Annotated in this window: 104 protein-coding genes and 3 pseudogenes (2 of these 107 only partly in view); 43 read left to right on the top strand and 64 right to left on the bottom strand. The window is 71.9% G+C overall.

Annotation, left to right across the window (positions count from 1 at the left end):
• Window positions 1–163, bottom strand: the 5' portion of a protein-coding gene (locus ACIBF8_RS05565) for a hypothetical protein (protein WP_007458297.1). 50 nt of this gene lie to the left of the window's left edge; 163 of the gene's 213 nt are visible here — the first part of the coding sequence; it begins with the start codon at window positions 161–163; the stop codon falls past the left edge of the window.
• Window positions 164–302: 139 nt separating this feature from the next.
• On the opposite strand from ACIBF8_RS05565, the gene ACIBF8_RS05560 reads away from it, so the two are divergent.
• The gene (locus tag ACIBF8_RS05560; RefSeq protein ID WP_396781158.1) at window positions 303–1,043 is read left to right on the top strand and encodes a GNAT family N-acetyltransferase; all 741 of its coding nucleotides are present in this window, start codon (window positions 303–305) and stop codon (window positions 1,041–1,043) included.
• 75 nt (window positions 1,044–1,118) lie between these two features.
• Here ACIBF8_RS05560 and ACIBF8_RS05555 read toward each other — a convergent pair.
• From ACIBF8_RS05555 to aspS, 4 genes and pseudogenes are all read right to left on the bottom strand, one after another.
• Window positions 1,119–2,363: pseudogene (locus ACIBF8_RS05555) on the bottom strand (MFS transporter); the annotation flags it as partial.
• Complete coding sequence (locus tag ACIBF8_RS05550; protein WP_396781157.1) at window positions 2,360–2,968, bottom strand: helix-turn-helix domain-containing protein; 609 nt, start codon at window positions 2,966–2,968, stop codon at window positions 2,360–2,362. The pseudogene ACIBF8_RS05555 and the gene ACIBF8_RS05550, both read right to left, overlap by 4 nt.
• A 64-nt stretch (window positions 2,969–3,032) precedes the next feature.
• Window positions 3,033–3,563 (bottom strand): annotated as a pseudogene (locus tag ACIBF8_RS05545) (sugar nucleotide-binding protein); the annotation flags it as partial.
• A gap of 81 nt (window positions 3,564–3,644) precedes the next feature.
• Window positions 3,645–5,468, bottom strand: coding sequence for an aspartate--tRNA ligase (gene aspS / locus ACIBF8_RS05540; protein WP_396781256.1), 1,824 nt, complete (start codon window positions 5,466–5,468; stop codon window positions 3,645–3,647).
• A 154-nt stretch (window positions 5,469–5,622) separates the two neighbouring features.
• On the opposite strand from aspS, the gene ACIBF8_RS05535 reads away from it, so the two are divergent.
• Window positions 5,623–6,357, top strand: a complete 735-nt coding sequence (locus tag ACIBF8_RS05535; protein WP_396781156.1) for a DUF998 domain-containing protein — start codon at window positions 5,623–5,625, stop codon at window positions 6,355–6,357.
• Between the two features lie 163 nt (window positions 6,358–6,520).
• On the opposite strand, the gene ACIBF8_RS05530 is transcribed toward ACIBF8_RS05535, so the two are convergent.
• The gene (locus ACIBF8_RS05530) at window positions 6,521–7,567 is read right to left on the bottom strand and encodes a S1 family peptidase (protein ID WP_396781155.1); all 1,047 of its coding nucleotides are present in this window, start codon (window positions 7,565–7,567) and stop codon (window positions 6,521–6,523) included.
• A gap of 354 nt (window positions 7,568–7,921) precedes the next feature.
• Window positions 7,922–8,398 (bottom strand): winged helix-turn-helix transcriptional regulator, encoded by a 477-nt coding sequence (locus ACIBF8_RS05525; protein ID WP_396781154.1) that lies wholly within the window; start codon window positions 8,396–8,398, stop codon window positions 7,922–7,924.
• 55 nt (window positions 8,399–8,453) lie between these two features.
• On the opposite strand from ACIBF8_RS05525, the gene ACIBF8_RS05520 reads away from it, so the two are divergent.
• The gene (locus ACIBF8_RS05520; RefSeq protein WP_238659783.1) at window positions 8,454–8,960 is read left to right on the top strand and encodes a PaaI family thioesterase; all 507 of its coding nucleotides are present in this window, start codon (window positions 8,454–8,456) and stop codon (window positions 8,958–8,960) included.
• Between the two features lie 143 nt (window positions 8,961–9,103).
• Here ACIBF8_RS05520 and ACIBF8_RS05515 read toward each other — a convergent pair whose 3' ends face one another.
• The 3 genes from ACIBF8_RS05515 to ACIBF8_RS05505 all read right to left on the bottom strand — a co-directional run bounded on the left by ACIBF8_RS05515 (window position 9,104) and on the right by ACIBF8_RS05505 (window position 12,226).
• A complete protein-coding gene (locus ACIBF8_RS05515; RefSeq protein ID WP_396781153.1) occupies window positions 9,104–10,042 on the bottom strand; it encodes an acyl-ACP desaturase in 939 nt (312 codons plus the stop codon).
• Window positions 10,043–10,113: 71 nt separating this feature from the next.
• Window positions 10,114–11,442: a histidine--tRNA ligase gene (hisS, locus tag ACIBF8_RS05510; protein WP_396781151.1), complete on the bottom strand. Its 1,329-nt coding sequence runs from the start codon at window positions 11,440–11,442 to the stop codon at window positions 10,114–10,116.
• Between the two features lie 73 nt (window positions 11,443–11,515).
• Window positions 11,516–12,226, bottom strand: coding sequence for an MBL fold metallo-hydrolase (locus ACIBF8_RS05505; RefSeq protein ID WP_396781150.1), 711 nt, complete (start codon window positions 12,224–12,226; stop codon window positions 11,516–11,518).
• A gap of 270 nt (window positions 12,227–12,496) precedes the next feature.
• Between ACIBF8_RS05505 and ACIBF8_RS05500 the strand changes: the two genes are divergently transcribed.
• Window positions 12,497–13,381, top strand: a complete 885-nt coding sequence (locus tag ACIBF8_RS05500; RefSeq protein ID WP_396781149.1) for a peptidylprolyl isomerase — start codon at window positions 12,497–12,499, stop codon at window positions 13,379–13,381.
• Between the two features lie 59 nt (window positions 13,382–13,440).
• Window positions 13,441–14,280 (top strand): peptidylprolyl isomerase, encoded by an 840-nt coding sequence (locus tag ACIBF8_RS05495; RefSeq protein ID WP_396781148.1) that lies wholly within the window; start codon window positions 13,441–13,443, stop codon window positions 14,278–14,280.
• 96 nt (window positions 14,281–14,376) lie between these two features.
• Here the strand turns inward: ACIBF8_RS05495 and ACIBF8_RS05490 are convergent, their stop codons facing one another.
• The 8 genes from ACIBF8_RS05490 to ruvC form a co-directional block, all read right to left on the bottom strand.
• Window positions 14,377–16,899, bottom strand: a complete 2,523-nt coding sequence (locus tag ACIBF8_RS05490) for a RelA/SpoT family protein (protein WP_396781147.1) — start codon at window positions 16,897–16,899, stop codon at window positions 14,377–14,379.
• Between the two features lie 197 nt (window positions 16,900–17,096).
• Window positions 17,097–17,663, bottom strand: coding sequence for an adenine phosphoribosyltransferase (locus tag ACIBF8_RS05485; RefSeq protein ID WP_396781146.1), 567 nt, complete (start codon window positions 17,661–17,663; stop codon window positions 17,097–17,099).
• 78 nt (window positions 17,664–17,741) lie between these two features.
• A complete protein-coding gene (secF, locus tag ACIBF8_RS05480) occupies window positions 17,742–18,935 on the bottom strand; it encodes a protein translocase subunit SecF (RefSeq protein WP_396781145.1) in 1,194 nt (397 codons plus the stop codon).
• Window position 18,936: 1 nt separating this feature from the next.
• Window positions 18,937–20,850: a protein translocase subunit SecD gene (gene secD, locus ACIBF8_RS05475; protein ID WP_396781144.1), complete on the bottom strand. Its 1,914-nt coding sequence runs from the start codon at window positions 20,848–20,850 to the stop codon at window positions 18,937–18,939.
• 275 nt (window positions 20,851–21,125) lie between these two features.
• Window positions 21,126–21,482 (bottom strand): preprotein translocase subunit YajC, encoded by a 357-nt coding sequence (yajC, locus tag ACIBF8_RS05470; RefSeq protein WP_396781143.1) that lies wholly within the window; start codon window positions 21,480–21,482, stop codon window positions 21,126–21,128.
• A gap of 122 nt (window positions 21,483–21,604) precedes the next feature.
• Window positions 21,605–22,672 (bottom strand): Holliday junction branch migration DNA helicase RuvB, encoded by a 1,068-nt coding sequence (gene ruvB / locus ACIBF8_RS05465; RefSeq protein ID WP_396781142.1) that lies wholly within the window; start codon window positions 22,670–22,672, stop codon window positions 21,605–21,607.
• 49 nt (window positions 22,673–22,721) lie between these two features.
• Window positions 22,722–23,324: a Holliday junction branch migration protein RuvA gene (ruvA, locus tag ACIBF8_RS05460; protein ID WP_396781141.1), complete on the bottom strand. Its 603-nt coding sequence runs from the start codon at window positions 23,322–23,324 to the stop codon at window positions 22,722–22,724.
• Entirely contained in the window at window positions 23,321–23,848 is a 528-nt protein-coding gene (gene ruvC, locus ACIBF8_RS05455; RefSeq protein ID WP_396781140.1) for a crossover junction endodeoxyribonuclease RuvC, read from the bottom strand. Before ruvC ends, ruvA begins: the two co-directional genes overlap by 4 nt.
• A gap of 181 nt (window positions 23,849–24,029) precedes the next feature.
• Here ruvC and ACIBF8_RS05450 point away from each other — a divergent pair, with 181 nt between their 5' ends.
• Together ACIBF8_RS05450 and ACIBF8_RS05445 are read left to right on the top strand one after the other, a co-directional pair.
• Window positions 24,030–24,812: a 3-hydroxybutyrate dehydrogenase gene (locus ACIBF8_RS05450; RefSeq protein WP_396781139.1), complete on the top strand. Its 783-nt coding sequence runs from the start codon at window positions 24,030–24,032 to the stop codon at window positions 24,810–24,812.
• Window positions 24,813–24,826: 14 nt separating this feature from the next.
• Complete coding sequence (locus ACIBF8_RS05445; RefSeq protein WP_396781138.1) at window positions 24,827–26,746, top strand: helix-turn-helix domain-containing protein; 1,920 nt, start codon at window positions 24,827–24,829, stop codon at window positions 26,744–26,746.
• A gap of 43 nt (window positions 26,747–26,789) precedes the next feature.
• On the opposite strand, the gene ACIBF8_RS05440 is transcribed toward ACIBF8_RS05445, so the two are convergent.
• From ACIBF8_RS05440 to ACIBF8_RS05410, 7 genes are all read right to left on the bottom strand, one after another.
• The gene (locus ACIBF8_RS05440; protein ID WP_396781137.1) at window positions 26,790–27,398 is read right to left on the bottom strand and encodes a TetR/AcrR family transcriptional regulator; all 609 of its coding nucleotides are present in this window, start codon (window positions 27,396–27,398) and stop codon (window positions 26,790–26,792) included.
• A gap of 11 nt (window positions 27,399–27,409) precedes the next feature.
• Window positions 27,410–28,978 carry an MFS transporter gene (locus tag ACIBF8_RS05435; protein ID WP_396781136.1) on the bottom strand — a complete coding sequence of 523 codons (1,569 nt, stop codon included), beginning with the start codon at window positions 28,976–28,978 and terminating at the stop codon, window positions 27,410–27,412.
• Between the two features lie 230 nt (window positions 28,979–29,208).
• A complete protein-coding gene (locus tag ACIBF8_RS05430) occupies window positions 29,209–30,222 on the bottom strand; it encodes a branched-chain amino acid ABC transporter permease (protein ID WP_396781135.1) in 1,014 nt (337 codons plus the stop codon).
• Window positions 30,219–31,100: a branched-chain amino acid ABC transporter permease gene (locus ACIBF8_RS05425; RefSeq protein WP_396781134.1), complete on the bottom strand. Its 882-nt coding sequence runs from the start codon at window positions 31,098–31,100 to the stop codon at window positions 30,219–30,221. Before ACIBF8_RS05425 ends, ACIBF8_RS05430 begins: the two co-directional genes overlap by 4 nt.
• Complete coding sequence (locus ACIBF8_RS05420) at window positions 31,097–32,335, bottom strand: ABC transporter substrate-binding protein (protein ID WP_396781133.1); 1,239 nt, start codon at window positions 32,333–32,335, stop codon at window positions 31,097–31,099. Before ACIBF8_RS05420 ends, ACIBF8_RS05425 begins: the two co-directional genes overlap by 4 nt.
• 50 nt (window positions 32,336–32,385) lie before the next feature.
• Window positions 32,386–33,078, bottom strand: coding sequence for an ABC transporter ATP-binding protein (locus tag ACIBF8_RS05415; protein ID WP_396781132.1), 693 nt, complete (start codon window positions 33,076–33,078; stop codon window positions 32,386–32,388).
• Window positions 33,065–33,826 (bottom strand): ABC transporter ATP-binding protein, encoded by a 762-nt coding sequence (locus ACIBF8_RS05410; RefSeq protein ID WP_396781131.1) that lies wholly within the window; start codon window positions 33,824–33,826, stop codon window positions 33,065–33,067. Before ACIBF8_RS05410 ends, ACIBF8_RS05415 begins: the two co-directional genes overlap by 14 nt.
• Before the next feature lie 223 nt (window positions 33,827–34,049).
• Here ACIBF8_RS05410 and ACIBF8_RS05405 point away from each other — a divergent pair, with 223 nt between their 5' ends.
• Window positions 34,050–34,907 carry an SPFH domain-containing protein gene (locus ACIBF8_RS05405; RefSeq protein ID WP_396781130.1) on the top strand — a complete coding sequence of 286 codons (858 nt, stop codon included), beginning with the start codon at window positions 34,050–34,052 and terminating at the stop codon, window positions 34,905–34,907.
• Between the two features lie 60 nt (window positions 34,908–34,967).
• Here the strand turns inward: ACIBF8_RS05405 and ACIBF8_RS05400 are convergent, their stop codons facing one another.
• Both ACIBF8_RS05400 and ACIBF8_RS05395 read right to left on the bottom strand, forming a co-directional pair.
• Entirely contained in the window at window positions 34,968–36,344 is a 1,377-nt protein-coding gene (locus ACIBF8_RS05400; protein WP_396781129.1) for a permease prefix domain 1-containing protein, read from the bottom strand.
• Window positions 36,341–36,706, bottom strand: coding sequence for a PadR family transcriptional regulator (locus tag ACIBF8_RS05395; RefSeq protein WP_396781128.1), 366 nt, complete (start codon window positions 36,704–36,706; stop codon window positions 36,341–36,343). The genes ACIBF8_RS05400 and ACIBF8_RS05395 overlap by 4 nt, the downstream gene beginning before the upstream one ends.
• A gap of 154 nt (window positions 36,707–36,860) precedes the next feature.
• Between ACIBF8_RS05395 and ACIBF8_RS05390 the strand changes: the two genes are divergently transcribed.
• Window positions 36,861–37,148 (top strand): hypothetical protein, encoded by a 288-nt coding sequence (locus ACIBF8_RS05390; RefSeq protein ID WP_396781127.1) that lies wholly within the window; start codon window positions 36,861–36,863, stop codon window positions 37,146–37,148.
• A gap of 80 nt (window positions 37,149–37,228) precedes the next feature.
• Here ACIBF8_RS05390 and ACIBF8_RS05385 read toward each other — a convergent pair whose 3' ends face one another.
• The 3 genes from ACIBF8_RS05385 to ACIBF8_RS05375 form a co-directional block, all read right to left on the bottom strand.
• Window positions 37,229–38,368, bottom strand: a complete 1,140-nt coding sequence (locus ACIBF8_RS05385) for an alcohol dehydrogenase catalytic domain-containing protein (protein WP_396781126.1) — start codon at window positions 38,366–38,368, stop codon at window positions 37,229–37,231.
• On the bottom strand, window positions 38,365–39,819 hold the full coding sequence (locus tag ACIBF8_RS05380; protein ID WP_396781125.1) for an aldehyde dehydrogenase family protein: 1,455 nt from the start codon (window positions 39,817–39,819) through the stop codon (window positions 38,365–38,367). Before ACIBF8_RS05380 ends, ACIBF8_RS05385 begins: the two co-directional genes overlap by 4 nt.
• A gap of 86 nt (window positions 39,820–39,905) precedes the next feature.
• Window positions 39,906–40,562 (bottom strand): TetR/AcrR family transcriptional regulator C-terminal domain-containing protein, encoded by a 657-nt coding sequence (locus tag ACIBF8_RS05375; protein ID WP_396781124.1) that lies wholly within the window; start codon window positions 40,560–40,562, stop codon window positions 39,906–39,908.
• 119 nt (window positions 40,563–40,681) lie between these two features.
• Between ACIBF8_RS05375 and ACIBF8_RS05370 the strand changes: the two genes are divergently transcribed.
• Window positions 40,682–41,854, top strand: coding sequence for an acyl-CoA dehydrogenase family protein (locus ACIBF8_RS05370; protein ID WP_396781123.1), 1,173 nt, complete (start codon window positions 40,682–40,684; stop codon window positions 41,852–41,854).
• Window positions 41,855–41,916: 62 nt separating this feature from the next.
• Here ACIBF8_RS05370 and ACIBF8_RS05365 read toward each other — a convergent pair whose 3' ends face one another.
• The 4 genes from ACIBF8_RS05365 to ACIBF8_RS05350 form a co-directional block, all read right to left on the bottom strand.
• Window positions 41,917–42,954, bottom strand: a complete 1,038-nt coding sequence (locus tag ACIBF8_RS05365) for an aminotransferase class V-fold PLP-dependent enzyme (RefSeq protein ID WP_396781122.1) — start codon at window positions 42,952–42,954, stop codon at window positions 41,917–41,919.
• Window positions 42,955–43,059: 105 nt separating this feature from the next.
• Window positions 43,060–45,219, bottom strand: a complete 2,160-nt coding sequence (locus tag ACIBF8_RS05360; protein WP_396781121.1) for an FUSC family protein — start codon at window positions 45,217–45,219, stop codon at window positions 43,060–43,062.
• Between the two features lie 88 nt (window positions 45,220–45,307).
• Entirely contained in the window at window positions 45,308–46,720 is a 1,413-nt protein-coding gene (locus ACIBF8_RS05355; RefSeq protein ID WP_396781120.1) for an FAD-dependent oxidoreductase, read from the bottom strand.
• Between the two features lie 72 nt (window positions 46,721–46,792).
• Window positions 46,793–49,033, bottom strand: a complete 2,241-nt coding sequence (locus ACIBF8_RS05350; RefSeq protein WP_396781119.1) for a ricin-type beta-trefoil lectin domain protein — start codon at window positions 49,031–49,033, stop codon at window positions 46,793–46,795.
• 439 nt (window positions 49,034–49,472) lie between these two features.
• Between ACIBF8_RS05350 and ACIBF8_RS05345 the strand changes: the two genes are divergently transcribed.
• Window positions 49,473–49,832, top strand: coding sequence for a hypothetical protein (locus ACIBF8_RS05345; protein ID WP_396781118.1), 360 nt, complete (start codon window positions 49,473–49,475; stop codon window positions 49,830–49,832).
• Between the two features lie 463 nt (window positions 49,833–50,295).
• Here the strand turns inward: ACIBF8_RS05345 and ACIBF8_RS05340 are convergent, their stop codons facing one another.
• Window positions 50,296–51,681, bottom strand: coding sequence for a cation:dicarboxylate symporter family transporter (locus tag ACIBF8_RS05340; protein WP_396781117.1), 1,386 nt, complete (start codon window positions 51,679–51,681; stop codon window positions 50,296–50,298).
• A gap of 97 nt (window positions 51,682–51,778) precedes the next feature.
• On the opposite strand from ACIBF8_RS05340, the gene ACIBF8_RS05335 reads away from it, so the two are divergent.
• The 5 genes and pseudogenes from ACIBF8_RS05335 to ACIBF8_RS05315 form a co-directional block, all read left to right on the top strand.
• Window positions 51,779–53,362: an ATP-binding protein gene (locus ACIBF8_RS05335; RefSeq protein ID WP_396781116.1), complete on the top strand. Its 1,584-nt coding sequence runs from the start codon at window positions 51,779–51,781 to the stop codon at window positions 53,360–53,362.
• The gene (locus tag ACIBF8_RS05330) at window positions 53,362–54,057 is read left to right on the top strand and encodes a response regulator (RefSeq protein ID WP_396781115.1); all 696 of its coding nucleotides are present in this window, start codon (window positions 53,362–53,364) and stop codon (window positions 54,055–54,057) included. The genes ACIBF8_RS05335 and ACIBF8_RS05330 overlap by 1 nt, the downstream gene beginning before the upstream one ends.
• 101 nt (window positions 54,058–54,158) lie before the next feature.
• Complete coding sequence (locus tag ACIBF8_RS05325) at window positions 54,159–54,359, top strand: hypothetical protein (RefSeq protein ID WP_396781114.1); 201 nt, start codon at window positions 54,159–54,161, stop codon at window positions 54,357–54,359.
• Window positions 54,356–54,592, top strand: a complete 237-nt coding sequence (locus ACIBF8_RS05320) for a hypothetical protein (protein WP_396781113.1) — start codon at window positions 54,356–54,358, stop codon at window positions 54,590–54,592. Before ACIBF8_RS05325 ends, ACIBF8_RS05320 begins: the two co-directional genes overlap by 4 nt.
• Before the next feature lie 273 nt (window positions 54,593–54,865).
• Window positions 54,866–55,522: pseudogene (locus tag ACIBF8_RS05315) on the top strand (ATP-binding cassette domain-containing protein); the annotation flags it as partial.
• Between the two features lie 79 nt (window positions 55,523–55,601).
• Here the strand turns inward: ACIBF8_RS05315 and dnaE are convergent.
• A complete protein-coding gene (gene dnaE / locus ACIBF8_RS05310) occupies window positions 55,602–59,132 on the bottom strand; it encodes a DNA polymerase III subunit alpha (protein WP_396781112.1) in 3,531 nt (1,176 codons plus the stop codon).
• Between the two features lie 144 nt (window positions 59,133–59,276).
• On the opposite strand from dnaE, the gene ACIBF8_RS05305 reads away from it, so the two are divergent.
• The 3 genes from ACIBF8_RS05305 (at window position 59,277) to ACIBF8_RS05295 (ending at window position 61,068) form a co-directional block, all read left to right on the top strand.
• Window positions 59,277–59,897, top strand: a complete 621-nt coding sequence (locus tag ACIBF8_RS05305; protein ID WP_396781111.1) for an L-threonylcarbamoyladenylate synthase — start codon at window positions 59,277–59,279, stop codon at window positions 59,895–59,897.
• A gap of 98 nt (window positions 59,898–59,995) precedes the next feature.
• A complete protein-coding gene (locus tag ACIBF8_RS05300) occupies window positions 59,996–60,535 on the top strand; it encodes an RNA polymerase sigma factor (RefSeq protein WP_396781110.1) in 540 nt (179 codons plus the stop codon).
• Window positions 60,532–61,068 carry a hypothetical protein gene (locus ACIBF8_RS05295; protein WP_396781109.1) on the top strand — a complete coding sequence of 179 codons (537 nt, stop codon included), beginning with the start codon at window positions 60,532–60,534 and terminating at the stop codon, window positions 61,066–61,068. The genes ACIBF8_RS05300 and ACIBF8_RS05295 overlap by 4 nt, the downstream gene beginning before the upstream one ends.
• 37 nt (window positions 61,069–61,105) lie before the next feature.
• Here ACIBF8_RS05295 and ACIBF8_RS05290 read toward each other — a convergent pair whose 3' ends face one another.
• Window positions 61,106–62,593: a protein kinase gene (locus tag ACIBF8_RS05290; RefSeq protein WP_396781108.1), complete on the bottom strand. Its 1,488-nt coding sequence runs from the start codon at window positions 62,591–62,593 to the stop codon at window positions 61,106–61,108.
• A 120-nt stretch (window positions 62,594–62,713) separates the two neighbouring features.
• On the opposite strand from ACIBF8_RS05290, the gene ACIBF8_RS05285 reads away from it, so the two are divergent.
• From ACIBF8_RS05285 to ACIBF8_RS05250, 8 genes are all read left to right on the top strand, one after another.
• On the top strand, window positions 62,714–63,313 hold the full coding sequence (locus tag ACIBF8_RS05285; protein ID WP_396781107.1) for a hypothetical protein: 600 nt from the start codon (window positions 62,714–62,716) through the stop codon (window positions 63,311–63,313).
• A gap of 129 nt (window positions 63,314–63,442) precedes the next feature.
• Window positions 63,443–63,784: a PadR family transcriptional regulator gene (locus tag ACIBF8_RS05280; protein ID WP_110564981.1), complete on the top strand. Its 342-nt coding sequence runs from the start codon at window positions 63,443–63,445 to the stop codon at window positions 63,782–63,784.
• Window positions 63,781–64,728 carry a permease prefix domain 1-containing protein gene (locus ACIBF8_RS05275; protein WP_396781106.1) on the top strand — a complete coding sequence of 316 codons (948 nt, stop codon included), beginning with the start codon at window positions 63,781–63,783 and terminating at the stop codon, window positions 64,726–64,728. The genes ACIBF8_RS05280 and ACIBF8_RS05275 overlap by 4 nt, the downstream gene beginning before the upstream one ends.
• Before the next feature lie 116 nt (window positions 64,729–64,844).
• Entirely contained in the window at window positions 64,845–66,176 is a 1,332-nt protein-coding gene (locus ACIBF8_RS05270) for a sensor histidine kinase (protein WP_396781105.1), read from the top strand.
• On the top strand, window positions 66,173–66,889 hold the full coding sequence (locus ACIBF8_RS05265) for a response regulator (protein ID WP_396781104.1): 717 nt from the start codon (window positions 66,173–66,175) through the stop codon (window positions 66,887–66,889). The genes ACIBF8_RS05270 and ACIBF8_RS05265 overlap by 4 nt, the downstream gene beginning before the upstream one ends.
• A gap of 81 nt (window positions 66,890–66,970) precedes the next feature.
• A complete protein-coding gene (locus ACIBF8_RS05260) occupies window positions 66,971–67,864 on the top strand; it encodes an ABC transporter ATP-binding protein (protein WP_396781103.1) in 894 nt (297 codons plus the stop codon).
• On the top strand, window positions 67,861–68,922 hold the full coding sequence (locus ACIBF8_RS05255) for an ABC transporter permease (protein ID WP_396781102.1): 1,062 nt from the start codon (window positions 67,861–67,863) through the stop codon (window positions 68,920–68,922). Before ACIBF8_RS05260 ends, ACIBF8_RS05255 begins: the two co-directional genes overlap by 4 nt.
• A gap of 175 nt (window positions 68,923–69,097) precedes the next feature.
• Window positions 69,098–70,888, top strand: coding sequence for a carbohydrate binding domain-containing protein (locus tag ACIBF8_RS05250; protein ID WP_396781101.1), 1,791 nt, complete (start codon window positions 69,098–69,100; stop codon window positions 70,886–70,888).
• Window positions 70,889–70,949: 61 nt separating this feature from the next.
• Here the strand turns inward: ACIBF8_RS05250 and ACIBF8_RS05245 are convergent, their stop codons facing one another.
• Window positions 70,950–71,981, bottom strand: coding sequence for a helix-turn-helix domain-containing protein (locus ACIBF8_RS05245; protein ID WP_396781100.1), 1,032 nt, complete (start codon window positions 71,979–71,981; stop codon window positions 70,950–70,952).
• Window positions 71,982–72,235: 254 nt separating this feature from the next.
• Here ACIBF8_RS05245 and ACIBF8_RS05240 point away from each other — a divergent pair, with 254 nt between their 5' ends.
• On the top strand, window positions 72,236–73,240 hold the full coding sequence (locus ACIBF8_RS05240) for a helix-turn-helix domain-containing protein (RefSeq protein WP_396781099.1): 1,005 nt from the start codon (window positions 72,236–72,238) through the stop codon (window positions 73,238–73,240).
• Between the two features lie 12 nt (window positions 73,241–73,252).
• On the opposite strand, the gene ACIBF8_RS05235 is transcribed toward ACIBF8_RS05240, so the two are convergent.
• From ACIBF8_RS05235 to pgsA, 8 genes are all read right to left on the bottom strand, one after another.
• Window positions 73,253–73,867 (bottom strand): DUF402 domain-containing protein, encoded by a 615-nt coding sequence (locus tag ACIBF8_RS05235; protein ID WP_396781098.1) that lies wholly within the window; start codon window positions 73,865–73,867, stop codon window positions 73,253–73,255.
• A gap of 122 nt (window positions 73,868–73,989) precedes the next feature.
• Window positions 73,990–74,742 (bottom strand): YebC/PmpR family DNA-binding transcriptional regulator, encoded by a 753-nt coding sequence (locus ACIBF8_RS05230; protein ID WP_396781097.1) that lies wholly within the window; start codon window positions 74,740–74,742, stop codon window positions 73,990–73,992.
• A 258-nt stretch (window positions 74,743–75,000) separates the two neighbouring features.
• Window positions 75,001–75,606 (bottom strand): pyridoxal 5'-phosphate synthase glutaminase subunit PdxT, encoded by a 606-nt coding sequence (gene pdxT, locus ACIBF8_RS05225; RefSeq protein WP_396781096.1) that lies wholly within the window; start codon window positions 75,604–75,606, stop codon window positions 75,001–75,003.
• 22 nt (window positions 75,607–75,628) lie between these two features.
• A complete protein-coding gene (gene pdxS, locus ACIBF8_RS05220; RefSeq protein ID WP_279517308.1) occupies window positions 75,629–76,546 on the bottom strand; it encodes a pyridoxal 5'-phosphate synthase lyase subunit PdxS in 918 nt (305 codons plus the stop codon).
• 149 nt (window positions 76,547–76,695) lie between these two features.
• A complete protein-coding gene (locus ACIBF8_RS05215) occupies window positions 76,696–77,199 on the bottom strand; it encodes a hypothetical protein (protein WP_396781095.1) in 504 nt (167 codons plus the stop codon).
• Between the two features lie 81 nt (window positions 77,200–77,280).
• Entirely contained in the window at window positions 77,281–78,441 is a 1,161-nt protein-coding gene (locus ACIBF8_RS05210; protein ID WP_396781094.1) for a glycosyltransferase family 4 protein, read from the bottom strand.
• Window positions 78,442–78,457: 16 nt separating this feature from the next.
• Entirely contained in the window at window positions 78,458–79,390 is a 933-nt protein-coding gene (locus tag ACIBF8_RS05205; protein ID WP_396781093.1) for a phosphatidylinositol mannoside acyltransferase, read from the bottom strand.
• A 46-nt stretch (window positions 79,391–79,436) separates the two neighbouring features.
• Window positions 79,437–80,066 carry a phosphatidylinositol phosphate synthase gene (gene pgsA, locus ACIBF8_RS05200; protein WP_396781092.1) on the bottom strand — a complete coding sequence of 210 codons (630 nt, stop codon included), beginning with the start codon at window positions 80,064–80,066 and terminating at the stop codon, window positions 79,437–79,439.
• A gap of 249 nt (window positions 80,067–80,315) precedes the next feature.
• On the opposite strand from pgsA, the gene ACIBF8_RS05195 reads away from it, so the two are divergent.
• A complete protein-coding gene (locus ACIBF8_RS05195; protein WP_396781091.1) occupies window positions 80,316–82,472 on the top strand; it encodes an elongation factor G-like protein EF-G2 in 2,157 nt (718 codons plus the stop codon).
• 345 nt (window positions 82,473–82,817) lie between these two features.
• On the opposite strand, the gene ACIBF8_RS05190 is transcribed toward ACIBF8_RS05195, so the two are convergent.
• Window positions 82,818–83,876: an aldo/keto reductase gene (locus ACIBF8_RS05190; protein WP_396781090.1), complete on the bottom strand. Its 1,059-nt coding sequence runs from the start codon at window positions 83,874–83,876 to the stop codon at window positions 82,818–82,820.
• Between the two features lie 99 nt (window positions 83,877–83,975).
• Between ACIBF8_RS05190 and ACIBF8_RS05185 the strand changes: the two genes are divergently transcribed.
• Window positions 83,976–84,458, top strand: coding sequence for a hypothetical protein (locus tag ACIBF8_RS05185; RefSeq protein ID WP_396781089.1), 483 nt, complete (start codon window positions 83,976–83,978; stop codon window positions 84,456–84,458).
• 49 nt (window positions 84,459–84,507) lie between these two features.
• On the opposite strand, the gene ACIBF8_RS05180 is transcribed toward ACIBF8_RS05185, so the two are convergent.
• Together ACIBF8_RS05180 and thrS are read right to left on the bottom strand one after the other, a co-directional pair.
• Window positions 84,508–85,020, bottom strand: coding sequence for an HIT family protein (locus ACIBF8_RS05180; protein WP_396781255.1), 513 nt, complete (start codon window positions 85,018–85,020; stop codon window positions 84,508–84,510).
• 505 nt (window positions 85,021–85,525) lie between these two features.
• Window positions 85,526–87,535, bottom strand: a complete 2,010-nt coding sequence (gene thrS / locus ACIBF8_RS05175; RefSeq protein WP_396781088.1) for a threonine--tRNA ligase — start codon at window positions 87,533–87,535, stop codon at window positions 85,526–85,528.
• Window positions 87,536–87,723: 188 nt separating this feature from the next.
• Here thrS and ACIBF8_RS05170 point away from each other — a divergent pair, with 188 nt between their 5' ends.
• Complete coding sequence (locus ACIBF8_RS05170; protein WP_396781087.1) at window positions 87,724–88,869, top strand: DUF1775 domain-containing protein; 1,146 nt, start codon at window positions 87,724–87,726, stop codon at window positions 88,867–88,869.
• A 282-nt stretch (window positions 88,870–89,151) separates the two neighbouring features.
• On the opposite strand, the gene ACIBF8_RS05165 is transcribed toward ACIBF8_RS05170, so the two are convergent.
• Window positions 89,152–90,072, bottom strand: a complete 921-nt coding sequence (locus ACIBF8_RS05165; RefSeq protein WP_396781086.1) for an ADP-ribosylglycohydrolase family protein — start codon at window positions 90,070–90,072, stop codon at window positions 89,152–89,154.
• Window positions 90,073–90,145: 73 nt separating this feature from the next.
• Between ACIBF8_RS05165 and ACIBF8_RS05160 the strand changes: the two genes are divergently transcribed.
• Together ACIBF8_RS05160 and ACIBF8_RS05155 are read left to right on the top strand one after the other, a co-directional pair.
• On the top strand, window positions 90,146–90,835 hold the full coding sequence (locus ACIBF8_RS05160; protein WP_030489108.1) for a response regulator transcription factor: 690 nt from the start codon (window positions 90,146–90,148) through the stop codon (window positions 90,833–90,835).
• Window positions 90,836–90,864: 29 nt separating this feature from the next.
• A complete protein-coding gene (locus tag ACIBF8_RS05155; protein WP_396781085.1) occupies window positions 90,865–92,268 on the top strand; it encodes an ATP-binding protein in 1,404 nt (467 codons plus the stop codon).
• Between the two features lie 230 nt (window positions 92,269–92,498).
• On the opposite strand, the gene ACIBF8_RS05150 is transcribed toward ACIBF8_RS05155, so the two are convergent.
• Both ACIBF8_RS05150 and ACIBF8_RS05145 read right to left on the bottom strand, forming a co-directional pair.
• Window positions 92,499–93,521: an adenosine deaminase gene (locus tag ACIBF8_RS05150; protein ID WP_396781084.1), complete on the bottom strand. Its 1,023-nt coding sequence runs from the start codon at window positions 93,519–93,521 to the stop codon at window positions 92,499–92,501.
• On the bottom strand, window positions 93,518–94,312 hold the full coding sequence (locus ACIBF8_RS05145; protein WP_396781083.1) for a trans-aconitate 2-methyltransferase: 795 nt from the start codon (window positions 94,310–94,312) through the stop codon (window positions 93,518–93,520). Before ACIBF8_RS05145 ends, ACIBF8_RS05150 begins: the two co-directional genes overlap by 4 nt.
• Before the next feature lie 85 nt (window positions 94,313–94,397).
• Between ACIBF8_RS05145 and ACIBF8_RS05140 the strand changes: the two genes are divergently transcribed.
• Both ACIBF8_RS05140 and ACIBF8_RS05135 read left to right on the top strand, forming a co-directional pair.
• On the top strand, window positions 94,398–95,381 hold the full coding sequence (locus tag ACIBF8_RS05140) for an aldo/keto reductase (RefSeq protein WP_396781082.1): 984 nt from the start codon (window positions 94,398–94,400) through the stop codon (window positions 95,379–95,381).
• Window positions 95,382–95,469: 88 nt separating this feature from the next.
• Window positions 95,470–95,661 carry a hypothetical protein gene (locus ACIBF8_RS05135; protein WP_396781081.1) on the top strand — a complete coding sequence of 64 codons (192 nt, stop codon included), beginning with the start codon at window positions 95,470–95,472 and terminating at the stop codon, window positions 95,659–95,661.
• 121 nt (window positions 95,662–95,782) lie between these two features.
• On the opposite strand, the gene ACIBF8_RS05130 is transcribed toward ACIBF8_RS05135, so the two are convergent.
• The 7 genes from ACIBF8_RS05130 to ACIBF8_RS05100 form a co-directional block, all read right to left on the bottom strand.
• On the bottom strand, window positions 95,783–95,986 hold the full coding sequence (locus tag ACIBF8_RS05130; RefSeq protein ID WP_030338233.1) for a cold-shock protein: 204 nt from the start codon (window positions 95,984–95,986) through the stop codon (window positions 95,783–95,785).
• Between the two features lie 288 nt (window positions 95,987–96,274).
• Complete coding sequence (locus tag ACIBF8_RS05125; protein WP_396781080.1) at window positions 96,275–96,547, bottom strand: DUF4235 domain-containing protein; 273 nt, start codon at window positions 96,545–96,547, stop codon at window positions 96,275–96,277.
• Entirely contained in the window at window positions 96,544–96,885 is a 342-nt protein-coding gene (locus ACIBF8_RS05120; protein WP_396781079.1) for a DUF3618 domain-containing protein, read from the bottom strand. Before ACIBF8_RS05120 ends, ACIBF8_RS05125 begins: the two co-directional genes overlap by 4 nt.
• On the bottom strand, window positions 96,882–97,316 hold the full coding sequence (locus tag ACIBF8_RS05115) for a phage holin family protein (RefSeq protein WP_396781078.1): 435 nt from the start codon (window positions 97,314–97,316) through the stop codon (window positions 96,882–96,884). Before ACIBF8_RS05115 ends, ACIBF8_RS05120 begins: the two co-directional genes overlap by 4 nt.
• Window positions 97,317–97,622: 306 nt before the next feature.
• Window positions 97,623–98,810 (bottom strand): mechanosensitive ion channel family protein, encoded by a 1,188-nt coding sequence (locus ACIBF8_RS05110; RefSeq protein ID WP_396781254.1) that lies wholly within the window; start codon window positions 98,808–98,810, stop codon window positions 97,623–97,625.
• 83 nt (window positions 98,811–98,893) lie between these two features.
• On the bottom strand, window positions 98,894–99,715 hold the full coding sequence (locus tag ACIBF8_RS05105; protein ID WP_396781077.1) for a DUF1206 domain-containing protein: 822 nt from the start codon (window positions 99,713–99,715) through the stop codon (window positions 98,894–98,896).
• Between the two features lie 59 nt (window positions 99,716–99,774).
• Window positions 99,775–100,140, bottom strand: a complete 366-nt coding sequence (locus ACIBF8_RS05100) for a hypothetical protein (RefSeq protein WP_396781076.1) — start codon at window positions 100,138–100,140, stop codon at window positions 99,775–99,777.
• 96 nt (window positions 100,141–100,236) lie between these two features.
• Between ACIBF8_RS05100 and ACIBF8_RS05095 the strand changes: the two genes are divergently transcribed.
• Window positions 100,237–101,463: a cysteine desulfurase-like protein gene (locus ACIBF8_RS05095; RefSeq protein ID WP_396781075.1), complete on the top strand. Its 1,227-nt coding sequence runs from the start codon at window positions 100,237–100,239 to the stop codon at window positions 101,461–101,463.
• Entirely contained in the window at window positions 101,460–101,747 is a 288-nt protein-coding gene (locus tag ACIBF8_RS05090; RefSeq protein WP_396781074.1) for a GNAT family N-acetyltransferase, read from the top strand. Before ACIBF8_RS05095 ends, ACIBF8_RS05090 begins: the two co-directional genes overlap by 4 nt.
• An 11-nt stretch (window positions 101,748–101,758) precedes the next feature.
• Here the strand turns inward: ACIBF8_RS05090 and ACIBF8_RS05085 are convergent, their stop codons facing one another.
• Entirely contained in the window at window positions 101,759–103,249 is a 1,491-nt protein-coding gene (locus tag ACIBF8_RS05085; RefSeq protein WP_396781073.1) for a glycoside hydrolase family 3 protein, read from the bottom strand.
• 216 nt (window positions 103,250–103,465) lie between these two features.
• Between ACIBF8_RS05085 and ACIBF8_RS05080 the strand changes: the two genes are divergently transcribed.
• The 4 genes from ACIBF8_RS05080 to ACIBF8_RS05065 all read left to right on the top strand — a co-directional run bounded on the left by ACIBF8_RS05080 (window position 103,466) and on the right by ACIBF8_RS05065 (window position 106,955).
• On the top strand, window positions 103,466–103,591 hold the full coding sequence (locus ACIBF8_RS05080; protein ID WP_255421242.1) for a hypothetical protein: 126 nt from the start codon (window positions 103,466–103,468) through the stop codon (window positions 103,589–103,591).
• Window positions 103,592–103,677: 86 nt separating this feature from the next.
• A complete protein-coding gene (locus ACIBF8_RS05075; RefSeq protein WP_396781072.1) occupies window positions 103,678–104,628 on the top strand; it encodes a TIGR03557 family F420-dependent LLM class oxidoreductase in 951 nt (316 codons plus the stop codon).
• A 103-nt stretch (window positions 104,629–104,731) separates the two neighbouring features.
• A complete protein-coding gene (locus tag ACIBF8_RS05070) occupies window positions 104,732–106,363 on the top strand; it encodes a RecQ family ATP-dependent DNA helicase (RefSeq protein ID WP_396781071.1) in 1,632 nt (543 codons plus the stop codon).
• Between the two features lie 88 nt (window positions 106,364–106,451).
• Window positions 106,452–106,955, top strand: coding sequence for a hypothetical protein (locus ACIBF8_RS05065; protein ID WP_396781070.1), 504 nt, complete (start codon window positions 106,452–106,454; stop codon window positions 106,953–106,955).
• Here the strand turns inward: ACIBF8_RS05065 and ACIBF8_RS05060 are convergent.
• Window positions 106,945–108,534, bottom strand: coding sequence for an MFS transporter (locus ACIBF8_RS05060; protein WP_396781069.1), 1,590 nt, complete (start codon window positions 108,532–108,534; stop codon window positions 106,945–106,947). The genes ACIBF8_RS05065 and ACIBF8_RS05060 overlap by 11 nt on opposite strands.
• 82 nt (window positions 108,535–108,616) lie before the next feature.
• Here ACIBF8_RS05060 and ACIBF8_RS05055 point away from each other — a divergent pair, with 82 nt between their 5' ends.
• Both ACIBF8_RS05055 and ACIBF8_RS05050 read left to right on the top strand, forming a co-directional pair.
• Window positions 108,617–109,378 (top strand): TetR/AcrR family transcriptional regulator, encoded by a 762-nt coding sequence (locus ACIBF8_RS05055; RefSeq protein WP_396781068.1) that lies wholly within the window; start codon window positions 108,617–108,619, stop codon window positions 109,376–109,378.
• A gap of 9 nt (window positions 109,379–109,387) precedes the next feature.
• Window positions 109,388–110,422: a helix-turn-helix domain-containing protein gene (locus ACIBF8_RS05050; RefSeq protein WP_396781067.1), complete on the top strand. Its 1,035-nt coding sequence runs from the start codon at window positions 109,388–109,390 to the stop codon at window positions 110,420–110,422.
• 156 nt (window positions 110,423–110,578) lie between these two features.
• Here the strand turns inward: ACIBF8_RS05050 and ACIBF8_RS05045 are convergent, their stop codons facing one another.
• The 3 genes in view from ACIBF8_RS05045 to ACIBF8_RS05035 are tightly spaced (each overlapping or abutting the next) and all read right to left on the bottom strand, a layout consistent with a single transcriptional unit that may run on beyond the window.
• Entirely contained in the window at window positions 110,579–111,562 is a 984-nt protein-coding gene (locus ACIBF8_RS05045) for a DNA topoisomerase IB (protein ID WP_396781066.1), read from the bottom strand.
• Window positions 111,546–112,499 carry a glycosyltransferase family 9 protein gene (locus ACIBF8_RS05040; RefSeq protein ID WP_396781065.1) on the bottom strand — a complete coding sequence of 318 codons (954 nt, stop codon included), beginning with the start codon at window positions 112,497–112,499 and terminating at the stop codon, window positions 111,546–111,548. Before ACIBF8_RS05040 ends, ACIBF8_RS05045 begins: the two co-directional genes overlap by 17 nt.
• A protein-coding gene (locus tag ACIBF8_RS05035; protein WP_396781064.1) for an SDR family oxidoreductase crosses the window boundary here: on the bottom strand, window positions 112,496–113,169 show its 3' portion. 28 nt of this gene lie beyond the right edge of the window; 674 of the gene's 702 nt are visible here — the last part of the coding sequence; its start codon lies beyond the right edge, outside the window — the gene reads right to left on this strand; it ends in the stop codon at window positions 112,496–112,498. Before ACIBF8_RS05035 ends, ACIBF8_RS05040 begins: the two co-directional genes overlap by 4 nt.

Below are 113,169 nucleotides of genomic sequence, written 5' to 3'. Positions count from 1 at the left end.
CGCGCGGGCCGCTGCCCACCCCGGCCAGGTAGAGCGAGAGCAGGAGCAACCCGATGAGTACGAGGGTGTTCCAGTTGAACAGGTCCGGTGCTCCGAAGTCGGTGTTCAGCAGGTCGAGCAGCAGGGCGAAGCCAAAGACGATGGCCGCGAGAATGGCGAGCATGTCGGTCCTCCGGTGGGGGTTCCCAGTAGGTCGGCGCGTTATGTACCCAATCGGTCGGCTCGCCAATCTCCACGGTGGATTTGCCCCTCCCACGGCGGCCCGGAGAGGTCGTCCCATCGTCGGCTCCTAGGCTGGACCCATGATCATCGAAGACCAGGAGTTGCAGGACCGGGACACCATCCTGGCCGCCGTCGGCCACCACCCGTTCGCTCGGCACGCGCTCGGGCGGGCCGTGCCGGCACGTGGGTACCGGCGCGATGGCGCCGTGCTGTGGTTGGTGCCGCCCGAGCGCGGACCGGCCGGCTGCGCGATCGGTCCGGCCGAGCCGGCGCTGGAGATCTGTGTCGCGCTCGCCACCGACGGGACGCTGAACCCGGGGCACCGCCTGCACCTGCCTCGACACGATCGCGGTCTGCTGTTCGACCGGCTGGCGGTGGCCGAGCACAACGACTGGGACTTCCACTGGACCGACACGTCGCCGCCGCCCCAACCGGACGAGCAGCGGGTGGTACGCCTGACTGCCGCCGACCGTCCGGCGCTGGAGGCGCTGATCGACGAGTCGTTTCCCAACAGCACCTCCCGCCCGAGCGACCCCCGGGTGGTGCACTGGTACGGCATCCGCGACGGCGACCGGTTGGTGGCCTGCGGCGCGGACCGCAGCCAGGGTGACATCGGCTTTCTCGCCGGCCTGACCGTCGCCCCCGACCAACGGGGGCGGGGGCTGGGCGCGTCCCTGACCGCCGGGATGACCCGGGCGCTGCTGGCGCGCCACGACATCGTGGGGCTCGGGGTCTACACGTTCAACGTCGGTGCGGCGCGGCTCTACCGTCGGCTCGGCTTCACCAACACTCTCCCGCTCAGCTCGATCCGCCTCGCCTGACTGCCGGTCGGCCGGTCCGGCAAGAGGGCTTCCCTAACGGTCGGCGGCGGGTACCGGGACCGCGATCGGCTCGCTGGCGGGAGCGGATCGACGGCCGGCCAGCCAGGCGGGCAGGTAGAGCGGGGCGGCGACGGCCAGCACGATCGCGCCGACCACCATCGCGGTGCTGACGCTGGCGGCTGCGGCGATCGCGGTCAGCACCACCCCGCCGAGCGCACCGGCCGGCTGCGCCATCATCGAGTTCAGCGAGAGCACGCTGGTCCGATACGGGCCGTCGACCTGACGGTGCAGCAGCCCGCTGTGCAGCGGGTTGGACGCGCCGTGCACGGCGTAGCAGGCCAGGTAGGCCACGAGCACGCCGACCGGCCCGGCGAACAGCCCCATCCCGACCACCGTCACGCCCTGAAGAATGCGCAGCAGGGCCGCACCCGGAGCGGCGCCGAACCAGCGCAGCAGCAGGGGCGTCAGCGCCGCTCCGGTGGCCGAGGCGAGCCAGGCGGCCGAGTTGGCCGGCCCGAGCAGCGCGGCGGCGCGTTCCGGATTGCCGATCACCTCGGCGAGCCGTACCGGCAGCAGCGACTCGAAGGTGACCATGCCGAACCCCCAGAACAGCTCGACCGCCACCAACGCCAGCAGCACCCGGGAGCGGCGCAGCAGCCCGACGGCCTGGCCGATCATGCGGGGCGCCTGGACCACCGAGGCCCGCACGGCCGCGACTCCGGTGGCCGGCCGCTCCTCGACCAGCAGCACGACCAGCGCGACGAGTGCCGCCGCTTGCGCGACGATGGCGGCCAGCACGGGCACCGTGAGCGCGGTGACCGGCCCGATCGGGCCGAGCGCGATGAGACCGCCGCTGAGCAGCGCGCCTCCGCCGATGGCGCCGCCGATCACGGTGCCGGCGTAGCCGAGGCCCTTCTCGTACTCGGCCTGCGGGTCGGCGGCCAGGGTGGCGTCGACGTACCAGGACTCCAGCGGGCCGCTGTCCAGCGCGCGGTAGATGCCCTGGAGGGCCCACACCACGAAGAACAGCACGAACGAGTCGGCCACCGCGAACAACGCCAGCGAGGCGAGGTTGAGCACTCCGGCGGCGAGCAGCACCGGTCGGCGGCCGAGGGCGTCGGCGAGGCCGCCGGTGGGCAACTCCAGTGCCAGCACCAACAACCCCTGCGCGGTGCCGACCAGGCCGATCTGCGGCAACGACAGGCCGCGCTCCTGCATCAGCAGGATCATCACCGGGATCATCAGACCGGTGGGCAGCCAGCGCAGGCCGTAGAGCGTGAGGTAGCGACGCCGCACCTGGCGTACGGTCAGCGCGCTCACTGGTACTCCTCCCGCAGCGGGTAGGCCGCCATGAAGACCTGCACCGGGCGGGCCTGCGGGTCGGCCGAGTCGACCGGGTCGGCCTCGCGGTGGTACCGCTCCAGCACCTGCCACAACTCCGTCTTGAGCTCCTCCAGCCGGGCCGGCGGGATGGTCATGAAGATGTCGCTCATCCCGAAGGCATCCCGCCAGGCGGGGGACCACTCGTGCTGGGTGGCGAACCAGCGGTCGGCGGTGTCGACGAGGAGACGCACCTGGTCGCCCTGAATCCACTCGATGGCGGCCCGGGCGTCCGGGTCGTCGTCAAAGTCGCTCGGCTCCCAGTTGGTGACGTCGTGTGCCGCCTGCCACCAGCGCTGCCGTCCGCTGCCCCGGTCGGGATCCTCGATGACCAGCCCGACCCCGGCGAGTTGGCGCAGGTGGTAGCTGGTCGCGCCGGTGTTGGTGCCGAGCATCTCGGCGAGGGCGGTGGCGGTGGCGGGCCCCTTCACCCGCAGGGCGCCGACCAGTCGCATGCGCAGCGGGTGCGCCAGCACCCGGACCTGCCGCTTGTCGATCCGCACCGCACGCGGCGCGGGCCGCGGGGTCGCTTCGTCCTCCGTCATGACTGCACACTATCTCTGCACACTTCCTATGCACAAGAGTTATGCATAGGAAGTGTGGACGTACTCAGTGGGCGAGGACTTCGCGGACGCCGCGCAGCCGGGTGCGCAGCAGGCCGGCGGCGCGGGTGGAGTCCAGGCGCACGTCCACCGGTCGGACCAGACCGGTGGCCGCGCTGGTGGTGGACTTCAACCCGGCCGGATCCAGGCCGTCCCGCCCGGCGACCAGCAGGCCCAGCTCCGCCCGACTCACGGCCTCGGGCCCGGCCACGTTGAGCAGACCGGCGTACGGCGAGGCGACCAGCTCCAGCACGGCGTCGGCCAGGTCGCCGACGTCGATGGGGCAGCGCAACTCGTCGCTGAACAGGGTGGCTCGGCCGGCGAGCGCGTCCCGGCAGAGCTGGAACTGCTTGCTGCCCTCCCCCACGATCAGGGAGGTACGCACCAGCGCGGCGCCCGGGTCGACCGCCCGTACCGCGGTCTCGGCCGCGGCCTTCGCCGCGCCGTAGGCGTGCACCGGCGTCGGTGGTTCGTCGTCGGCGTACGGCATCGGGCGGCCGGCGTGCAGCGCGTCGCTGGACACGTGCACCAGTCGGGCGCTGTTGATCAAGAGGTTTGCGTCATCTCGCGGGGCGATGATCACGCAAACCTCTTGATCAACCAAGCAAGGGGCGGGAGGTTAGACCGGGTCTGCTACCGGGGCTGCCGGGCCGGCGGTGCCGGTGTGGGCCGTCGCGGCGGGCTTGGGCTTGGCGTCGATGCCGGCCTCGGTGCGCTGCTGGGCGGTGATCGGGGTGGGGGCGCTGGTCAGCGGGTCGAAGCCACCTCGGGTCTTCGGGAACGCGATGACCTCGCGGATCGAGTCGGCACCGGCGAGCAGCATGCAGACCCGGTCCCAGCCGAAGGCGATGCCGCCGTGCGGCGGGGCACCGTACTTGAACGCCTCCAACAGGAAGCCGAACTTGTCCTGCGCCTCCTCCGGCGTGATGCCGAGCAGGTCGAAGACCCGCTTCTGCACGTCACCCCGGTGGATACGGATCGACCCGCCGCCGATCTCGTTGCCGTTGCAGACGATGTCGTACGCGTAGGCCAGGGCCCGGTCCGGAGCCTCCTCGAACCGGTCGACCCACTCGGCGTTCGGCGAGGTGAACGGGTGGTGCACGGCCGTCCAGCCACCCGCCGTGCCGTTCTCCTGGTCGGAGGCCGGCTCGAACATCGGCGCGTCGACCACCCAGCAGAACGCCCAGGCGCTCTCGTCGATCAGGCCGGACCGCTTGGCAATCTCGACGCGAGCCGCGCCGAGCAGCTCCTGCGCCTCCCGCGTGGTAGCGCTCGCGGCGAAGAAGACCGCGTCACCCGGCTTGGCGCCGACCGCGTCGGCGAGCCCGCCCAGGTGCTCGGCGGAGAGGTTCTTCGCCACCGGGCCACGCGCCTCGCCGGTCTCGGCGTCCAGCACCACGTACGCCAGACCGCGCGCGCCACGCGCCTTCGCCCAGTCCTGCCAGCCGTCCAACTCCTTGCGGCTCTGCGCCGCACCGCCCGGCATCACCACCGCGCCGACGTACCCACCCGCGTCGATCGCCCCGGCGAACACCCGGAACTCGGTGCCACGCAGATAGTCGGTCAGCTCGGTCAACTCGACGCCGTAGCGCAGGTCGGGCTTGTCGGAGCCGTACCGGGCCATCGCGTCGTGCCAGGTGATCCGCGGGATCGGTCGGCTGATCTCGTGCCCGGCCAGGTCCTTCCACAGCGCCGAGACGATCGCCTCGCCGAGGTCGATCACGTCGTCCTCGGTGACGAACGACATCTCGATGTCGAGCTGGGTGAACTCCGGCTGCCGGTCGGCGCGGAAGTCCTCGTCGCGGTAGCAGCGGGCGATCTGGTAATACCGCTCCATGCCGCCGACCATCAGCAGCTGCTTGAACAGCTGCGGCGACTGCGGCAGCGCGTACCAGCTGCCGGGCTGCAGTCGCACCGGCACCAGGAAGTCGCGGGCGCCCTCCGGGGTCGAGCGGGTCAGCGTCGGCGTCTCGATCTCCAGGAAGTCCCGCTCGTGCAGCACACCCCGGGCCAGCTGGTTGGCGCGCGACCGCAGCCGCAGCGCGTTCGCCGGGCCGCTGCGGCGCAGGTCCAGGTAGCGGTACCGGAGCCGGATGTCGTCGCCGGCCTCGATCTGGTCGTCCACCGGCAGCGGCAGCGGCGCGGCCTCGGAGAGCACCTCCAGCTCGGCGGCGGTCACCTCGACCTCACCGGTGGGCAGCTCCGGGTTCTCGTTGCCGGCCGGTCGGCGGGTGACCTCGCCGACGACCTTCACGCAGAACTCGTTGCGCAGCGCGTGCGCGTCTTCCTCGCGGAACACCACCTGGACAACACCGGAACCGTCGCGCAGGTCGACGAAGATGACCCCGCCGTGGTCGCGGCGGCGGGCCACCCAGCCGGCGAGCGTCACCGTCGAGCCGGCGTCCGCGGCGCGCAGGCTTCCGGCATTGTGGGTACGGATCACGGCTGGCAACTCCTCATCGTGGAACAGTCCTCACCGGCATTCTGTCAGGGGTGGCCGCCCCGCCTCCGGGCACCCGGCAGGCCGGCCCGATTCGCTGGTGGGGTGGACCGGCGAACCCGACTCGCCCGGTAGCCGTGCCGGTTAACGTGGCGAAATGCGCGCCGTACCGAACTGGGCCGTCGTCCCGGCGGCAGCCGCGCCCGTGCTGCTGGTGACCGGTTGGACGGTGGCGGAGGCCCGACAGCCCATCGGGTACGACCCGGTCCGGGACACCATCAGCGAGCTGGCCGGGCAGGACGCCACCGACGCGTGGATCATGGTGGTGGCCCTGGTCCTGCTCGGCTGTTGCTACCTGTCGGTCGCCGCGGTCCTGCACGCGGCCGGGCTGCCCAGCCGGTTCCTGCTGGCGATCGGTGGCGTGGCCACCATCGCGCTGGTGGCCTTTCCCCGGCCGCCGGTCGGTGGCTCGCTCAGCCACGGCATCGCGGCGACGGTGGCCGTCCTCGCCCTGGTGCTCTGGCCGGCCGGCTCGGCGCTGTGGCTTCCGCGCGGTCACGACCCCGCACACCCCCGCCGACCGGAGCCGCCCTGGGCGTTCCGTCGAGCGGTGGGGCTCAGTGCCACGGCGGTGCTGCTCGCCCTCTTCGGCTGGTGCGCGTTCGAGGTGACCAGCGGGTCCCGCACCGGGCTGGCCGAGCGGGTGACGGCGGTCGCGGTCTCGCTCTGGCCACTGCTGGCGGTCCTCTCCGCCCGGCGGGCGCACCTCGCCTGGTCGGCCGGCGGCACCGTACGCGTCGGCCCGGACCTGCCGAGCCTCGGCGTGGTACCCCCGGACCCGCTCGGACCACCCGACGGGCCGGCTCCCGGGCGACCCGACCGGTTGCCCTGAGTCGTCGCGCCGCCCGCGCGGGTGACGCCTCCGTGCGGGCCGCCAAGCGGTGGCCGAGGTCGTCCGGCCCCGGCCGACCACCGCCGCGGTCGACGGATTTCGGTCGCCGCCAACGCGACACGGGCCGCCGGAGTGTTCCGGCGGCCCGCGAGCGGTGCGTGGATCAGAAGACGCTGACGCCGTAAACGCTCAGCGCCTCGGTGACCGGCTGGAAGAAGGTCGTGCCACCGGTGCGGCAGTTGCCGCTACCACCGGAGGTCAGACCCAGGGCGGTGCCGCCGGCGAAGAGCGAGCCGCCGCTGTCGCCCGGCTCGGCGCAGACGTTGGTGCGGATCAGGCCGGAGACCGAGCCCTCGGCGTAGTTCACCGTGGCGTTGGTCGCGGTCACCGAACCGCTGCGCAGCCCGGTGGTGCTGCCGGAACGCTGCACCGCCTGGCCGACGGAGGCGTTACCGGCGCCGGTGATGTCCCGGTAGCTGCCGTTGTAGAGGTAGACGTTGCCGGCGGCGTTGGCCGAGTTGTTGTGCCGCACGATGCCGTAGTCGTTGCCCGGGAAGCTGGTGCCGGCACGGGTGCCGAGCAGCGCGGTCTGACCCGAGTTCGAGTACCAGCTCGACGAGATGTTGGTGCAGTGCCCGGCGGTCAGGAAGTAGTAGGTGCTGCCGCTGCGCACGTTGAAGCCGAGCGAGCAGCGCCCGCCCCCACCGGCGTAGATGGCCTGGCCGCCGGAGATCCGGGTGCTCAGCACGCCGGCCTCGGCCTCGACCCGGACCGCGCCGTTGGCCCGCGCGGCGGCCGCCTTGACCCGCTCCAGCTTCGCCCCGGTGACGGTGCTGTCGACGGAGACGACGACCTGGTTGGTGACCGGGTCGCTCCACCAGGCGGTGCCCGGGATCTTGGCGGAGCGCTCCAGGTCGGCCGTGGCCCGGTTGAGCTCGGCGGCACCGCGGGTGACGTAGCGGACGACGGCGCCGGCCTTGCTCGCCTTGCTGGCGGCGGCCGCGTCGGTCACCGTGACGACGGACCTGCCGCTGGCGTCGATGTACGAGCCGGCGGACCGGTCGCCGAGTTCCGCGGAGAGCGCGGCGGCGGTATCGGGCGACGCGGCGGGAGCGGCCTGGGCGGGCGCGCCGATGAGCGAGCCGACGACCAGGGCTCCGGACACGGCCACTGTAGCCGTGACGCGGAGTGAGGACCTCGTGGGTCGCATGTAACAACCTCCTGGGCGGGGGAGCGGGTCTCGCCGGGGGCGGCTGACCCGAGGGCAACCCGGCCGATCTGGGGAAACTGGCCGGGTGAGACTGAAGTATTCACATACTTAAGATCATTAACAAGGCTTGGATTCGCCCGAATTTGCCGATCTTGGCCGGCCATACGGCCGCAACACCCCCGACACGCTGGCGAACAGCCACCGTCACACCGGCCGACGCGCCCAATCCAGCTTGCGCGAGCACGGCCATCGATGCGCCTGCCGCGCGGGGCAGCGCGTGCGGGCACGACGACGGGCGCCGTCCGCGAGGGAGCTACGGGGGGCGTCGCGCCAGCGGGTGCGACGGGCGCCGCATCAGGGGGTACGGCGACGCGCGCCGGGACCCGGGGCGGGAACCACGTCGCGGGAACGAGTTACGTCGTGCCCGTCGGCGCAGCGCAGCTCGGCGCGCACCTCGGCGCCACAGTCACGGTGCGTGACACTGAGCGGAGGACCCTCGGCGTCGGCGAGGTACCGGTCGCCCCATCCGAGCACCGCGACCAGCACCGGCCACAGGTCGAAGCCCTTCTCCGTCAGCCGGTACTCGTGGCGCAGTCGGCTGCCGGGCTCCCGGTACGGCTCGCGGCTCAGCACGCCCTGCTCCACCAGGTCGGCGAGGCGGTTGGTCAGCACCTGACGCGGAATGCCGGTGCGCACGCGCATGTCGTCGAAGCGGCGTACGCCGGTGAACACCTCGCGGAGCACCACCAGGGTCCAGCGCTCGCCGAGGATCGCCATCGCTCGCGCGATGGTGCAGTTCTCCACTGACCAGTCCAGTGCCGCAGGTCTCATCGGCCCAGGCTAGGTCTCATTGACAGACTCAGCAACGTGCTGCCAGGCTGCGTCCATGACGCAGACGCAGGAACCGGCGCGCAGCCGTACCTTCACCTGGGCGGACCCCTCGGTCAACGCCGCCCAGGTCGGTCGACGCAGTGGCCTCGACATGCTCCGGGCGATGATCGCCGGCGAACTGGCCGCGCCGCCGGTGATGCACCTTCTCGACATGACCCGGATGGAAGCCGACGAGGGTCGGGTCGTCGTCGAGCTGACGCCGCAGGAGTTCCACTACAACCCGCTCGGCAGTGTCCACGGTGGCGTGCTCTCCACACTGCTGGACACCGCCGCCGGATGCGCCGTACACACCACCCTGCCCGCCGGGGTCGGCTACACCTCGCTGGACCTCAACGTGAAGTTCCTCCGCCCGGTGACCGTCGACAGCGGCACCCTGCGCTGCGAGGGCACGGTGCTGCAACGCGGCCGCCGCACGGCCCTGGCCGAGGCCCGCATCACCGACGCCACCGCCCGCCTGATAGCCCACGCCACCAGCACCTGCCTCCTCCTCCCCCTCCCCTAACAGACCCCCCAGACCCCGGGGGCCCCGCCCCGCACCCGGCTGGGTTGATCATGAAGTTATTGCCCCGACACGCCGACGCGAGTGGCAATAACTTCATGATCAACGGCCTGAGGGGTCGGGGGTGGGGTGGGGGGTGGGGGGTGTTAGCGGGAGAGGCGGGCGGCTCGGGCGTCGCGCTTTTCTTCGAAGCGGCTGGCGGCGCGGTCCAGGTTGTCCAGCTGCGCGGCGAGCTGCTCGCGGGCGGCTTCGCCGTCGGCGTCGAGGCCGGTCACGTTGAAGACGTCCCACTGACGCAGCACCGGCTGGAGGACATCGTCGCGGTGCTGCCGCAGGTCGTAGATGCCGGCCAGGGCGATCGCCACCGACTTGCGGGCGAAGCCCTCGATGCCGTTGCCGGGCATCTGGAAGTCGGCCACCACGTCGGCGACGGCCCGCATGGCCTGGCTCGGCGCCAGCTCGAACGCGGCCGCGAGCAGATTGCGGTAGAAGACCATGTGCAGGTTCTCGTCGGCGGCCACCCGGGCCAGCAGCGCCTCGCAGGCGGGGTCGCCGGTGGCCTTGCCGGTGTTGCGGTGCGAGATCCGGGTGGCCAGCTCCTGGAACGAGACGTACGCCAGCGAGTGCAGCACCTCGTCGCCGTGGGCGTTGGTGTAGCCCTCCGACATGTGCGTCATCCGGGCCCGCTCCAACGCCACCGGGTCGACCGCCCGGGTGACGGTCAGGTAGTCGCGGATCGCGACACCGTGCCGCCCCTCCTCGGCAGTCCACCGGTGCACCCAGGTGCCCCACGCGCCGTCGCGGCCGAACAGGGTGGCGATCTCGTGGTGGTACGAGGGCAGGTTGTCCTCGGTCAGCAGGTTCACGATCAGCGCGGTGCGGGCCACATCCGGGATGGTGGAGTCGGTCGGCGACCACGCCTCGCCGCCGAGCGGCCCGTCGAAGGTACGCCCCTCGCTCCACGGCACGTACTCGTGCGGGAACCACTCCTTGGCGAGCGAGAGGTGCCGGTCGAGGTTGCGCGCAACCACCGGCTCCAACTCGACGAGCAGTGCGGTCTGACTCAGTGTGGTGCTGACGGTCACGAGAAACTCCCTACGGTGGCGTAACTTACGCTACCGTAGGTCCCCGCGGCCGTTAGCGCCAGTGGGGACACTCAACCGACCGTCGGCTTGAGGTCCTGCACCGGTGGCGTCCACTCCTGCGCACCGGCCGTGACCTGCTCACCGGAGCGGATGTCCTTCACCTCGTCCGGCGCCCCCTCGACACCGGGGAACCAGACGTACGGGATGCCGCGCCGCTCGGCGTACCGGATCTGCTTGCCGAACTTCGCCGCGCTCGGCGAGACCTCGGTGGCGATACCGCGCCGCCGCAGCGCCTCGGCCACCCGGTTGCTGGCGGTACGTCCCTCCTCGCTGGTCACCGCCACGAGCACGGCGGTGGGCACCGAACGGGAGACCGACAGCTCCCCCGCGCCGAAGAGCAGCCCGAGCAGCCGGGTCACCCCGATGGAGATCCCCACCCCGGGGTACGAGACGGTGCCGGCGGTGGCCAGGTTGTCGTACCGACCGCCGGAGCAGATCGAGCCGAACCGCTCGTAGCCGCGCAGCTGGGTCTCGTAGACGGTGCCGGTGTAGTAATCCAGCCCACGGGCGATGCGCAGGTCCGCCACGCAGAGGCCGGGCGAGTGCTCGGCGGCGGTCTCCACCACCCGAACCAGCTCCTCGATGCCGTCGTCGAGCAGCGGGTCACTCACGCCGAGCGCCCGGACGGCGTCGGCGAACGAGGCGTCCGGGGCGGAGATCTCGGCCAGCGCCAGGCACGCCTTGGCCTGCGCCTCGCTCGCCCCGGCGGTCTGGGCCAGCAGCTCGGCCACCTTCGCCGGGCCGATCTTGTCGAGCTTGTCCACGGCGCGCAGCGTCGCCTCCGGGTCGGTCAGCCCGATGCCCCGGTAGAAGCCCTCACTGATCTTGCGGTTGTTGACCTGGATGGTCACCGGCGGGATCGGCAACGAGCGCAGCGCGTCCCCGATGACGAGGGGCATCTCCGCCTCGTGGTGCGGCGCCAGGGTGTCCCGGTCGACGATGTCGATGTCGGCCTGGACGAACTCCCGGTAGCGGCCCTCCTGCGGCCGCTCGCCCCGCCACACCTTCTGGATCTGGTAGCGGCGGAACGGGAAGTTCAGCTTGCCGGCGTTCTCCAGCACGTAGCGGGCGAACGGCACGGTGAGGTCGAAGTGCAGGCCGAGCTGGTCGTCCGTGCCGGCACCCTCGGCGTCGGCGTGCAGCCGCCGGATCACGTAGACCTCCTTCGAGGTCTCGCCCTTGCGCAGCAACTGATCCAGCGGCTCGACGGCGCGGGTCTCCAGCGGCGCGAAGCCGTACAGCTCGAAGGTGGCCCGGATCTTGTCGAGCACGAACTGCTCGATCATCCGCTGGCCGGGGGTCCACTCCGGGAAGCCGGAGAGGGGCGTGGGCTTGCTCATCGGCGTACTCCTTGCGATTCCGCGCCCGCGGCGCGGTGGTGTCGTGGGTCCGCGCGCGGCGCGGACGAAAGATCTAGAGGCCCCGGGTGGGCGCGGCCGGCGACGTGCCGGCCACCTCGATGAGGTACGGGTTGCTGGCGCGCTCGCGGCCGATGGTGGTGCTGGGGCCGTGGCCGGGCAGCACGACGGTGTCGTCGGCCAGCGGAAGGATCTTGTCGCGCAGGCTGGTGAGCATGGCCGGCATGCTCCCGCCCGGCAGGTCGGTGCGGCCGATCGAACCGGCGAAGAGGACGTCGCCGGAGAGGCACAGCTCGTCCGCCTCCCAGCTCGACCCGGCGCCCGGCAGCCGGAACAGCACCGACCCGCCGGTATGGCCCGGGGCGTGGTCGACGGCGATCTCCAGGCCGGCGAGGGTGAGGGTGGCGCCGTCGGTCAACTCCGCCACGTCCTCGGGCTCGGTGTAGCTCAGCCGGCCGCCGAAGAGCGACGTCAGATCGGTCGACAGGCCCCTGGCCGGGTCGGCCAGCATCTCCCGGTCGCCGGGGTGCACGTACGCGGTGATGCCGCGTGCGCCGCAGACCGGCGCGACCGAGAAGGTGTGGTCGAGGTGGCCGTGGGTGAGCAGCACGGCGGCCGGATGCAGGTGGTGCTCGGCGAGCAGCGCGTCGAGCTGGTCGAGCACCCCGATGCCGGGGTCGACCACCACGCACTGCTCCCCCGGCGCGGTGGCGACCACGTAGCAGTTGGTGCCGAAGGCGTCCGCGGGAAAGCCGGCCACGAGCACGCGCGCTGTCCTTTCCGTCGAGCAGCTGTCGTCCTGCACAGCAGCCTATCGGGCGGGCCGAGCGAGTTTGCCGCGTCCGTCCCTCGCGCCCCGTACGGCACAGTGACAACGTCCGATAAACGCTGCTCGGGATGGGGTGGACCTCGTACACCACATTCCCAGTCACTAGCCGTACACTCTGGCGGGCGTGTGGCGCGGCACACGCGACGCCCGGACGGGCCGGGGCGACCGGCCGCCGGCGTCGACCAGGTAGAGGAAAGGGGAGCACGGGTGGCTTCCAGCAGGGACCGGCAGCGCAAACTGGCGCGGGCCAAGCTCGACCGGCAGTTGGCTCGCCGGGCCGCCGCTACGCGGCGCCGTCGGCAGATTCAGGCCGGGGTCGGCGCCGCTCTGATCCTCGTGTTGGTCGTGGCCGGCTCGGCCTGGGCGCTCGGGGCGTTCGACTCCGACCCGAAGCAGAACACGGCCGCGGCGGACACCTGCCTCTGGACCCCGCAGGACGCGACGGCCAACACCAACCTCAAGGACGTCGGCACGCCGGCCACCAAGGATCTGCCCACCGAGGGCACCCGGGCGATGACCGTGACCACCAACCAGGGCGCGCCGATCACCGCGGAGCTGAACCTGACCAACTCCCCGTGCGCGGCGGCGAGCATCGCGCACCTGGCCAGTCGGTCGTTCTACGACAACACCAAGTGCCACGAGATCACCACCGAGGGCGCGCTGCACTGCGGCGACCCCAGCGGCACCGGTCTCGGTGGGCCGACCTACTCGTTCTACGACGAGGAGCTGCCGACCGTGCCGTCGGCGTCACCGTCGGCCAGCCCGGCCCCCGACCAACCGCCGACGTACCCGAAGGGCACCGTCGCGATGGTCTCCAACCCGCCGGGCAGCAACGGCAGCCAGTTCCTGATCTTCTTCAAGGACTTCACCACCGCCGACCCGAAGTACCCGGTGATCGGCCGGGTGACCGGCGGGCTCGACGTGGTGGAGAAGATCGGCGCCCTCCCGACCGTGGACAATGGGACCGGGGCCAAGGTCAAGCCCAGCACCGACGTGACGATCCAGAGCCTCACGGTCGGTGAGCCGGTCACCGGTGCGGCACCGGCTCCCTCGGCCTCCGGCACTCCGGCCAGCAGCCCGAGCGCCGGCTGACCGGGCGCCACCACCCACCCAAGCGGCACCCAGCAGCAGACAGCCAGGAGGATCCAGGCGTGACGTCCACCAGAGAGCGGCAGCGCGCGGCGGCACGCGCCCGGCTCGAGAAGGAGATGGCCGAGCGCGCGGCCAAGGCCCGTAAGCGCCGGCAGACGACGGCGATCGTCAGCGCGGCTGCCGCGCTGGTGCTCGTGGTCGCCGGCACCGTCTGGCTGGCGGTGTCCCTCGGCGGCGACGACGACAAGGGCGACACCGCCGCGCCGGCGGCAGGCGCGGCCGAGTGCGCGTACAACGCGCTGCCCACGGACCAGCGGCCCCCGCAGATCAAGGACGTGGGGGTGCCGAGCAACCAGCAGTCGGCAAAGGGCATCCAGACCATGACGATCGACACCAACCTCGGCCCGATCACCGCCAAGGTCGACCGGTCGCTGGTGCCGTGCACGGCGGGCAGCTTCACCTACCTCGCGGAGAAGAACTTCTTCGACAACACCAAGTGCCACCGCCTGGTGACCGAGGGCATCAAGGTGTTGCAGTGCGGTGACCCCAGCGCCACCGGCAACGGCTGGCGGGACACCGACGGCCAGGGCGGCCCGAGCTACCGCATGGCCGAGGAGAACCTGCCCACCGACAAGCGCCCGCCGTACCCGGAGGGTGTCATCGCGATGGCCAAATCCCAGGATCCGGGGAGCACCGGCAGCCAGTTCTTCATCGTCTACGGCGACTCCCCGCTGGACCCGGCGTACACCGTGCTGGGCACCATCACCGGCGGCATGGACCTGGTCAAGGACGTGGCCAAGGCCGGCGACGACGGGGCGTTCGCCCAGCAGGCCGGCGGTGGCCACCCGAAGAAGGAGGTCATCATCAAGGACCTCACGATGAGCGCGCCGCAGAGCTGACACTCGCGCAGACGACCACGCGCCCGCCGGCTGAGCCGGCGGGCGCTGTCGTGTTCTCGGGGTACCCGTCGGCCACCGAGGGTGGCCGGGCGGGCGTCAGGCGCCCGAGGTGACCCGGTAGGCGTCGAAGACGCCGTCCACCTTGCGAACCGTGGCCAGCAGGTGGCCCAGGTGCTTCGGGTCGGCCATCTCGAAGCTGAACCGGCTCACCGCCACCCGGTCGCGGGTGGTGGTGACGGTGGCGGAGAGGATGTTGACCCGCTCGTCGGAGAGCACCCGGGTGACATCGGCCAGCAGCTTGTGCCGGTCCAACGCCTCGACCTGGATGGCGACCAGGAACGTCGAGGCGGAGGTGAGCTTCCAGCTCACCTCGACGACCCGCTCGCTCTGCGCGCGCAGGTCCTCGGCGTTGGCGCAGTCGTCGCGGTGCACGCTCACCCCGCCGGAGCGGGTGACGAAGCCGAACACCGAGTCCGGTGGGACCGGGGTGCAGCAGCGGGCCAGCTTGATCCAGACGTCGCTGACGCCGCGGACCACCACGCCCGGGTCGCTGCTGCTCTGCCGGCTGCGCGGAGGCCGGGTGGCGACGGCGGTCTCGGCGATGTCCTCCGCCGCGCCCTCCTCGCCGCCGTACGCGGCCATCAGCTTCTGCACCACCGACTGCGCGGAGACCTGACTGTCACCGACCGCCGCGTAGAGCGAGGCCACGTCGGCCAGGTGCAGGTCGCGGGCGATCGACATCAGCGCGTCGGAGGTGAGCATCCGCTGCAACGGCATGCCCTGCTTGCGCATCGCCTTGACGATCGCGTCCTTGCCGGCCTCGATCGCCTCCTCGCGCCGCTCCTTGTTGAAGTACTGCCGGATCTTCGTCCGGGCGCGTGGGCTCTTGACGAAGCCCAACCAGTCCTGAGTCGGGCCGGCCGTCTCCGACTTCGACGTGAAGATCTCGATCACGTCGCCGTTGGACAGCGTCGACTCCAGCGGCACCAGCTTGCCGTTGACCCGCGCCCCGATGCACTTGTGCCCCACCTCGGTGTGTACCGCGTACGCGAAGTCGACAGGCGTCGACCCGGTCGGCAGCGGGATGACGTCGCCCTTCGGGGTGAAGACGTACACCTCCTGGCTGGACAGGTCGAAGCGCAGCGCGTCCAGGAACTCGCTCGGGTCGGCCGCCTCACGCTGCCAGTCGAGCAACTGCCGCAGCCAGGTCATCTCGTCGATGTGCGCGGGCGGGCCGACGATCTGGGTGCCCTTGTGCTCCTTGTACTTCCAGTGCGCGGCGATGCCGAACTCCGCGGTGCGGTGCATCGCGTACGTGCGGATCTGCATCTCCACCGGCTTGCCGGTGGGCCCGATGACCGTCGTGTGCAACGACTGGTACATGTTGAACTTGGGCATCGCGATGTAGTCCTTGAAGCGACCCGGCACCGGCTGCCAGTTGGCGTGGATCACACCCAACGCCGCGTAGCAGTCCCGCACCGTGTCGACCAGGATGCGCACGCCCACCAGGTCGTAGATGTCGTTGAAGTCGCGACCCCGCACGATCATCTTCTGGTAGATCGAGTAGAGGTGCTTCGGCCGCCCGGTGGTTTCCGCCTTGATCTTGGCGGCCTTCAGGTCGGTCTGCACCTTCTGCGTCACCTGCCGCAGCAGCGCCTCGCGCTGCGGCTGGTGCTCCCCGATCAGCCGGTTGATCTCCTCGTACCGCTTCGGGAACAGCGTGCCGAAGGACAGATCCTCCAGCTCCCACTTGATCGTGTTCATACCGAGCCGGTGCGCCAGCGGCGCCAGGATCTCCAGCGTCTCCTTGGCCTTCTGCTCCTGCTTGGGGCGGGGCAGGAAGGTCAGGGTGCGCATGTTGTGCAGTCGGTCGGCCAGCTTGATCACCAGCACCCGCGGGTCCTTGGCCATCGCCACGACCATCTTGCGGATCGTCTCGGCCTTGGCCGCGTCGCCCAGCTTGACCTTGTCGAGCTTGGTGACGCCGTCGACCAGCAGGGCGACCTCACCGCCGAAGTCGGCCCGCATCTGGTCGAGGGTGTACTCGGTGTCCTCGATGGTGTCGTGCAGCAGCGCGGCGACCAGGGTGGTGGTGTCCATTCCCAGGTTGCCGAGGATCGTGGCGACCGCGAGCGGGTGGGTGATGTAGGGGTCACCGGACTTGCGGTACTGCCCGGAGTGCCACCGCGCGGCCGTGTCGAAGGCGCGCTGGAGCAGCCGGGCGTCCGCCTTGGGGTGGTTGTCCCGGTGGCTGGCGATGAGCGGCTCCAGCACCTCGCTGACCTGGGAGGTCTGCCAGGGCGCGTTGAACCGGGCCAGCCGGGCCCGGACCCGCCGGCCGGTGGGCGCGTTGGACAGCCCGAAGCCACCGCTGGGCGACGCGTCGCCGCTGGCGTCGGTCGGGAACGGCACCACGACGCCATCGGCGCCGGGGGACGCCTCGGCGCTCGGCGGGCCGCTGGTCGGACGCACCGCGCTCTCGCCGGAAGCCCTGCCGGAGCCGTTGCCGGTGCCCGTCACCCGGGCCGGCGCGTCGCCTGTCCGGTCAGTCACCGAGCCGTCAGCGTCGCCTGTCGGGTGCACCGTGCCCTCCGCCGGAGGGACGACATCGTGGGACACCGGCCTCCTCACCGCTCGCCGGAAACACGCCGGCCGAAGATCGGCCGACCTGGTCTCGCCCGCCGGACGGGGTACCGCCGGCGTCAGCAAAGGGCAATGCTACCCGCACGGACGGTCCCCTGCCGCTCCGCCGGACGGTCGGCGCCGGGTCCATCCGACGGATCCGGGATCAAACGGTCAACACACCGTCGACCGGCTCAAACGGTCAGTAGGGCGTGGACGGGACGCGGTGCCAGCCGCTCCCGCCCACCCAGGAAGCCGAGCTCCAGCAGCACGGTGAAGCCGCTGACCGTCCCGCCGGCCCGCTCGACCAGGTCCAGCGTCGCCTCGGCGGTGCCGCCGGTGGCCAGTACGTCGTCGACCACCAGCACCCGGTGCCCGGCGGTGAAGGCGTCCTCGTGCACTTCGAGGGTGGCCTCGCCGTACTCCAGCGCGTAGGAGACCGAGTGCGCCGGGCGGGGCAGCTTGCCGGCCTTGCGTACCGGCACCACGCCCACCCCGGTCGCGTACGCGATGGCGGCCGCGACGACGAACCCGCGCGCCTCGATGCCGACCACCACGTCGAACGAGTCCCGCCCGTGGTACGCGACGATCCCGTCGATCACCTCACGGAAGACCTTGCCGTCGGCGAAGAGTGGCATCAGGTCCTTGAACAGGACGCCGGGCTTGGGAAAGTCGGGCACGTCCAGCACCCGGCTGGCGACCAGTCGGGCGGCCTCCGGGCCACTGTCCCCGCGCGCTGCGGTGCTGTGGGTCTCCGTCACGGCTGTTTCGCTCTCCTTCGACGACGAACGGCGTCCGGCAACAGCATGCCGGACGCCGTTCGGGTGTTTCCGGGCGGGTCAGCGCCGCTTGGCGCCACCGGGCCGGTTACCGCCGCCGCCCGGGCGACCGCCCCGGGCACCGGTCGGCCGCTTGCCGGCCGGCCGGGCGCCCACCTTGGGGGCGGCACCGGCCAGCGCGGCGGCGTCCTGGTCGACCGGCTCGTCGGTCGCGTCGGCCCGAGCCGGGCTCGCGGCACCCTTACCGGTGACCTCGCCCCGGGCGATCGCACCCCGACGGGTCAGGACGCGCTTGTTGTGCGCCTGGATCCGCGGGTCGTAGTTCTTCAGCAGCGCCAGCAGCGGGGTGGCCACCAGGATGGAGGTCAGGAACGCCACCGCCATACCGACGAACAGCACCAGACCGAGGTCCTTCAGGGTGCCCGCGCCGAGCAGGCCGGCACCGATGAAGAGCAGACCACCGACCGGCAGCAGCGCGACGATGGAGGTGTTCAACGACCGCATCAGGCTCTGGTTGACGGCCAGGTTGGCCGCCTCGCCGTAGGTCTGGTTGTTGTTGGCGGTGATGCCCCGGGTGTTCTCCTGGACCTTGTCGAAGACCACCACCACGTCGTAGAGCGCGAAGCCCAGGATGGTGAGGAAGCCGATGATCGTCGACGGGGTGACCTCGAAGCCGACCAGCGAGTAGATGCCGGCGGTGAGGATCAGGTTCGTGATCAGCGAGGCGACCGCGGCCACGGCCATCCGCCACTCGAAGCGCAGGATCAGGTAGACCATCACCAGCGCGATGAAGATAATCAGACCGAGCACGGCCCGCTCGGTGACCTGGCTGCCCCACGCCTCACTGACCTGGTTGCTGCTGATCTGGTCGGCGTTGATGCCGAGGTCCTCGGCGATCTGGGCCTTGACCGCGGTGGCCTGCTCGGCGTTGAGCTGCGGCGTGCGCAGCTCGTAGGAGTCGCCGCCCGGGCCGCCGATCTTCTGCGCGGTGACCACCTCGACGCCGGTGTTCTCAGCGGCGAGGGCCGAGTTGACCTCCCGCTCGGCGTCGCTCAGGGTGCCGACGCTGGCCGGCACCTGGAACGAGTTACCGCCGGCGAACTCGATGCCGAGGCTGAAGCCGCGGATCGAGAAGCTCAGGATCGCGATCAGGACCAGGACCCCGGCGACGCTGAACCACAGCTTGCGCCGGCCGACGATGTTGAGACCGGCCTCGCCGTTGTAGAGGCGGCTCGCCAGACCGTTTTCAGCCATCTCAGGCCTCCTTGGCGCGCGGGTTGCGGGGCTGAGTCGGCTGGTTGCGGGCCGGCAGTGCCCGGCCCAGACCGCTGACCCGCGGGGACAGGAACGCCCGGGTTCGGGCGAACATCGTCATGATCGGGTGCCGGAAGAGGAAGACCACCACCAGGTCCAGCACGGTGGCCAGGCCCAGGGCGAAGGCGAAGCCCTTGACCGTGCCGACCGAGACCACGTAGAGCACCACCGCGGAGAGCAGGGTGATCGCGTTGGCCGAGATGATCGTCCGACGGGCCCGGATCCAGGCGCGTGGCACCGCGCTACGCGGGCTGCGCCCCTCCCGGATCTCGTCCTTCAACCGTTCGAAGTAGATGACGAACGAGTCCGCCGCCACACCAAGCGAGACGATCATGCCGGCGATGCCGGCGAGGGTGAGCGTGAAGCCGATCTGCCGGCCGAGCACCACCAGCGCGCCGAAGACCAGCAGCGCGGAGAGGATGAGGCTCAGGAAGATCACCGAGCCGAGCAGCCGGTAGTAGAAGAACGCGTAGATGATGACCAGCAGCATGCCGATCCCGGCCGCGAGCAGACCGGCGCGCAGGTGGCTGGCACCCAGCGTGGCGGTGACGTTCTGCGCCTCCTGCTGCTCGAAGGTCACCGGCAGCGCGCCGTAGCGCAGCTGACCGGCCAGGGTGCTGGCGTCCTTCTGGGTGAAGGTGCCGGTGATCTGCGAGTTGCCGGTCAGCACACCCTGGATCTCCGGCGAGGAGACGATCTTGTTGTCCAGCACGACGGCCACCCGGCACTTGCCGTCCTGGCCCAGCGCGGTCGCGTCGCAGGCCTGGCCCTCGTTGTTGAACGCCTCACGGGTCAGCGAGGTCCACTTGCCCTGGCCGTCGCCGGTGAAGTCCAGGCTGACCACCCAGGCGTTGGTCTGGTCGAGCACCGCGTCGGCGTCGGACACGTCGGTGCCCAGCACCTTGGCCTGGTCGAGCAGGTACTTCGAAGCGCCGTCCTCGCAGGCGACGACCTGCTGCTTCGGGTCCGAGATCGACGCGGGCGGGCGCTTGTCGAGCTGCGCGCAGCCGATCGTCGGCACGTTGAACTGCATCTGCGCCGGCAGCACCGCGACCTCCTGCGGAGACAGCGTGCCGAACGGCTTGAGCTTGTCGGCCAGCGACGGGTCGGCGGTCAGGTCGGCCGGGGCCTGCAGCCCGTTGGCGGCCTGCCAGGCGGCGGCGCCGACCTTCTGCTCGACGGCCTTGCGCTGCTCCTCCACGCTGGCCGGCACCGGCTCGGCGCTGGCGGTCGGCGCGGCGGCGCTCGGCGAGGCCGTGGCGGACGGGGTCGGCGTGGCGCTGGGCGACGCGGGAGCCATCCCGCCCTGACCGCCGCTGGGCGACGACGTCACCTTCGGGGAGGCGCTGCCCGTCGGGGTCGGGGTCGCGCTGCCGGTCGGGGTCGCGCCGCCGGTCGGGGCGGCGCTATCGGACGGGGCCGGCGTGGCGGCGGGCGGCGCCTCGGCCACCCCGCTGCCGGAGGCCGCCTTGAGCACCTTGCGGAACCGCAGCTCGGCCGCTTCGCCCACGTCGTCGAGGTTCCGGTTCTCACCGGGCAGGGAGATGACGATGTTGCGGTTGCCCTCGGTGACCACCTCGGCCTCGGCCACGCCAGACGCGTTGACCCGGCTCTCGATGATCTGCCGGGCCTCCTCGAGGTTCTCCGCCGTCGGCGGCTTGCCATCGACGGAGTTGGTGGCCTCCAGCGTCACCCGCGTGCCGCCGATCAGGTCCAGGCCGAGCTTGGGCTCGAGCCGGTCCTTCCAGCCGCCGCTGGCGCCGGCGAAGAACACCAAAAGATAGAGGACCACGAAGATGAACCCGAGCACGGCGAGCTGCCGCCCGGGGCGCATCTGTCCCTGAGGTGGTGCCACGGCTGTCCTGTCTCCCTGTACGGTCGCGCCGCTGTCGCAGCGGCGGCGGTGTCGGGCCGGGGGTCCCGCCCGACGGGTCTGCCTTGAGCCGACAAGGTGCCGACACGAGGACCGGGCACCCGGCGCGGAACGCCGACGGTCACGGGAACGTGCCGACGCCCGGCGTCGACCCAACTATCCAGTTTTCACGTCTCGCCCGCTGCCCCGTCGGGCGCGACGACCCGGAAGCCGGTCGACCGGCCGTACGCCGGACTCGCCGCTCCCGAGGGGAGGGGTCAGTCCTTGGCGGTGTCCGCGTCCTCGGTGACCGGCTCGCTCGGCAGCTCCGCGCGGGTGACCACCCGCGCGATGGCCGGACGGGCGTAGCGGGTCTGCACGCCCGGTGCGACCTCGATCAGGACGGTGTCGTCCTCGATGCCGGTGACCGTGCCGTAGAGCCCACCGATGGTCACGACCTCGTCGCCGGGACCAAGGTTGGACTGCATCGCCTCCGCCTCGCGGCGGCGCTTCTGCTGGGGCCGGATCATCATGAAGTACATGACACCGAAGAGCAGGGCGATCATCAGGATCGGCGTGAAACCGCCGGCCCCGCCACCCGCTGCTGCGTAATGCACGGTTACTGACCTTCCCATTGGCCACCTGCCCGGCACCGTGGGTGCCGGAGCGGAGGCGGATTCTCACGTCCTGTACAGACCGCGGCGAAGTCTAAACCCTGCACCTGAGAACACCGAATGCGGCACAGATCACGTTCACATCACGGCTGATCGGTATCCAAGGAGAACAGATCGGGCACAGGCGGACCATCTACACCAAATGTACCATTCGGTGGAGTGCGTCCCAGATGCCGCCAGGCGGCCTCGGTGGCCACCCGACCCCGAGGCGTACGGGCCAACAGACCCGCTCGCACCAGGAACGGCTCGCAGACCTCCTCGACCGTGTCCGGCTGCTCCCCCACCGCCACGGCGAGGGTGGACAACCCGACCGGGCCGCCCCGGAACGAGTCGACCAACGCGGTCAGCACCGCACGGTCCAGCCGGTCCAAGCCGAGCGCGTCCACGTCGTACACGATCAAGGCCGCACGGGCGGTGTCGAGATCGACCACCCCGTCGGCCCGGACCTCGGCGTAGTCGCGGACCCGGCGCAGCAGCCGGTTGGCGATCCGCGGTGTGCCCCGGGACCGACCGGCGATCTCGGTCGCGCCCTCGGGGGTGATCGGCACACCCAGGATCCGCGCCGAACGGTGCAGCAGCGTCTCCAGATCCGCCGGGGCGTAGAAATCGAGGTGCGCGACGAAGCCGAACCGGTCCCGCATCGGCCCGGTCAACAGGCCCGAACGGGTCGTCGCGCCGACCAGGGTGAACGGCTCCACGTCCAGCGGGATCGCCGTCGCCCCCGGCCCCTTGCCGACCACCACGTCGACCCGGAAGTCCTCCATGGCGCTGTACAACAGTTCCTCGGCCGGCCGCGCGATCCGGTGGATCTCGTCGATGAAGAGCACATCACCCTCGGCCAGGCTGGTGAGGATCGCCGCCAGATCACCGGAACGCTCGATCGCCGGGCCGCTGGTCACCCGAATACCCGCGCCCAACTCCGCGGCGACGATGTTGGCCAGACTCGTCTTACCCAACCCGGGCGGGCCGGAGAGCAGGATATGATCCGGCGGCGAACCCCGCCGCATGGCGCCCTGCAACAACAGGTCGAGCTGGTCGCGTACCCGGTCCTGGGCGATGAACTCGGCCAACCGCCTCGGCCGCACCGTGGCCTCCGCGTCCCGGTCGGCGTCGCTGACGTACGCCGAGACGAGCCCCTCGGTCTCGCTCATCGTGCCACCTTCATTCGCGACTGCGGGGCTCCCCGTCGCGGCCGTGCGATCATCGGGTCCGACCGAGCAGTCGGATGGCCTGCTTGAGCAGGACCGGCACCGGCGGGGTCTCGCCGTCGATCGACTCCGCCACCGCAGCCACCGCCTGATCAGCCTGGCCGGCCGTCCAGCCCAGCCCGACCAGTGCCTGCCGGACCTGGTCGGGCCAGCTGCCGCGGGTCACCCCGGCCACACCGTCGGCGCCGATCGGCACCGGGCCGATCCGGTCGCGTAGCTCCAGCACCAGACGTTCCGCACCCTTCTTACCGATCCCGGGTACGCGGGTCAGCGCGGCCGTGTCGGCATTGGCGATGGCCTTGCGGACCGCGTCCGGCGTGTGCACGGCCAGCACCGCCTGGGCCAGTCGCGGGCCGACCCCGCTGGCGGTCTGGAGCAGCTCGAACAGCGACTTGGCGTCGTCGTCGACGAAGCCGTAGAGGGTCAGCGAATCTTCCCGCACGATCAGGCTGGTGGCGAGCCGGGCGACCTGGCCCACCCGCAGCTCCGCGAGGGTCCCCGGGGCGCAGTGCACGGCGAGCCCGACCCCGCCGACCTCGATCACCGCCTGGTCCGGACCCGTCGCGGTCACCGTGCCGCGCACGCTGGCGATCATCGTGCTCCTCCTCGTCGTGCCCGGTCGGCCGCAGCGGCCAGCTTGGAGCGGGTCCCACCACGCCACACGTGGCAGATGGCCAGGGCCAGCGCGTCGGCGGCGTCGGCCGGCTTCGGCGGCTCGGCCAACCGCAGCAGCCGGGTCACCATCGCCGTCATCTGCGCCTTGTCGGCCTGACCGGACCCGGTCACCGCCGCCTTCACCTCGCTCGGCGTGTACGTCTGCACCGGCAGCCCGGCGCGCGCCCCGGCCAGTACGGCGATACCGCTGGCCTGCGCGGTGCCCATCACCGTACGCACGTTGTGCTGGCTGAACACCCGCTCGACGGCGACGCTCTCCGGTTGGTGCTCGGCGATTAACTCGGTCAGCGACCGGTCCAGGTGCAACAGGCGCAGCGCCAGGTCGTCGGCCGGGTCGGTGTAGACCACGTAGTACGCGACCAGGGTGCAGGGCCGGCCGGGCACACCCTCGACCACGCCCACCCCGCACCGGGTCAACCCCGGGTCCACACCGAGCACGCGCACGCCGCCCCCTCCCCAACCCTCAGCAGTACGTGTGTTCGACACCCTAACTGCCGTCCTTCCCACCGGCCCCACGGGACACGCCCCGCACCCCACGGGTGCGGCGGAGCCACACAGCTTTGGTACGGAGTATGGGTCGCTGGCCCATGTGCCGGGGAGCACACAGCTCGTAACTTCTTGCGCCATGACGGCAGAACCCGTGGCGGTCCCCCACGTCGTACAGGTCGACCTCGCCGGTCGGACCGCCCTGGTCACCGGGGGCGGCAGCGGCATCGGGCGGGCCTGCGCCCTGCGGCTGGGAGCGGCCGGCGCCAAGGTGCTCGTGGTGGACCGCAACCTGGAGGCGGCCAAGGCGGTGGCCGCCGAGGCCGGCGGTCGGGCCGAGGGCGTCGACCTGTCCGACGCCACGGCGGTGGACTCGCTCGACGTGGACGTGGACATCGTGGTGAACAACGCCGGGCTTCAGCACGTCGCACCGCTACCGGACTTCCCGGTCGAGCGCTTCGAGTACATCCAGCGGGTGATGGTGGAGGCGCCGTTCCTGCTGATCCGCCGGGCGCTGCCGCACATGTACGCCCGGGGCTGGGGGCGGATCGTCAACATCTCCTCGGTGCACGGGTTGCGTGCCTCGCCGTACAAGGCGGCCTACGTCTCGGCCAAGCACGCACTGGAAGGGCTGTCGAAGGTGGTCGCCCTCGAGGGCGCCGCGCACGGGGTCACCGCCAACTGCATCAACCCGGCGTACGTGCGTACCGCGCTGGTGGAGAGCCAAATCGCCGACCAGGCGGCCAGCCACGGCATCGACGAGGCCGAGGTGATCGAGAAGATCATGCTGGCCCGGGCCGCGATCAAGCGCCTGATCGAGCCGGAGGAGGTCGCCGAACTGCTGGCGTACCTCTGCTCGCCGCCGGCGGCGTTCATCACCGGCGCGTCGATCGCCCTCGACGGGGGCTGGACGGCCAACTAGTGGGGCTGAGCACAATGTCGACCATGTCATCGCCGGTGGAGTTCCTGGAACTGCTCGCCCGTGAGGCCGCGGCGGTCGAGTTCGAGGGACCACTGGTGGCCGCGCGGGCCGCCGGGCTGCCGCCGGACCGGCTGGCCGAGCTGGAGCAGGCCAAGTCGGTGGCGTTGCGGGTCCGCGCGCTGCTGGAGCGTCGGCGTCGCCGCGAGAGCGAGCTGTCCGGCCTGTACGACACGGTCAGTGACCTGGCCGGGCTGCGCGACCTGGACGACGTGCTGCGGGCGATCGTGCACCGGGCCCGCCACCTGCTCGGCGCGGACGTGGCCTACATGACGCTCAACGACGACGAGCGCGGCGACACCTACATGCGGGTGACCGACGGGTCGGTCTCGGCTCGTTTCCAGCGGCTGCGCCTGCCGATGGGCGCCGGCCTCGGTGGCCTGGTGGCCCAGTCCGGCGCCCCGTACGTCACCGCCAACTACGGCGAGGACGAACGCTTCCACCACACCGGCGAGATCGACGCCGGCGTCGGGGAGGAGGGGCTGGTGGCGATCCTCGGGGTGCCGCTGCGGCTCGGCTCCACCTCGATCGGGGTGCTCTACGCGGCCAACCGGTCGGCCCGGCCGTTCGTCCGGGAGGAGGTGGCGCTGCTGGTGTCGCTGGCCGCGCACGCCGCGGTGGCGATCGACACCGCCCGGCTGCTGACCGAGACCCGCTCGGCGTTGGCGGAGCTGTCGGCGGCGAACACCACCATCCGGGCGCACAGCAGTTCGGTGGAGCGGGCCGCGGCGGCCCACGACCGGATGACCGCGCTGGTGCTGCGCGGCGGCGGGGTGGAGGACGTGGCGGCGGCGGTGACCGAGGTGCTGGGCGGTGCGCTGCTGGCGCTGGACGCCGAGGGCCGCCTGTTGGCCCGGGTGGGTGAGATCGACGAACCGGACCGGGTGGACATCGTCGAGGCCGTGGCCGCGTCCCGGACCGAGGGGCGCAGCGTCCGCCGCGGTCCGCTCTGGTACGCGGCGGTGGTGGCCGGCGCGGAGAACCTGGGCGCGCTGGTGCTGCGCCCGGACGACGAGTTGGTCGACGCCGACCAGCGCATCCTGGAGCGGGCCGCGTTGGTGACCGCGCTGCTGCTGCTGTTCCGCCGGACGGTCGCGGAGGCGGAGGGGCGGGTTCGTGGCGAGCTGCTGGACGACCTGATCGCCCGCCCGCTGCGGGACACCGACGCGCTGCGCAGTCGGGCCCGCCGGCTCGGGGTGGACCTGGACGCGCCGCACGTGCTGGTGGCGGTGGGCGACGACGCGATCGCCGCGACCGGCTCGGCCCGGCAGCGGGTGCTCTCCTGGGCCACCACGTACGCCTCGGCGCGCGGCGGCCTGGCCGCGGCGCGCGATGGCCGGGTGGTGCTGATGCTGCCGGGGTTGGACGCGGGCGGCAGCGCCCGCGCGGTGGCCCGGGACCTGTCCCGGGTGACTGGCCGACCGGTTACCGCCGGGGCGAGCGGCCCGTCGACCACGCCGGCGGCGCTGGCCGGGACGTTTCAGGAGGCGGACCGCTGCCTGACGGCGCTGGGCGCGCTGGGCCGGGCCGGGCAGGGCGCGAGCACGGTGGAGCTGGGCTTCGTCGGGCTGTTGCTGGGCACGGTCGGTGACCGGGGTGAGAAGGACGTGACCGAGTTCCTCACCGCCACCGTGGGGCCGGTGCTCGACTACGACGCCCGGCGCGGCACGGCTCTGGTGAAGACGCTGGAGGCCTACTTCGGGGTGGGTGGCAGCCTGGCTCGGGCCGCCGAGCAGCTGCACGTGCACGTCAACACGGTGACCCAGCGGTTGGAGCGGGTCGGGCAACTGCTCGGCGTCGACTGGCAGCGACCGGAGCGGGCGCTGGAGGTGCAGCTCGCGCTGCGCCTGCACCGGCTGCGCGCGCCGGCCGGCTGACCGACGCCGGCTGGCCGGCACAAGCGCCGCCGCCCGCCGGACGTCAGCGGGCGCGAATGCCCTCCAGCACGGCGTCGACGACCCGTTCGGGCAGGGACTGCTCGTCCAGGTCCGGATTCCACTGGAGGACCCGCTGGATCAGCATCGGCCCGGTGAGCAGCGCCATCGTCACCTCGACGTCGATGTCGGCGCGCAGGACTCCCTCGTCGATGCCGCGCCGCAACACCTCGCGCATCAGCTGCCGGCGGGGCGAGATGATGTTCTGGTAGAGCTGGAACTGGTCCGAGCTGCGGTTCGCGGCGGGTGCCAGACAGGGCATGATCTTGGCAGCTCGCGGGTCGACGTTCTTGCCGATGGCACCGACCAGCAGCACCAGGTCGTCGCGGACGGAGTGGCCCGCCGGCTGCGCCAGGACGCCCTTGAGCCGCCGCAGTGCGTCCAGCAGCAACGCGTCCTTGCCGGCCCAACGGCGGTAGATGGTGGCCTTGCCGACCCCGGCGCGGGCAGCGATCGCCTCGATCGAGAGCGCCTCGATGGTGCTGCCCTCGGCGAGCAGGTCGAGGGTGGCCTCGATGATCGCCTCATCGGCGCGGATGCTCCGCGGTCGCCCGGGCGACCGCGGAGCATCGGCAGTGGACGTCATGTCCGCCATTCTCCCCGAACCTACGCCGTGCCGGCCAGCTCGGGCTCGGCCACCGGAGCCGCCGGAGCGACGCTGGTGTCCTCCTTGCCCGGCATCCAGCGCAGCACCACGAGGATCCCGAGCGCGGCGATCACCGCGGAGAGCCCAGCCGCCCAGTGCATGGCGGTGACGAAGGCGTCGTTGGCCGCCGAGATCAGCGCCGGCGCCGCCGGGCCGAGCTGGCCCGCCACCGCGTACGCCCCGGAGATCGACTCGTTGGCCGCGTCGTGGGCCTGCGTGGGCAGACCGGTCAGCGCGTCACTGATGTCGCTGCGGTAGACGGCGGAGAGCACCGAGCCGAGGACGGCCACGCCGAGCGCGCCGGCGACCTGGCGGATGGTGTTGCTGACCGCGGAGCCGACGCCGGCCTTCTCGCGCGGCAGCGCCGACATGATCGACTCAGTGGCCGGCGGCATGATGTTGGCCATCCCGGCGCCCTGGATGAGGAAGACGAGCAGCACGATCCAGATCGGGGTGGAGGCGCCGATGAAGACGAAGGCGCCCAGGGACACCGCGGTCAGCGCCAGGCCGACGGTGGCGACGGCCTTACCGCCGTAGCGGCGGACCATCGCGGCGCTGCGCGGCGCGAAGACCAGCTGAGCCCCGGCGAAGGGCAGGAAGAGCAGGCCGGTCTGCAACGGGCTGTAGTCGCGCACGAGTTGCAGGTAGAACGAGCCGAAGAACATCGAGCCCATCGCGGCGAAGAACACCAGGCCGACGATGGCGACCGGCGCGGCGAACCGGGGCACCCGGAACAGCCGGACGTCCAGCGACGGGTGGTCGCTGCGCCGCTCGTGCTGCACGAACCAGGCCAGCACCGCGACGCCGACCAGGATCGAGCCCCAGGCCACGGGACGGTCGAAGCCGTGTTCGCCGCCGTCGATGATGCCGTAGGAGAGGGCCACCAGGCCGACCACGGAGAGCAGGACGCCGAGCACGTCGATTCGACCCGGCCGCGGGTCGCGCGACTCGGGGACCAGCAGCGCCACCAGGACCACGCCGGCGACGACCACCGGCACGTTGATCAGGAAGACCGAGCCCCACCAGAAGTGCTCCAGCAGCGCGCCGCCGAGGATCGGGCCGATCGCCACGGCGAGACCGACCGCGCCGGCCCAGACACCGATGGCTCGACCACGCTCGCGCGGGTCGAAGACGTTGGAGATGATCGAGAGCGTCACCGGCATGATGGCCGCACCGCCGACCCCCATCAGAGCGCGGGCAGCGATGAGCTGCCCAGGGCTCTGGGCGTACGCGGAGAGCAGCGACGCCAGGCCGAACAGCGCCAGACCGATCATCAGGAAGCGCTTGCGGCCGGCGCGGTCGCCGAGCACCCCGAAGGTGAACAGCAGCCCGGCGAAGACGAGCGTGTAGGAGTTGATGGACCACTCCAGCTCGCCCTGGCTGGCCCCGAGACCGTGCACCGGGTCGGCCAGGGTGCGCAGGGCGACGTTGAGGATCGTGTTGTCGAGGACGACCACGAGGAGGCTGATCACCAGCACCCCCAGGATCGCCCACCGCCTCGGGTGTCCCGTGTTGTTGTGCAGCTCCATACCTGGTTTTCCCCCCACGTTTCACCCGCGACGCAATACGATACGGGTCAGACTCGTAACGCGGACCAGCCTACGACGGCCATTAACGATACGGCACCGGTCCGTATCGTATGTGGTGGGTATCACGCCCCGGCGCGTCGCTCAGACAGCACCAGACGTACCCCCGGGTAGACGTTCTCTACCCGGGGGTTCGCTCAGCGCGCGGATGCCGGATGCGCCGGCGCGGAAATTCAGCGCCGGCGGGCCGCCAGCCGATGGGCCAACGCGGCGACGCTGCCCCAGATGCCGCGCCGGAACAGCACCACGACGAGGACGAAGATGCCGCCGGTCACCAGGCCGATCGCCTCGAAGCCGGAGAACGACAACCAGTCCTCCAGCCGGACCACGAGAGCGGCGCCGAGCACTCCGCCCCAGAGGGTGCCGATCCCGCCGAGCACCACCACGATGACCGCCTTGCCGGAGGTGGTCCAGTGCAGCACGTCCAGCGAGACGAACCGGTGGCCGACCGCGAACAACCCGCCACCGAGTCCGGCGATGAACCCGGAGAGCACGAACGCGGTGAGCTTGTAGCGGTGCACCGGATAGCCCAGCGCCCGGGCCCGGGCCGGGTTGTCCCGGATGCCGACCAGCACCCGGCCGAACGGCGAGTGCACGATCCGCCAGGCGGCGGCGAGCCCGAGCAGCACGATCGGCAGGATCGCGTAGTAGAAGAAGTAGTCGTCGGTGAGGTCGACGCCGAACAGGTCGCGGGGCACCCCCTGGAGGCCGTTCTCGCCCTGGGTCACCGAGCGCCACTCGTTGGCGACGTAGTAGACCATTTGCGCGAAGGCCAGGGTCACCATGGCGAAGTAGATGCCGGTGCGCTTGACCGCCAGGTAGCCGATCGGCACCGCCAGCACGGCCGCGGCGAGGGCCCCGGCCAGCACCGCGAGGGGGAACGGCAGGCCGGCGTGGATGGCCACCAACCCGGTGACGTACGCGGAGGTGCCCCAGAAGGCGGCGTGCCCGAAGGACATCAGCCCGGTGAAGCCGAGCAGCAGGTCCACCGCCACGGCGAACAGCGCCCAGCAGAGGATGTCCACGGCGACCGCCGGGTAGAGGCCGTTGGGCAGCCACGCCGCGACGGCCAGGCCGACGGCGAGCAGCGCGTACCGCACCCAGCCGGGCGCCCGGGCCACGGCCACCAGCCCGGACGGCGGCGTCGAACGGGACGCGTCGGCGGGGGTCTGCACGGTGTTGGTCATGCGGGGGCCTCCTCCCGACCGAACAGGCCGGCCGGGCGCCAGAGCAGCACGCCGGCCATCACGACGAAGACGATGGTCTGCGAGACGAGCGGGAAGGTGGAGAGGTACGCCTCACCCCACGCCTGCACCAGCCCGATGCCGAAGCCGGCGGCGACCGACCCGAAGATCGAGCCCAGCCCGCCGATCACCACCACGGCGAAGACCACGATGATCAGGTCGGCGCCCATCAACGGGTTGACCGCGCGCATCGGCGCCGCCAGCACGCCGGCGAGGCCGGCCAACCCGATGCCGAAGCCGAAGACCGGGGTCACCCACCGTCCGACGTCGATACCGAACGCGCGGGTCAGGTCCGGCCGCTCGGTGGACGCACGGACCACCATGCCGATCCGGGTCCGGGTCAGCACCCACCACACCGCGACGCAGAGCAGCACCGCGAAGCCGAGGATGAACACCCGGTACGTTGGGAAGTCGAAGAGCCCGAAGTTGACCGACCCGCTCAGCAGCGACGGCGTCTGGTACGGGCTGGACTGCACGCCGTAGCGCAGTTTCACCAGGTCCTGCAGGATCAGCGTCAGGCCGAAGGTGAGCAGGAAGTTGTAGAGCGGGTCCAGCTTGGTGAGTCGGTGGATCACCGCGCGTTCCAGCGCCATGCCGAGCAGACCCAGCCCCACCGGCATGATCACCAGGGCCGCCCAGAACGGCACGCCCGCCTCCGTGAGCAGCACGTACGCCCCGAACGCGCCGAGCATGTAGAACGCGCCGTGCGCGAAGTTGACCACCCGGAGCATGCCGAAGATGACCGCGAGCCCGAGGGCGAGCAGGGCGTAGAACGCCCCGCTCACCAACCCGTTGAAGGTGTTCTGCGCGAATCCACTCATAGCTTGCAGTCCGCGGACGGCGCACGGAACGCCTCCGCGGCGGGGATCGTCTTGAGCACCTTCACGTAGTCCCACGGCTCGGTGACCTCGGACTGCGGCTTCACCTGGGCCAGGTACGCGTCGTGCACCACCCGGTGGTCCTCGGCGCGGATCTTCCCGTTGCGCAGGAAGACGTCCTCGACCGTCTTGCCCTCCAGGCCCTTGACCACGGCGTCCGCGTCGTCGGTGCCGGCCGCCTGCACCGCCTCCAGGTACTGCAACGCCGCGGAGTAGTTGGCCGCGTGCGCGAAGGTCGGCCGGGTGCCGGCCTTCTGCTGGAAGCGGTCGGCGAACTCCCGGTTCTTGGCGTCGAAGTTCCAGTACCAGGCGTCGGTGTACGTGGTGCCGGCCAGCGCGGCCGGGGTGAGCGAGTGGATGTCGGTGAGGAACATCAGCCCCACCGCCAGGCCGACGCCCTTGTCCCGCAGTTTGAACTCGTTGTACTGCTTCACCACGTTGACCAGCTCCGCGCCGGCCTGCATGGTGCCCAGCACGTCCGGCTTCGGGTTCAGGTTCGGCGCCTTGAGCAGGAAGGTGGAGAAGTCACCGCTGGTGTTCGGGAACGGCGCCCCGTCCTTGCCGACGACCGTGCCGCCGGCCGCCGTGATCGCGGTGGAGAAGCTCTTCTCCATGTCCTGACCGAAGGCGTAGTTCGGGTACAGGATGTACCAGTTCTTGCCGATCTGCTCGGTGGTGGTCTTCCCGGTGCCGTTGGCCAGCATGTACGTGTCGTACGCGTAGTGGAAGGTGTACTTGTTGCAGCTCTTGCCGGTCAGGTCGGTGGTCGCCGCCCCGATGTTGAAGTAGAGCCTCTTCTTCTCCTTCGCCACGTCGGCGACCTTCAGCGCGGCCGACGAGGTGGGCACATCCAGGATCAGGTCGACGCCCTTGCGGTCGTACATCTCCTGGGCCTTGGAGTTGGCCACGTCCGGCTTGTTCTGGTGGTCGGCGGTCTCCACGGTGATGTCTGTGGTCACCGCCTTGTCGCCGTACTTCGCGGTGAAGTCGGCGATGGCCATCTCGACCGCCGTCACCGAGTTCTTCCCGGACAACTCCGAGTACGCCCCGGACTGGTCGTTGAGCACGCCCAACACGATCTTGTCGCCGGTCAGCTTCTGGTCGCCACTCGACTGAGGGCCACCGCCACCGCATCCGGCGACCAGCACCACCACGGCCACACCCATCGTCCTGCGCATGCCCACTCCATCCATCCCACGCGTCGTCGCGCGGCTCGTCGTTGAGAAAATCAGATCCCGAGGTACGCGAGCAGTTCGCGTTCGCGCGACCGCACCTCGGAGTTGTCCATCGCCTCGGCGACACGTCCCTCCGCGAGCAGGTAGTGCCGGTCGGCGACGCCGGTGGCGAAGTGCAGGTTCTGTTCGACCAGCAGCACGGTCACCCCGTGCCGCTTGGCCTCGCGCAGCAGGTCGCCGACCTGCTGCACCAACAGCGGCGACAGCCCTTCGGTGGGCTCATCGCAGAGCAGCAGCCGGGCACCCATCCGCAGCACCCGCGCCAGCGCCAGCATCTGCTGCTCGCCGCCGGAGAGCATGGTGGCCGCGGAGTCCCGCCGGGTGTGCAGGGCCGGGAACGCCTCGTACACCCGCTCCAGCGACCACGGGTCGGGGCCGACCGTGGGTGGCAGCGTGAGGTTCTCGGTGACGGTCAGGGTGGCGTAGCTGCCCCGGTCGTCGGGCACCCAGCCCAGCCCCAGCCGGGCCCGCCGGTGCGCCGGCAGCCTGGTGATGTCCCGCCCGTCCAGCTCCACCGTGCCGCGCTGGCCGGGGTGCAGCCCCATCACGCAGCGCAGCAGGGTGGACTTGCCGGCACCGTTGCGGCCAACCAGGGTGACCACCTCACCGGCGGAGACGTCAAGGCTGACGTCGCGCAGCACCTGCGCCTCGCCGTAGCAGGCGGACAGGTTCTCAATGCGCAACATCGGCGACTCCCAGGTAGGCGGTGATCACGCGCTCGTCGGCGCGGACCTGCTCGTACGGGCCCTCCACGAGGACCTTGCCGGCCTGGAGCACGGTGACCGTGTCGGCGAGACGGCCGACCACGCTCATGTTGTGCTCGACCATCACCACGGTCCGGCCCTGGCGGACCCGACCGATCAGCTCGACGGTGCGGTCGACGTCCTCCAGGCCCATCCCCGCGGTCGGCTCGTCGAGCAGCAGCACCTTCGGGTCCAGCGCCAGCGCGATGGCCAGCTCCAGGGCGCGTTTACGGCCGTACGCCAGGGCCGCGGAGGGGGCGTCCGCCAGCTCGGCCAGCCCCACCATGGCGAGCAGTTCGTCGGCCCGCTCGGTGTAGCGGCCCATCAGCTTCGCCGAACGCCAGAACCGCCAGCCCAATCCGCTGGACGACTGCAACGCCAACGCGACGTGCTCGCGGGCGGACAGCTGGGGAAAGAGGCTGGTGATCTGGAACGAACGCGCCACACCGAGCCGCGCCACCCGCTCCGGTGGCAGCCCGGTGACGTCCCGCCCGGCCAGCTCGATCCGCCCGCCGCTCGGTCGCAGGAAGCCGGTGAGCAGGTTGAACAGGGTGGTCTTGCCCGCGCCGTTGGGACCGACCAGCGCGTGCACGCTGTCCGACGCCACGTCGAGGTCGACGTCGTCGACCGCCCGGAAGCCCCGGAAGTCCCGGGTCAGCCCACGGGCCGACAGGAGCGCTTGCCCGGCCATCGCCTCATCCTCCGCACGTCGCGGCGACGGTCGGTTCGGTGACCGTGGTCACAGGCCCGTCGCGTGGACGAAACCTACGGCGGGCCGCAGGAGTCGAGCCATGTCGATCGGCTCCATATTCGACCCGCAGATGACGTGCCCGAACGCCACTCCCCCGCGCCACCGGCTTGACCGGACCTCCTAGGTTGATGATCCACACAGCCCAGCGGAAGGTCTCCACCCCATGCCCGTCGGCTTCACCATGGCGATCGTGTTCGCCGTCGCCCTGGCGGTCAGCGCCGTTCTCGCCCTCGTCGCCCCCGCGCGGCCCCTGAAGCGGATGGCCGCCCTCGCGGCGCTCGGCTTTCTCGCCCTCACCCTGGTGGTCGGCATCGCCTCCAGCGCCCACTCGGTGCCCATCCGCTCGGTCGGCATCGTCACCAGCTTCGGCAAGCCCACCGGCGAGGTGACCGGTTCGGGCCTGAAGTGGGTGGCGCCCTGGCAGAAGGTCGGCGAGTGGGACGCGGGCCGACAGAAGTACGACCACATCGGCGGCGACAACTGCGTACGGGTGCGCACCGGCACCCTCGCCGACGCCTGCGTCGAAGTGCTCGTCGAGTGGCAGGTCCAGCCGGAGAACGCGCCGAAGCAGTTCATGGACTACAAGGGAGACTTCGACAGCTTCCGGGGCCAGCGGGTGGGTGTGCAGCTGGACAGCGCGGTCAACGACGCCTTCGCCGCGTACAACCCGCTGGAGAAGATCGACGCCCAGACCGGCGATCTCAACGTCGACCTGAAGCCGTTCGCCGCCAACATCAAGACCAGCGCGGAGACCCGCCTCGCCACCGACGTGGACATCCTCTCGGTGACCATCACGCGGGTGAACCACGACGACAAGACCGAGGGCAACATCAAGGCGTTCCAGGACAAGCTGGCGCAGACCCGCAACCTGGAGCAGGACCGCAAGAACGCCGAGATCTCCAAGCAGATCACCGAGACCAACGCGAAGGTCGACAAGGTGACCCGCTGCCTGGAGATCGCGGAGAAGAACGGCGCGAACCCGGGCCTCTGCATCAACCCGGGCATCGTCACCGGCAAGTGAGGTGGAGCCGGCCCACCCGTGGCGGGTGGGCCGGCTTCCGCCCCACGTCGATCGCCCCGGCTAGGCGTAACTGAACAGCGGAGGGAAGACGAGGACCACGATCCAGGCCCACGCGGCGTACACCGGCAGGTAGCCGGTCTGCCACCGTTCGAGCGCCGCGAACGGGGTGCGCCGACGGAGGAAGGCCAGCAGGAGCCACGCCGACCACGCGAGGTTGACCAGCAGGATCACGTTCTCGCCGAGGGCGGCCGCCCGGTTGGGCGTACTGCCGTAGTCATCGGTGATGCGCCCGGTGATCTCCAGCAGCACCAGCACGTCGATGGCCAACGCACTGACCACGAGCGCGAGCTGGAGCTTGTCGAACAGGCCCGGTGGGGCCAGCGGATCGCGGGCCGAGAGTGAATAGAGCAACAGCCCCAACACCACGACCAGCAGGAGGTCGAACAGGATCAGCGCCTCACGCTCGACGTCGATGCCGTGGCTGGTCCAGACGACGGCGACGAGGAAGGCGAGCAGCGCGGCAGTGAAGAGCGGGGTGAACAGCCGGGTGAGGACCGGCGCGATGTTCTCGACGACACTCTGCTTGGCCTCGACGAGCCACCCGGCCACGACGACCGCGGCGGCGGCGCCGCAGGGCAGCAGCCACTGCGAGATGAACTCCTCCGGGACGATCCCGATGGCCGCGAAGGTGTTGAACAGGAACGCGGAGAGCACGCCTCCGCCGAGCGCCATCAACACCAGGTAGATGAACCACTCGCCGGTGAACCGGATGAAGTCCATGCGTCGGCGGGACGAGCGCCAGTCGTCGGCGACGTAGGCCAGACCGACCACGAGCCACAGCGCGATGGGGAGGTGGACGCTGGTGACGACCACGGACTGCGAGTTGTCCGCCAGGGGGTAGGCGTTGGCCGCCACGGCACCGAGGACGAAGAGCAGCACCAGCGCCCCGATCACCGGCCGTCGGGCCCGGCGCCGCCAGGCCAGGAACGCCGCCAACCAGGGCAGCGCGAACAGGGTGGCGTTTCGCGCGTAGAACGACCCATCGTCGTCAAAGGTCAGGCCGAACAACGCTGGCACCTTGACGGAGGCCACCGCACCCACCGCGCAGCCGAGCATGACCCACAGATCCCGCCGGGAGCGCGTGCCGCCGACCGGGGTGTCGGAGTCGCCGGTCAGCACCAGCTGCTTCCAGAGCCGTTCGGAATGTTCCCGGGCGAACTCGCGGGAGAGTTCGTCGAGACTGCCCATCCGCTTGACCGCGACCAGGAACGCCTCATCCGGGCTCAGGCCGGCGTCGACGAGTTCGTCGACGGACCCGCGCAGGTGGTCTTCGAGCTCGTCGGCGTCCGCCGGTTGCAGTTCCCTGCGGCGCAGCACGTACCGGCGCCACTGCTCGAACTGCGCTTCCAACTCCTCTGGCTCGTCCGGCGCGGTCATGCCAGGCCCTCCAGCGGGTGCACCGCGAGCGGCGCGCGGTGATGCCAGATCTCCTTGAGCGTGCCCACGACGGTGTCCCACTGCCGGCGCTGCTCGGCCAGCTCGGCCAGGCCCTTGTCGGTGATGCGGTAGTACTTGCGCTTGCGCTCGCCGGCGGCCGCCTGCCAGCTCGCCTCCACGTAGGCGAGGCGCTCCAGCCGGTGCAACAGCGGGTAGAGCAGCCCTTCGGTCCAGTCCAGCTCACCCCCGGACAGCTCGTTGATCCGCCTGAGGATGGCGTAGCCGTAGCTCTCGCCCTCAGCCAGGATGCCGAGCACCATCGGCGTCGCCGAGGCGGCGACCAGATCCTTGGCGACCTTCACGAAACCTCCCGTTCTCAAACCTAGAAGTACGATGCATAGTACTACTAGGTATAGCTCCTGGCGCAACGGCCGGGGGGCGAGCCGTCGACCGAATCGCCGTTACGGGCTGCTGTTGGTGCCGCGAACGGCGTGGTCCGGGTTAGCCTTGGCGCATATGGCTACCTTTCGCAGCGCCTCAGTGCTCCTCTCCTCGGACGGCACCAGGACCCCCGGCACCGCCGCGCTCTTCGCCGAGCCGGCCCGTAGGGGCGGGATTCCGCCCTGGGCAGGCGACTTCCGGCCCGCCAACAGCGCCGGCAACGGCCCCAAGAACGCGGTCGGGAAGACCTTCACCTTGGAGCTGCCCGACGGCAGCACCGGCACGGTCGTGGTCCAGGGGCTCAAGAGCGGCAAGGGCGGCGTCGTGCTGGCGTTGATGGGCGAGGACGCCCCACCCTTCTGACCAGTCGCACGACTCTCGTCGCCCTGGCTCCCCGGGGTTGACCCGTCCTGGGCCAACCCCGGGGCACCCGACCTACCACGTCAGTCGAGGGTGACCACCCAGCGAGCGCCCTCGCCCTGGGCCAGCCGGTCGAACGCCGTCGGCGCTTCCTCCAGCGGGATCGTGCCGCTGACCAGCACGCTCAGATCCAGTGCACCATCGGCCAGCTCGGCCGCCAGCACCGGCACCTCCCGGTCCGGGTCGGAGGAGCCGTACACCGAAGACCGCAGGGTGCGCGCGGAGTGGAAGATGTCCAGCGCGCCGAGGCTGACCATGTCGTCCTTCGCGCCCATGCCGACCACGGTCACGGCTCCCCCGCGCCGGGTGAGCCGCCAGGCGGCACGGATGGTGGCGGCCCGACCGACGCACTCGAAGGCGTGGTCGGCGCCCCGGCCCTCGGTGCGCGCCCGCACCTCCTTGGAGAGCCGGTCGTCGGAGAGCAGGAACTCGGTCGCCCCGGCGGCGAGTGCCAGGTCGCGCTTGGCCTCGGCGACGTCGATCGCGAGGATCGTGGTGGCGCCGGCCCGTCGAGCGGCGCTGAGCACGGCGAGCCCGACCCCGCCGAGCCCGATCACCGCCACGGACTCGCCGGGGGCCACCCGGGCGGTGTTGCCGACCGCGCCGACACCGGTGAGCACCGCGCAGCCGAGCAGCGCGGCCTGCTCGGGCGGCAGCCCGGCGGGGATGGCGATGACGGCGCTCTCCGGCACGACCACCGCCTCGGCGAGCGCGCCGAGACCGAGGGTCAGGTGCAGCCCGACGCCGTCGTCGGTCTCGCCGCGCGGCACGGTCGGGGCGGTGGTGTCGGCGCAGAGCCACGGCTCGTCGTGCTGACACCACCAGCAGGCTCGGCAGGCGGGCGCCCAGTTGAGCACCACCTGGGTACCCACCGTCAGTCGGGCGCCCGGGCCGACCTCGGCCACCACGCCGGTGGCCTCGTGCCCGAGCACCAGCGGAAACCTCGCGGCGAGGGTGCCGTTCACCATGGACAGATCGGAGTGGCAGACGCCGGCGGCGCGGATCCGCACCCGCACCTCGCCGGGGCCGGGCGCGGGCAGACGTACCTGCTCGACCCGCAGCTCGGCGCCGGATCCGCGCGCGACGAGCGCGCGGACGACGACCGGCGCGGCGGCCGGCTCGGTGCCGTCGCCCGGGGCGGCCGGGGACAGTTCGCCGGTCATCGCTGGATCGCCTTCAGCTCGCAGAACTCGGCGAGCCCGTGCACGCCCAACTCCCGACCCAGGCCGGACTGCTTGTAGCCACCGAACGGGGCGAGCGGGTTGAACGGGGCGCCGTTGATGTCGACCGCGCCGGTGCGCAGCCGCCGGGCCACCGCGAGCGCCGCGGCGGTGTCGGCGGACCAGACCGCGCCGGCCAACCCGTACTTCGAGTTGTTGGCGATGGCGACCGCCTCGTCGGTGTCGGCGAACGGGATGACGGCGAGCACCGGGCCGAAGACCTCCTCCTGGGCGAGCGCGCTGTCGGGATGCACGTCGGCGAAGACTGTCGGGGCGACGAAGTGCCCCCGGGCCGGCACCGCGGCGTCCGGCCCACCGACGACCAGCCTCGCGCCGTCGGCCAGCGCCCGGTCGACGTGGCCGCGTACCCGCTCGGCCTGCGCGGCGGAGACCAGCGGGCCGAGGCGGGTCGCCGGGTCGAACGGGTCGCCGAGCCGGTAGCCGGCCACCGCCGCGGCGATCAGGTCGAGGGCTTCGTCGTACCGGTCGCGGTGCACCAGCATCCGAGTCCACGCCGTGCAGGTCTGACCGGAGTTGAGCAGGGCGTTGCCGACGCCCACCTTGACGGCGGTGGCCAGGTCGGCGTCGGGAAGGATCACGTTGGCGGACTTGCCGCCCAGCTCCAGCGCGACCCGGGCGATCCGGTCGGCGGCGAGCCGCATGATCCGCGCGCCGGTGGCGGTGGAGCCGGTGAACGAGACCAGGTCGACGTCGGGGTGCCCGGCGAGTGCCTCGCCGACCACCGGCCCGGTGCCGGGCACCAGGTTGAGCACCCCCGGCGGCAGCCCGGCCTCGGTGACCGCGTCGAAGAGCAGGTACGCGGTCAACGGCGTCAGCTCGCTGGGCTTGAGCACCACCGTGCAGCCGGCGGCCAGGGCGGGGGCGAGTTTCGCCATCACCTGGTGCAGCGGGTAGTTCCACGGAGTGATCGCGCCGACCACGCCAATCGGTTCGCGGACGACGAGGGAGTTGCCGATGCTCTCCTCGACCGGGGCGTCGGCGGCGAGCGCGACGTGGTCCCGCAGGACGGTCAACGGGAGCCCGACCTGCACCCGGGTGGCGAGCTTGAGGGGCGAGCCCAGCTCCACGGCGATGGTGCGGGCGAGGTCGCCGGCGCGGGCGGCGAGCGCTGTGTGCAGCCGGTCGAGGTGGGCGGAGCGCTCGGCGGGAGCGGTGGCCGACCAGCCGGGAAACGCGGCGCGGGCCGCGGCCACGGCGCGATCGACGTCGGCCGGGGTGCCGGCCGGCACCTGCCCGATGAGCTCCCCGGTGCTCGGGTTCTCCACGTCGATCAGTTCGGTGTCGGCGGGAGACGTCCACTCGCCATCGACGTGCAGGTGGCGCCGGAGGCGCAGGGAGTCGGGCAGCTGCGACGGCGGAGCGGCGAGGTCCATGTCGTCCCTTCGGGGGTGGGCGATGGCGACGGGTGATGGCGACGGGGTCGCGACGGGCGATGAAACTAGCGCTGGGAGTTTGGACGCTACCCGTTGGGCCGGGCGGACTCCACCGTGTCGACGGCGCGGGCGTACTCGGCGGCCAGACCGTGCAGCAGGGCGTCCAACCCGAGGGCGAAGGCGCCCTCGTCCACGCTCTGCTGGTGCTCGGCGAGCCGGTGCGCCTGGCGCAGGTGCGGGTAGTGCGCGGCGTACAGCTCCGGGTCCTCGACGAAACCGCGGGCGAACGAGCCGAGCGCCGACCCGGCCACGAAGTAGCGCAGCGCCGCGCCGATGTGGGTGGCGCGGGCCGGCGGCCAGCCGGCCCGGACCAGGCCGCCGTAGACCGCGTCGGCCATGGCGAGGGCGGCCGGTCGACGACCCGGCCCCTGCGCCAGGTACGGCACGATGTTCGGGTGCGCGGTGAGCGCCCGCCGGTACGACCACGCCCAGTCCCGCAGCGCGGTGACCCAGTCCCGGCTGGCGAAGCCACTGGTGTCGACGGCACCGGTGACCGTGTCGGCGACCGCGTCGAGGATCGCGTCCTTGGTGGCGAAGTGGTTGTAGAGCGACGGCCCGCGTACGCCCAAGTCGGCGGCGAGCCGGCGGGTGGAGAAGGCGGGCAGGCCCTCGGCGTCGATGAGCGCGGTGGCTGTCTCGACGATCAGCTGCCGGGTGAGCCGGGGCTGGCGGGGTCGGGGCACTGCGCTCCTCGCGGGTCTCGGGCCGTGGGGTCTGGACGGATGAAAACTTACACCGATAGTTTATGAATGACCGCTGTGGCCCGCAGCGGCGCACCGTCACGCACAACCGAGGGGGAACCGTGGACTTCGCACTGTCCGACGAGGAACGCGCCGTCCGAGACACCGTGCGCGCGTTCATCACCCGCGAGGTGCTGCCCCTGGAGGCGGAGGTGCTCCGCCGGGAACGGGCGCACCAGCCCGGCCTCGACCACTCCGAGCTGCGCGAACTGCAACTCAAGGCGCGCAAGTTCGGGTTCTGGGGCCTGGCCACCCCGGAAGAGTACGGCGGGATGAACCTGCCAGCCGTCCTCCAGTCGTTGATCTGGACCGAGTTGGGCCGCACGTTCGTGCCGTTCCGCTTCGGCGGCGAGGCGGACAACATCCTGTTCCGCGCCACCGAGGAGCAGAAGCGGGAGTTCCTCATCCCGACCATCGAGGGCGAGCGACGCTCCTGCTTCGCGATCACCGAACCCGGGGCCGGCTCGGACGCGGCCAACATCCGGCTGTCCGCCCGCCGCGACGGGGACGACTGGATCCTCGACGGCGAGAAGACCTTCATCACCGGCGGCCACGACGCCGACTTCGCCATCGTGGTCGCGGTGACCGACCGGGAGAAGGGCGCCCGCAACGGTGGCGCCACCGCGTTCCTGGTGGACCGGGCGATGGGCTGGCGCTCGGAGTTCATCCAGACGATGGGCGAGGGCGGGCCCGCGTCGCTCATCTTCGACGGCGTACGCGTGCCGCACCGCAACATCCTCGGCGAGATCGGGCAGGGCTTCACGCTGGGCATGGAGTGGATCGGCAAGGGGCGCTACACCATCCCGTCGCACGCCATCGGCATCGCCGAACGGGTGCTGCAGATGGCCATCGACTACGCCAACACCCGGGAGACCTTCGGCGCGAAGATCGGCACCAACCAGGCCATCCAGTGGATGATCGCCGACTCGGAGACGGAGCTGGAGGCAGCCCGTTGGCTGGTGTTGCGCTCGGCGTGGACCGTCGATCAGGGTCTGGACCCCCGGCACGCCTCGTCGATGGGCAAGCTCTACGGCGCCGGCATGGTCAACCGGGTGGTCGATCGGGTGCTCCAGATCCACGGCGGCATGGGCTACACCCGGGAGTTGCCCATCGAACGCTGGTACCGGCAGGTCCGGCTCTACCGGATCTTCGAGGGCACCGACGAGATGCAGCGGCTGATCATCTCGCGGGACCTGCTGCGCGGCTACACGAAGATCGGCGGCCACCTGGCCTGAGCCGGGCCGTCTGCTCCCGTCGAGGACGGCCGGCTACCCGCCCGGCCGTCCTCGACGCCGGTTCAGCCGGTCAACGCCGTCAGCGCGGCATCCACATCGGCCTCGGTGGAGTAGACGTGGAAGGAGGCCCGGACCCGGCCGGCGCGCACCGCCGCCCGGATGCCGGCCGCCGCAAGGCGCTGCTCCGCGTCGGGCACGTCCACACTGACGATGGCGCTCTCCCCCGGTGGCCGGCCCAGCCCGGTCAGGAACCGGTTGGCCAGCGCCACGTTGTGCGCCCCGATCACCGACGGGCCGATCTCGGCGACCACCTCCAGGGCGGGTGCCCCGCCGACCCAGCTGAACCAGGCCGGTGAGATGTCGAACCGGCGGGCGTCGTCGGCCAGCCGCAGCGGCGGGCCGTAGTAGGAGGCGTGCGGGTCGCGGCCCGCGTACCAGCCGGCGGCGTCGGGGCGCAGCCGCTCGCGCAGGGCGGGGGCCAGATAGGCGTACGCGGTGCCGCGCGGATTCATCAGCCACTTGTAGCCGCCCACCGCCACCACGTCGGCCCGGCTGGCGTCGAACGGCAGCCAGCCGCACGCCTGGGTCGCGTCCACCGCCACCAGCGCGTCGTACGCACGGGCCGCGGCCACGATCTCGTCGTACGCCGCGACCGCCCCGTCGGCGGACTGCACCAGGCTGAACGCGACCAGGTCGGTGTCGGCGTCGATGGCGTCGACCAGCGACTCCAGCGGCACCGTGCGGACCTTGACGCCACGCTCTTCCTGCACCAGCCAGGGGAAGAGATTCGAGGTGAACTCGACCTCGGGGACCACCACCGTGGCACCGGCCGGCAGCGCCGCCGCGACCGGCGCGAAAAGCTGGGACACCGCGGCGCCGACCGCCACGTCACCGACCGGCACCCCGATGAGGCCGGCGAAGGCCACCCGGGCCCGGTGCGTCGCCTCGCCCCAGCCCTCCCACGACGTACGCCCGACCCGCCAGGCGGCGAGGGCCTCCTGCACCGCCACCCACGCCGGCTCCGGCGGCAACCCGTAGCTGGCGGTGTTCAACCAGCCCGGCTCGGGCTGCCACAGCTTCTGCGCCTGCTCGATCTCCATGCCCTCGACGCTAGGCCGAGCGGCGCGCGACCGGCACGGCCAATCGGCGACCGGCGGCCTGTCAGATCCGTACGAAGTCCTGGCCGCGCAACGCCCGCAGCCTGGTCAACGCGCGGGTGGTCGGGCGCGGGCGAGGCTGTCGGCGAGGCCGGCGAGCCACCGGTCGGCCTCGACAAGGTGCCGGACCGACTCGAGGTCGGCCTCGCCGAGGAGCGGACGGATCCGGTTCAGCTGGTCGACGCAGGTGGTCGAGACGGGCAACCGGCCCGATGTCCGGTCGTGGGCGACCTCGTCGGCGAGGGCGTCGTACGCCGATCGCAGGCGCCCGGCCGAGTCCCGCAGCAGCGCCGCCGCCTCGGGCCAGCCGGCGAGGCAGCCGGGCGGGTTGCGCCGCAGCAGCGACTCCGCTCCGGGCACGACGTGGTGTCCGGCGCTCAGCACGGCATCCCAGTTCACCTGCGGGCGGTACGGGTCGTGTCGCTCGGAGTGGTACTGGCAGTACGACGAGTCGATCAGAACCATCCGCCGACGAACCCGGTTGAGGGCGCCCTCGGGAGAGGCGGCATCGCCGAGCATCGCCTGGACCGTCTGTTCGACCGCGTCCGCGCTGGCCGTCAGGTAGCGGGTGGCGTTGTGGCGCAGGTCGTGACCCGCGCCGCGCGGCCACATCGCCACCCCGGCGAGCACGCCGATAACCGCGCCGAGCAGAACGTCGACGAGGCGGACCTCGGCGATCCGCCACCCTTCCGGGGTCAGTTGCGCGAAGACGACAGTCAGCAGCAGGGTGAACAGCGCCTGCTGCCACACCGGCCCGAGCAGGCGACCAACGCCGAAGGCCAGCAGCAGCGTGATCGGCAGGACAATGGCGTACACGATCGGCTCGTCGACGACGAACATCACCCCGCCGCTGACGACCGCACCGGCGATCGTGCCCAGCACGGCCGGCCGCAGCGCGGTCCGGGTGTCGGCGGCCGAGGTGCGCAGCACCGTGAGGGTGGCCAGCAGCACCCAGAAGCCGTGGGTCAGGTGCAGCACACCGGCGGCCACCCGGGCGATGGCGAGTGCCACGGCCAGCCGCAACGAGCTGTGCAGGTGGGCCGAGCGCGGCGCCAGGTGGGAGCGGAACTGCCACCAGTACAACGTCCACGGGCTGCGCCGAACGTACTCGAACAACCCCGAGGAGACGTCCTGGTCGTCGAGCCGCGCCCCGGTGGCCACCCGGCAACCCACGGCGAAGACCCGCACCTGGTCCGCGAGGGCCAGCGCGGTCGCGTCCCGGCACAACCGGGGTACGTCCGCCGCGTCGCGGCCGTTGCCCGCCCCCACCGGGTACGCCGCCTCGGCTCGCCCGACCGCCGCGTCCAGGTCGGCGGGGTCCACGGCCGGGGCGCCCGGCGACAGGCTCCGGCCGGCGGCGCGGGTCGTGTCCGCGCACGAGCGCAGCAGACGCGCCGCCGGCAGGTCCGGGACCGGCTCCGGCGGGGCGTCCGCCGCGAGCCGGTCCGCCTCGGCGAGCACCTCCCGTAGCGCCGCCGCGCAGATCCGCAACGCCCGGTCCTGAACGCCCGCGGCGGTCGGTGCCCACGCCGGCGGGCTGCGGTTCAACCCGATCGCCGCCACCACGTCGTACGCCCGCTCGTGCCGGTTGTCCCGATCACTCACGGCGGCGTGCGGATCGGTCAACCTCTCGGCGGTGGCGTCGAGGAAGGCGGCCACGCCGTCCGCCGCCTCGGCGAGGCGCTGCCGGTAGGAGACCGGCACCGGGTCGGGCCAGAGGAACACCTCGGCCGCGGCGAGCAGCACGACGGCGAGCGTCACCCCACCGAGTCGCTCCGGCAGGCTGCCCGGCTGGTACGGCGGGAACGACGCCAGGATGTAGAAGAGCTGGAACGCGCTCGCCAGCCCCACCAGGCGCGGGTTGCCGACCCCGGCGAACGCCACGACGAACCCGACGACCAGCATGCCGCCGGCGGCCGCCCACGTGCTCCACGCCAGGAGTGAGCCCACCGAAATCAGCGCCCACACCGCCGGCAGCGACAGCAGGAGGATCCGCGCCCGCTGCGGCGCCGGACCGGGTAGCTGCGCGAACGACCCGGCGGCGATCGCGCCGAACAACCCGTACGTGGTGAGGACCGAGTTGCCCGCGCCGTACCGGCAGCCGTAGAAGACGGCGGACGCGACGAGCGTCAGTCGTGCCGCGCGTCGCAGGATGGCGTCACCCGGGTCACGGCGGCGAAGCCGGCCAAGGAGGCTGGTTCCGAGCACAACCGCTCCCCCGGCTTCGTCGCAGCACCCCTCCCCGGCCCACCATTCTCCACCGCGCCCCGCCACCGGCGGCGGGTTTGCCGACGAATCACCGCCGAGAGCTGCCCAGCAGGCCGAGTCGCAGGGCCCGGAACAGGGTGCCGGGGCGGCTCAGGGCGGCCGGGTGGTCGAGCATGGTGGTGACCCGACCCAGCCGGGCGTTGAGCACCGGATCGGTCAGCGACGCCCGGAAGAGCAGATCCCCGAACCACTTGGTGACCTTGTACCCGGGCGGGTACGGCCCGTCGACGTGCGGCAGCTCGATGTCGGCGGTGGTGGAGATCTGCCAGGCGGCGTCGACCACCACCCGGACCTGGTCGAAGTACGCCCGCGCGGGCTCGTCGTGCGGCTCCGGGCCGGACCGCAGATAGTTCGACAGGCAGGAGGCGTGCAGTGCCGCGGAGGTCATGCCCTGGCCGTACACCGGGTTGAAGGACGCGACCGCGTCACCGGCGGCGACCAACCCGGCGGGCAGCCGGTCGAGCTTGTGGAAGTCGCGGCGGCGGCTGTCCGCCTGGTGGTACGTGACCACCCCGCCGAGCATCTCCCCGTGTTCGGCGATGTCGCCGAACATCTGCGGGTAGTGCTCGCGACAGCGGGCGGTGAAGTCGGCGACGTCGCGGCTGGGCCGGTCCCCGTCGTAGCCGGCCACCAGCATGATCCAGCGGTCCCCCTCGACGGAGTTGATCCCGCCGATCCGGGCGGTACGCCCCTTGCCCGCCATGGTGTGGAAGACCGCCACCCAGGCGTCGCTGACCTTCTCGTCGCGCTTGTAGAGCGCCGTGGCGTAGTTCAGTTTGATCGGCATGCGGTGCATCGGCGGGCGTGGCCACCCGTGCTCGGCCAGCCAGTCACTCAACCGGCTGGACCGGCCCATCGCGTCGACCACCAGGTCCGCCGCTTCGACGACCGGCTCGGTGCCGCCCTCCGGCAGGTACCGGGCGCCGGTGACCCGCCGCTCGTCGAAGAGCAGGCCCTCGGCCCGGCCGTACACCATCTGGATGTTGTCGACGGCGAGGGTGCGCCTCCGGACCAACGCCTCCAGGAACGGACGTGTGGTGATCAGCGCCGGCCCGCTGCCGGTCGCGGCCGGTGGCAGACCCAGCACGCCGTTGATGAAGACCTTCGCCGTGCCCGGGTCGCGCGGCGGCGGCGGGGCTCCGAGCGCCAGCGCCTCGTCGGCGATGCCGGGAAACCAGCGCTCCAACTGGACCTGACCGGCGGGCAGCAGCGCGTGCACCTGGCTGCCCTGGGGCACACCCGGCCGCGGCCCGGCGTCGACATCGGACGGGTCCCGTTCGATGATCAGCACTTCCTCGGCGTGGTCGCTCAACACCCGGGCCGCCAGCAGGCCGGCCATGCTGCCACCGAGCACCACCGCTCGCCGCATGACCACGCTGGTCTCGGCCGGTCGTTCGGCCGTCGCGATCTCCGCGAAGAGCCGGGACGGAGAGGGGGCCATGCGATCACTCCTCGAACGGTCGGGAACCTCGGCATCCACGACCGTAACCACCGCAGCGCCCGCCGGCAGCGCTCAGTTGGCCCGCCACTTCTGGTTGGCGTTGCCGTTGCACTGCCAGATCTGCAACCGGGCGCCGTTGTTCGGGTTCGAGTCGAGCACGTCGACGCACCTGTCCGCCTTCGTGTTCACCAGGTCGTACGCCTTGTTGAGGGTGAACTTCTGCGACGACGCGCCGGAGCAGTCGGCCAGTTGGACGGCCGCCCCGTCCTCGGTGGAATGGCCGGCGACGTCCAGGCACTTGCCCATCGAACGGACCGTGCCGTCCGCCGGGAAGGTCCACAGCTGCTTGGCGGTCCGCCGACAGTCCCAGATCTGCAACCGCGCACCGGCGACGGCGTTGCCGTCCGGGATGTCGATGCAGCGGTCGCTGGCGAAGCTGGAGATCTGCTTGCCAGCGGGCGCGCTGCCCTGGGTCGGGGACGGCGGCGGGGCAACCGGCTGCTGCGCCGGACTCCCCGGACCGGTCGTCGAAGCGCTGCCCGTTCCCGGCGACGGCGGCCCCGCGCTCGCCGACGGCGGCCGGCCGGCGGGCCCCGACGGGGGAACACCCGCGACCGGCAGGCCCTGGAAACCATCCGTGATCAGTGCGAAGACAGCCGCGCTCGCGGACCATTCGGCGGTGGCGGTGGTCCAGTCGATCGAGTACGCGTGCCCGTTGTGGCCGACGAACACACGGTTCAGCGCGTGCATCGGCGTGCCGTCCTCGTCGGTGTACGTCCACTCCCATTCGGCGGCCCGCACCTGGTAGCGCAGCGCGTCGAGACGGACCTGCCGGTAGTCGGCGTACCGTCCGCGTTGCGCCCCCTCTCGCTTTCGCAGTTCGGCGACCAGGTCCGCTGGGATGGACCCGAGTTCGTCGACGACGAGCACGCGGCTGCCGTCCGGCTCGCGGAACTCGGCGCGCTCACCGTCGCGCCACGCCCGCCAGCCATCCGGCACCGGTACGAGGAAGCGGGGATCGTCCCGGTAGTAGCGCCACCCCGCGGGCGCCGGTGGTAGCACCCTGGACACCGGCGTCTCGGCGATCGGCGACGGGTGCACGGCCGGGGCCGCCACCGTCCCGTCGTCCGCGTCGCCGAACAACTTGGCGTTGAGCAGGGACGCAGTCACCAGCAGGACGACCAGCAGCGCGGCGGCCGTGATCGAACCGATCAGCCGTGCCCGGCGCGTGCGGCCCGCCCCGGGCCCCGAGCCAGCAGCGACAGCAGGCGCGGTGGGGACAGCAGGCGCGGTGGGGACAGCAGGCGCGGTGGGGACAGCAGGCGCGACCCGGACGGGGGGCGATGCGGGGTCAGCCGGCGACGCGGGCGGACCGGGCACGGCGGTGACGAACTCGGGCACGATCGTCGGACGGGGCCCGTCGCCACTGGTGGTGGCGGTGATCCGGGTTACCGGCCCGCCGCCGGTGGCGTTCCCCTCGGCGGCTGGCTCGTCCGGGGTGGCGGCCTGGCGCAGCAGCCGATCCGCCTCCTCGGCGCTGATCCGCTGGTCCGGCTCCCGCCGCAGCAGGCCTTCCAGGAGCGGGGTCAGCCGGCCGGCGCGCTGGGCCGGCGGTGGTGCCTCGGTGGCGAGGGCTGCCAACGTGGCGATCGGAGACGACCGGTGGTACGGCGTCCGTCCCTCGACCGCCGCGTACAGGGTGGCGCCGAGCGACCAGAGATCGGCGGCCGGCCCCACGTCGCCGTCGGTGGCCCGCTCCGGCGCGAGGAACGCCGGCGAGCCGAGCACCATCCCGGTCTGGGTCATCCGTGGGTCACCGGGAAGGGTGGCCAGACCAAAGTCGGTCAGCACCACCCTGCCGTCGTCACCGAGCAAGACATTGGCCGGCTTGACGTCCCGGTGCAGCACGCCGGCCCGGTGCGCGGCCCGCAGCGCGCCCAGAACGCCCAGCCCGATCCGCGCGGCGCGGGCCGCCGGCATCGGCCCCTCGGCTTCGAGCACCTCGTGCAGGGATCGGGACGGGACGAGTTCCATCACGATCCAGGGGTCGCCGCCGGCGTGCAGCACGTCGAAGACGCGTACCACGTTGGGGTGGCCCAGCCGGGCGACGGCCCGCGCCTCGCGCATGGAGCGTTCGCGCATCTCCCGGCGTTCGTCGTCGCGCAGGCCGGGCGGCGCCACCAACTCCTTGATGGCGACGTCACGCTGGAGCATCTCGTCACGAGCCTGCCACACGCGGCCCATCCCGCCCTGACCGAGCGGACGGACCAGCCGATAGCGATCGGCAATCAACTGTCGAGAGGCGTCTGGCACGACAGGAACGTACCTGGCGATGTTTTGCGTGCCCAATTCTTTCGGCGGGCGGAAAAGCGACAGTTGGATATGTCACATGCAAGATCAAGAGCCTGACCGATCGTTCATTTAGACATGACTCCACTATCGGCACGAGCACTGTCGCCCACCGCAACGTTACCAACGCGTATATCGGCAAAACTGCTATAGATATCGAATGGATTCGAATTCCGCGGAACGCCGGACCGGCCGCGCCACGGCATGGCGGGCCGTCCTGTGCCTGGCGGTGGTTCTGTCCGCCTGCACGCCGGCACGTGACACGCGCCAGCACACCACGCCGCCGGCCAACCGAGCAGCGCCGTCGACGGGTGCCAGCGTTGCTGGGCCGCCATGCACGCCATCGGTCGATACGCTGCCAGCACCGCCAGCGGACTACCGGTTGGTGGGGAAAGACGTGGCGGTGCCCTACGCGCCCGTGCTGTCAACAGAGACATCGGGGAAGGCCGATCCGGCGGCCCGACTCTTCGCCAAGTGGGGGCTCGTCGTCCGCGCCGGCCGGGTCGTCGACCTGCGGGTGGCACCAGGCTGGCAGGACAAGGCCCGGCTCGGATGGGGCGGCACCGGCCCGCCCGCGGCAATCGTCACGGTGCACGCCTGCGCACCGGAGGGTGGGCCGGCTCAGTGGATGGCCTTCGTCGGCGGCGCCTGGGTCGCGCAGGCCGCCTGCGTACCGCTCATCGTGACGTCGAACGGCCAACACGATCACGTCAACCTGGGCATCGGCGCCCCCTGCACCCACCCCCACCCCCACCCCCGGTGATCAAGAGCTTTGCGTCATCCATCGCGGCGTGTCGTGACGCAAACCTCTTGATCAACCGTGGTGGGGAAGGGGGGTGGGGGTGGGGAAGGGGGTGGGGTGGACGGTGGGGGTTACTGCGGCTGTTCCTGCTCCTGGTGGCCACCTTTCCCCGTTCGCAGAGCGATTCGGAGAGCGTCGATGAATCGGGGTGGCCGCAGATCGACTCGGTTTCCTGAAAATCGCGGTGTCGGCGCGGATCGGATAGACCGTTTTTCAGGAAACCGAGTGGATCAGTGCGGGGCGGGGTCGCGCGGGGCGGGGTCGCACGGGGCGGGGTCGCACGGGGCGGGGTCGCACGGGGCGGGGTCGCACGGGGCGGGGTCGCACGGGGCGGGATCGTGCGGGGCGGGATCGTGCGGGGCGGGATCGTGCGGGGCGGGTCGCGGCGACACTCGGCCGCCGCGACCCCGGTCCACGCCGTGACTCAGGCCGGCGCTCCGGCCGGCGCGGTCTCCTTCTGGTCGGGGCGGGGCGCCGCCTCGTCGTCGTCGTGCTCGTCGACCATGGTGGCCTCGTCGAACGGGTCGTTGCCGCTGAGCACTCCGACCGCCCGCTCCCGGTCGAACTCTCCGGTCCAGGTGCCCACCAGCACGGTCGCCACCGCGTTGCCGGCGAAGTTGGTCAGCGCGCGGGCCTCCGACATGAACCGGTCGATGCCAACGATCAGCCCCACCCCGTCGACGAGGTCCGGCCGGTGCGACTGGAGCCCGCCGGCCAGCGTGGCCAGCCCGGCACCGGTGACCCCGGCGGCGCCCTTCGACGCGATGATCATGAAAAGCAGCAGCGAGATCTGCTCACCGATGGCCAGCGGCTTGCCCAGCGCGTCCGCGATGAACAGCGACGCCATGGTCAGGTAGATCGCCGTCCCGTCCAGGTTGAACGAGTAGCCGGTCGGCACGGTGATGCCGACGACCGGCTTGCTCACGCCGAAGTGCTCCATCTTGGCGATCAGCCGCGGCAGCGCCGACTCCGACGACGAGGTCGACAGGATAAGCAGGAACTCCCGGCCCAGGTAACGCAGCAGCGAGAAGATCGAGATCCGGGCCACGAACCACAGCAGCGCGCCCAGGAACACCAGCACGAAGATCAGACAGGTGACGTAGAAGCCCACCATGATCTGGGCGAGGCTCTTGAGGGCGTCCATGCCGGTCGCGCCGACCACAGCGGCCATCGCGCCGAAAGCGCCGATCGGCGCCAGCCACATGATCATGGCGAGGACCTTGAAGACGACCCGCTGGATGACGGTGATGGCGCTGAGCACCGGCTCACCACGACGGCCCATGGCCTGCACGGCGAAGCCGACCAGCAGGGCGACCAGCAGCGTCTGGAGCACCTTGCCCTCGGTGAGCGAGGAGAGCAGCGTGGTCGGGATGATCCCGAGCAGGAACTCGGCCGTACCGGCGGCCTCGTCACCGGCGGCGGCCTTGCCGGAACCGGCGAGGTCCGGGCCGAGGTCCAGGCCCGAGCCGGGGTGGATGAGGTTGCCGACGACCAGGCCGATGGCCAGGGCGACGGTCGACATGGTCAGGAAGTAGCCGAGGGCGAGGCCGCCGACCCGGCCGACCTTCGCGGCCTGCCGGACGGAGCCGACGCCGAGCACGATGGTGCAGAAGATGACCGGGCTGATCATCATCTTGATCAGGTTGACGAAGCCGGTGCCGATCGGCTTGAGTTCCTTGCCGAAATCGGGGGCGACCAGGCCGACCACGATGCCGGCGAACACGGCCACGATGACGGCCAGATACAGGTAACGGGTACGGTCCCGGCGGACCGCCGGTGCCGGGGTGGTGGCGGATGTGGTGGTGTCCATGTCGACAATGTGAAGCGCGTCTCACCAGTTGACAGCCTTGCGGTCATTCTGTTCACCGCAACGCACCCACAATGGCGCGACGAGGAGGTGATGAGGGGTGGCCCGACGTCAGTGGAGCATCGCGGGGCAACTCTTCGCCCTCCAGGCGATGGTGGTGACGCTGCTCGTGCTGGCCGGCGCGGCGGGCGCCGTCTGGCTGGCCCGCAGCGACTCCCGCCAGGCCGCGCAGGAGGAGGTGCTCGCGGTGGCGCAGACCGTGGCCGGCTCCCCCGACGTGCGGGCGGCCCTCACCACCGCCGACCCGGCCAGCCTGCTGCAGCCGTACGCCGAATCGACCCGGAAGGCGACCGGCACCGACTTCGTGGTGGTGATGGCCCCCGACCGCACCCGTTTCTCGCACCCGACCCGGGACCGGATCGGCGAGCCGTTCGTCGGCGAGATCAGGCCCGCCCTGGCGGGACGCCCGTTCACCACCACCAACGTCGGGACGCTCGGCGAGTCGGTGCGCGCGGTCGTTCCGGTGTACGACGAACAGCGACACATCGTCGGACTGGTCTCGGTGGGCATCACCACCCGCGCGATCGACCGTAAGTTGCTCGGCCAGTTGCCGGTGCTGTTCGGGGTGGCCGCGCCGGCCCTCGCGCTCGCCGCGACGGGCTCCTGGCTGCTCAGCCGCCGGCTGCGTCGCCAGACGCACGGTCTGGGTCCGGCCCAGATGACAAGGATGTACGAGTACTACGACGCCGTTCTGCACTCGGTGCGCGAAGGTCTCGTCGTGCTGACCACCGACCGGCGGGTGGCGCTGGTCAACGACGAGGGGCGTCGGTTGCTGGGGCTCGACGCGGACGCGCCGGTGATCGACCAGCCGGTGGCCGGCATCGACCTCCCGCCGGCTGCGGCCGAGTTGCTCGGTTCCGGGCGCGACGCCCGCGACGAACCGATCCTCGCCGGTGACCGGGTGCTCGTCGCCAACCAGCGGACCACCCGCTTCGAGGGCACGGTGCTCGGCACCGTGCTGACCCTGCGCGACCAGACCGAGCTGCGCACGCTGGCCAGTGAGCTGGATTCGGTGCGGGCGCTGACCGAGGCGTTGCAGGCGCAGACCCACGAGTCGGCCAACCGGCTGCACACCGTGCTGACCCTGGTCGAGTTGGGCCGCGCCGACGAGGCCGTCCGACTCGGCACCCGCGATCTGGCCCTCGCCCAGCAACTGACCGACCGGGTGGTCGGCGCGGTGACCGAGCCGGCGTTGGCCGCGCTGCTGCTCGGCAAGTCCGCGCAGGCCGGCGAACGCGGGGTGGACCTGGTTATCGAACCGGACTGCCGCCTCGACGACAGTCCGCTGCCGACCGGCGACCTGCTCACCGTGGTCGGCAACCTGGTCGACAACGCCCTGGAGGCGGTGTCCGGCACGCCGGCGCCCCGCCGGGTACGGGTCTTCGTCGGGGAGGTCGACGACGAGCTGGTGGTCCGGGTCGCCGACAGCGGCCCCGGGCTGGCCCCGGAGCGGGTGGCCGACGCGTTCCGGCGTGGCTGGTCCACCAAGAGCACCGGGCGGGGTCTCGGCCTGGCGCTGGTCGGGCAGGTGGTGCGCCGGCACGGCGGTAGCGCCGAGGTGGCTCGCTCGGACGACGGCGGCAGCCTGTTCACCGTCCGGGTGCCGGGCAGGATCGAGCGGTGATGACCGACATCCGGGTGCTGGTCGTCGAGGACGAGCCGCTGCTGGCCGAGGCGCACAGCGCGTACACCGAACGGGTTCCCGGTTTCGTGGTGGTCGGGGTGGCGCACACCGCACGGGCGGCGATGGCGGCCCTGCGCGCGGGCGGCGGCGGTGACGTGGACCTCGTACTCCTGGATTTTCGGCTGCCCGACCTGCACGGCCTGGACGTCTGCCGGGCGCTGCGCGCGGCCGGCAGCAGCGTCGACGTGCTCGCGGTGACGTCCGCACGGGACCTGGCGGTGGTGCGCACCGCCGTGTCCCTCGGGGTGACCCACTACCTGCTCAAGCCGTTCACGTTCGCCGCGTTCCGCGACAAGCTGGAGCGGTACGCCGACTACCGCGCCCAGGCGCTCGCCGACGGCGAGGTCGCCGCCCAGCACGAGGTGGACCAGATGTTCGCCACGCTGCGCGGCACCGCCGGGCACAGCCTGCCCAAGGGGCTCGACGCGCAGACCCTCGATCGGGTACGCGCCGCCCTCACCGACGGGGCGCGCGCGGAGGTCGGACTGTCCGCGACCGAGGTGAGCGCGCGGACCGGCATCTCCCGGGTGACCGCCCGCCGCTACTTGGAGTACCTGGTGACGGTTGACCGGGCCGCCCGCACCCCCCGCTACGGCACCCCCGGCCGCCCCGAGGTCGAGTACCGACCCCGCTGAGCGCGGACCGCAACGCGGCCGGGACGACCGGCCCTGACGTGCCTCGTATCGATGTCGGAGGTGGGAGAATCGGAGACGACCAGACACGCAGGAGGTGCGCCGTGACGTCAAGCAACGCCGAGCGGATTCCCGAGTGGCCGACGGCTGAGCATGTACCGGCCGTGGAATTGGCTCGCCGGCAGGGCATTCGGCCCATCGCCTCCGTGGACGACCTGGCACGCCCAGATCTGTTCGAGTCGGACGACGAGTTGGACGCGTTCCTCGCCGACCTCCACGCGTCCCGGCAGGCCGGTGCCGCATGAGTCTCGTCGTCCTGGACACCGATGTGGCGTCGGCGATCCTGCGGGGACGGCTCCCCGACCGTCTTCGTGCTCGTCTGGTCGGTAAGACCCTTTGCATCACGTTCGTGACGCTCGCGGAGTTGACCAAATGGACAGCACTCCGTAGCTGGGGGCCGCGCAAGCTGGCCGACCTAGCACAGTGGCGGTCCGAGATCGTGCTGCTTCCCTTCGACGAGGTCTTCGACGTCTCCTAGGGCTGCGCTGGGTGTCTTCGGACGTCAGCCGGCCGGGAACCGGGTGGCGGGGCGAAGATCCGTTGTTAGACTCGGCGGCGTTGGGTTAGCGGCACGACCAGGGAGACCAGACATGGCGGGTGACGACGACATCTCCGGGTGAGACCGGATGTGTTCGGCCATCGGTTCGGCGCGCGTTCCGCGCAGCCGCCGTGGCCATGCCGTCGTTCCACCGGTTCCCGTTGTCGTCGGGCGGTCCAGTCGCGCCCACCCACCCCTTTGAGGTCTCTCGCAATGTCTGATGCCTTCATCGTCTGCTCGAATCTCTCCTTCTCCTGGCCGGACGACACCCCGGTCTTCTCGGAACTGTCCTTCACCGTCCCGGGCGGCCGCACCGGCCTGGTCGCGCCGAACGGCGCCGGCAAGAGCACCCTGCTGCGGCTGATCGCCGGGGAGTTGCGGCCCACCGGCGGCAGCGTCACCGTCGACGGCCTGCTCGGCTACCTCCCACAGACGCTGCCCCTGGCCGGTGACCTGAGCGTGGCGCAGGTGCTGGGCGTGGCCGAGCGGGTCGCGGCGCTGCACGCCATCGAGGCCGGCGACGCCAGCGAGGAACACTTCGCCACCATCGGCGACGACTGGGACATCGAGGAGCGCACCCGCTCGGAGTTGGACCGGCTCGGCCTGGGTGAGTTGTCCCTCGACCGGCGGCTGCACACCCTCAGCGGCGGTCAGGTGGTCTCCCTCGGCCTGGCGGCGCAACTGCTGCGCCGCCCCGACGTGCTGCTGCTCGACGAGCCGACCAACAACCTGGACCTGGTCAGCGTCGGTCAGTTGGAGAGCGCGCTCGCCGCGTACCAGGGGGCGTTCGTGGTGGTGAGCCACGACGAGCGGTTCCTCGCCGAGATTGGCGTGCAGCGCTGGTTGCGGCTGGCCGACGGCCAGCTGCGGGAGATCAGCGCCCCCGACCGGGGCTGAGCCAGGCCGTCCTCGGTCCGGCCGGACATACCCCGGCCGGACCGAGGCCAGGTCAGCTCACGTTGGCCGGGCCGAGGACGCTCTTCAGGTCACCCATCAGCGCGGTCGTCGCCGCCACCCGGAACGGGCCCAGCCGCAGGGTGGTGGTGCGCCCGCCGTTCTGCAGTTTGACGTGTACCTCGGTGTCGCCGGGGTGCAGCACCAGGGTCTCCTTCAGTCGCTCCACCAACGGTGGTGTGCACCGGTGCACCGGGATGGTGAGGGTGACCGGCTTGTTGGTGGCGCTCGTGCTGACGTCCGGCATGGACATGTCCATCGCCATGATCCGTGGGGTGTCGTCGCGGCGGTCCACCCGCCCCTTGACCACCACGATGGCGTCCTCGGCGATGTACTGCCCGATCACCTCGTAGGTGTTGGGGAAGAACAGCGTCTCCACCCCGCCGGCCAGGTCCTCCAGGGTGGCCGACGCCCAGGCCCGGCCCTGCTTGGTGACCCGGCGCTGCACCCCGGACAGGATGCCGGCCAGGGTGACAACCGCGCCGTCGGGCACCGCGCCCTCCTCGGCCAGGGAGGCGATGGTGGTGTCGGCCGCCGCGTTGAGGATGTGCTCCAGGCCGAACAGTGGGTGGTCGGAGACGTACAGGCCGAGCATCTCCCGCTCGAAGGCCAGCTTGTCGCGCTTGTCCCACTCAGTGTCGCCGATGGTCGGCATCACCGTGGTGCTGCCGGTGTCGGCGTCACCGAAGCCGGCGCCGAACAGGTCGTACTGGCCGACGGCCTCCTTGCGCTTGACATCGGCGTACGCGTCGATGGCGTCGGCGTGCACCGCGAGCAGGCCCTTGCGGGGGTGCTCCATCGAATCGAACGCGCCCGCCTTGATCAGCGATTCGATGGTCTTCTTGTTGCAGACCACCGCGTCCACCTTGGACAGGAAGTCGTAGAAGTCGGTGTACTCGCCCTTCTCCTCCCGGCACCGCATGATCGAGGCGACCACGTTCGCGCCGACGTTGCGCACGGCGGCCAGGCCGAAGCGGATGTCCTTGCCGACCGGGGTGAACGGCCCGGCCGAGGTGTTCACGTCCGGCGGCAGCACCTGGATCCGCATCCGGCGACACTCGGACAGGTAGAGCGCCATCTTGTCCTTGTCGTCACCGACGGACGTGAGCAGCCCGGCCATGTACTCGGCGGGATAGTGCGCCTTCAGGTACGCGGTCCAGTAGGAGACCAGGCCGTACGCGGCGGAGTGCGCCTTGTTGAAGGCGTACCCGGCGAACGGCACCAGGACGTCCCACACGGCCTGGATCGCCTCGTCGGAGTAGCCGCGCTCGCGGCAACCGTCCCGGAACGGGATGAACTCCTTGTCGAGGATCTCCTTCTTCTTCTTACCCATGGCCCGGCGCAGCAGGTCCGCCTGACCGAGGCTGTAGCCGGCGAGGATCTGCGCGGCGCGCTGCACCTGCTCCTGGTAGACGATCAGGCCGTGGGTGGGTGCCAGGATCTCCCGCAGCGGCTCCTCCAGCTCCGGGTGGATCGGGGTGATCTCCTGGAGGCCGTTCTTCCGCAGCGCGTAGTTGGTGTGCGAGTCGACGCCCATCGGCCCGGGCCGGTACAGGGCCAGCACGGCGGAGATGTCCTCGAAGTTGTCCGGCTTCATCAACCGCAGCAGCGACCGCATCGGCCCACCGTCGAGCTGGAACACGCCCAGGGTGTCGCCCCGGGCCAGCAGCTCGTACGCGGCCTTGTCGTCCAGCGGCAGGGCCAGCAGGTCGAGCTTGCGGCCGTGGTTCAGCTCGATGTTCTTGACCGCGTCGTCGATGATCGTCAGGTTGCGCAGGCCGAGGAAGTCCATCTTCAGCAGCCCGAGCGACTCGCAGGTCGGGTAGTCGAACTGCGTGATGATCGCCCCGTCGGCGTCGCGGCGCATCAACGGGATGTGCTCGATGATCGGCTCGGCGGACATGATGACGCCAGCGGCGTGCACACCGGTCTGCCGGATCAGCCCCTCGATGCCCTTGGCCGTGTCGATCACCTTGCGGACGTCCGGGTCGGAGTCGTACAGGCCGCGGATCTCACCCGCCTCGGCATAGCGGGGGTGCTTGTTGTCGAAGATGCCGGTGAGCGGGATGTCCTTGCCCATCACCGCCGGCGGCATCGCCTTGGTGATCCGGTCGCCGACCGCGTACGGGAAACCGAGGACCCGGGCCGAGTCCTTGATCGCGGCCTTCGCCTTGATCGTGCCGAAGGTGGCGATCTGGGCGACCTTGTCCTCACCCCACTTGTCGGTGACGTACTTGATCACCTCGCCGCGCCGACGCTCGTCGAAGTCGATGTCGACATCCGGCATCGAGACCCGCTCGGGGTTGAGGAACCGCTCGAAGATCAGACCGTGCTGGATCGGGTCCAGGTCGGTGATGCCCAGCGCGTACGCGACGAGCGAGCCGGCGGCCGAACCACGGCCCGGACCCACCGCGATGCCCTGGTTCTTCGCCCACTGGATGAAGTCGGCGACCACGAGGAAGTAGGACGGGAAGCCCATCTGGTTGATGACGCCCAGCTCGTACTCGGCCTGGACGACGTGCCCCTCCGGGATGCCGTTCGGATAGCGGCGGCCCAGGCCGGCGAAGGTCTCCTTGCGGAACCAGGACTCCTCGGTCTCCCCCTCGGGCACCGGGAAGCGCGGCATCAGGTTGTGGAACTCGAACATCCCGGTCGGGTCGACCTTCTCGGCGACCAGCAGGGTGTTGCGGCAACCCTCCTGCCACAGCTCGGACGAGTCCACCGCACGCATCTGGTCGGCGCTCTTGATGAAGTAGCCACCGCCCTCGAACCGGAACCGGTTGGGGTCGTCGATGTTGCTGCCGGTCTGCACGCAGAGCAGCACGTCGTGGGCGGTGGCCTGCGCCTCGTGGGTGTAGTGCGAGTCGTTCGTGACCACCGGCGGGATGTCCAGCTTGCGGGCGATCTCGGTGAGCCCCTCGCGGACCCGGCGCTCGATGGAGAGGCCGTGATCCATGATCTCCAGGAAGTAGTTGTCCTTACCGAAGATGTCCTGGTAGCTGGCGGCGACCTTGAGGGCCTCGTCGAACTGGCCCAGCCGCAACCGGGTCTGCACCGCGCCGGACGGGCAGCCGGTGGTGGCCATGATCCCCTCGGCGTGCTCGGCGATCAGCTCCATGTCCATCCGGGGCCACTTGACGTAGTGCCCCTCCATGGACGCCCGCGAGTTGAGGGTGAAGAGGTTCTTCAGACCCTGCGCGTTCTTCGCCCACATGGTCTTGTGGGTGATCGCGCCGTTACCGGAGATGTCGTCGCTCTTCTGCTCCGGACGACCCCACTTGACCCGCGCCTTGTGATAGCGCGACTCCGGCGCCACGTACGCCTCGACGCCCAGGATCGGGGTGATCCCGGCGGCCATCGCCTGGTTGTAGAAGTCGTTCGCGCCGTGCATGTTGCCGTGGTCGGTGATCGCCACAGCGGGCATGCCCAGCCGCTTGGCCTCGGCGAACAGGTCCTTCAGTCGGGCCGCTCCGTCGAGCATCGAGTACTCGGTGTGCACGTGCAGATGCGCGAACGAATCAGCCATGCGTGGCGCCCCCCGGCGTTGTGGATCTTGTTGGTCGGAGCCGACCGGGACCTACCCTACCGAGGTGATCTCGGCGGCTCCACCGTCCGCGCCGAGGGTGGCCCTCGTCTCCTGATCGCCCCCGCGTGGGCCTAGTCTCGGAGCATGGCGAGGTACTACGACGTACACCCGGAGAACCCCCAGCCCCGGGCCATCGGGCAGGTCGCGGACCTGATCCGCGGTGGTGGGCTGGTCGCCTACCCGACGGACTCCTGCTACGCGCTCGGCACCCAGTTGGGCAACCAGGACGGGCTGGACCGGATCCGGCAGATCCGGCAGCTCGATGATCGGCACCACTTCACGCTGGTCTGCCACGACTTCGCGCAGCTCGGCCAGTTCGTCCAGATCAGCAACGCGGTCTTCCGACTGGTGAAGGCGTCGACCCCGGGCAGCTACACCTTCATCCTGCCGGCCACCAAGGAGGTGCCGCGCCGGATGCTGCACCCGAAGAAGCGGACCGTCGGTGTGCGGGTGCCCCGGCACACCGTCACCCAGGCGCTGCTGGCCGAGCTGGCCGAGCCGTTGGTGTCCAGCACGCTGGTCCTGCCCGGCGACGAGGAGCCGTTGACCCAGGGCTGGGAGATCAAGGAACGGCTCGACCACCAGCTCGACGCGGTGCTCGACGCCGGTGACTGCGGCAAGGAGCCGACCACCGTGATCGACCTGTCCGGTCCCGAGCCGGAGATCCTGCGCCGGGGCGCCGGCGACGTGTCGCGTTTCGAGTAGCCCGCCGGTTCGGGTCGGGTGCCGGACGGTACGGGGTCGCTCGCGCGGCACCGGTCGTACGCTCAGGAATCGGCACCGGCGAGCATTGGACATCCGGCATGCCCGACGCGGACGACATCGACGCCCTGGCCCGGTCCGCCGCGCTCGGCGACCCGGCGGCACTGGACGCCCTGCTGGTCGCGGTACGCCCGGAGGTGCTGCGACTGTGCGCGCGGTTCCTGCCCAACCGGGAGGACGCCGAGGAAGCCTGCCAGGACACGCTGCTCGCGCTCGCCAACGGCATCACCCGGTTCGAGGGGCGCTCCTCGTTCCGCACCTGGCTGCACCGGCTGACCGCCAACCGGGCTCGCTCCACATACCGCACGCTGCGCCGCCGCTGCCGGCTGGAGGCCGGTGGCGTACCGGTGCCCGACCAGGCCGACCCCCGACGCACCAGCGTGGTCGCCGGCACCCGCCTCGACCTGCTCGACGCCTTCGACTCGGTGCACCCCGATCACGCCGAGGTGGTGGCCCTGCGCGACGTCCTCGGGCTGAGCTACCCCGAGATCGCCACCCTGCTCGACCTGCCGGTCGGCACGGTCAAGTCCCGGTTGCACCTGGCCCGGCGGCAGGTCCGGCAACGGCTCGGTGCCGCATGAACCCGGCACCGCTCCGCCGGCTCGTCGTCGTCCTCGCGGCCACCGTGGGGGTCGCCGCCTGCGGCGCCGACGCCGTCTCGCCGCTGCCCGTCCAACCGCCCGGCCCCACCACTCTCACACCGACGCCCGTCGCGACCTCCGCGATCCCCGCGCCCACCGCGTCGCCGTCCCGACCACCGCCGACCAGCGCGCGCCCGGTCGCGGCACCGCCCACACCCACCAGGACAAGGGGTACGCCCCGGACGACTCCCCCGCCGACCGACGCGACTCCGGCCTGTCAGGGTGCGGTCCGCTACGACCTACCGCTCGCCGAGACCGAGGTCGAGCTGCTGCGATCGCTCTGCTTCGCCACCGGTGCGGTGCTGCGGATCCAGGGCATCGGGCCGGGGCTCGTCACCGTGGACCGTCCGGAGTTGGTCTCGCAGCACTACGAGGCCGGGGTGGTGGACATCCGCTTCGTCCGCCCCGGCACGGTCGACGTGACGATTCCGAAGGAGGGCCGGGAGCACACCATCACGGTGGTGGTCCGCTAGCCCCGGGGGCTGCTGCCGCCGGCCGCGTTCGCCGCACCTACCGCAGGCGTACGCCGGCGAGCAGGGTGTCCACGAAGGCGGGTCCGCTCCCCGCCGGCGGCACGATCTGCGCGTACACCAGGGCGGGACGGCCGGGGTGCAGAGCGGCCGACTCGATGATCTGCGGCCGACCCCGGTCGCAGCGGTACGCCACCACGGTCCACTCGACGCCCGCCTGCCAGGTGGTGCGGGTCGGCGCCGGCACGCAGTCGCCGTGCGTGCGCTCGGCCAGGAACCCGGCCGGCGTGGTGCGGGTCGCCGTGCTGGCCGACAGGCCCACGAACGCACCCGGCACTCGGGGGTCGGCGGCCCAGCGGCGGGGTTGCGGCGACAGCACCAGCGCCGGTTCGGGTTCGCCGTCGGCACCGTACTGACCGGCCCAGGTGGCACCCGTGGCGGACCAGCCGGACGGCAACGCCACGGTCAGCGGCCCGGCCGTGTACGTGCCGCCGACCGGCCGGCCCGACCCGCCGTCACTCGGCTCGGCACCCACTCCGCCCAGCGCGGCGACGGCCACGACGGCGGCACCGGCCAGCCGCCACCGGCGGCGGGTCCCCGGCCGGCGTGACGGTTGCGGCGGGGGGCCGGTCGCCGCAACCGGGCCGCTCGCGCGCGTCGGCGCGACCGGCTGTCTCTCCGGGCCGCCCCCGCCGGTCGGCGACACGGGCCGTCCCGCCGGGCGACTCGCGCGGGTCAACGCGGCGTGCAGGGTCGCGGCGTCGGGGTAGCGGTCCGCCGGGTGGTGGGCGGTGGCCTGGACGAGCACCGCCGCGACCTCCGGCGGCACGCCGTCGCGTAGCCGGATCGCCGGGGCGCGCCGAGGCGGATCGGGTCTGGCCGGGTGTGCGCTCGACGGGTCGACGGCCAGCAGCCGGATGCCGAGCCGGCCGAGCCCGTACACGTCGGCGCGGGTGTCGACCACCACTCCCGGGTCGTCCTGCTCGGGAGCCATGTAACCCGGGGTGCCGGCCCGAGCGGTCAGCCCGGAGGCGGCGGCGAGCGCCTTGGCGAGGCCGAGATCGGCGATCAGCACCCGTTCGTCGCCACCGGGGCCGGCGGAGCGGAACAGGATGTTGCCCGGGGTGAGATCGCGGTGCACGACGCCGTGCCGGTGCAGCACGGCGACCCCGGCGCAGACCTCGCCGAGCAGCCGCAGCGCCGCCGGCGCGGGGATCTCGGCGGTGGCCAGCCGGTCGCGGAGGCTGCCCCCGTCCGCCCAGGCCAGCACCGCGTACGGCCGGCCGTCGGGCAACTCACCGACGGCGTGCACGCGGATCAGCCGCTCGTGCTCCAGCCGGCGCAGCAACCGGGCCTCATCGAGGAAACGTTCCCGGACCCGCAGGTCGTGGCTCCAGTTCTCGGCCAGCACCTTGATCGCCACGTGCGCGTCGAGCACTCGGTCGTGGCCCAGCCAGACCGTCGCGAACGAACCGACGCCCAGCAGACGCTCGATGGCGTAGGGCCCGATCCGCAGTGGTGCCGTCACCGTGTCACCCCCGGCCGGCGTCTCTCTGCACAGTAGACCCGGTCGGGCCGATTCCCGACGAACCGTTGGCCCCGGCACGGTGACTAACAGGGCAGGAGACCCATCACCGAAGGAGCCATCATGAATCGTCCCTCGATCCTGCTCACCACCGCCGCGTTGGCGCTCGGCACGCTCGTCCCGGTGACCGTCGCCGGCCCGGCGGCCGCAACGCAGCTGGCCGGCGGCGCCGCGCCGGCCTCGGCACGGGGTCCGCTCGCCGCGACCGTCGGGCACGACCACCCGCAGGTGCTCAGCGTCGCCGGTGCCGGCGTGTACCGGATCGGCGCCAGCCTGGCCGCGCTCACCGCGAACGGGCACATCGACTGGACCGCGCCGGGCTGCGCCGGGGTGGTGCACGCCGGCGTGACCGGTTCCTGGGCCGGCGTGCTGCTGCTGGCCTTCCGCGACGGGCGACTGGTGGAGGTCGGTACGGCCACCGCCCCGCCGCGCTCCCCCGCCGGTGCCACGGTCGGGATGTCCTTCGCCGAGTTGGAGACGATCTACGGCCGGCGGGGGTCGCTGATCCGCAACGACGCGGGGGACGCCGAGGCGTACCTGGTCCGGGTCGGGTCGCGGGTGGAGCTGTTCACCGGGCACCCGATCCGTCCGGGCGTGGGCTACTTCCAGGTCGGCCCCGCCAGCTTCGTCGAGCGCAACTTCCGGCAGCGCCCGTCCTGCTGATTGCCCAGGTGCGGGGCGTCCGGTGTCGACCGGGCGCCCCGTACGTCGTACTGCCCGGAAACAGAGGTTAGGCGAACACGATGATGTCGGCCTAGACAACAGTGTGTGGCACACAGTATGGTGTGACGCATGGTTAGCGAGGACGTTCTACGGACGCACCTACAGGAACTGCGTCGAGGCACCGTCGTGGTGGCCAGCCTGGTCGCGCTACGCCGACCGGACTACGGCTACGCACTGCTGCAACGGCTCACCGACCACGGCTTTCCGGTCGACGCCAACACGCTCTACCCGCTGCTGCGTCGCCTGGAGGATCAGGGCCTGCTGACCAGCGAGTGGAACACCGAGGAGAGCCGACCGCGCAAGTTCTACCGGACCAGCGACGAGGGCGAGTCGATGCTGAGCCGGCTGCTGGACGACCTCGCCGCCGTGCAGACCTCCATCACCGGGCTGATCCAAGGAGTGGACCGATGAACACCCTGACCGACCGCTACCTCGCCGCGACCCTGCGCTCGGTGCCCACCCAGCGCCGCGACGAGATCGCCACCGAGCTGCGGGCCTCCATCGAGGACATGATCGACGACCGCACCGGCGGTGGCGCGGACCCGACCGTGGCCGAGCGGGAGGTGCTCACCGAGCTGGGCAACCCGGACGAGCTGGCCGCCCGGTACGCCGACCGCCGGCTGCAACTCATCGGCCCGACCTACTACCTGGTCTGGCTGCGACTGCTGAAGCTGCTGCTCAGCTTCATCCCGGCGCTCGTCGGCACGATCGTCACCGTCGTCGAGGCGGCCGGCGGCAAGGGCTTCGGGGCGATCGGGCCCGGCGTCGTCGCCGCCCTGCACGTGGCCGTACACATCGGCTTCTGGCTCACCCTGACCTTCGCCATCATCGAGCGGGCCCAACCCACCGCCGAGCTGCCGGGCTGGACGGTCGACCAACTGCCCGACGCCCCGGTGCACCGGGGCATCCCCCTCGCCGACACCATCGCCTCGGTGGTCATGCTGGTGGTCACCATCGCGTACCTGCCCGTGCAGCACTTCCAGTCCTGGGTGCACGGCAGCGACGGCGACAACATCCCGATCCTCGATGCGGCGCTGTGGTCGTTCTGGCTGCCGGCGCTGATCGTCGTGCTGGTCGCCAGCGTGATCTTCGAGATCGTCAAGTACCGGATCGGACGCTGGACCTGGACCCTGTTCGGCATCAAGGCGCTGCTCAACCTGGCGTTCTCAGTCCCGCTGGTGTGGCTGGCACTCTCCGACCGGCTGCTCAACCCGGCCCTGGCCGAGCGCCTGACCTGGCTGGCGGACGCGGACAACCGCGACGTCCTCGGCGCGGTCATCGCGGTCAGTGCGGCCGTGGTCGTGGTCTGGGACCTGATCGACACCGCGATCAAGACCCGTCGCCAGACGGCATGAGCGACACCCCACCCGACGGCCCGGCGCGCACCCCGCGCCGGGCCGTCGCCCGTTGGCGTGAGCGCGGTGGCCCGCCCGCTGGCCGTAACCGGTGGGTGACGTGGCATCGTTCCCGGATGACCGTGGCACCGCGAGACGAATGGCGCCGTCCGGGTCCGACGGCGGAGCAGCGCCGCAACGACCTCTGGATCGGCCTGGGGATCACCGGGCTGGCGCTGGTGAGTCTCACCCTGGCCCGCAGCACCGGGGCCTTCCTGCTGGGCTCGCCGCCGTCCGGGCCGGAACAGGTGTTCTGGACCATCGCGGTGACCCTGCCGCTGCTCTGGCGGCGACGCTGGCCGGCCACCACCCTGCTGGTCGTCGCGGTGACCTTCATCGCCGCGCAGGCACGATCGGCCCCGGAGACCCAGTTCTCCTCCTGGGCCCTGTTCTGCGGCCTCTACACCCTCGGCGCCTGGGGTCGGGACCACCAGCTGTCCCGCCGCCTGCGAATCGGTGTGATCGCCACGATGTTCGCCTGGCTGGGGGTCTACTACACGGTGATGTTCGACCACATCCCACCCGATTCCTTCGTCGACGCGGTCGGCCCGGTGCCACCCGTACTCGCCGCGGTGGTCACCGGTGTGCTGGTCAACGTGCTGGCCTTCGGTTTCGCGTACTTCTTCGGCGAGACCGCCTGGGTGGCCGCGCGCCGCGAGCACGAGCTACGCGCCCAGGCCGAGGACCTGCGCCGCTCGCAGGCCGAGTCCCGGGAACGGGCGGTGCTCGGTGAACGGGTCCGGATCGCCCGGGAACTGCACGACGTGGTCGCCCACCACGTGTCGGTGATGGGTGTGCAGGCGTCCGCCTGCCGCCGGGTGTTCGACCGCGATCCGGACAAGGCCCGGACGGCCCTCACCGCCATCGAGCAGAGCGCCCGCACCGCCGTCGACGAGCTGCGTCGGATGCTGGGCGTGCTGCGGACCTCCGCCGGTGTCGACGCCGAGTCGCCAGCCGTCGGCGGCGTCGAACGGATCGGCGAGCTGGTCGAGCGGGCTCGGGCCGCCGGACTGACGGCAACCCTGGGGGTGTACGGCGACCCGGTCGCGGTGCCCGAGTCGGTTTCCCAGGCGGCCTACCGGGTGGCGCAGGAAGCGGTGACCAACACCCTGAAGCACGCCGACGCGACGCTGCTGGACGTACGGGTCCGCTACCTGGCCCGGGAGGTGGAGATCGATGTGACCGATGACGGACGCGCCGGTGGACGGGCCGACACTGTCGGGTTGGGCCTGATCGGGATGCGCGAACGGGTCGCCGCCCACGACGGCGACCTGGAGGCCGGGCCCCGGGCCGGCGGTGGCTGGCGGGTACGCGCCCGCTTTCCGCTGGCGGCGGAAACCCCGGTCGGCCCCCAACGGGAGCCCGGCGACGGGCGGCCGGCGACGGCCGGGACGGAGCTGTCGGCATGAGCGCCGCGACCCCGCACACGCCGGACCCGGGCCCGACGGTCCGGGTGCTGCTCGCCGACGACCAGCACCTCGTCCGTACCGGCTTCCGGGTGATCCTGGAGGTGGAGGACGACATCGAGGTGGTCGGTGAGGCCGCCGACGGTGAACGGGCGGTCAGCATGACCCGAGCCACCCGCCCCGACGTCGTACTCATGGATGTCGAGATGCCCGGGATGGACGGCCTGGAGGCCACCCGGCAGATCGTCGCCGACGGGCCCGGGGCGCCCGCGGTGCTGATCCTCACCACCTTCGACCGCGACGACTACCTCTTCGCCGCGCTGCGGGCCGGGGCCAGCGGTTTCCTGCTGAAGAACGGCACGCCGGAGGAGCTGGTCGAGGCGATCCGGGTGCTGGCCAGGGGTGACGGTCTGCTCGCCCCGGAGATCACCCGCCGGGTGATCTCCACGTTCGCCCGGCCCGGCGACCCGGCGGGCACCGCACACCGGGGCCCGGCCGCCGACGCCGCGCTGGCCGAGCTGACCCCGCGCGAACGGGAGGTGCTGGTGCTGCTCGCCGCCGGATCGAGCAACGCGGAGATCGCCGCGACCATCCACCTGGGCGAGGCCACGGTGAAGACGCACGTGAGCCGGGTGCTGGCCAAACTCGGTCTGCGCGACCGGGTGCAGGCCGTGGTGTTCGCGTACGAGAACGGGGTGGTCCGGCCCGGCGGGTGAACGGTGTCCGCCGCGAGGTGGACCCGCCCGCTCACCCGCCGGGCGGACGGCAGAGCGCCGTACTCGATCTAGCGTCGGTGCGTGACCAGAACGCTTCGCCTCGACGGCGTCGACCGCAGCTTCGGCGACCGTCAGGTGCTCAGGAACGTGTCCTTCGAGGTGTCCGCCGGTCGGATGACCGGCTTCGTGGGCGCCAACGGCGCCGGCAAGACCACCACCATGCGGATCATCCTGGGTGTCCTCGCCCCGGACGCCGGCGAGGTGAGCTGGGGCGGCACGACGCTGACCCGGCAGGACCGTCGGCGCTTCGGCTACATGCCGGAGGAGCGGGGCCTCTACCCCAAGATGACCACCCGCGAGCAGGTGACCTACCTGGGCCGGCTGCACGGATTGGACCCCGCCGCGGCACGGCGTTCCACCGACGCGCTGCTGGAGCGGGTCGGGCTCGGTGAGCGCGGCGACGACCTGCTGGAGACGCTGTCGCTGGGCAACCAGCAGCGCGCCCAGATCGCGGCCGCGCTGGTGCACGACCCCGAGGTGCTGGTGCTCGACGAACCGTTCTCCGGCCTCGACCCGCTGGCCGTGGACACCGTCGTCGCCGTGCTGCGGGAACGGGCCTCGGCCGGTGTGCCGGTGCTCTTCTCCAGCCACCAGCTCGACGTCGTGGAGCGTCTCTGCGACGACCTGGTGATCATTGCCGACGGGGTGATCCGGGCCGCCGGCAGCCGGCAGCAGCTGCGCGACTCGTACACCGTGCCCCGCTTCGAGCTGGTCGTGGAGCACGACGCCGGTTGGGTACGCGACCACCCCGGGGTGACCGTGGTGGAGCTGGACGGCGCCCGCGTGGTCTTCGACCTGCCGGCCGGAACCGACGAACAGCCCGTACTGCGGGCGGCCCTCGACCGCGGCCCGGTCCGCGCCTTCCGCCCGGTCAGCCCCTCGCTCACCGAGATCTTCCGAGAGGTCACCCAGTGAACATCACCGAGGCCACCCGACTGGTCGCCGACCGCGAGATCCGGGTCAAGCTGCGCGACCGTACGTTTCTGTTCGGCACGCTGTTCTTCCTGCTGATCGCCGCGGCGGGCACCATCCTGCCGCCGCTGCTGTCCGGCGGTCCGTCCACCGTGGCGGTGACCGAGAGCATGGCCGCGCCGCTGCGCGCCGCCGGACTGGAGGTCCGGGTCGTCGCCGATGACCGGGCCGCCGAACGGGCCGTCCGCGACGACGACGTGGACGCCGCGGTGGTCGCCGGACCGGCCGTCCTGGCCATGGATGACGCCCCCGACGACGTGGTCGGGGCCCTGAGCAGCCAACCGACCGTACGCCTGCTCGACCCGGACGCGGTCGACCCGGTGGTGGCGTTCCTGGTGCCGTTCGTCTTCGCGTTCGTCTTCTTCCTCACCTCGCAGACGTTCGGCGTGCAGATCGCGCAGAGCGTCATCGAGGAGAAGCAGACCCGGATCGTGGAGATCCTGGTCGCCGCCGTGCCGGTCCGAGCCCTGCTGGCGGGCAAGGTGGTGGCCGGCGCGATCCTGGCGTTCGGGCAGATCGCGCTGATCGCGGTGATGGCGGTGATCGGGCTGCAGATGGGCGACAGCGGGGGCCTGCTCACCCTGCTGGCCCCGGCGATCGGCTGGTTCGTGCCGTTCTTCGTCGTCGGCTTCGTGCTGCTCGCCGCCATGTGGGCGGCGGCCGGCGCACTGGCCAACCGGCAGGAGGACATCGCCGCCGTGTCGACGCCGGTGCAGCTCGCCGTCATGCTGCCGTTCTTCGCGGTGATCTTCCTGAACGACAACGACACCGCGATGCGGGTGCTGTCCTACCTGCCGTTCTCGTCGCCCACCGCGATGCCGCTGCGGCTGTTCACCGGCGACGCGGCCGCCTGGGAGCCGATCGTCTCGCTCGTCATCCTGCTGCTCGCCACCGGCGCGTTCCTGCTGGCCGGCGCCCGCGTGTACGAGGGGTCGCTGCTGCGCACCAACGGACGGACCTCGCTGCGCACCGCCTGGCGGGAGCGGGAGACGATCGGCTGAGTCGGCGGTTCGCCCGGCGGGCGTCGGTGTCCTGAACGGACGCCGGCGCCCGCTGTCGTACGGCACCGTTCCGAGCGCTGTTCGGTGGCCGTGAACAGCGCGAACACTCCTACGGTGAGCCGATCCTCACGGCAACGACCTGGTCGTCGCCGGTCCCGGACCGGAAAGGCTCTCGATGTCCCCACCGATCAACGCACGGCAACTCCGTGGTCTGCTCAGCATGCTACTCGCGGTCGCCCTCGTCAGCACCCTCACGGCCCTCGTCCGCCCCGCACCGGCCGCCGCCGCCGCGGGCGACCTCATCCTCAACGGCACGTTCGACAACGGCAGCACTCAGCCCTGGTGGACCCGGCTCGCCTCGACCAGCACGACGGTCGACGCCGGGCAACTGCGCGTCCGCACCAGCGCGACGGTCGGTAAGCCGGTCTGGGAGGACCTGGTCGGTCACTTCGAGTTCGGCGTGACGGCCGCGCAGCCGTACCGGTTGCAGTTCGACGCCGCCGCCGACGTCAACCGTCCGCTGCGCGTCTCGGTCTCCCGGGCGGACACGCCCTTCACCTCCGCCGTCGACCAGAGCGTCACGCTCACGCCCACGATGCGCCGGTTCAGCTTCGACTTCGCGTCCCCGTTCGGCGACCCGAAGGCGGTGCTGCTGTTCCACTTCGGCGGCCAGGCCGCCTCGACGGTCCGGTTGGACAACATCTCGCTCACCCCACTCGCCGTGGACCCGGCCACCGACCCGATCCTGTACTGGAACGGTGTCCTGCTGTCCACGTACAAGGCACTGGACCTGCCACCCACCTCCTCGTCCCGCGAGGCCGCCATCCTGCACGCGGCGATGCACGACGCCGCCGTCTCGGTCACCGGAGTGGGCAACCCCTATCGGGTACGGGTGCCGGTCAGTTACCCGGGCACCATGGACAACGTCGTGGCACCGTCCCTGCACGCGGCCATCGACCGTGCCGCGTACGACGTGCTGACCGCCCTGTACGGCGGCCAGGGCCAGTCGTACGCCCAGGCCCTCGCCAGCGCTGTCGCCCTCCGGCCGTCCGGGGTGAACGCCGCCGAGGTCGCCCGTGGTGACACCGTCGGCGCGGCGGCGGCCACCGCCAATCTCCAGGCCCGCGCCAACGACGGCTCCGGCAACAACACGCCGTACCAACTGGACGGCGTACCCGGGTCGTGGCGACCGACCAACGGCAAGGCGGCGGTCAGCCCGAACTGGGGCCTGGTCACCCCGTTCGCGCTCACCTCGGGCCGGCAGTTCCGGCCCGGCCTACCGGCCGGCGCCAGCGATTACGACAACCTGCTCGACAAGGAGGAATACGACACCCAGGTGCGGGAGGTCCGCGACTACGGCGGTCGGACGTCGTCGCTGCGGACCGCCGACCAGACCCAGATCGCGTTCTTCTGGGCCAACGACCTGGGCGGCACGTACAAGCCGCCGGGTCAACTCTTCGCGCACACCCGGATCGTGGCGGAGCAGCGCAAGCTCGGCATCCTGGCCAACGCCCGGCTCTTCGGGCTGGTCGCCCTCTCCCTCGCCGACGCCGCCATCGCCGCCTGGGACGCCAAGTACCAGACATCGATCGACCTGTGGCGCCCGGTGACCGCCATCGAGGCGACGGAGGGCCCCGGTTGGCAGCCGCTGTCGCAGACCCGCGAGGGGGTGCCGTACACGCCGGCGTTCCCGGCCTACGTCTCCGGGCACGCCACCTTCGCGGGAGCGTGGTCGGCGGTGATGAAGGGATTCTTCGGCACCGACGCGATCGCCTTCGACGCCACCACCGATGATCCGCACGCCGTGCGCGTGGTCCGGCACATGACCGGCTTCGACCACGCCGCCGAGGAGAACGCGCTGAGTCGGATCTACCTCGGCGTGCACTACCGGTTCGACGCGGAGGCCGGGCTCAGCACCGGACGGTCCGTGGGCGCGTACGTGTTCGCCAACCGCCTGCGACCGTGAACCGTCAGTAGGGGTGACGGGGGGATGCTCCCCGTCCGGTTCGTGGACCGGACGGGGAGCGTCACGCGCGACCGCAGTTCCAGTGGCCGAAGTCGCCGGTACGAGACCAGATCTCCCGTGCCGCCGCGATGTTCCAACCCGGGTCCAGCGCCGTGCGGCGGTCGACGCCGAACCGGGACACCTCCACGTCGCTGAACTGGAACAACCCCCAACGCCGCGACCCGTCCTCGACGACCTCCAGCCGGTACGGGTCCAATCCGGACAGACAGCGCGCCACCTGCACCGCCCCGGCCGGATCCTCCGGGAACGTCCGCCGCAGGTGCTTGCCGATCCGGTCCTCCGGCCAGGCGGCGGGCACCTTCCGGTCGCCGGCCAACTCGTCGAACAACCGCTCGTCCGCGGTGCCACTGACCGGCAGGCCGCCGAGTGCCTGAAACACCATCACCCGGCTGGTGGTCTCTGGGCCGAACCAGCCGTCGACCGGCACGGTGAGTCCGTCGGCCACCAGGTGCTCCTGCAGGTTCAGCACGCAGGGGCCGTACATGCCCTGACGCAATACCGTCGGGCAGCCATCGGTCGGCGAGCTGTCCACTGTGGCAGGGGCGAGCGGTCGCAGTGCCCCGGACGCCCCGACCGTCAGGACGCCGAACGCCGCCAGCAACGCCAGCCGAAGCCAGCGACGGGCCGGCCAGGGCGCCTCGGGTCGGGGCGGCACCGGGCCGACGCTCGGGCGGATGTTCGCCACGACGGTCGTGGACGGGTCGGCAGGGGTCCGTACCGCGTCGTTCTCCCCTCGACCCCGCTCGGCGAGGCGGGCCTCCAGGTCCCGCCGCCTCGCCAGCCACCTGTCGACCTCGACCGGCGGGGTACCGCAGGCGACCAGCAGCGCGACGACGGTGCGTTCCCGGGGCAGCGTCGTGCGGCCCAGCATCGTCGCGAGGGTGCTCGGCGGCAGCCAGTGTCCGGCCGCCGAGGCGCGCCGGGCGAGCTCCCGATAGGTCAGGCCGGACCGCCGCCGCACCTCCCTGAGCAACGCCACGTACTCCCCCGCCGTGGTCACCTGCGGCACCGGATCCCGGGCAGCGTCATCCATCGAATCTCCCCGTGTCGTTGATGTGGTCGAGCCCGAACCAGTGCCGGCGCGGGCCCGTCGGGCCGTACGCCGGTCAGCGGCGCGGCCATCGAGAAAAGACGCTAGGTAAGCCGGTGGGCGACGACAATGCCCTGGTCGCCGCGGCACGTTGTCCGGGCAGCTCAGGGCGGCATGTCCGGATCCTGTCCGACCATCTCGGACAGTCGCTGGGACCCGACTTGCCCCCTCGTCCGCGGTATCTGGAGAATCGTGCGATGACCATGGGGGAACTACGCCCGGACGACGCGTCCGACCCGGCCGAGTTCGTCGAGATGTTGCGCCAGCTCAAGGACCGGTCCGGGCTCACCTACCGCCAACTGGAGCAGCGGGCCGCGTCGGCGGGTGACGTGCTGGCCCGCAGCACCGCGGCCGACATCCTGCGCCGGTCCACACTGCCGCGCCCTGAGGTGGTGGCCGCGTTCGTTCGGGCCTGCGGCGCGGACGATCAGGTCGAGACGTGGCTACGGGCGCGACACCGCCTCGCGGCAGGTCAGTTCGCCCCGCCCTCGCCGGCATCGGACCAGCCGCCGGTCGACGCGGTCACGGCCGTGGCCCCGGAGCGTTCCGGCCCGGCCCGCCCACGCTGGTTCGCGCGGCCCGCGCCGCTGGCGCTGCTCGTCGTCGCCGCCCTGTTGGCCGCGCTGGGCGTGGGCTTCTGGATCGAGCTGCGCGACAACGAGCAACGAACGGCCGCGCAACTCACCGATCCGACCGTGTCGGCGGGTGTCAGTGCCCGTCCGTCGAGCACGCCGAGCGCGGGGCGCAGCCAGATCCGCCCCGCCCGCAGCCCGGACCTCTGCCTCACCGAGGGCCGCGACGACACCGGTCAGTACACCAAGGAAATTGCGGTCCAGCGGCCCTGCACGCAGGCGACCCCACCAGACACGTCGCTGGAGCCGGTGTCCGACGGGGCGTACTTCATCAAGTGGTTCCACCCGGTGCTCGGAAAGGGCTGCCTCACCGTCCGCGAGGAGGATCCTGGCCGGAACCTGCTCGAACCCTGGAACGAGGACGACTGCAGCGCGAGCAGGCCGATGCAGGTGTTCCGGTTCGAACCGACCGGAGCGACGCCCGGCGCGTACCGCATCCGACCCGACCGCACCGACCTGTGCGTCGGCCTCCGCGACGACGACCGGGACGCGTCGGCCGCGGCACTGGTCGAGCCGTGCACCGGCGGCGCGGACCAGGTGTTCCTGGTCGACGCGTTGCCGGGAAACTGACAACAGCGCCGCTCAGCGGGCGGGCGGCACCAGGTCCCAGCCGGCGGGCAGCGGGGGCGTCGTCCAGGCCGGGTCGGGCTGCCAGGTGGCCCACGCCGGGTCCCACCAGCGCTCACCCGCGTCCAGCAGCGCGGCGATCCGGTCACCCTCGGCCTGGATGGCGTCCCCCATGCCCGGGTAGCGCCCCTCGACGAGGCGCTGGGCGAACATCTCGACGTCCTTCCAGACGTACCGGTCGGCGTCCGCGGCCCACCACAGATCCAGCTCGTGGTCCAGGGTGTCCACCCCGATCGGGGTACGCCGCACCGGGTCCTGGAGGTTGAAGTACCAGCCGGCGAAGTCGCGCCCCGGCCCCGTCCAGAACACGTCGATCGAGTGCGCCTCACCGGGGCGTTGCAGCATCAGCTTGCCGTGCCCCGACCAGGAGCGGTGCCCGGCGGTCTCCCACGGGTGCCGCCCGCACGGAAAGACGCCGGTCGTCGGGAAGCCGAACTCGGCCCCCGGTGGGAGGTAGAGGGCGAGCAGGTCGGGCGAATCCTCGACACAGATCGTCGGGCAGCCGAACCAGACCTCACCGCGCAGCACCTCACGCCGTATTACGGTCGCACCGGGCGCGAAGCTCCCCACCCCAACCCCCAGACCCGAGATCCCGCCGCGATCTTGCACTTGGTGTTGACGCTATGCCGCGCTTGACCCGTTATGTCGGGACAGCAAGTGCAAGATCGCGGCGGAGAGGCATCGGGGCGCGCTCAGGCGTCGACCGCCGCCATCACGTCGTCGGAGACGTCGAAGTTGGCGTAGACGTTCTGCACGTCGTCGCAGTCCTCCAGGACGTCGATCAGCTTGAAGATCTTGCGCGCGCCCTCTTCGTCCAGCGGCACGTTGACGCTGGGGATCAGGGAGGACTCGGCCGACTCGTACTCGATGCCGGCGTCCTGCAGCGCCGTCCGCACGCCGATCAGGTCGGTCGGCTCGGAAACCACCTCGTACGCCTCGCCGATGTCGTTGACCTCTTCGGCGCCGGCGTCCAGGACGGCCAGCATCACGTCGTCCTCGCTGGTGCCCTCCTTGGGGACGATCACCACGCCCTTGCGGGAGAACATGTACGACACCGAACCGGCGTCGGCGAGCGAGCCGCCGTTACGGGTCAACGCCGTCCGTACCTCGGTCGCCGCCCGGTTGCGGTTGTCGGTGAGGCACTCGATGAGCATGGCCACGCCGTTCGGGCCGTACCCCTCATACATGATCGTCTGCCAGTCGGCGCCGCCGGCCTCCAGGCCGGAGCCGCGCTTGACGGCGCGATCGATGTTGTCGTTCGGCACCGAGCTCTTCTTCGCCTTCTGGATGGCGTCGAAGAGCGTCGGGTTACCGGAGGGGTCACCGCCGCCGGTCCGCGCGGCCACCTCGACGTTCTTGATCAGCTTGGCGAACATCTTGCCGCGCTTGGCGTCGATGACGGCCTTCTTGTGCTTGGTCGTCGCCCACTTTGAGTGGCCGGACATCTTCTACCTCCGTTGCTACCCGCCGTCTGCATCGACCGCACCGCTCACGCCCCGCTCCCGCCGGCGCACGCGGAGGTGCCGGTCAGCTCTGGTGGAAGCCGTGGCGGGCAGATGGCCCTGCCGAATCTCCGCAATCCTACCGACGTCCCCCGGGTCGCTGTCATGCACCGCGCGTGGCACGGCCGCTCGGTGCGCGCGGAGTGGGGCAGACGGGACAAAAATCCTCAGCCAACAGAATGGACGGCCCGCGCCGCGCGCTCAGGAGCTGGCGCGGACCACATCCACGAAGTACGCGTGCACGCGCAGGTCACCGGTCAACTCCGGGTGGAACGAGGTGGCCAGCAGGTTGCCCTGCCGAACCGCCACGATCCGGTCGGCGGCCGGGCCACCGGTCACCGTCCCGATGACCTCGACGCCGGAGCCCACCCGCTCCACCCAGGGCGCACGGATGAACACCGCGTGGAACGGCTCACCCGGCACACCGGCGATGGCCACCGGCGCCTCGAACGAGTCGACCTGCCGACCGAACGCGTTGCGCCGGACGGTCATGTCGATGCCGGCGAAGCCCCGCTGGTCGGGTCGACCGTCGAGCACCTCGGTCGCCAACATGATCATCCCGGCGCAGGAGCCGTAGACAGGCATACCATCGGTGATCCGCTTGTCGATCGGCTCGCGCATCTCGAAGATGTCGGCGAGCTTGCTGATGGTGGTGGACTCGCCTCCGGGGATGACCAGGCCGTCGACCGCGTCCAGCTCCCCCGGACGGCGGACCGGGCGGGCGTCCGCGCCCGCCGCGGCCAGCGCCGCCAGGTGCTCGCGGACGTCGCCCTGAAGCGCGAGCACACCGATCACGGGTGCCGTCACGTTCGTACCGTTCCTCTCCGCGTCACCAACCGCGCTCGGCCAGGCGGTGCGGCTGGGGGATCTCGTCGACGTTGATGCCCACCATCGCCTCGCCGAGACCGCGGGAGACCTTGGCCAGCACGTCCGGGTCGTCGTGGAAGGTGGTCGCCTTGACGATCGCGGCAGCCCGCTGAGCCGGGTTGCCCGCCTTGAAGATGCCCGAGCCGACGAAGACGCCCTCCGCGCCGAGCTGCATCATCATCGCCGCGTCGGCCGGCGTGGCGATCCCACCGGCGGTGAACAGCACCACCGGCAGCTTGCCGCTCTCGGCGACCTCCTTGACCAGCTCGTACGGGGCCTGCAGCTCCTTGGCCGCGACGTACAGCTCGTCGGCCGGCAGCGAGGACAGCCGACGGATCTCCTGGCGGATCTTGCGCATGTGGGTGGTGGCGTTGGAGACGTCACCGGTGCCGGCCTCGCCCTTGGAACGGATCATGGCCGCACCCTCGGTGATCCGACGCAACGCCTCGCCCAGGTTGGTCGCGCCGCAGACGAAGGGCACCGTGAACGCCCACTTGTCGATGTGGTTCGCGTAGTCGGCCGGGGTCAGCACCTCGGACTCGTCGACGTAGTCCACGCCGAGCGACTGGAGGATCTGCGCCTCCACGAAGTGGCCGATGCGGGCCTTGGCCATCACCGGGATGGAGACCGCCTCGATGATCCCGTCGATCATGTCCGGGTCGCTCATCCGGGACACCCCGCCCTGCGCGCGGATGTCGGCAGGCACCCGCTCCAGGGCCATCACCGCGACGGCGCCGGCGTCCTCAGCGATCTTGGCCTGCTCGGCGTTGACGACATCCATGATCACGCCGCCCTTGAGCATCTCGGCCATGCCACGCTTCACGCGGGCGGTGCCGACGACGGGGGCGGTACCGGTGTTCGAGGCGGTGTTTTCGGGCACGGGTCATCGCTCCTTGGACAAGCTCTGGGAGTGGCAGCGAAAATGCTACGCGCGGTGCAACGCCGTACCGACAGCCAATCAGACCCCCGGTGGCCTGCACTGTGGCCCTGGTCACCGGCCGCGATGGATCCGGGGGCGGGCGTCGGCGGTCAGGCGGCGGGGACGTCCGCCGGGACGACGAGAGTCGGGTCGTCGATGTCGAAGTAGCGTGGCCACTGCCGACCGCGTCCCATCCGCAACAGGCGCACCAGGGGCCGGCTGCGCGCCGAGCGGGCGTCGCGGACCAGGTCGGTGTGCACCTGCCGGGACAACGCGAGACGACGACTGGCGGCGATGACCGCCGCGCAGTCCGGATCGCCCGGGTCCAGCTGGACGCCCCGCAACTGCCGGGTGAGGTCGTTCTCCGCCGCCTCCCGCTCGTCCGGGCTGGCGTCCAGAGCGATCCGGGCCGCCGCGTACAGCTCGACGCCGAAACGCCGCTCAGCCAGGACCGCCGCTGCCGCCGCCCGTCGCAACAGGTGCGCGTCGAGAGCCCGCGCCGCCAGCTCCGCGCGGCCCTGCAGCCGTTCGACCCGGCCGGCCGTCCAGATGAGGTACGCCGCGATCAGCCCCACGACCACGCTCGCGGCCACCACCCACCACATGTGCGGCATCGTAGTGCTGCTCCGTTTCGTCCGATTGGGCGCGGCCGCACCGGTCCCCCGGTCACCACCGCACCATCCGTCACACCCGGCTCAGCCCAGCCCCACCCATTCCTGGTCGATGACCCGCCCGTCGGTTGCCTCGATCGCCGCCGCATACACCTCCAGAACGCGGCGAGCAACTACTGGCCAGTCGAAATTCGCGACCACCTGATCGCCGCAGGCACTCAGCGCGGCCCGCCCGACCGGGTCGTCCAGCAGCTCGCTCAGCACGTCGCGCAGCCCCACCGGGTCACCGGTGGCGAAGAGCCGCCCGGCCCGCCCACCGTCGAGCACCCGCCGGAACGCGTCCAGGTCACTGGCGACCACCGTGGTCCCCGCCGCCAACGCCTCGGTGAGGATCATGCCGAACGACTCGCCGCCGGTGTTCGGTGCGACGTAAAGGTGCACACTGCGCAACATGCGCGCCTTGTCCGCTTCGCTGACCAGGCCGAGGAACGTGATCCGCTCGTGCAGTTCGGCGGGAAACTGGTCGTACAGGTCGTCGCGGTCACCCGGGCCGGCGACCAGCAACCGCAGCCCGGGCCGGGTGGGGGCCAACGCCACGAACGCGTCGCGCAGCACCGGGAAACCCTTGCGTGCCTCGGTGAACCGGCCCAGGAAACCGAGCGTGCCGCCGGTGCCGACCGCACACTCCCCGGGCCAACCCGGCAACGGCTCGGCGTCGGCGAACTTGGCCACCGCCACCCCGTTGGGAATCTCCACCGCACCGCCGTCCATGTGCTCGACCTGCACCTTTCGGGCCAACGCGCTCACCGCGATCCGGGCGGTGATCCGCTCCAACACGATCTGGAGCACGCCCTGCGCGGCGGCGAGGACCCGCGAACGGGTCATCGCGGTATGGAACGTCGCCACCACCGGGCCACGGGCGGAGAGCACGGCCAGCAGCGACAGGCTCAGCGTCAACGGCTCGTGCACGTGCAGCACGTCGAAGTCGCCGTTGGTGATCCACCGGCGGACCCGCGCGGTCGAGACCGGGCCGAACGCGATCCGAGCCACCGAACCGTTGTACGGCAGCGGCACCGCCCGCCCGGCGGACACCACGTACTCCGGCAGCGGCGAGTCCTCGTCGGCCGGGGCCAGCACGCTGACCTCGTGACCGAGCGCGATCAACGCCTCGGCGAGATCCATGACGTGGTTCTGCACCCCACCCGGGACGTCGAACGAGTACGGGCACACGATGCCGATCCGCATGCGTCAGCCCACCCCCTCAGCCCTGGCCGGGGGCCGACGAGGGCAGCGCCGTGCCCTCCCCCGCCCTCCCCTGGTCCAGCCACATCCGCTGCAACATGTGCCAGTCTTCCGGATGCCGGGCGATACCCGCCGCCAGACGGTCGGCGATCAGCTGGGTCAGCGACCGGACTCGCTGGTCCAGCGGCCCCACCTCGGGCCCGGGCACCGGCAGCGGGCCCACCAGCGACGCGCAGGCGGCGTCCGGTTCGTACCACAGCGAGGCCACGTAGAGCGGCGCGCCGGTGTGCAGCGCGAGCAACGCCGGCCCGGCGGGCATCCGGGTCTTCCCGCCGAAGAAGTCCACCTCCACCCCCCGGGCGGAGAGGTCCCGGTCGGCCAGCAGCGGCACCACCGCGCCGGCACGGACCCGGTCCAGCAGCACGTCGAACGCCGGACGCGGCCCCCCGTGGGTCGGCAGGATCTCCATTCCGAGAACCTCCCGGAACGCCAGGAAACGCTTGTACACGCCCTCCGGCTTGAGCCGCTCCATGACCGTGGTGATCGGCCAACCGGTGGCCGCCACCCAGGCACCCGCGGCATCCCAGTTGCCGGCGTGCGGCAGGGCCACCACCGCGCCCCGGCCGGCGGCCACGTCGGCGGCGAGCAGCTCGGCGCCGTCGAGCCGGAAACCGGAGAGGATCTGCGCCCGACTCAGGGCGGGCAGTCGGAACGCCTCCATCCAGTACCGGGCGTACGAGCGCAACCCGCGCTTGACGAGATCGTCCAGCTCCGCCTCGGGCAGCTCCGGGCCGACCACCCGGCGCAGGTTCGCGCGCAGTCGGGCCGTACCCCCGCCGCCGGCGCGGTGGGCGCGGTCCGCGCCCGCCTGGAACGCCGCCGCCACCAACGGCCGGGGAAGCGCGCGGACCACCCGCCACCCGGCGATGTAGCCCAGCTCGGTGAGGTTCACGCGACTCGGCCGCCGGTCGTTCGACGCCGGGTCGCCGGCAGCCCACTCACGCCTGACCGTCCGGCTGGAGCTGCTGGGCCTGGCGGTAGACGTGCGTCATCCGCTGCCCCACCGTGAAGATCGACACGGCGGCCAACAGCCAGAGCGCGATCTCCAACGCCGGTTTCACGTTCAGGCCGGTGAGGATTCCGCCGACCCCGACGATCAGCAGTCGCTCGGTGCGCTCGGCGATGCCCACGTTGCAGGTCATGCCGAGCCCCTCGGCGCGGGCCTTGACGTAGGAGACCAGGCCGCCGGCGGCGAGGCAGATCAACGCGGCGGCCACCCCGGAGTGATCGCCCTGGGTGGCCAACCAGTACGCGACCGCGCCGAAGACGGCGCTGTCGGCGACCCGGTCCATGCTTGAGTCGAGGAACGCGCCGAATTTCGTGGAGCCGCCGCTCATCCGGGCCATCGTCCCGTCGAGCAGGTCGGTGAGCGCGAACAGGGTGACGATCAACGCGCCCGCGACCAGGTGGCCGCGGGCACCGAAGCCGAGCGCGCCGACGAGCACACCGACGGTGCCCGCGACGGTGACGGCGTTAGGGGTGACGCCCGCGCGCAGCAGGGCGCGGGCAATCGGCTCGACGACGCGGGTCATCCCCGCGCGGGCCGACACTTGGAAGATCTTCGCCATGGCGGTCCCCACGATAACGGTCCGCCCAGCTCCGGCGATACGGACCGTCCCGCCGACCCGCCCGGGGGAGGCTTGTGCCTATCGGGCAACGGGTGTGAGATCGAGCCGGAAGGTGAGCCAGCTCACCCGTCCGCCCGTCCCGTTCCCGCTGTGCAGCAGACCACCGGAGGATATCGCCGCGCACTCGCCCCGGGCCGCTTCCCGTCGCGCGGCGGTCGCCACCACCACCGGCTGAGGGAGGTGCGCCCCATGGCGCAGAAGAGTCACGAAAAGGGTTCCACCGGCGGCGCGCCGGTGGTGACCGAGCCCGAGCAGGTCCGCAACGTGGTGCTCGTCGGGCACTCCGGGGCGGGCAAGACCACCCTGGTCGAGGCCCTGCTCGCGGCGACCGGCACGATCGGCCGGGCCGGCACCGTGGTCGACGGCACCACGGTCGGCGACCACGACCCCGCGGCCGTACGCCAACAGCGCTCGGTCAGCCTGTCCTGCGCGCCGCTGCTGCACAACGGCATCAAGGTCAACCTGCTGGACACCCCCGGGTACGCCGACTTCGTCGGCGAGCTGCGGGCCGGGCTACGGGCCGCCGACGCCGCGCTCTTCGTCGTCTCGGCGGCCGGCGGCATGGACGCGGCCACCGTCGCGCTGTGGGAGGAGTGCGCGGCCGTCGACATGCCCCGCGCGGTCGCGATCGCCCGCCTGGACCAGCCCCGCGCCGACGTCGACGAGACGGTGGCGCTCTGCCAACGCCTCTTCGGGGACAACGTGATGCCCCTCTACCTGCCGATGCTCGGCGACGACGGGGTCTCCACCGAAGGTCTGCTCGGCCTGATCACCCGCCGGGTCTTCGACTACACCGCCGGGCTTCCGGCCGACGTCCGCGACCCGGACCCGGAGCACCAGCCGGCCATCGACGAGTCCCGCAACGAGCTGATTGAGGGGATCATCGCCGAGAGCGAGGACGAGACCCTGATGGACCGGTACCTCGACGGCGAGGAGATCAGCACCGAGGTGCTCATCGACGACCTGGAGAAGGCCGTCGCCCGGGGCCACTTCTACCCGGTGGTGCCGGTCTGCGCCCAGACCGGTGTCGGGCTGGACGTGCTGCTGGAGGTGCTGACCGCCGCGTTCCCGTCGCCGCTGGAGCACGAGTTGCCGGCGGTGACCGGGGTGGACGGCTCGCCGCGTCCGCCGCTGACCTGCGACCCGGCCGGGCCGCTCGTCGCCGAGGTCGTCAAGACCACCGTCGACCGCCACGTCGGTCGGGTCTCGCTGGTCCGGGTCTTCTCCGGCACGTTGCGCCCCGACCAGACCGTGCACGTCTCCGGGCACGGCCTGGCCGAACGCGGGCACCCCGACCACGACGCCGACGAGCGGGTCGGGCACATCTACACCCCGCTGGGCGCGACCCTGCGCGAGGTGTCGGCCTGCGTGGCCGGCGACATCTGCGCGATCACCAAGTCGGGCAGCGCCGAGACCGGCGACACCATCTCGGCCAAGGACGATCCGCTGCTGATCGCCCCCTGGGAGATGCCGGAGCCGCTGCTGCCGGTGGCGATCGTCGCCCGCAGCCGCGCCGACGAGGACGCCCTGGCCCGCAACCTCGCCCGTCTGGTCGCCGGCGACCCCACGCTGCGACTGGAGCGCAACCCGGAGACCCACCAGCTGGTGCTCTGGTGCATGGGCGAGGCCCACGCGGACGTGGTGCTCGACCGGCTCCGCGCCGGCGGTGTCGAACTGGACACCGAGCCGGTCAAGGTGTCGCTGCGCGAGACGCTGACCGTGCCCGCGAAGGGGCACGGCCGGCACGTCAAGCAGTCCGGCGGCCACGGCCAGTACGCGGTCTGCGACATCGAGGTGGAGCCGCTGCCGCGCGGCAGTGGCTTCGAGTTCGTCGACCGGGTGGTCGGCGGCGCGGTGCCGCACAACTACATCCCGTCGGTGGAGAAGGGCGTCCGCGCCCAGCTCGAACGCGGTCTGGTCGCCGGCCACCCGGTGGTGGACCTGCGGGTGACCCTGGTCGACGGGAAGGCGCACAGTGTCGACTCCTCCGACGCGGCCTTCCAGACCGCCGGTGCGCTGGCGCTGCGCGACGCCGCCGAGCGTGGCCAGCCGGCCCTGCTGGAGCCGATCGACGAGGTCACCATCCGGGTGCCGGACGGCTCGGTGGGTACGGTGCTGGGCGACCTGTCCGGGCGCCGCGGCCGGGTGCTCGGCACCGAACCGGACGAGGACGCCGAGGGCCGCACCCTGGTGCGCGCCGAGGTGCCCGCCACCGAGTTGCTCCGCTACGCCGTCGAGCTGCGCTCCATGACGTCCGGCACCGGCACCTTCCGCCGCCACTTCGTCCGCCACGACCCGATGCCCGCCCACCTGGCCGACCAGATCCGCAAAGAACAAACCCCCTAACTCGGAAGTAGACCTACTTCCTCCCGATTAGGGCCGCTTCGCGCAGCGGAGCGACAGGGACTAACCCCACCCCGCCCCACCCCACCCCGCCCCGGCCCGGCCCGGCCCGGCGATCTTGCACTTTCTGTCGTCCTTATGTCGCGATTCGCGGCGTAAGTCCCCGCAGAAAGCGCAAGATCGGCGCGGGTTGGGGTGACGTGTGGGTCGATCATGGAGTTGTGGTGGGCGGCAGGACTACCTATGCCCGATTCGTGAGGCACCACAACTCCATGATCGACGCGGTTAGGCAGGGCGGGATACGGCACGGTTGGGCAGGGCGGGGGCGGCGCGGGGGCGGGGACTTGGTTACGGGTGGACTGTGGGGTGGTCGGGGCGGGGCCAGTGGGGGCGGTCGGCGTCGCGGAGGGCGGCCGTGCGAACGGCGGCGAGCTGGCGCTCCACCTCGACGAACTGGTCCGCCGGGAGTGGGCCCCAGTGCAGCGCCGCGGCGTTCTCCTCGACCTGGGCGACGGTACGGCAGCCCGGGATCGGAATGGTGCGACCACTGCGCGCCCAGATCCAGCCCAACGCGCCCTGGGCGAGGGTGCGCCCGTCGGCGGTCAGCGCGGCCCGGACCGCGCCGACCCGACGTAGCCACTCCGGTGCCGGCCGGCCGCCCCGGAACCACTCCAACCAGCCCGGGGCCAGCCCGCGTACGTCGTCGCGGGGCAGTGTCGACCCGGCCGAGTACTTCCCGGTGAGCAGCCCCATCCCGAGCGGCCCCCGGTTGATGCTGGCCAGGTCGTACTTGTCGCAGACGGCGAGCAGGTCGGGGGCGTCCCGCAGCACCGACAGGGTGTGTTGCACGGCGGTGGCACCGGTGGCGGCGTGCCCGAAGGCGGCGGCCCGGTCGGGGCGGTCGGTGCTCCACCCGTACGCGCGGATCAGGCCCTCGGCCACCAGGTCCTCGCAGGTCCCGATCAGCGCCTGCGCCCTCGGCACCGGCAGGTCGGCCAGGTGCAGCTGATAGAGGTCGATCCGGTCGGTGCCCAACCGGCGCAGCGAGGCAGTCACGGCAGTGCGCAGGTACGCGGGTGAGGCGTCCTCGCCGGTGGCCTGTCGGCTGGCCTCGTCGAACGTGTAACCCCACTTGGTGGCGATCACGGCGTCGTCCCGGCGACCGGCGAGCGCACGACCGAGCACCCGCTCGCCGTGCCCGGCCCCGTACGTGTCGGCGGTGTCGAAGAGGGTGATGCCCTCCTCGAGCGCCCGACGTACCGCCCGCACCGACTCGTCGTCGTCGACCGCGCCCCAGCCCAGCGGCTGGGTGCCCTCCGCCCAGGGACCGCCGATCGCCCAGCACCCCATGCCGAGGGCGCTGACCTCGATGCCGCTGCGCCCCAACGTCCGTGTCGTGACTGCCATCGGCCGATCGTGCCACCTCCACCGGGTTGGGGCGTAGCAGATCCAGAGGGCGGACACGCGGGTGCACGGCGACGGTCACGGTGCGGCATGATCGGCCCCATGCGACGTCTGGGTGTGGACATCGGCGGCGTGATCATCGAGCCGGCCGACGACGACGCGGACACGTCGTTCTTCGGCGCGCACTACCTGCGTACTCCCGTCGTGGACGGGGCGTTCGACGCGCTCGCGGCGCTCGGCCCGGCGTTCGACGAGGTGCACCTGGTGTCCAAGTGCGGGGAGGCCACCGAGCGGCGTACCCGGGAGTGGTTGGCCCACCACGATTTCGCGGCACGTACCGGCATCGCCGAGCACCGGATGCACTTCTGCCGCACCCGACCGGACAAGGCGCCGATCGCCCGACGACTCGGCCTGACCCACTTCGTGGACGACAAGCTGGAGGTGCTCGGCTATCTCGACTCGGTGCCGCACCGCTACCTGTTCCGACCCCGCCCGGCGCAGGTGGCCGCCCACGCCGCGGTGTTGCCACTCGTACACCGGGTGGAGAGCTGGTCGGAGCTGATCCCGCTGCTGCGCGCCGACTAGCCGGCCCGGCGCGGACGTCGCGCAGCCGGCCCGGCGCGGCCGGTGGCGGTCAGGACGGCCAGGCGCGGGCCAGCAGGTCCCGGGTGTCGCCGAGCAGCTGCGGCAGGACCTTGGTGCGGCCGATCACCGGCATGAAGTTCGCGTCGCCGCCCCAGCGCGGCACCACGTGCTGGTGCAGGTGCGCGGCGATGCCGGCGCCGGCCACCCCGCCCTGGTTCATGCCCAGGTTGAAGCCGTGCGCGTTGCTGACCTCGCGGATCACCCGCATGGCGGTCTGGGTGTACGACGCCAGCTCGGTGGTCTCCGGCACGTCCAGGTCGGTGTAGTCGGCGACGTGCCGGTAGGGGCAGACCAGCAGGTGCCCCGGGTTGTACGGGTAGAGGTTGAGCACCACGAACACGTGCTCGCCACGGGCCACCACCAGGCTCTCCTCCGGCGGCAGCTTCGGCGCCCGGCAGAAGGGGCAGCCGGTGGGCTTCTCGTAGCCCTCGGTCGGGCGGTCCTCGCCGGAGATATAGGTCATCCGGTGCGGCGTCCAGAGCCGCTCCATGCCGTCTGCCATGCCGTCTGCCATGCCGTCGATGTCCGTGTGCCGTTCCGCCCCTGTCACGAGCTGATCCTACGGAGCCCCGTGGACACGCCGCGACACCCGCCGTCCGGAAACCGCTGCTGCAAGTTCTTGACGGATCAACGTCGGAGCATGAAACTTCCATGCATCCACGTACTTCCATGAAGTGATGGAGGGGTCCATGTTCCGACGGCTCGGCAGGTTCCTCGCGGCACTTGCGCTGACCGCCGCCACCACAGTGGCCGGCGTCACCCTCACCGCCGGCGCGGCCCGGCGGACGGCTGCTACACCTGGGGACGCACCCTGTCCCAGGGGCGTCCGGCGAGGACGTTCGACAACTCCAGATCCGGGTCGCCGGCTACCCCGGCTACGGCGCAGCGAAGATCGCGCTCGAACATGGAAGTAGTGGCCTCCCGCACCGGGGAGGCCACTACTTTCTGGATCGAGCGTGATCATGCGGCGGGCGAGCGGGCCGCGACCGGCCGCGCGGGCGGCCCGGCTACTCCGCGGCGGCGGAGGGGCCGATGTTGGTCCGCGACCTGACCACGTCCAGGACGTGGGTGACCGCCTCGGCGATCGGCACGCCGTTGCGCTGGGAGCCGTCGCGGTAGCGGAAGGAGACCGTCCCGGCGGCCACGTCGTCGTCGCCGGCGATCACCATGAACGGGATCTTCTGCTGCTGCGCCGTCCGGATCTTCTTCTGCATCCGGTCGTCACCGGCGTCCACCTGGGCCCGGATGCCCTCGGCGCGCAGCGCCGCGACGAAGCCGTGCAGGTAGTCGGTGTGATCCTCGCGGATCGGGATGCCCACCACCTGCACCGGCGCCAGCCAGGCCGGGAACGCGCCCGCGTAGTGCTCGGTGAGCACCCCGAAGAACCGCTCGATCGACCCGAACAGCGCCCGGTGGATCATCACGGGTCGCTGCCGGCTGCCGTCGGCGGCCTGGTACTCCAGGCCGAAGCGCTCCGGCTGGTTGAAGTCGACCTGGATGGTGGACATCTGCCAGGTCCGGCCGATCGCGTCGCGGGCCTGCACGGAGATCTTCGGCCCGTAGAACGCCGCGCCACCCGGGTCGGGCACCAGCTCCAGCCCGGAGGTGGCGGCGGCGGTGCGCAGCGCCTCGGTGGCCTCCGCCCAGTCCTCGTCGGCACCGATGAACTTGGGCGAATCGTCCCGGGTCGATAGCTCCAGATAGAAGTCGTCCAGGCCGTAGTCGCGCAGCAGGTCGAGCACGAAGCTGAGCAGCGTGGACAGCTCGCCGGCCATCTGCTCGCGGGTGCAGTAGATGTGCGAGTCGTCCTGGGTCAGGCCCCGGACCCGGGTCAGGCCGTGCACGACGCCGGACTTCTCGTACCGGTAGACCGTGCCGAACTCGAACATCCGCAGCGGCAGCTCCCGGTACGACCGCCCGCGCGACCTGAAGATCAGGTTGTGCATCGGGCAGTTCATCGCCTTGAGGTAGTAGTCCGCGCCCTCCAACTGCATGGGCGGGAACATGGTGTCCGCGTAGTACGGCAGGTGACCGGAGGTCTGGAACAGCTGCGCCTTGGTGATGTGCGGGGTGTTGACGAACTCGTACCCCGCCTCCTCGTGCCGGCGACGCGAGTAGTGCTCCATCTCGCGGCGGATGATGCCGCCCTTGGGGTGGAAGACCGCCAGGCCGGAGCCGATCTCGTCGGGGAAGCTGAACAGGTCGAGGTCCGCGCCGAGCTTGCGGTGGTCGCGCCGGGCGGCCTCCTCCAACAGCTTCAGGTACGCCTTGAGCTCGTCGCGGGTCGGCCACGCGGTGCCGTACACCCGCTGGAGCTGCGGGTTCTTCTCCGAGCCCCGCCAGTACGCGGCGGCGGAGCGCATCAGCTTGAACGCGCCGATCAGTCGGGTGGTCGGCAGGTGCGGACCCCGGCACAGGTCCGACCAGCAGACCTTGTCCTCCTTGGCGTCGAGGTTGTCGTAGATGGTCAGCTCACCGCCGCCCACCTCCATCACCTCGTCGGTGTCCAGGCCCTCGCCCTTGACCTCGATCAACTCCAGCTTGAACGGCTCGTCGGCCAGCTCGGAGCGCGCCTCGTCCAGGCTGCCGAAGCGGCGACGACGGAACCGCTGCCCGGACTTGATGATCTCCTGCATGCGCTTTTCGAGCTTGCTGAGGTCATCGGGCTGGAACGGCTTGTCGACGTCGAAGTCGTAGTAGAAGCCGTTCTCGATGGGCGGGCCGATGCCCAGCTTGGCCTCGGGGAAGATGTCCTGTACGGCCTGGGCCAGGACGTGCGCGGTGGAGTGCCGCAGCACGTTGAGCCCGTCGGGCGAGTCCAGGCTGACCGGCTCGACGAGGGTCTCCTCGGCCGGCGACCAGTCCAGGTCGTGCAGCTGGCCCTGCGGGTCGCGGACCACGACGATGGCCTTGGGGCCGTTCGCGGGCAGTCCGGCCGCGGCCACCGCGTCGGCCGCCGTGGTCCCGGCGGCGACGACGACGGGGTCGGCCACGGCGGGGGTACGGGGTGCGGACACGGTGACTCCTCCAAGCGGTACGAAACGGTGCCGATCCTCGGCTCCTGCCGATGCTATCGGTCGCCCCGCCACCCACCGGGAACGGCACCTTCCTTACCGCCGGCGTTGAACCTTTCGCGCCTGCCAGCCGAACTAGAAGGTGTGGCCGGGATCGGTGCCGGCCGCGTCGACACGGATGGGGGCACGAGATGGCGAGCACGTACGGCGGCAGCCGGCCGCGGCGGATCGTGGCGGCGACCGCGGTGACCGCCGCCGGGCTGCTGCTCTGGCCTGGCACGGCGTACGCGGCGGACGTGACGACCACCCCGACCGAGGCGCGCCAGGGCGATGCGGTACGCCTGGAGTTCAGCGTTCCGCAGGAGCGGCCCGGCACGAAGACCAACCAGATCGAGGTCCGGCTGCCGGCCGACGCGCCGATCGCCGAGGTCTACCCGATGTCGGTGGACGGGTGGGCGCCCCGAATCAGCTCCCGCAACCTGGACAAGCCGGTGACCGGCATCCACTCGTCCGGGGTGAGCACGGTGACGACCGCGGTGACCTGGGTCCGGGTCGGCGAGAGCGGCCCCGGTCCGGCCCGGTTGGCGCTGTCCATGGGACCGATGCCGCAGGTCGAGCGGCTCACCTTCGAGGTCGTCCAGACGTACGCCGACGGCACGGTGGTCAGGTGGGCGGACGCCGCCGGCGCGCACCAGGCCCCGGTGCTCACCCTGCTGCCGGCGGCCCCGGGCGCGGCCGGACCGGCCGCACACGGCGGCGGCCACGGGGGTCCGGCCGCTGGCGCGCCGGCCGCTGCGGACAGCGGTGTCGACGCCGACCCGCCCGCCGCCGCTGGCGGTGCCGACGAGGGGTCCGGCAACGCCGACGGGATGCTGGCCGCCGGCCTGCTGGCCGGGCTGGGCGGCGGCGCGGCGATCGGCTGGCTGGTCAGCCGGTGGCGCCGACGCAACCCGGACGAGGCCACCGCGCTCGCCGAGGTGACCGGCGGCCCCGCGACGCCGGACCCGACGCGCGACGAGGCCGCGACCCTGGCCGAGATCACCGGCCGCGCGGACAAGCCCGCCAGGTCCGCCGCGACGCGGGACGGCGCGACCGACGCCGCGGCGCTCGCCGGGGCCGCCGGGCGGGCGGATGAGGCCGCAACGCCGGCCGAGCCCACGCCGACCGACCCCACGCCCGCCGACCCCACGCCGACCGACCCCGCGCCCGCCGACCCCACGCCGGCCGAGCCCACGCCCGCCGACCCCACGCCCGCCGACCCCACGCCGGCCGAGCCCGCGCCCGCCGAGCCCGCGCCCGCCGACCCGCAGCCCGCTGTCTCTGCGGCATCGCGGTGATCCACTCGGGTTTCCGGAAACCGGGGTATCCCCACCGCCCGGACAGCCCGACTTGCAGGAAGCCGAGCGGATCATGAGCTGGGGCTGGGGCCGGGCGGCACGGACTGAGGCCGGGCCGGGCGGCACGGACTGAGGCCGGGCCGGGCGGCACGGACTGAGGCCGGGCCGGGCGGCACGGACCGAGGCCCGGCCGGGCGGCACGAACCGAGGCCCGGCCGGGCGGCACGAACCGAGGCCCGGCCGGGCGGCACGAACCGAGGCCCGGCCGGGCGGCCCAGGCGGTCAGGGCAGCCAGGTAGGTAGCGGCTCGCGGGCGGACAGCCACGACTCGGGCACCCCGCCCGAGGTGCCGACGCCGGTGTACGCGGCCACCACCGCGCCCGCGATGGCGGCCGTGGTGTCGACGTCCCCACCGGCGCGCACGCACGTCTGGATCGCCGTCGGATAGTCGTCGAGGTGGGTGGCGGCCACCCAGAGGGTGAACCCGACGGTGTCCTGGGCGGTCACCCGGGAGCCGTTGCCGAGCGCGGCCACCACAACGGGCAGCGGTCGGCCGAGCAGCCCGGCCGCCCGGTGTACGCCCCGATGCACCTCGGTGCCCGGGTCGAGCGCGGCGGCGATCCCGGCGAGCAGCCGTTCCGGGGCCGGCCGGTGCCCGTCGAGGCGGGCGCGGGCGGCCAGCGCGGCGGCGACGGCGACGGCGACCGCGCCGGCGATTCCCTCCGGGTGCGCGTGTGTCACCTCGGCCGAGGCGCGGGCCTGCGCGGCGGCACGCGCGGTCGAGTCGGCGAAGTACGCGCCCAGTGGGCCGACCCGCATCGCCGCCCCGTTGCCGCAGGAGCCCTGCCCGTCGAAGGCGGAGGCAGCGGCCACCGGCCACGGCGTGCCGGTGCGGATCAGCTCCAGGATCAGCATCGCGCCGGCGCCGTAGCCGCGGCGCGGAGCGCACCGCTGCGCGAAGGACAGCGCCAGCCGGTCCCGGTCGACGCCGCCGGATTCGGCCAGCTCGGCGAAGACCGAGCAGGCCATCTCGGTGTCGTCGGTCCACTCCCAGGGCGCCGGCGGCAGGCCGCCGGCCGCGAAGTCCGCAGCCGTCGGCCCGGACAGGAAGAACTGCGCGCCGAGCGCGTCGCCGGTGGAGAGACCGGCGAGGCTGTCCCGGGCGAGCGCCAGGCGGGCATCGGCGAACAGGGTGAACGACATCGTCGTACCAGCTTGCCCGGTCGCCAGGCACGTCGCAACGCGATCAACTTGCCAGGCCAAGTACGGTCTTGTCGTGGCCTCCGTGCTCCTGGTCGAAGACGATCACGTCGTACGCGGCGCGATGCTGCGGTCCCTCACCGACCGGGGGCATGCCGTGCACGCCGTGGGTACGGCGTTGGACGCCCTGCGTCGGGTCGCCGCGGAGACACCCGACCTGGTGGTGCTGGACCTCGGCCTGCCCGATCTGGACGGCTCGGACGCGCTGCGAATGCTGCGCGGCATCACCGACGTCCCGATCATCATCGCCACCGCCCGGGACGACGAGCAGTCGGTGGTCAAGCTGCTGCGCGCCGGTGCCGACGACTACATGGTGAAGCCGTTCACCGGGGCGCACCTGGACGCGCGGATCACCACCGTGCTGCGCCGCGCCGGCCGGGCCAGTCGGACGGTGCAGCCCGCCGTGCACAGCGTCGGTGGGCTGCGGGTGGACGTGGGCGAGCGCAGCGCCCAGCTCGACGGGGAGCCGCTGGCGCTGACCCGCAAGGAATTCGACCTGTTGGCGTATCTCGCCGCACGACCTGGGCGGGTAGTGTCCCGCCGGGAACTCTTGGAGGAGGTATGGCGGCAGCCATCGGTCGGCGAGGATCAGACCATCGACGTTCACCTGTACTGGCTCCGCAGAAAGATGGGCGAGTCCGCGGCGAAGCCGCGCTACCTGCGCACCGTGCGGGGGGTCGGGTTCCGGCTGGTGGCACCGGACTGAGGACGGCGCTGGCCCTGCTCACGGCCGGCATGTGCAGTCTCGTCGCGCTCGCGTTCCTGATTCCCCTCGGGCTCAGCCTGCGCGAGCAGAGCCGGGACGATGCGATCGCCGATGCGGCGCGGCGCAGCGCGCTGGTGACCGGCGCGCTGGCGGTGAGCACCGACCCGGCGGTCGTCGAGCGCGCCGTGGTGGCCAGCGCGGACGGCGCCCCCGCCCGGCCCGTGGTGCACGGGTTGGGGCTGGACGAGTCCGCCGCTCGGGCCAGCGGCAGCGACCTGGACCGGGCCCGCGCCGGCCGGCAGTCGTTGGTCGTCGACGTCGACGGGGGTGTGGTCCGGCTGGACCCGGTCGTCCTCGGTGACCGGACGGCCGTGGTCGAGGTGTTCCTTCCGGACTCGACGCTCGGCGAGGGTGCCGGCGGCACCTGGCTGCTGCTGTTCGCGGTCGGAGCGGCGATGGCCGGCGCGGCGGTGTTGGTGGTCGACCGGGTCGCCGCCCGCGCGGTGGACTCGACCCGGGGCCTGGTCAAGGCCGCGCTCTCCATCGGCGACGGCGACCTCGGCGTACGCGTCGAGCCGACCGGTCCGCGTGAGCTGGCCGAGGCCGGGTACGCCTTCAACCGGATGGCGGACCGGTTGGACGCCGCCCGCACCGACGAGCGGGAGCTGGTGGCCGACCTGTCGCATCGCCTGCGTACCCCGTTGACGGTGCTGCGGTTGGACGCGGAGGCGTTGGAGTCCGACGACACCAGCGTGGGGTCCTTCAGCCCGGCGGAGTTGGACCGGCTTCGTGGCATCCGACGGATCCGGCAGGCGATCGTCACCCTGGAGGGTGAGATCGACGTGCTGATCAAGACCACCCGTAAGGCGGTGGCGCACGAGGCCGGGCCGGCGATGTGCGACGTGAGCGAGGTGGTCCGGGACCGGATGGTGTTCTGGGCGGCCCTCGCCGGCGACCAGAACCGGCCGCACCGGGTCAATGGCGCCCAGCTGCGCATCCCGGCGCCGGTGCCACGGGCCGAGCTGGCCGCCGCGCTGGACGCGGTGATCGGCAACGTCTTCCGGTACACCCCGCAGGGCACCGCGTTCGAGGTGGCCGTGTCCCGGCGCGACGGTTACGTGGCGATCCGGATCGACGACGCCGGCCCCGGCATCGCCAACCCGGACCGGGCACTGCGCCGAGGCGCCAGTGACCAGGGCTCGACCGGGCTCGGCCTGGACATCGCCAAGCGGGTGGCGTTGCAGGCCAACGGCTCGGTGAGCATCGACCGCGCCCGGCTCGGCGGAGCCAGCGTGGTGATGCTGCTCGCCGACCCGGAGGCGACGCCCCGGCAGGTCAGCCGCTTCGGTCTGGTCGGTCGGATGGCCCGCGACGCCCGGGACACGAAGTCCAGCGGCCGTCGCTGGCCCCGCCAGCGCCCCACCGACGACTGACCGGGTCGCACCCCCGGGGCTGTGCGCCGGCGCAAGTCTTCCTTAGATCGCGGTTAACGACCGCGTTGGATCGGCCGCGGGCTGACAGGATCACAGCACGAACCCACCAGTTCTACCGGCCAAGCGCACCATGCACCCACGGCCGGTGGAGCCGCGCGCGCGGCGGGAGTCACAGGTCCCCCCACACCCACGCTCCCGCCGCGCGCCCTGCTCGAAAAGCCTCGACAAGCTCAGCCGGCGGCGCCGAGGTACGCGTCGATCTCGGCGGTGATCCGCTGCTTGCCGGCGCCGTCGAGGAAGGACGCGGTCACCGCGTTGCGGGCCAGCCCGGCCAGACCCTCGGCGCCGACGCCGAGTAGGCGGGCCGCTACCGCGTACTCGTCGTTGAGGGTCGTGCCGAACATCGGCGGGTCGTCGGAGTTGATGGTGACCAGCAGCCCGGCCTCGACCAGCCGGGGCAGCGGGTGCTCGTCGAGGGTGGCCACCGCCCGGGTGCGTACGTTGGACGTCGGGCAGATCTCCATCCCGATCTGCCGCTCGGCCAGGTACGCGAGCAGCCGCGGGTCCTGTGCGGCGGAGATCCCGTGCCCGATCCGTTCGGCACCCAGCTCGTTCAGCGCGTCCCAGACGGTCTGCGGCCCGGTGGTCTCCCCGGCGTGCGGCACCGAACGCAGCCCGGCCGCGCGGGCCTGGTCGAAGTAGGGCCGGAACTGCGGTCGGGGTACGCCGATCTCGGGGCCGCCCAGACCGAAACTGATAAGCCCGTCCGGGCGCTGGTCCAGCGCGATGCGCAGCGTCTCCTCGGCTGCCGGCAGGCCGGCCTCGCCGGGGATGTCGAAGCACCAGCGCAGCTCGATGCCGAAGTCGGCCAGGGCGCGCTTGCGGGCGTCCTCGATGGCCTCGCAGAACGCCGGGGCGGGGATGCCCCGCCGGACGTGCGAGTACGGCGTGATGGTCAGCTCCGCGTACCGGACCTGTTGGCGGGCCAACTCCCGGGCCACCTCGTGGGTGAGGATCCAGACGTCCTCCGGGTCGCGGATGAGGTCCACGACGCTCAGGTAGACCTCGATGAAGTGCGCGAAGTCGCGGAACTCGAAGTAGGCGGCGAGCGCGTCCGGGTCGGCCGGCACGGGGGTGCGCCCCTCGTGGCGGGCGGCCAGCTCGGCGACGATCCGGGGCGACGCGGAGCCGACGTGGTGCACGTGCAGCTCCACCTTGGGCAGGCCGGCGATGAAGGTGGGCAGGTCGGTCACGGGTTCTCCTGAGCATGGTCGCCGGTGCGGGCGACGACGAAGACGCGGCGGAACGGGAAGTACACCTGACCCTGCCGCACCGGGTACGCCGCGGTGAGGCGTACCCCCAGCTCGGCCCGGAAGGCCGACCAGCCGGCGGCGTCCAGCGCGGCCCGGACCGGGCGCAGCGCGGTGCCCTCCATCCAGGCCAGCACCGGGTGCTCGGCGGCGGGTCGAGCCGGCAGCAGGTGCACGTAGGTAGTCTCCCAGGCGTCCACCGCGCAGCCGGCGGCGGTCAGCAGCGCCGCGTAGTCGGACGGGTCGTCGACCGGGTCCGCGCGCAGCAGCGGGGCGACGGCGGCTCGCCAGGTCGGCCGGTCGGCGACTTCCCGCAAGGCGCGATGCGATCCGGCGGCGAAGTTGCCGGGGACCTGCATGGCGAGCCACGCCCCGGCGGGCAGCTCGACGGCCCAGCGGCGCAGCAGCTCCTGGTGGCCGGGGACCCACTGCAACGCCGCGTTGCTGACCACCACGTCCTCGTCGCCGGTCGGACGCCAGTCGCGCAGGTCGGCGACGGTGAAATCGACGGGTACGCCGAGGGCCTGGGCTCGGTCGATCATGTCCGGTGACGAGTCGAGGCCGAGCACCCGGCTCGTCGGCCAGCGCTCGGCGAGGGTGGCGGTGTGCTGGCCGGGGCCGCAGCCGAGGTCGACCACCGTCCGGGGTCGCTCGGCCGGGATCCGGGCGACGAGATCGTGAAACGGCCGGGAGCGCTCGTCGCCAAAACGCAGGTAGGTCGTCGGATCCCACATGGTCGCCTCCCAAACCGTACGTCCGTATTGTTTTAATGTACGGCTCGTCTGGCCGGCCGGCAACCCGATCACTAGGCTCGGGGGCATGGAACAGCGCAGCTTCAACCGGCTCGGCCGGACCGTTGGCGCGGTCGGCCTGGGCGCGTGGCAACTCGGTGCCGACTGGGGCACCGTCAGCGAGGACGACGCGATGGCGGTGCTCGCCGCCGCCGTGGACGCCGGGGTCACCTTCCTCGACACCGCAGACGTGTACGGCGACGGCCGCAGCGAGCAGCTGATCGGCCGCTTCCTGCGCACCCGACCCGACGCCGGGCTGACCGTCGCCACCAAGATGGGCCGCCGCGTCGAGCAGCGGCCGGAGGCGTACACCCTGGCCAACTTCCGGCAGTGGACCGACCGCTCCCGGGCCAACCTGGGCATGGACACCCTCGACCTGGTCCAGTTGCACTGCCCGCCGACCGAGGTCTTCTCCTCCGACGAGGTCTTCGACGGCCTGGACACCCTCGTCGCCGAGAAGGCCATCGCCGGGTACGGCGTCAGCGTCGAGACCTGCGACCAGGCCCTCACCGCGATCGCCCGACCGGGGGTGGCGAGCGTCCAGATCATCCTCAACGCGGTCCGCCACAAGCCCCTGGAGCGGGTCCTGCCGGCCGCGGCGGCCGCCGGGGTCGGCATCATCGCCCGGGTGCCGCTGGCCAGCGGCCTGCTCTCCGGCCGCTACGACGAGCACACCGAGTTCCCCGCCGACGACCACCGCAACTACAACCGGCACGGCGCGGCGTTCGACGTCGGGGAGACGTTCTCCGGAGTGGACTTCGAGCGCGGTCTGGCCGCCGTACGCCGGCTGGCCCCGCTGGTCGGCGCGGACCGCACGATGGCGCAGTTCGCGCTGCGCTGGGTGCTGGACCAGGCGGGCGTCACCGTGGTCATCCCCGGCGCCCGCGACGCCGACCAGGCCCGCCGCAACGCCGCCGCGGCGGCCCTGTCCCCGCTGACCGACGAGCAGTTGGCGGCCGTACGCGAGACCTACGACGAGCTGATCCGCCCGCAGGTACACGACCGGTGGTGACCCGCGCACCCGGGATGCTCGCGTCGCGCCGCCCGGCCAGCCATGCTGGACGGCGGCGCGACGCCCCGGGCGGCGGAGAGGGGACGCGATGAGGGGCTGGCTTCCGCTCACCCTCGGCCTGCTGGCCGTGGTGATCGGTGCGGTGTGGACGGTCCAGGGCCTCGGCTACGTCAGCGGCAGCGTGATGACCGACGAGAAGATCTGGGCGGTGCTCGGCCCGCTCGTGGCGCTGGCCGGGCTGGTGGTGCTCTGGTTCGGCCTGCGCTCGCGCCGACGCTGAGCGGTCGCTGCACCGGCGAGCCCGCGCACGGAAAGCCCCGCATCCCGGTCGGGATGCGGGGCTTTCGCAGCGACCCTCGGGCCGGATCGTCCCACTGACCGGCGGGGGCCGGTCGGCTTACTCAGATGGGACGGACCTGCTCCGCCTGCGGGCCCTTCTGACCCTGAGCAATCTCGAACTCCACCCGCTGGTTCTCCTCCAGCGAGCGGTAGCCGCTGGTCTGGATGGCCGAGAAGTGGACGAACACGTCAGCACCCCCACCATCGACGGTGATGAAGCCGAAGCCCTTGTCAGCGTTGAACCACTTCACGGTTCCCTGAGCCATGTGTATCTCCCTCTAAAAACTGGCGGCCGTGCACGCCGTCCGGCCGATTGGCCGTTTTTGAGCAGCGGCGCCTGAGTCGGCCCCACGAAGGAGACTTCTCTCAACCACGCCATCTCGCAACAGCGGGGACCAGCAAATCACGGACGCAAAAAGTCTGTCACGACCTCTCCAACGAATTTCTCCGACATGTGACCTGACGGATGCCTCAGTTGCCCTGGGCGGCGGCCGATGCCATGCGAAAGCCCCCTTCCCATCGATGCGGGGAAGGGGGCTGATGTCGCTGTCTGGTCAGTCCGGCCAGTGGCCGGTCATCCGGCGGACGCCGACCGCGCCGCCCCGGTCCACGGCGGCCCGGACGACCGCGAAGATGGCGCCCTGCAACGCCGCAGCGGCCAGGATCTCGCCCCAGCCGCGATCCTCGTCGGTCGCGTTGGGTGCCTCGCCGTCGCCCGCGGTGACCTTCCAGACCTGCCGGAAAATCACCCCGGCCACCGTGCCTGCGGCGATACCCAACAACACGCCGACCGGCCGGTACGCGACCCTGCCGATGCTCTTACTCACCTACGCCTCCCCCGCACGATCATCAGTACCACCACGGTGGCCACCGCACCGACGGCGATGGCCGCCCACGGCACCGGGTCGCGTCGCATCATCTCGCCCTTGTCGTACGCCTGCGCCCGCGCCATCCCGGCACCCCGCGCGGCCTGCCCGCGGACCCGGGCGACGGTCTGCGCCGCCTGCTCACGCATCCGCTCCTTGGCCTGCCCGGCGGACTCCTTCAGACGCGCCTTGACGTCGGCCTTGGCGGCCAACGCCTCCATCGTCTCGCCCAACTCGACCCGGGTACGACGGATCTCCTCGCGAAGGGCCTCCGTGTCGCCGGTGCCGTTGCCGGTCATTGCCGCCCCCTGTCCTTCACCGCGGCGGTGACGGTGTCCAGGTCTGCCCGGAGGCTGCGGACCGTGGCCGCCGGCACCGGTGGGACAGCACGGCTGACCTGCTTCTTGCCCACCAGTGCGAGGATGCCGGCCACCAGGAAGCAGGCGACCGCCACGATCAGCGCCGCGGCCCAGGCGGGTAACACCAGGTCGAGCAGAAGGATCGCCGTGGCGACCAAGGCGCCCAGGCCAAAGAACGCGAGCGCGCCGCCGCCGCCGAACAGGCCGATCCCGATGCCAGCGTGCTTGCCCTTCTGGGTCAACTCCGCTCGGGCCAGCGCCAGTTCGTCCCGCACGAGGCGGGAGACCTGTTCGGTGGCCCGTTGCACCAACTCGGCGGTGGAGGGCTCGCTCCCGTTCTGGGATGTGCGGGCGTTCGCCACGTCAGCCATGCTGTCCTCCTTTCCTCATCACCGCGCTGTATGCCCGGAGTCGCCGCCCGTCAATCCTAAAGCGCGCCGAGCAGCTGGCCGTCCCTGTTGTCCGGACGCCGCGCCGCCGATACCCGGCCAGCCGCCGCGATCACGCCAGAGACGTCCGGCAGCAGATCCCCCACCCAACCGCAACCAAACCTCACACCCTGCCCCCGCTCCCCCACTGCACCCCTCTGGTGATCAAGAGCTTTCGGTCATAGAAGCCGGGAAAGATGACCGAAACCTCTTGATCAACCGCCTGGGGGGTGGGGGTGGGGGTGGGGGTTAGGGGCGGGATTCTTCGGGGCCTACGAAGGCTTCGCTGCGGGCGTCGCCGTCGTCGCTGCCACCGAAGACCCGGGCGTCGTCGGGGGCCTCGGTGTCGGACAGGCGGCGTGCCGGCCGCCTCGGCTGGACCCACTGCCAGGACAGGTTGCTGTTGGAGTCGCCCAGCTCGGTGCGGAGCCGGGGCATCGCGGTCGGGCGGTTGTCCCGGATCCAGGCGACCAGGTGCTCCCGGACGAGGCAGCGCAGGTCCCAGAGACTGCCCGCGTCGGCGGCGCTGACCAGCGCCCGCAACCGGACCATCCCGCCGGTGGCGTCGGTGACCTGGAGGACGCAGACCCGTCCGTCCCACAGCTCGGTGCCCTCGACGAGGCGGCGCAGCTCCTCGCGCATGGTCTGCACCGGCACCGCCCAGTCGACGTCGAACTCGGCGGTGCCGAGCACCGCAGCCTCGGTGCGGGTCCAGTTCTGGAACGGCTTGCTGGTGAAGTACGAGGTGGGCAGGATCAACCGACGGTCGTCCCAGATCTGCACCACGACGTAGCTGAGGGTCAACTCCTCGATCCGACCCCACTCCCCCTCGACGACGACCACGTCGTCGAGCCGGACGGCGTCACTGAACGCGAGCTGGAGGCCGGCGAAGACGTTGCCGAGCAGGCTCTGCGCGGCGAGCGCGGCCACCACACCGACCACACCGGCCGAGGTCAGCACGCCAGCGCCGATGCCCCGCACGCTGGGGAACGTCATCAGCATCACGCCGACGGTCAGGATGACGATCACCGCGATGGTCAGTCGGCGCAGCATCACCACCTGGGTCCGCACGCGCCGGGCGTGCCGATTGTCCGGTACGTCGACCCGGAACCGGGCCAGCGCGGTGTCCTCCACGACGACCAGCAGGGAGGCGACCAGCCAGGCGGTGGTGGCGATGACTCCGAGGATGAGCAGATGCAGCAGCAGACGCCGCCAGCTCTCGCCGACGGCGTACCCGGTGCTGAACCGGACGGCGAACTGCACGGCCAGGACCGTCCCGGCGACCTGGAACGGGCGGTGCGCGTGATCGGTCAACTCGGTCAACAGCAGCGACCGGCGGCCGAACCGCCGGGTCAGCCGGTGGACGGCCTCGACCAGAAACAGGGCGACCACCGCCGCGATGAGCGCGGCGACGGCCGTTTCGAGATAGTTCTGCACGGCTTCGGTGCTCCCCTTCGACCAGGCGTCGGGCACTTCAGGCAAAAGCCCAAGAGTGCCCGACGGCCCGCAGATCGACCAGTTCAGACCTTGCGGTACCGGGACTGGAGGAAGCAGTAGACGCCGAAGGCGGCGATACCCAGGGCGACCAGGGTCAGCAGGAACACGCCGTACGACTGCTCGCGCAGGGTGTGCAGCGCGGCGTCCAGACCACGGGCCTTCTCCGGGTCGTAGTTCACCGCAGCCACGATGATCAGCAGACCGGCGATGCCGTACGCGACGCCCTTGGCGATGTATCCGACCATGCCCAGCCGGCGGGCGAGCTGGCGGGTCTTCGGGCTCATCTCACCGGTCTTCAGGTGCTTCTCGAACCGCTTGACGACCCCGTAGATCACCAGGCCGACCCCGATCGCGGCGAGCACCAGGCCGGCCAGGCCGACCAGCCAGCGGCCACCGCTGGAGGTCATCAGCTTGCCGGTCAACGCCTCCTGCTGGTCGGCGCTGTTCGACCCGGCGTCCTTGAAGACCTTGAACGCGGTCCAGGCGAAGTAGAGGTAGACGATGGTCCGGCCGGTCGAGGCGAGCCGTTCGACGACCCGCTCCCTGCCCCGCTCGGCGCGGTGCCCGACCGCCGCCTCCAGCGCCTGCCAGATCGCCATCGCGAGCAGGCCGACCGCGACGGCGATGACCAGGAACTTGCCGAGGGGCTGTGCGGAGAGGGTGCGCAGCGCGCCGGACTGGTCGCCGTCGTCGGACGACGTGCCGAACGCGATCTGCAACGCCAACCAGGCGAAGAGGAGGTGGACGATGCCGTAGCCGATGAAGCCGGCCCGGGCGAGAACTTCCAGCCACCGGCTGTCCGCCGTACGGGAGGCGGTGGCTTCGGCGCTACGGGTGAGTGACATGGCGTCACAATCTCCGATTCGGAAGATTCCCAAACGTCGGCCACCGCCGCCCGCCCAGCTCAGCTGCCCGGGTTGCGCGCGACCCGGATCTTGACCTGCTGGTCGGTGACGCTGTCCAGGGTGACCGCGAAGCCCCCGGCCTCGGCGGCCTGCTGGCCGGTGGTGAGGGTGAGCTGCTCGCCGGCGACCTCGACGGTCACCTGGTCACCCTCGGCGCCGACCAGCTTGGCCTCGACGCCCAGGATGGTGGCGCTCGCGTCGACACCCCGCTCGAAGGTGACCGTGCAGGCGTCCAGCCCGCAGTCGGTGGAGGCGCCCTGGGAACTGCACCCGGCGAGCACGGCGAGGCCGAGCGCCAGACCGGCGAAGAGACCGGCGGCGCGGCGGACGGTGGGAATGGGCATGGTGGCGGGTCGGTTCGTCACCTCGCCAAGAGTACGAGACATCCGCGAGGTCGCCGCCGAACGGTGATCACCTGGCGGCCGACCAGGGCACCGGGAGGACCGGCTAGGGTCCGGGACATGCCGTTCGACATCGCCCGCACCCGGGCCGCCTACCCCGCCCTGACCGAGGGCTTCGTCCACTTCGACGGCGCCGGGGGCACCCAGACCGCGGCCGGTGTGATCGAGGCGGTCGCCGACGCCATGCGGTCGGCGGTCGGCAATCGCAGCGCCGCCAACGTTGCGGGCCGCCGGTCGCTGGAGTTGGTGGCCGAGGCCCGTTCGGCGGTGGCCGACCTGCTCGGCGCCGACCCGGCCGGGGTGGTGCTCGGCCCGAGCGCTACCGCGCTGACGTACACCCTCGCCCGCACGCTCGGCGCGGCCTGGCGCCCGGGTGACGAGGTGGTGGTCTCCCGGCTCGACCACGACGCGAACGTACGGCCGTGGGTGCAGGCCGCCGAGGCGGCCGGCGCCACAGTGCGCTGGGCCGAGGTCGACCGGCACACCGGCGAGCTGCCCGCGGCCCAGTACGCCGACCTGGTCGGCGAGCGGACCCGGTTGGTCGCGGTGACCGCCGGCAGCAACGCCATCGGCACCATGCCGGACGTGCCGGCGATCGCCAAGACTGCGCACGCGGTCGGGGCGTTGGTCTACGTCGACGGCGTGCACTCGGTTCCGCACGGGCCGACCGACCTGACCTCGCTCGGCGCCGACGTCCTGGTCACCAGCGCGTACAAGTGGTCCGGGCCGCACCTGGCGGCGATGGTGGCCGACCCGGCCCGGTGGGCGGCGCTGCGCCCGGCGAAGCTGGTGCCGTCCTCCGACGCGGTGCCGGACCGGTTCGAGTACGGCACGCCGAGCTTCCCGCTGCTCGCCGGGGTGGCCGCCGCGGTGGAGCACCTGGCGACGTTGGACCCGGACGCGGTCGGAGACCGGCGGGCGCGGCTGCGGGCCGGCCTGGCCGCCGCCCAGGCACACGAGGAGGCGCTGCTGAACCGGCTGCTCGACGGGCTGGCACAGCGGCCGGCGATCACCGTCTACGGCTCACCCGCCCGGCGCTGCCCGACGGTCTCGTTCCGGGTCGCCGGAATGTCCCCGACCGCCACCCAGGAGGCGCTGGGCGCCGCCGGGTTCTGCCTCTCCGTCGGCGACTACTACGCCTACGAGTACTTCCAGCTGATGGGGCTGCGCGACAGCGGCGGCGCGGTGCGGGCCAGCATCTACCACTACAACACGGCCGACGAGGTGGACCGGTTGCTCGGCGAACTCGACGCGCTGGCCGACGCCACGGGGACAATGGCCGGATGAGCACCCTGGTCGAGGACAACCCGGCGAAGCACCGCTTCGAGATCCTGGTCGACGACGCGCTGGCCGGTTTCACCGCGTACCTGATGCGCGGGGAGGTCCTGGTCTTCACCCACACCGAGGTGGACCGGGGCTTCCAGGGCAAGGGCGTGGGCGGCGCGCTGATCCGGGGCACCCTCGACGAGGTCCGCGCCCGGGGCGCCAAGGTGGTGCCGCAGTGCCCCTTCATGGCCGCGTTCATCGACAAGCACCCCGAGTACGCCGACCTGGTCGCCGACCTTCCGTAGGCCGGGCCCGGTCAGCGGGCGCCGGTGAGCACCTCGGCGGCGGCCCGTCCGCTGGCCCGGGTGGCGCCGTGGGTGGCCAGGTGCACCGCCCCGGTGACCAGCTCGGGCACACCCAGCTCGACCACGACCGCGTCCGGCCGGCTGGCCAGCGCGCGGTGCACGGCGTCGCGCATCCAGTCGTGCCGGTGCAGGTCCCGAACCACCAGGACCAGGGGGCGGGAGCCCGCCCCGGAGCCCGGGTCGGCCGGCACGTCGGGTTCGGCGTAGCGGACCGTGTTGGTGCCGGGCAGCAGCTCGCCCAGTGGCCCGCCGATGCCCCACGGGGTCTCCGCGCCGATGGCGATGTTGCGCAGCGGCTCGAACTCGACGACGTGTGCCGCGCGGGTCAGCGGCAGCGCGTCGGCGGTGCCCGTGGCGGTGGTGACCCGGACGGCCCGGCGAGCGGCGACCAGCCCCACGTCGGCGGCACCGCGCGTGCCGGCCGAGCCGGCGGTACGGGCGGCCACCGTCCAGGCGGCGAGTTGACCGACGCGCTTGGCGGCCTCGGCGAGACGTTCCTCGGGCAGCTCACCGGCCACGACGGCGGCCACGATGGCGTCGCGCAGCACGCGGGCCGCCTGCTCGTCCGCGTGTTCGCCGCCGATGCAGATCGCGTCGGCGCCGGCGGCGAGGGCGCGGACCGTCGCCCCGCCGAAGCCGTACCGGTCGGCGACCGCGCGCATCTCCACCGCGTCGGTCACCACCACGCCGGAGAAGCCCAGCTCGTCGCGGAGCAACCCGCCCAGGATGCGCTGGCTCAGCGTCGCCGGCAGGTGTGGGTCGAGCGCCGGCACCAGCAGATGGCCGGTCATCACCGCCTGCACCCCGGCGGCCACGGCGGCCCGGAACGGGGCCAGCTCGCAGGCGTCCAGCCGATCCCGGTCGGCGGTGATCCGGGGCAGGTCGTGGTGTGAGTCGACGCGGGTGTCGCCGTGCCCGGGGAAGTGCTTGGCACAGGCCGCGACGCCACCGGCCTGGAGCCCGCGAACCCAGGCGGCGGTGTGCCGCGCGACCAGCCCCGGGTCGGCGCCGAAGGAGCGGACGCCGATCACCGGGTTCGCCGGGTTGGAGTTGACGTCGGCGTCCGGGGCGTAGTTGAGGGTGACCCCTGCCGTGGCCAGCTCGATCCCGAGGTCCCGGGCGACCGCCTCGGTCAGCTCCGGGTCGTCGACCGCGCCGAGGGCGAAGTTGCCGGGCCGGGAGCTGCCGTGCACCGACTCCAGCCGGGTGACGTCGCCGGCCTCCTCGTCGATCGCCACGATGACGTCCGGCCGTTCCGAGCGCAGTGTCGCGGTGAGCGCGGCCACCTGCTCGGTGTCGACGACGTTGCGGGCGAAGAGCACCACCGAGCCGAGACCCTCGCCGAGCCAGCGGCACACCCACGGCGGTGGGGTGGTGCCGACGAAGCCGGGTTGCAGGACGGCGGCGGCGAGCGCCGGGAGGTGCCCGTTGGTCGTGGTCACGCCGCCCCCTCGTGGTGATCGCTGTCGATCACCGGCGTCGGTGCGCCCCCGTCGACCCGCTGGTTGCGCTCGCTCATGCGGCCCCGTACCCCATCTCTCGCGCGCCCTCGGCGCACCGCCACCGGCAGGCGGTCCTGCCATGGTCACACTGGGCGATTCAATAGTCAATAAACCTTACAGTTGCCTGGCGACCCGTTCCCCGGGGAGAGTGCGGGGATGGACCCCGCCCTGCTGGCCGACGCGACGAGCCCGGCCGACATTCCCGGCGTACGCCTGCTCGGCCTGGTGGTCGGCGCCCTGCTGCTGCTCGCCGCGATCCGGGCGATGTTCGGTCGACGCTGACCCGGCCGCCGGCGAGAGCCGGTGTGACCGCGCGCCGCCGGGGTACGGCTCCTCCCATCGCAGTCCGCGTGCCGAAGGGATGAGCCATGAAGATCGGATACTTTCTGTCCAGTGAGGAGTTCACGCCAGCCGAGTTGCTGGAGCAGGCGCGCGGTGCCGAACGGGCCGGCTTCGAGGCGCTGTGGATCTCCGACCACTACCACCCCTGGTTGGACGCACAGGGCCAGAGCCCGTTCGTCTGGTCGATGATCGGCGCGCTCAGCCAGGTCTGCTCACTGCCGGTGACCACGGCGGTGACCTGCCCGACCCGGCGAATCCACCCGGCTGTGATCGCACAGGCGGCGGCCACCAGCGCGGTGCTGCACGGTGGACGGTTCGTCCTCGGCGTCGGCACCGGCGAGGCGCTCAACGAGCACATCTTCGGTGACGCCTGGCCGCAGGCCGACGTCCGGCTGGAGATGTTGGAGGAGGCCGTCGAGGTGCTGCGGGCGCTGTGGGGCGGCGACTTCGTCAACCACCACGGCAAGCACTACACCGTGGAACACGCCCGGATCTACACGCTGCCCGACGCTCCCCCGCCGATCTACGTCTCCGGCTTCGGGCCGAAGGCCATCGACCTGGCGGCCCGGATCGGCGACGGCTACGTGAGCACCATGCCCGACGGCGACATGGTCCGGCGCTTCCGCGAGAACGGCGGCGGCGACAAGCCGTGCCAGGCCGGCTTCAAGGCGGCGTACGCCGACAGCGAGGACGAGGGGATGCGCCTCGCCTACCAGCGCTGGCCCAACGCGGGGGTGCCGGGTGAGCTGTCCCAGGTGCTCCCCTCCCCGCGACACTTCGAGCAGGCCGCCGAGCTGGTCAAGCCGGAGATGCTGAAGGAGGCGTTCGTCTGCGGCAACAGCGCCGACGCGCACCTGGAGATGATCGACCAGTACGCCAAGGCCGGCTTCGACGAGGTCTACGTGGCCAACACCGGCCCGCACTACCAGGGCCTGTTCGACCTCTACCAGCGCGAGGTCCTACCTCGGCTGCGCTGAGCCGGCGATCGGCAGCCGGCCATCGAGGGCAGGGCCAGTACCCGAGCCCATGATCGTCCGAACGCGTTTCGGCGGTCATGGGCACGGGTACCTCCGGCCCTCGATGAAACTGTCCACGCACTCGATGACGTTGCGCCGCGCGGCCCGCAGCCTTTTCGGCTGGAAGGCGCTACGGCCCAACCAACTGGCCGCGATGCGCGCGGTGATGAAGCGACGCGACGCCCTGGTGGTGTTGCCCACCGGTGCCGGCAAGTCGGCGATCTACCAGATCCCGGCCAGCCTGATCCCCGGCCCCACGGTGGTGGTCTCGCCCCTGCTGGCCCTCCAGCAGGACCAGATCGCCTCCCTCAACGAGCGGCAACGCCCGGAGCTGCGGGCGGTGCGGATCAGCTCGAACGAGTCGCCCACCCAGCAGGCGGAGGCGATCACCGAGATCCGCGAGGGCCGGGCGGAGTTTCTCTTCATCACCCCGGAACAGCTCAGCAACCCCGAACGGATGGCCGAGGTCGCGGCGCTGAAGCCGGCACTCGTGGCGATCGACGAGGCGCACTGCATCTCGGCGTGGGGGCACGACTTCCGCCCCGACTACCTGGCGCTCGGGCACCTCATCGACGGCATCGGCCGACCGCCGGTGGTCGCGTTGACCGCCACCGCCTCGCCTCCGGTACGCGACGACATCATCGCCCGGCTGCGGCTGCGCGAGCCGGAGGTGGTGGTCTCCGGCCTGGACCGGCCGAACCTGTTCGTCGAGGTCGCGCACTGCCCCACCGAGGACTACCGGTGGCGGCGGCTGATCGCGCTGCTGCGCGACGACGAGCGGCCCGGGATCATCTACGTGCCGACCCGTCGCGCCGCAGAGGAGTTGGCCACCCGGTTGACCGACGCCGGCTTCCCGGCGCAGTTCTACCACGGTGGGATGGCGGCCGGTGCGCGCCACGAACTGCACGAGGCGTTCCTCGCCGACCAGGTCCCCATCATGGTGGCGACCTCGGCGTTCGGCATGGGCATCGACAAGCCGAACATCGCCTGGGTGGTGCACATGGCACTGCCCGACTCCCCGGACAGCTACTTCCAGGAGATCGGCCGGGCCGGACGCGACGGGCAACCGGCCCGGGTGCTGCTGCTCTGGCAGGCCGAGGACGTGGGCCTGCAACGGTTCTTCAGCGGTGGCCTGCCCGACGCCGACGAGCTGCGCGACCTCGCCGCGCTGCTGCGCCGCAAGCCAGCCACCAAGACCGAGCTGCGCGAGACCACCGGCCTCGGGCCGCGCAAGCTGGGCCAGTACCTCTCCCTGCTGGAGCAGGTCGGCGCGGCCGAGCCGCGCGCCCGGCAACGCATCGGCGCCCCCCGCTTCTCCCCCACCCCGACCGACGCCGCCGCGGCGGCGCTCGCCGAGGCGGAGCGCCAGCAGACCGTGACCCGGTCCCGCACCGACATGATGCGAGCCTTCGCCGAGACCCGGGCCTGCCGGGGGCAGACCCTGCTGGCCTACTTCGGCGAGCAGATGACACACGTCTGCGGCCACTGCGACAACTGCCACCACGGCACCAGCCAGGCCGACCAGGGCGCGGTCGGGCCGTTCCCGGTGCACAGCCAGGTGCGTCACCCGGAGTGGGGGCCCGGCCTGGTGCTCTCCTACGAGGAGGACAAGATGACGGTTCTCTTCGACGAGGTCGGGTACAAGACGTTGTCGGTGCGCGTGGTGTCCGAACAGGGCCTGCTGACCCTGGACTAGCCTGACCCGGGCACCGGTGTCGGGCCCGGTGGATCGACCAAGCAGAGCAGCGATTGATTAAGCAGAGCAGGGCGGAAGGGGCGTTGCCGTGATCGAGCAGCCGACGTACACCGGGTTCGGTTTCTCCGACGGGGAGTGGGGGCTGCTGGTCGGCCTGCCGCAGTCGGTGCTGACCGCGGCGAGCGCCGCCGAGTCCGACGGCACCCGCCGGACCATGGCGGAGACCGCGGCCGGGCTGGAGACCATCGCCGCCGGCCGGGAGTCGGCCAGCCCGCTGGTCGCCGCCGTGGCCGGTGAGATCGTCACCCGGGTCGGTGACCCGGAGACCGGTGAGGAGCTGCCGGTCATCGCGCCCGCCGACCCGAAAGCGATGATCGACGACGTGCTGCTGCGGGCGGGTCAAGCCGCCGAGCTGCTGGCCGGCCGCGTCGACGAGGGTGAGGCCGGCGCGTACAAGCACTGGCTCGTGCAGATCGCCGAGCAGGTGGTGGGCGCCGCGTCCAGCGGTGGGCTGCTGGGCATCGGCGGCGAGTCGGTCAGCGACTCCGAGCGGCGTTTCCGCGACCGACTCGCGCACGTGCTCACCGACTGACCGACGACAACGAGGTATCGGCCGGACCGGTCGGCTCGGCGGCCAACGCCGTGGAGTCGGCCGGTCGGACGCCGCGCAGCGCGACCAGCGCGGTGACCGCGCCCAGCAGCATCACCACCATGGCGGCGTACGCGGCCAGGTGCAGCCCGTCGGTGAACGCGACCCGGGCCGCGTGCAACACCGCGTCGGCCAGATCCGCCGGCAGCGCCTGGGCGACCGCGAGCGCACCGCCCAGGGTCTCCTGGGCCTCGGCACCGGTCCCGGTGGGCAACCCGGCCGGCAGGCCGTCGACGATCTCGCGGCGGTAGACCGCGGCGCCCACGCTACCCAGGATCGCCATTCCCAGCGCACCGCCCAGCTCGCTGCTGGACTCGGTCAGCGCCGACGCGACACCCGCCTGCTCGGGCGGTGCCGCGCCGAGGACCAGTTCGGTAACGAGCGACATCACCATCACCAGACCACCGGCGTAGACGCTGGCGCCGACGAGCAGCAGCCACAGCGGCGTCTCCGGCGTGACCCGGGTCAGCACCGCGAAGCCGACCACGGCGATCCCGAAACCCACACCGATCAGGTACGCCCGTTCGACGCGCTGAGCGAGGGCGGCGGCGGCCGGCGCGACCGCGCCCACGGCGAGGGACGGCACGAGGCTCCACAGTGCCGCCCGCAGTGGGCTCAGGCCGAGCACCAGTTGGAGGTGTTGGGTGGTGAAGATGGCGAAGCCGACGATGGCGAACATCGCCAGCAGGTTGACCGCGAGCGACCCGGCGAAGCCGCGACGGCGGAACAACGCGAGGTCGACCATCGGGTAGGCCCGGGTCCGCTGCCGGTGCAGGAACAGCGCGCCCACCAGCAGGCCACCGACGATGGCGAGCACCCGCACCGCGCTGGCGCCGTCGCGGGCCATCTCCTTGATGCCGTAGATCACCGGCAGCAGCGCGCCGAGGGACAGTGCCGCGCTGATCAGGTCGAACCGTCCGGTCGTCGGGTTGCGGAACTCGGGCACCAGGAGCGGGGCGAGCAGGAGCAGCATCAGCATCGCCGGGATGTTGATCAGGAAGATCGAGCCCCACCAGAAGTGCTCCAGCAGGATGCCGCTGAGCACCGGGCCGATCGCGATGCCGCCGGTGAGGGTGGCGGTCCAGACGCCGATGGCGGTGCCGCGCTGCTTGGCGTCGTGGAACATGTTGCGGACCAGGGCGAGCGTCGAGGGCATCAGGGTGGCCCCGCCGACGCCGAGTACGGCGCGCGCGGCGATCAGCGTCGCGGTGCTGTCGGCGTACGCGGCCAGCAGCGACGCCGCCCCGAACGCGGTGGCGCCGATCAGCAGGAGCCGGCGTCGGCCGATCCGGTCACCGAGAGCGCCCATGGTGATGAGCAGCCCGGCGAGCACGAAGCCGTAGATGTCGAAGATCCAGAGCTGCTCGGTGGCGGTGGGGCGCAGCTCCGCGCTGATGAACGGGACGGCGAAGTAGAGCACCGACACGTCCATCGAGACCAGGAGCAGCGCCAGCATCAGCACCGTGAGCCCGATCCACTCCGTTCGGCCCGCTCGCGGTGCCGGTGTGCTGGTGGTCGTCATGATCGGTTTCCCTTCTGCGTATGTCGTACGCTGTTATGCGTAGACCATACGCAGAACTAGGATGGCGGGGCAAGGAGGAAATGTGGCGGCGAAGAAAGACGACAGCAGGCCAGTGCTCCCGCCGGCCATCGAGGGCGCGTGGGGGCTGCGGGAGCGACCACCCAAGGGCCCCCGGCCGGGAATGAGCGTGCCCGCCATCGTGGACGCTGCCGTCCGCGTGGCCGACGCCGATGGCCTGGCCGCCGTGTCGATGAGCCGGGTGGCCAAGGAGTTGGGCGCCGCGACCATGGCCCTCTACCGGTACGTCGGCTCGAAGGACGAGCTGCTCATGCTCATGGTGGACACCGGGTACGGCCCATCCCCCGGCCCGCCCGCGCCGGAGGACGACTGGCGTGCCGGCCTCACCCGGTGGGCGTGGGCTGAGCACGAGGTGTTGCGGCAACGGACCTGGCTGCTGCACGTGCCGATCAGCGGCCCACCGATCACCCCGCAGCAGCTCGGCTGGATGGAGGACGGGCTGCGCTGCCTCGACGGCACCACGCTCGGCGAGGGCGAGAAGATGTCGGTGCTGCTGCTGATCACCGGGTACGTCCGCAACGAGGCCACCCTCACCTCGCAGATCGCCGAGGGCGGCCGGGCGGCCGGCGTCGAGCCCGCCGAGCTGATGCCGGCGTACGCCCAGCTGGTGTCCCGGCTCATCGACCCGGTCCGCTTCCCCGCGCTGCACCGGGTGCTCAACGCCGGCGTGCTCCAGCAGGACGACGACCCCGACGACGAGTTCGTCTTCGGTCTGGACCGGATCCTCGACGGCGTCGAGGCGCTGATCCAGCGCCGAGCGGCCTGAGGACGCGGGATGCTGCTCAGGCAAACGGTCGACACGACCGTCCTACCGCCCAGTGACCGATTCGGAATGTGGCTGGACCTGGTCGCCCGCACCTCGGCGCCGATGCGGATCCGGTCGGCGCACGACGACGACTTCGCCGCCCGGGCCGACTTCGTCGATCTCGGTCCGATCCAGCTGATCAACTACCACTACCCGTCGCTGCAGGCCACCCGGACGCCCAAGCTGGTCCGTCAATCGGACCCGGAGCTCTACATCCTCGCCCTCACCACCGGCGGCGTCGGCACGTCCAGTCAAGACGGTCGCCGCAGCGAGATACGGGCCGGTGAGTTCACCTTCTACAACGCGTCCCGGCCGCATGACCTCGGCCACCACGCGACCGAGCCGGAGCGGGAGCACGCCACCTCGATCATCACGCTGATCCCGCACGCAGCGCTGCCACTGCCACCACAGCGGATGGCCGCGCTCTACGGCGGCCGGATGTCCGGCAGCGAGGGGATCGGGGCGTTACTCGCGCAGTTCCTGCACCAGGTGACCGGGCATCCCGAGCAGTACCACGCCGCCGACACCAGCCGGCTCGGCGCGGTCGGGCTCGATCTGGCCACCACCATGCTCGGCCGGCACCTCGTCGCCGAGGACACGGTGCCCACCGAGGTCCGCCGCCGGGCGTTACTCACCCAGGTGCAGGCATACGTCCACCGGCATCTCGGCGACGCGACCCTCGGCCCGCAGGCCGTCGCCGACGCCCACCACATCTCGGTGCGGTCCCTGCACCGGTTGTTCGAGGGCGAGGACGCCACGGTGGCGTCCTACATCCGGGACCTGCGGCTGGCCCGATGCCGGCGTGACCTGACCGACCCGGCGCTGCGCAACCAGCCCGTGCAGGCCATCGCGGCGCGCTGGGGGTTTGCCGACAAGGCCCACTTCAGCCGGGCGTTCCGGGCGGCGTACGGAACGACCCCGCAGGAACACCGCGACAGCGGCTCGCATTCGGCGCGGATCGTCAACCGCCAGGCGTCCACGGTCAACTCGCAACCGGCAGACTGAAGCGCAGCGCGGCCGACCATCGCCTGGTGGGCCGCCAACGGGGGCCGTGGCGCGGCGCCCGCCGCGCGAGCGGCGGGCGGCCGCCCGGTGGCGCCCCAATCCCGCCCGAGGCTCCGGCCCCGTCGCGCTTCCCCCCAGAATCGCCGACGGGGCCGGTCAGGCCTTCTCCAACAACTCCAGGACGACCCGCTCGGCCTCCTCGCGAGGCGCCTGCGGATCCACCGACGCCACCACCCCGTCGTGGTAGAGGTCGACCACGCGAGGGTCCACGTAGGACGTCCGAGCCACCGTCGGTGTGTTGCCCAGCAGGTCGGCCACCTCCCGCATGACCGCGACGACCGCCTTGCGTCGGGCGGTCACCGAGCGGGCCGGGCCGGCGGTGGCCAGCTCGGTGGCCGCGAGCACGGTGGCGTGCCAGGTGCGGAAGTCCTTGGCGGTCATCTCCCCACCGCTGGCGTCGCGCAGGTAACCGTTGACCTCGTCGCTGCGCACGTCGCGCCACTCCCGGCCGTCCCAGTAGCCGAACAGGCGGTCCGCTCGTCGTCGACGACGGCGCAGATTGACCAGCACCTGGCACAGCTCCGGGTCCTCGATTCGGCGTACCTGCTCGATGCCACCCTTGGCGGGAAACACGAAGACGACGCACCCACCCCGGGACCGGGCATGCTCGGGGCGCAGGGTGGAGACCCCGTACGTCGGGTCGTCGCCGGCCGCGTACTGGTCGCTGCCGACCCGGAACATCCCCATGTCCAACAGCCGGGTCACGGTGGCCAGCACGCGGTCCCGGCCCAGCCCTCGCCCGTCGAGGTCCCGCCCCACCCGCTCGCGCAACGCCGGCAGCCGCCGGGCCACCTCCAGCATGTGGTCGAACTTCGCCTCGTCCTGCTTCTCCCGCCACCGCGGGTGGTAGACGTACTGCTTGCGCCCGGCCGCGTCGATTCCGATCGCCTGGATGTGCCCGTTCGGATGCGGCGCGATCCAGACGTCCTGCCAGGCCGGGGGTATGACCAGCTCCCGCAGCCGGGCCAGGACGTCCGGATCCCGCACCGGAGCGCCCGACGGGTCGACGAAGAGCCAGCCCCGTCCGCGCCGACGCCGTCCGTACCCCGGTCGACCCGGGTCGCTACGCCGCAACCGCACCGGAGAACCGCACCACCCTTTCCACCTCGGCCACGGCGGCCAGCACCTCGTCGAGGCGCAGAGCCGCCATCGTCGGGTGGCTTCCTACCCCATCCCACCTGGGCCAATCCGAATCGCCGGCCCAGAGCACCCGGTGCCGTGGCCGGTTCGCCGGCGGCCCCCAGTGCGCCGGGGGCACCGGCCCGAAGAGGACCACCGACGCGGTGCCGTACCCGGTGGCCAGGTGGGCGACCCCGGTGTCCCCGCTGACCACCAGCCGGGCGTTGGCCACCAGCGCGGCGAGCGCGCCGAGATCGGTCCGGCCGGCCAACACGGCGTCCGACGTCAGGCCCGCCGCGTCGGCCACCCGGGCCGCCAACGCCCGCTCGTCGGCCGAGCCGGTGAGCAGCACCCGGTGCCCCTGGTCGGTCAGCGCCCGGGCCAGCGCGGCGAACCGCTCGGCGGGCCACCGCTTGGCCGGGATCTTGCTGCCCGGGTGCACCAGGGTGACACCGTGGGGCAGCCCGGCCGACCCGGGCCGGCGCAGACCGAGATCGGTGCGGTCGGTCGGAACGTCGTACCAGGACAGCAGCCGGCACCACCGGGCCACCTCGTGCTCGTCGGCGGCCCACGCCGGGCCGTCGGCGTGGCCGGCGTCGGCGTTGGCGAAGGCGAGCAGCCGACCCGGCCGGGTGGCCGCGAGCAGCCGGTGCGACTGCGGGCCACGCCCGTGCAGGTTCACCGCCACCCGGGGGGCCGACCCGATCCGGATGGGTCGGTCCAGCCCGGCGGTATCCACCAGCCGGTCGACACCGCCCACCAGGTCGACCAGCGGGGCCAGCCAGGCCGGCGCGGCCAGCGCCAGCTCCCGCGAGGGGTACGCGGCCCGCAGCGCCCGCAGCGCGGGCACCGCGGTGACCAGATCGCCGACGCCGAGGGCGCGCAGCACGAGGATCACGGGTACGAGGTCTCCTGCTCGGCGCAGACCACCAGTTCCCGGACCGCGCAGCCGGGCGGTTGGTTGAGCGCGAACATGATCGCGGCGGCGGTGTCGGCGGGCTCGTTGAGGATCGCGTCCGGCCCCGGCTTGTACTGCGGGTCGCGTTCGTCGAAGAACGCGGTGCGCATCCCACCCGGAATGAGCAGGGTGACGCCGACCTGACCGGCCAGCTCGGCGGCGAGGGCGCGGGTGAAGCCCACCACGCCGAACTTCGCCGCGCAGTACGCGGTGGCGTCGCTGACCGCCTTGACGCCCAGGGTGGAGGCGACCGTGACGATGCGGCCCCGAGAGGTCAGCAGGAACGGCAGCGCGGCCCGGATCACCGCCGCGGTGGCCAGCAGGTCGACGGCGACGATCCGGTCCCAGGTCTCCCCCGGCAGGTCGGCGAGTCGGCCCGGCACGTCCGTGCCGGCGGCGGTGACCACCGCGTCCAGGCCACCGGCCTGCTCGGCGAGGTGCTGGGTGGCCACCTCGGCGGCCCGCGTGTCGGCCAGGTCGCACTCGGTCCAGGACACCCCGTCGACCGGCGGCTGCCGGTCCAGCACCAGCGGTCGGCCACCGGAGGCGGTCACCGCGGCGACCACCGCCGCGCCGAGCCCACTCGCGCCGCCGGTGACCAGGACGGTGA

Source organism: Micromonospora sp. NPDC050276, assembly GCF_044459545.1.
Classification (GTDB): domain Bacteria; phylum Actinomycetota; class Actinomycetes; order Mycobacteriales; family Micromonosporaceae; genus Micromonospora.
This window is presented reverse-complemented; position numbering and strand designations above follow the sequence as displayed.

What these genes read in the sequence shown, in the direction of transcription:
- ACIBF8_RS05560 (WP_396781158.1), top strand. Translation starts at nt 303, where the DNA reads ATGATCATCGAAGACCAGGAGTTGCAGGACCGGGACACCATCCTGGCC.
- ACIBF8_RS05550 (WP_396781157.1), bottom strand. Translation starts at nt 2,968, where the DNA reads ATGACGGAGGACGAAGCGACCCCGCGGCCCGCGCCGCGTGCGGTGCGG.
- ACIBF8_RS05535 (WP_396781156.1), top strand. Translation starts at nt 5,623, where the DNA reads ATGCGCGCCGTACCGAACTGGGCCGTCGTCCCGGCGGCAGCCGCGCCC.
- ACIBF8_RS05530 (WP_396781155.1), bottom strand. Translation starts at nt 7,567, where the DNA reads ATGCGACCCACGAGGTCCTCACTCCGCGTCACGGCTACAGTGGCCGTG.
- ACIBF8_RS05525 (WP_396781154.1), bottom strand. Translation starts at nt 8,398, where the DNA reads ATGAGACCTGCGGCACTGGACTGGTCAGTGGAGAACTGCACCATCGCG.
- ACIBF8_RS05520 (WP_238659783.1), top strand. Translation starts at nt 8,454, where the DNA reads ATGACGCAGACGCAGGAACCGGCGCGCAGCCGTACCTTCACCTGGGCG.
- hisS (WP_396781151.1), bottom strand. Translation starts at nt 11,442, where the DNA reads ATGAGCAAGCCCACGCCCCTCTCCGGCTTCCCGGAGTGGACCCCCGGC.
- secF (WP_396781145.1), bottom strand. Translation starts at nt 18,935, where the DNA reads ATGGCTGAAAACGGTCTGGCGAGCCGCCTCTACAACGGCGAGGCCGGT.
- yajC (WP_396781143.1), bottom strand. Translation starts at nt 21,482, where the DNA reads ATGGGAAGGTCAGTAACCGTGCATTACGCAGCAGCGGGTGGCGGGGCC.
- ruvB (WP_396781142.1), bottom strand. Translation starts at nt 22,672, where the DNA reads ATGAGCGAGACCGAGGGGCTCGTCTCGGCGTACGTCAGCGACGCCGAC.
- ruvA (WP_396781141.1), bottom strand. Translation starts at nt 23,324, where the DNA reads ATGATCGCCAGCGTGCGCGGCACGGTGACCGCGACGGGTCCGGACCAG.
- ACIBF8_RS05450 (WP_396781139.1), top strand. Translation starts at nt 24,030, where the DNA reads ATGACGGCAGAACCCGTGGCGGTCCCCCACGTCGTACAGGTCGACCTC.
- ACIBF8_RS05445 (WP_396781138.1), top strand. Translation starts at nt 24,827, where the DNA reads ATGTCGACCATGTCATCGCCGGTGGAGTTCCTGGAACTGCTCGCCCGT.
- ACIBF8_RS05440 (WP_396781137.1), bottom strand. Translation starts at nt 27,398, where the DNA reads ATGGCGGACATGACGTCCACTGCCGATGCTCCGCGGTCGCCCGGGCGA.
- ACIBF8_RS05435 (WP_396781136.1), bottom strand. Translation starts at nt 28,978, where the DNA reads ATGGAGCTGCACAACAACACGGGACACCCGAGGCGGTGGGCGATCCTG.
- ACIBF8_RS05430 (WP_396781135.1), bottom strand. Translation starts at nt 30,222, where the DNA reads ATGACCAACACCGTGCAGACCCCCGCCGACGCGTCCCGTTCGACGCCG.
- ACIBF8_RS05425 (WP_396781134.1), bottom strand. Translation starts at nt 31,100, where the DNA reads ATGAGTGGATTCGCGCAGAACACCTTCAACGGGTTGGTGAGCGGGGCG.
- ACIBF8_RS05420 (WP_396781133.1), bottom strand. Translation starts at nt 32,335, where the DNA reads ATGCGCAGGACGATGGGTGTGGCCGTGGTGGTGCTGGTCGCCGGATGC.
- ACIBF8_RS05415 (WP_396781132.1), bottom strand. Translation starts at nt 33,078, where the DNA reads ATGTTGCGCATTGAGAACCTGTCCGCCTGCTACGGCGAGGCGCAGGTG.
- ACIBF8_RS05410 (WP_396781131.1), bottom strand. Translation starts at nt 33,826, where the DNA reads ATGGCCGGGCAAGCGCTCCTGTCGGCCCGTGGGCTGACCCGGGACTTC.
- ACIBF8_RS05405 (WP_396781130.1), top strand. Translation starts at nt 34,050, where the DNA reads ATGCCCGTCGGCTTCACCATGGCGATCGTGTTCGCCGTCGCCCTGGCG.
- ACIBF8_RS05400 (WP_396781129.1), bottom strand. Translation starts at nt 36,344, where the DNA reads ATGACCGCGCCGGACGAGCCAGAGGAGTTGGAAGCGCAGTTCGAGCAG.
- ACIBF8_RS05390 (WP_396781127.1), top strand. Translation starts at nt 36,861, where the DNA reads ATGGCTACCTTTCGCAGCGCCTCAGTGCTCCTCTCCTCGGACGGCACC.
- ACIBF8_RS05385 (WP_396781126.1), bottom strand. Translation starts at nt 38,368, where the DNA reads ATGACCGGCGAACTGTCCCCGGCCGCCCCGGGCGACGGCACCGAGCCG.
- ACIBF8_RS05380 (WP_396781125.1), bottom strand. Translation starts at nt 39,819, where the DNA reads ATGGACCTCGCCGCTCCGCCGTCGCAGCTGCCCGACTCCCTGCGCCTC.
- ACIBF8_RS05365 (WP_396781122.1), bottom strand. Translation starts at nt 42,954, where the DNA reads ATGGAGATCGAGCAGGCGCAGAAGCTGTGGCAGCCCGAGCCGGGCTGG.
- ACIBF8_RS05355 (WP_396781120.1), bottom strand. Translation starts at nt 46,720, where the DNA reads ATGGCCCCCTCTCCGTCCCGGCTCTTCGCGGAGATCGCGACGGCCGAA.
- ACIBF8_RS05340 (WP_396781117.1), bottom strand. Translation starts at nt 51,681, where the DNA reads ATGGACACCACCACATCCGCCACCACCCCGGCACCGGCGGTCCGCCGG.
- ACIBF8_RS05330 (WP_396781115.1), top strand. Translation starts at nt 53,362, where the DNA reads ATGACCGACATCCGGGTGCTGGTCGTCGAGGACGAGCCGCTGCTGGCC.
- ACIBF8_RS05320 (WP_396781113.1), top strand. Translation starts at nt 54,356, where the DNA reads ATGAGTCTCGTCGTCCTGGACACCGATGTGGCGTCGGCGATCCTGCGG.
- dnaE (WP_396781112.1), bottom strand. Translation starts at nt 59,132, where the DNA reads ATGGCTGATTCGTTCGCGCATCTGCACGTGCACACCGAGTACTCGATG.
- ACIBF8_RS05305 (WP_396781111.1), top strand. Translation starts at nt 59,277, where the DNA reads ATGGCGAGGTACTACGACGTACACCCGGAGAACCCCCAGCCCCGGGCC.
- ACIBF8_RS05300 (WP_396781110.1), top strand. Translation starts at nt 59,996, where the DNA reads ATGCCCGACGCGGACGACATCGACGCCCTGGCCCGGTCCGCCGCGCTC.
- ACIBF8_RS05295 (WP_396781109.1), top strand. Translation starts at nt 60,532, where the DNA reads ATGAACCCGGCACCGCTCCGCCGGCTCGTCGTCGTCCTCGCGGCCACC.
- ACIBF8_RS05285 (WP_396781107.1), top strand. Translation starts at nt 62,714, where the DNA reads ATGAATCGTCCCTCGATCCTGCTCACCACCGCCGCGTTGGCGCTCGGC.
- ACIBF8_RS05280 (WP_110564981.1), top strand. Translation starts at nt 63,443, where the DNA reads ATGGTTAGCGAGGACGTTCTACGGACGCACCTACAGGAACTGCGTCGA.
- ACIBF8_RS05275 (WP_396781106.1), top strand. Translation starts at nt 63,781, where the DNA reads ATGAACACCCTGACCGACCGCTACCTCGCCGCGACCCTGCGCTCGGTG.
- ACIBF8_RS05270 (WP_396781105.1), top strand. Translation starts at nt 64,845, where the DNA reads ATGACCGTGGCACCGCGAGACGAATGGCGCCGTCCGGGTCCGACGGCG.
- ACIBF8_RS05265 (WP_396781104.1), top strand. Translation starts at nt 66,173, where the DNA reads ATGAGCGCCGCGACCCCGCACACGCCGGACCCGGGCCCGACGGTCCGG.
- ACIBF8_RS05250 (WP_396781101.1), top strand. Translation starts at nt 69,098, where the DNA reads ATGTCCCCACCGATCAACGCACGGCAACTCCGTGGTCTGCTCAGCATG.
- ACIBF8_RS05245 (WP_396781100.1), bottom strand. Translation starts at nt 71,981, where the DNA reads ATGGATGACGCTGCCCGGGATCCGGTGCCGCAGGTGACCACGGCGGGG.
- ACIBF8_RS05240 (WP_396781099.1), top strand. Translation starts at nt 72,236, where the DNA reads ATGACCATGGGGGAACTACGCCCGGACGACGCGTCCGACCCGGCCGAG.
- ACIBF8_RS05230 (WP_396781097.1), bottom strand. Translation starts at nt 74,742, where the DNA reads ATGTCCGGCCACTCAAAGTGGGCGACGACCAAGCACAAGAAGGCCGTC.
- ACIBF8_RS05215 (WP_396781095.1), bottom strand. Translation starts at nt 77,199, where the DNA reads ATGCCGCACATGTGGTGGGTGGTGGCCGCGAGCGTGGTCGTGGGGCTG.
- ACIBF8_RS05210 (WP_396781094.1), bottom strand. Translation starts at nt 78,441, where the DNA reads ATGCGGATCGGCATCGTGTGCCCGTACTCGTTCGACGTCCCGGGTGGG.
- pgsA (WP_396781092.1), bottom strand. Translation starts at nt 80,066, where the DNA reads ATGGCGAAGATCTTCCAAGTGTCGGCCCGCGCGGGGATGACCCGCGTC.
- ACIBF8_RS05195 (WP_396781091.1), top strand. Translation starts at nt 80,316, where the DNA reads ATGGCGCAGAAGAGTCACGAAAAGGGTTCCACCGGCGGCGCGCCGGTG.
- ACIBF8_RS05190 (WP_396781090.1), bottom strand. Translation starts at nt 83,876, where the DNA reads ATGGCAGTCACGACACGGACGTTGGGGCGCAGCGGCATCGAGGTCAGC.
- ACIBF8_RS05185 (WP_396781089.1), top strand. Translation starts at nt 83,976, where the DNA reads ATGCGACGTCTGGGTGTGGACATCGGCGGCGTGATCATCGAGCCGGCC.
- ACIBF8_RS05180 (WP_396781255.1), bottom strand. Translation starts at nt 85,020, where the DNA reads ATGGCAGACGGCATGGAGCGGCTCTGGACGCCGCACCGGATGACCTAT.
- ACIBF8_RS05170 (WP_396781087.1), top strand. Translation starts at nt 87,724, where the DNA reads ATGGCGAGCACGTACGGCGGCAGCCGGCCGCGGCGGATCGTGGCGGCG.
- ACIBF8_RS05165 (WP_396781086.1), bottom strand. Translation starts at nt 90,072, where the DNA reads ATGTCGTTCACCCTGTTCGCCGATGCCCGCCTGGCGCTCGCCCGGGAC.
- ACIBF8_RS05155 (WP_396781085.1), top strand. Translation starts at nt 90,865, where the DNA reads ATGTGCAGTCTCGTCGCGCTCGCGTTCCTGATTCCCCTCGGGCTCAGC.
- ACIBF8_RS05145 (WP_396781083.1), bottom strand. Translation starts at nt 94,312, where the DNA reads ATGTGGGATCCGACGACCTACCTGCGTTTTGGCGACGAGCGCTCCCGG.
- ACIBF8_RS05140 (WP_396781082.1), top strand. Translation starts at nt 94,398, where the DNA reads ATGGAACAGCGCAGCTTCAACCGGCTCGGCCGGACCGTTGGCGCGGTC.
- ACIBF8_RS05135 (WP_396781081.1), top strand. Translation starts at nt 95,470, where the DNA reads ATGAGGGGCTGGCTTCCGCTCACCCTCGGCCTGCTGGCCGTGGTGATC.
- ACIBF8_RS05130 (WP_030338233.1), bottom strand. Translation starts at nt 95,986, where the DNA reads ATGGCTCAGGGAACCGTGAAGTGGTTCAACGCTGACAAGGGCTTCGGC.
- ACIBF8_RS05120 (WP_396781079.1), bottom strand. Translation starts at nt 96,885, where the DNA reads ATGACCGGCAACGGCACCGGCGACACGGAGGCCCTTCGCGAGGAGATC.
- ACIBF8_RS05115 (WP_396781078.1), bottom strand. Translation starts at nt 97,316, where the DNA reads ATGGCTGACGTGGCGAACGCCCGCACATCCCAGAACGGGAGCGAGCCC.
- ACIBF8_RS05105 (WP_396781077.1), bottom strand. Translation starts at nt 99,715, where the DNA reads ATGTCACTCACCCGTAGCGCCGAAGCCACCGCCTCCCGTACGGCGGAC.
- ACIBF8_RS05095 (WP_396781075.1), top strand. Translation starts at nt 100,237, where the DNA reads ATGCCGTTCGACATCGCCCGCACCCGGGCCGCCTACCCCGCCCTGACC.
- ACIBF8_RS05090 (WP_396781074.1), top strand. Translation starts at nt 101,460, where the DNA reads ATGAGCACCCTGGTCGAGGACAACCCGGCGAAGCACCGCTTCGAGATC.
- ACIBF8_RS05080 (WP_255421242.1), top strand. Translation starts at nt 103,466, where the DNA reads ATGGACCCCGCCCTGCTGGCCGACGCGACGAGCCCGGCCGACATTCCC.
- ACIBF8_RS05075 (WP_396781072.1), top strand. Translation starts at nt 103,678, where the DNA reads ATGAAGATCGGATACTTTCTGTCCAGTGAGGAGTTCACGCCAGCCGAG.
- ACIBF8_RS05070 (WP_396781071.1), top strand. Translation starts at nt 104,732, where the DNA reads ATGAAACTGTCCACGCACTCGATGACGTTGCGCCGCGCGGCCCGCAGC.
- ACIBF8_RS05060 (WP_396781069.1), bottom strand. Translation starts at nt 108,534, where the DNA reads ATGACGACCACCAGCACACCGGCACCGCGAGCGGGCCGAACGGAGTGG.
- ACIBF8_RS05050 (WP_396781067.1), top strand. Translation starts at nt 109,388, where the DNA reads ATGCTGCTCAGGCAAACGGTCGACACGACCGTCCTACCGCCCAGTGAC.